Source organism: Streptomyces diacarni, assembly GCF_003323715.1.
In the GTDB taxonomy this organism is placed as follows: domain Bacteria; phylum Actinomycetota; class Actinomycetes; order Streptomycetales; family Streptomycetaceae; genus Streptomyces; species Streptomyces diacarni.
In genome coordinates, this window is sequence record NZ_QOIN01000046.1 from 115,344 (window position 1) to 230,686 (window position 115,343).

Consider the following 115,343-nt stretch of genomic DNA (forward strand, 5'->3'; position numbering starts at 1 on the left):
CGGAGGGCGCGCCTTCGAGCGCCTGGTCGATGGCGGTGAGGGCCTCGTCGGGTTCGAGGAAGAAATCCCCCGCCACGCGGACGTCGCGCAGCACCCCGCCCTCGTCGTCCAGGTCCACCACCACGAGCTTGCCGCCCGGAACCTTGTACTCCCCGTGCACCCCGGACCACCTATCTGCGCCATTTGCCCCGACCGGTCTCCAACCATACGTCCGTGCCCAGCCGCCGGGACCTGCGCGAGTGGCTGACCAGCAGGAAAGTGGACATCACCAGCGTGCAGGACAGGGCGACGACGGCGAGCCGCTTGTCGTCGAACCACTCGGGCTCGTACATGTCGGGGAAGGGCCCCAGCTCGCCGACATGTACGAACGCGTACACCAGCAGCAGCACCAGCGCGGCCGCCGAGAGCAGCCAGGCGAACGCGTCGGAGACGGCGCGCCACCTCACCAGGACCAGCAGCGCCCCGAGCGCGGAGAGCCCCGCCTCGATGCGGAACAGGTCGCCCTGGCTGATGTCGGCGCTCACCCGGTCGTAGCCGCCGGAGAGGGTGGCGTGGACGTAGGCGTTCACGGCGAGCCCGCCCGCGGACAGCACGCGGGCGCCGACCTGTACGGCGCGGTAGGCGGGGCTGTGCGCCGCGGGTGGCTGGTTGGAGCTGGTCGCGGTCATGGCCTGCGCCTGCCTCTCCCCGGGTCGGCGCCCGATATGGCTCCCCGTGGGGGCCTTCGCGCGCTGCTGGCCGGCCCTCCGGCCCGGGGCGCTCGGCCGGTCGGTCGGGCGGCCTGGTGCGGGCCGCCCGACCAGAGCACCACGAGCGCGGTGCCCCGGCCACTCGGCAAGGGCCGTCCTGCGTACGCCCACCGGCACGCGGAGGTCTGCCGGTGTGCGGGCGTCCGCCTACGTGCGGGCGTCCGCCTACGTGTGGCCATCCGTCGGCGTGCGGCCATCCGTCGGCGTGAAAGGGAAAGGCGGTCCGGGCCCGCCTCGCGACGCGGAGAAGGGGTGGCCGGACAAGTCGAAAACCGAATAGCCTCCAGGGTCGGCGGTAACTCCCGCAGGGTAAGAGGGAAGGCTGTTATGGATTGCGGCTGCCGGGGGTGCGCGGAACGGAAACCGGGGACGGCGGGAGGCTTCCGACCTGCCCTTGTGTGCCGGATGACAGTTCGATAACGTCTGCCCCCGAGCGTCTTTGACGACTATCCAACCTCGACACTCCGCGATTAGCCTGCCGCCATGCCCATGTCGTTTACCAGTACACCTTCGCCGGATTCGTCGATCTTCGTGACCGGTGAGGCGAAAGCGTCTGCGAACAACCCGATCACCACGCAGTTCGGGATGTTCTACATCGCGCTGGTCGTCGAAAAGGGCACGCACCGAATCCTGGATGCGGAATGCTCGGCGACGTTGGCCCTGACGAACAGCTTCGTCAAGAGCTTGATCGCCGGAGAGTGCATCACGGAGGAAGGTCTCCTGGCGGAACGGATCACCACCCGCTACCACGGCTCCTCGCAGCGCGCGCTGCTCACGGCGCTCCGCAACGCCGCCACCAAGTACCGCGCCGCCGTCGGGCTCACGTAGCCACCAGGCAGGACCGAGTCGATTGCCTGGTCCCCACCGGACGCAGATCCAGTCGCCCTGCACTCCATAGGCATGTCCGTGCCGACCGTGCCCGGCTGCGTGTCGAGTACGCGCCAGGCGCCGGCACCGGCTTACCAGAAAGGCTGTGGCGACCCCCACATGATCACTGATGGCTTCCTGTACCTCGGCGTGCTGCTAGGGCTGGCGGCGTGCATCGTCTTCGTATCGCAGCGCGGCAGATCCCGCTTCTTCCGCTACGTTCCGGGATTCGTCCTGATGTACCTGGGCACCGCCGCGTTGAACACCGCGGGGCTCTTCGGAGAGTCCGACTCGGTCGAGTCGACCGGCGGCTCGGTGCAGGACGCGCTGCTTCCCGCGATGATTCTGCTGCTGCTCTTCAAGTGCAACATCCGGCAGATCGTCAAACTCGGCCCGAAACTCCTGCTGACCTACGCCGTGACGGCGCTCAGCATCGTCGCCGGATTCGTCGTGGCGTTCCTCTTCCTGCACGGTGCGCTCGACGACGGTGCGTCGAAGGCGCTCGGCGCGCTCGCCGCCTCCTGGACGGGCGGCTCCGCCAACATGGTGGCGGTCCAGGGCGTCGTCCACGCGCCGGAGAACGTCTTCGGCTACGCCCTCATCGTGGACACCGTCATCTACTCGCTGTGGCTGCTGGTGATGTTCGGCTCGGTCGGTTTCTCCGAGCGCTTCAACCGCTGGACGAAGGCGAAGACCGCCTCCTTCGCACAGCAGGAGACGGCCGACGAAGAGGACCGCATGGACCTCACCTCGCTGATGACCCTCATCGGGTTCAGCCTCTTCGTCTCCGCGGCGGCGACCTGGGTCGGCGGGCAACTGCCCGAGGTCGGCGACGTCATCAACGCCACGACCTGGACCATCCTCATCGTCAGCATCCTCGGTCTGGTCATCGCCGTCACCCCGTTCGCGAAAACGGCGGGCTCGTCCGAGCTGGCCATGATCATGCTCTACCTCATCATCGGCATCATCGCCTCGGGCTCCGACTTCTCGTCGCTGACCGACGCACCGCTCTACCTGCTCGTCGGCGTCGTGGTCATGGTGGTGCACGCCGGGGTGATGGTCGTGTACGCCAAGCTCACCCGCACCGAGCTGTTCAGCCTCGCCGTGGCCAGCACCGCGAACATCGGCGGCGTCGCCTCCGCGCCGGTCGTCGCCAGCGCCTACAACCGCCAACTGGTGCCGGTGGGTGTGCTGTTCGCGCTGATCGGCGCGTTCGCCGGCACGTTCCTCGGACTGACCACGGTCCAGATCCTCTCGGTCATCTGACGACCGAGAACACCGCGGTGCCCGGCGCGAGCCTTCTCGCGCCGGGCACCGCTCGGTCCGAGGGACCGGCTGGCGTCACCCGGACTCTCCGGGTGCGCCGGTCCTGCTCGCCCTCACTCCTCCAGGAAGCGCCTCGCGCCCCAGTAGTCCCCGTCCAGCCGGGCCTCGGTGATCCGCACCGGCGTGGCCGCGTCGTACGCCTCGATCGTCCGGCCGTCCCCGACGTACAGGGCGACGTGATAGATCGACCCGTCGTCGTGGGCGTAGAAGAGCAGGTCGCCGGGGCTCAGGTCGGAGACGGCCACGGGCCGACCGCCGCCCTCCCGCGCCTGCGCCTGCGCGTCGCGCGGGATGTCGAGACCGAGGGTCTGGTACACGGAGGAGGTGAACCCCGAGCAGTCCAGGCCGAAACCGGAGCGCCCGCCCCACACGTAGGGGGTGTGCAGGAAGCTCTTGGCGTAGGTGACGACGTCGGCGCCGGTGGGCGTGGGGATCGCGTCGGCCGAGGGGTGGACGTGGACGTCCCGCGCGCTGACCCAGGCGGGCTTGTCGTCCGGCGTGTCGACCAGTACGGCGCGTCGGGTACGGGCGAGTTCCGGCAGCCGGGTGCCGGCGCTGACCTGGAGCTTCTTCCGGTGCCTGCCCGCGTCGCCGTACAGCCAGGTGGTCGTGGCCCGGTCGACCTGCACCACGGGCCTTGTGTCGAGCGCGCGGCCGTAGGAGGGGTCCCGCGTGAGCTGGTTCTTCGGTATCCAGCCCGGGTAGCCGAGGGGGTTCTTGGGGGTCGCCTGCTGGGGCACGGCGACCTTGTACCAGTCGCCCTCGGAGTCGAGGATGCGCACCCGGCGGCCGTAGAGCGCCTGCGTCTGGGTGATGTTGCTGCTGGTCAGGTCGCGTTTTTGGTCCAGCGTCATGTCCTTGAGCCACCGCCGGGGGTGGACCGGATCGGTCAGGGCCGGCTTGTCGACGGGCCGGGGGCTGTCGGGCGAGGTCCACACGGTGGCCACGGCCACGTCGACATAGGCGGTCTTGGGGGTGGAGGCGGTGGGCGGGTCGGCGGGCACGTCGGGCACGTCGGCCGCGCCGGCGGGCGCGGCGACGGCGGCGACGGACGCCAGGGCGGCCGCCGAGGCGAGCGCGAGCCGCAGACGGGTGGGGGTGGGGCGCACGGGGGTCCTTTCGGGTTGGTTTTCCTGCCGGTCGGGTCTCTTACCGGAGGGGCCTCTTGCGGTGGGTCGCGCTCCGCTCCGCTTCCGGCCGGGGGGAGCGGGCGGTCAGCGGGGAGAGAGGGCGGGCGCCGGGTCGGCGAGTGCCGTGATGCCGAGACCGGGAGCGTCGGACAGGACGAGTGCCGCGCCGTCGTAGCGGGGACCGCCGGCCACGGGGGAGTGGGTGAGCCACCAGGCCGCGTCGAGGTCCGCGACGGGCCCGCCGCCTGAGGCGGTCGCGGCGAGCGCCGCGGTCGCCGCCACGCCGACGTGGGTCTCCATCATCGAGCCGAAGAGCACCCCCACCCCCGACGCCTCGGCCAGCGCCACGAGGTGCCGGGCGGCCCTGAGCCCACCGCACTTGGCGAGCTTGACGTTGATCAGGTCCACCGCGCGTGTCCGGACGAGGTGGAGGGCGTCGCGCGGGGACCAGACCGACTCGTCCGCCATGACCGGCAGCCCGACGGCGTGCGTGACCTCGGCGAGCCCTTCGATGTCGCCTGCCGCGACGGGCTGCTCGACGAACTCGACGTTCAGCCCGCGGTCCTCCACGGCGCGGACGAGGCGTATGGCCTCCTTCGGCGTCCACCCCTGGTTGGCGTCGACCCGCAGCACGGTCGAGGCGCCCGCCGCCTCGGCGATCTCGGTGAGCCGCGCCAGGTCGTCGTGCTCGCCCCGGCCGAGCTTGACCTTCAGCACGGTGAACCCCTCGGCGCGGCGGCGCCGGGCGGCGTCCCGCATCCGCTCCGGGGTGTCGACGGCCAGGGTGACGTCGGTGGCGACCGAGCGCCTGGTGGTGCCCAGCAGTTGGCCGAGAGGCACCCCCAGGCGGGCGGCGGCGAGGTCGTGCAGGGCGCAGTCGACGGCCGAGACCGCCGCCTGGTTCCCGGTGACGGTGGCGGCCAGGGCCCGGGTGGCGGGCTCCAGGTCGTCGGGGTCGCTCCCGGTGACGGCGGCGGCCAGGGGCCCGGCGACGGCCGCCTCGGCGCCGGCGATGCTGGATCCTGTGACCCGCCAGTTCTCGGTGGCCTCGCCCCAGCCGCTCCTGCCGTCCTCGTCGCGGATCTCGACCAGGAGCGCCTCCACCTGGGAGGTGGAGCGGACGGCGGTGACGAAGGGGGTGTGCAGCGGGACGCGCACGCGGTGCGTCCGCACGTCGGTGACGGGCATGGGCTACTCCTCGCCCTCGGGTGCGGCGGCACCGGGTGCAGCGGCCCCACGTGGGTCGGCCTCGGCGGGGCCGGCCCCGGTCGTACCGGCCCCGGGCGCGACCTGACCCAGCCGCTGCCGGTCGAGCCAGCCGGCCTCGGCGACGCGGTGGATGGCGGACCTGGCGCTCTCCTCGGGCCCTCCGGCCACGCAGACCGCGAGCAGGTAGGGCGGCGCTTCGGGGGGTTCGACGAGCGCGACGTCGTGGAGCACCCCCGTGACCCAGCCGTTCTTGTTGGCGACGGGGGTGCCAGGCGGCAGCGCGGCCGGGATCTCCTGGGTGTAGCGCTGCTCGCGCAGAGGCCGCAGCAGACGCGGGTCGCCGGTGTCCAGCAGCGCCTGCATGACCTGGACGGCGGCGCGCGCGGTGACGGTGTTGGTCAGACCGGCCTCCGCGGCGGCCCGGTCGCCGATGGGGCGCTGCACCACCAGGCCCTCGGGGCAGGCTGCGGCGACCTGCCCCAGCCCGAGGTGCTCGACGACGACGCTGGTGGCCAGGTTGCTGCTGGAGCAGATCATCCGGTGGCACAGCCGGCGCAGCGTCATCTCGCCGCCGAGGTGGTGCCAGGGCTCGTCGTCGTTGTCGTAGGCCCGGTCCGCGCGGTACGTGCCGCCGACGGCCGAGGCGAACTCCTCCCGCACGGTCACCGCGCGGTCCAGCGCGCCGGCGCGGTGCGCCGCCAGCAGGACGGCGAGCTTGATCATGCTCGCCGCGTAGTGGGGGCGGTCGGCCTGGTGCGTGACGGCGGGGGGCGCGCCGAGGCGTCCACAGCACACCGAGACCTCCAGCCCCTCATAGCGCGCGGCGGCGGCCGCCGCGAGCCGGGCCGGTGCCTCCGCCGAACCGTCCTGGGTGCCGCCGGTCGTGCTCACCGCCGCCTCCGCGGGTGCCGGACCTGTGGTGCTGCGCCGTCTTGCGGGCGCGGGGCCGAGGGCATGGGGGCCTCCTTGAGGGTGTCGAACCGTGCGCCAGGCATCCTCGCCCCGAAAAGGTAAGCAATCAAGACCTTTTTCTTTCGGTGGGTCACGGCATACGGTGGACGCCGCCCTCCGCGGCGGGCGCGGGCAGCCGCGTGCCCCGCACGCCGTGGACCGCGGACGGCGGGGCGGTCACGCAGGGGAGTCAGGAGCGCGGGTGCACCAGGAAGAGCCGGTCGGCGGCGAAGCGGACGCCGACGCGCCGGGACGGCGCGCGAGCGCGCTGGGCCCGGTCAAGGTGGCCTCCGCCGTCGACGAGGTCGCCGACCGGCTGCTGACGGCGATCGCGCTGGGCGAGTTCAGCGTCGGCGAGCGGCTGCCCGCCGAACGCGACCTGGCCGCCGTTTTGCAGGTGGGCCGGCCCACGGTGCGCTCCGCGATCGGACGGCTGCACGAGTCAGGCTGCCTGGAGGTCGTGCGCGGCAGGGCGGGCGGCCACTACGTACGGGCCGGCTGGCGCGAGGAGTCGGGGCCCGCCGTGCGCCGCACTCTGCTGCCGCGCTGGGAGCGGATCAGCGAACTCTTCGACACCCGCGCCCTGGTGGAGTCCCTCGTCGCCCGCACCGCCGCCGAGCGGTGCACGCAGGAGGACTCCCGCGACATCGAACGCGCGCTCGCCGCGTACGTCGAGGCCGTGGGCGAGGGCGAACCCGCCAGGGCGCGGCGGGCCGACGGGGCGCTCCACGCGGCGATCGGACGCGCGGCGAGGAACGAGCCTCTGGTGCGCTACGCCCGGCAGCTGCTGGCCGACATCGGCGCGGGATTCCCCATCGAACCCTTCCGAGGCGACAGGGTCGAGCAGGCCCTGGCCGACCACCGCGAGCTGAGCGGGGCCGTCATGGCGGGCGACGCCGACACCGCGGCGCGCGTCGCCCGCCGGCACTTCGTGCTCACCGAGGAGACGCTCCGCGCCGCCCTGGCGCGGAGCCTGCCGGGCGAGGACGCCGCTTCCCTCTGAACCGCGGAACCCGCGCGCTCGCGAGCGCGCGGGTTCCCCTGAATCGGCGGCTGAGCCGGCGGCCGCCCGTACCCACTCGCAGAAGCCGGATCCGGTGACCACCGTGCGCAGCGGATTCAGGCGGCGAAGCCGCCGTCCACCGCGAGCGACGCCCCTGTGATCCAGCGGCCGGTGTCGCCCACCAGATGGGCCACCGAGTCGGCGATCTCCTCCGTGGTGCCGTACCGCCCCAGCAGGGTGAGGGCGGCCTGGGCGGCGCCGCCGTCGCCGTCGGCCGGGTTCATGTCCGTGTCGACCGGTCCCGGCGCCACCTGGTTGACGGTGATGCCGCGCGCCGCCAGCTCGCGGGCCAGGCCCTTGGTCAGCCCGGAGACGGCCGCCTTGCTCATGGCGTAGAGGGTCATGCCGGGGAAGGGCACGTGGTCGGCCACGCAGCTGCCGATGTTGACGATCCGGCCGCCGTCGGCCAAGTGCGAGGCGGCCGCCTGCGCCACCAGGTAGGCGCCGCGCACGTTCGCCGTCAGTACCCGGTCGAGTTCGGTCTCCTCCACCGTCTCCAGCGCGCCCATGGCGCCGGTGCCGGCGTTGTTGACCAGGATGTCCAGCCGCCCGAACGCGCCGACCGCCCCGTCCACGGCCGCCCGTACCGACGCCGCGTCCGCGAGGTCGGCCCGTACGGTCCAGGCCCTGGCGCCGCTCTCCTTGACGCGCTCGGCCACGTGCCGGGCCAGCTCCTCGTTCGACTGGTACGTCAGCGCCACGTCCGCGCCGTCCGCTGCCAGCCGCAGCGCCACCGCCGCCCCGATGCCTCTGCTGCCGCCGGTGACGAGGGCGGCCTTGCCGGCCAGCGGCCTGGCGGCCGTGTGGGTGGGCATCGTCGTCTCCAGTGTCTTCGTCGTCGTCTCGGGTGTCGTCTCGGTGTCCATGTCTCGATGTTCGACCAGTGCCCAGCCGGAAACCGGCGCTCTTCGGACGGCGCGTTCCCCTCGCTTTCGCAGTTCGTTGCGTTGCACTTGCTGGTACGGTGGAGTGGACCATGCGGTCCTGCCCCCTATCGCGAGGAGGAGCGAGACGCTCACCATGAACACCACCGACGAATGGCTGCACGCCGCTGCCATCGACCCCTCCGTCGGCGCCCTGCGCCCGGACTACCGCGCGCTGCTGATCGTCGCCGAGGGCCTGCAGCCGGGCCCTGGCGACGCCTTCAGCGAGGAGCTCCTCGCCGAGGCCGAGGCCAAGGCGTGCGACCCCGAGCAGCACCCGCACGTCGCCGCGTGGCGCGAGGCGTTCCGCGCCTTCGGCGCGAAGCCCAAGCGCACACGGCCCAGCGTCGACGCCCTCCTGCGGCGCGCTCCCGAGGGACTGCCCCGCGTCGACCGGCTGACCGACATCTACAACGCGGTCTCCGTCGCGCACGTCGTCCCGCTCGGTGGCGAGGACCTCGACCACTACGCCGGTCCGCTGCGCCTCACCCGGGCCGAGGGCACCGAGCCCTTCGAACTGATGTCGGGCGGTGAGCCGGTGACGGAGAACCCCCGGCCGGGCGAGGTGGTCTGGCGGGACGAGAGGGGCGTCACCTGCCGGCGCTGGAACTGGCGCCAGTGCGTCCGCACCCGCCTGACGTCCCGGACCACGCGCGCCGTCTTCCTCCTCGACGCCCTCGACCCCATGGACGACCCGGCCCTGGAGACCGCGGGCCGCGCCCTGACGGACGCCCTGGCCGCGAGCAGCCCGGGCGCGGTGACGACCTCACGTCTGCTGCGGGCGGCCTCCTGAGGACCACTCCGGCCGTGGGGGCGGGCCAGCGCCCGGGCGGCCGGCTCCCGGAGGGCAGCCCGCCCTCCGGGAGCCGGCCGCCGCTCAGCCGTGCAGAGCGGCGAGCAGCGTGGGCAGGGACTCGCTGATGGGGTCGCGCACCACCTCGTCGGCCAGCGCGTCGTACGGGGTGGGTTCGGCGTTGACGACGACGAGCCTGGCGCCGTGCTCGGCGGCCAGCCCCGCCAAGGACGCCGCGGGCTGGACCTGGAGGCTGGTGCCGACGGCGAGAAAGACGTCGCAGGCGCGGGCCACCGCCGCGGCCGAGCCCAGCACCTCCGCGTCGAGGGCCTGCCCGAACATCACCGTGGCGGACTTCAGGACGCCGCCGCACTCCAGGCAGGCCGGATCGGCCTCCCCGGCCCCGACCCTGGTCAGCGCGCTCTCCATCGTCGAGCGCGCACCGCAGGCCGTGCACACCACCGAGCGGGCGTTCCCGTGCAGCTCCAGCACCTTGCGTTCGGGGACGCCCGCCGCCTGGTGGAGCCCGTCGACGTTCTGGGTGATGACGCGGACAGGCGTACCCGAGGCATCCAGGCGTGCGATCGCGTCGTGCGCCGTGTTGGGCCGCGCCCGCCACACCGGGCTCTCGCCGCGCAGGGCCCACGAGCGCCGGCGGATGTCCGGGTCCGCCATGTAGTACGCGTAGGTGACCAGCTTCTCGGCTTCCGGATCCCGGCGCCACACCCCCTGCGGGCCCCGGTAGTCGGGGATGCCCGAGTCCGTGGAGATCCCGGCTCCGGTCAGGATCGCCACCAGCGGTGCCGCGCCGCTCCCGGACCCGCCGTCCCCCGCGGGCGCGCTGTCACGTTCGGTCATGGTTTCCAGCGTAGATCCCGGTCTCGCCGCCCGTCCCCGCCCCGTGCTTCCATGGAGCGGTGATCGACGACGAGCTGATGACAGCGGTGGAGGAGGCCGTCCGCGAGGCGGTGGACGCGGAGGTCGTGCCGCGCTGGCGCAAGCTCGCCGAGGACGAGATCACCACCAAGTCGGGCAGCCACGACCTGGTCACCGTCGCCGACCAGCGCGCCGAGCAGCGCCTGTCGGACGCGCTGCGCGCGCTGCTGCCGGGATCGGCCGTCGTGGGCGAGGAGGGCGTGCACGCGCACCCCGCCTCCTATGCCGCGCTCGCCGGGGAAGAGCCCGTGTGGATCATCGACCCGATCGACGGCACCCGCCAGTTCGTCGCCGGGGAGGAGGGTTTTTGCACCATGGTCGCCCTCGCCCACCACGGTGAGACCCTGGGCGCCTGGATACACGCCCCCGCCCTCGGCCGGACCGTCCTCGCCAGGCGCGGGGGAGGGGCCCTGGTCAATGGCGAGCCCCTGTACGCGGGTTCGCCCGAAAGCGGGGCGCCGTTGCGCGTCGCCGTCTCGCACCCGGACTACACGGACGAGTCCCAGAAGCGCTCGCTGCGCGGGCTGCACACCGAAGGCGTGGACGTACGCGACACCGGCTCGGCGGGCCTGGAGTACCTCGCCCTCGCCGAGGGCCGGCTGGACGCGGTGGCCTACACCTGGGAGGCCGCCTGGGACCACGCCGCGGGGCTGCTCACGGTCACCGAGGCGGGGGGCGCGCACAGCACCGTCGCGTACGCCCCCTTCCGCCTCGCGGGGGACAACGCGCTTCCCTTCACGGCGGCGCGTGACGCGGACACGACGCGGCGTATGGTGGGCCTCCTGCGCGAGCAGCACGACTGACGGCGAGGGGAGCCACACGTGCCAGCGATCCGGGACGCGGTCGTCGTCGGAGCAGGCCCCAACGGGCTGACCGCGGCCGTGGAGTTGGCCCGCCGCGGGTTCGACGTCGAACTGTTCGAGGCGCGGGACGCGGTGGGCGGTGGCGCCCGCACCGAGGAGCTGACGCTGCCCGGCTTCCGCCACGACCCCTGCTCCGCCGTCCACCCCACCGGCGCCGGATCGCCCGCCTTCCGTTCCATGCCGCTTGGCCGGTACGGACTCGAATGGCTGCACCCCGAACTGCCCATGGCCCACCCGTTCCCCGACGGCAGCGCCGCCGTGCTCGCGCGCTCCGTGGGGGAGACGGCGGCCTCGCTCGGCCCGCGCGACGCGGGAGCCTACCGCCGGCTGGTGGGCCCCTACATCGGCCGCTGGGAGACGCTCGCCGAAGACTTCTTCGGCTACGGCTCGGTGCTCAACGGCCGCTTCCCCCTCGACCCCCTCCAGCTCCTTCGCTTCGGGATGACCGGGCTCCAGCCGGTCACCTGGTCGAAGGCCAGGTTCCGGGACGCCAAGGGCCCCGCGCTGTTCGCCGGCATGGCGGGCCACGTCATCGCACCCATGAACAACCCCTTCATGATGGCGCCGGCACTCGTCTTCGCGCTCGCCGCGCACGCCGTCGGCTGGCCGGTACCGCGCGGCGGCTCGCAGGCCATCTCCGACGCGCTGGCCGGCTACCTGCGCGCACTGGGAGGCCTGATCCACACCGGCGTGGAGGTCAAGCGCCTCGACGAGCTGCCGCCCGCGCGCGCCTACGTCTTCGACACCTCACCGACCGCGCTCGCCCGCATCGCGGGCCTGGGCAGCGCGTACGACAACGTCCGCTACGGCGCCAGCCTCTTCAAGATCGACTATGCGCTGGACGGCCCCGTCCCGTGGACCTCTCCCGAGGCGGCCCGCGCCGGCACGGTGCACATCGGCCCGACGCTCGACGACATCGACACCGCGATGAAGGACGCGGTGGTCCGCGGGCGCGCCCCCGAGCGGCCTTTCCTGATCACCTCGCAGCCCAGCCTGACCGACCCGACCCGCGCCCCCGAGGGCAAGGGCGTCTTCTGGGCGTACGGGCACCTGCCCAACGGCTGGAGAGGCGACGCCACCGAGGCCGTCGAGCGCCAGATCGAGCGCTTCGCGCCGGGCTTCCGCGACCGGGTGCTCGCCCGCGCCACCGCGGGGCCGCCCGAGCTGGCCGCCCGCAACGCCAACTACGTCGGCGGCGACATCGCCTGCGGCTCGGCGGCCGGGCTGCGCCTGCTGATCAGGCCCAAGCTCACGCGCGTCCCCTACGAGACCGCGCACCCCGCCGTCTACCTGTGCTCGTCGGCCACCCCGCCGGGCCCCGGCGTGCACGGTATGGCGGGGCACCACGCGGCCCGCGCGGTATGGCGCAGGCTGCACCGCAGGGTGTGACCGCCGTCGGGTCGACGACGGCCCCATGGTCGGGGAAGCCGCCCGCCAGATAGGGTCACGACGGCGCGACTGCCTGTTCGAACAACAGAGAGACCCAGGGGCAGAACCATGACTACGACGGCGCGGACCACACCGGCGCGCGTGCTGATCGCCGCGGACAAGTTCAAGGGATCGCTGACGGCCGTCGAGGTCGCCGACCGCGTGACGGCCGGAATCCGGAAGGCACACCCCGAGGCGGAGGTCGAGGCCGTACCCGTGGCCGACGGCGGCGACGGCACCGTCGCGGCGGCCGTCGCCGGCGGCTTCACCCGCCACGAGGTGGAGGTCACCGGGCCGACCGGTGCCCCTGTCACCGCCGCCTTCGCGCTCCGCGAGGGCACGGCCGTCGTGGAGATGGCCGAGGCGGCAGGTCTCCAGCACCTGCCGCCGGGGGTCTTCGTGCCCCTGACGGCCACCACCTTCGGCGTCGGCGAACTGCTGCTGGCCGCACTCGACGCGGGCGCCACCACGATCATCCTCGGCGTCGGGGGGTCCGCCACCACCGACGGCGGCGCCGGCATGCTCGACGCCCTCGGCGCCCATCTCCTGGACCGCGACGGCGACTCCGTGCCATGGGGCGGCGGCGGGCTGCGCGAGCTGGTCACTGCCGATCTGTCGACCGTGGACGCGCGGCTGAAGAACGTCGAGGTCGTCCTCGCCAGCGACGTCGACAATCCGCTGACGGGCCCCAAGGGCGCGGCCGCCGTCTACGGCCCGCAGAAGGGGGCGAGCGAGGAGGACGTGCAGCTACTCGACGGCGCCCTCACGCACCTCGCGGAGATCCTCGGCGAGCAGGAGGCCGCCGCGGCGCCCGGCGCGGGCGCGGCGGGCGGCATCGGGTTCGGCGCCCTGGTCGGGCTCCGCGCACGCTTCAGGCCCGGCATCGACCTCCTCATGGAGGAGCTGGGCGTCGAGGCCGCCATCCAGCGGGCCGCGCTCGTGATCACCGGTGAGGGCTCGCTGGACGAGCAGACCCTGCACGGCAAGGCTCCGGCCGGTGTCGCGGCGGCTGCCGGGCGGGCCGGCAAGCCCGTGGTGGCGGTGTGCGGGCGGCTGGCCATCGACCGCAAGCAGCTCAGGGCCGCCGGGATCGAGCGCGCCTACGCGCTGACGGACATCGAGCCGGACGTCCAGCGGTGCATCGCCGAGGCCGGGCCGCTGCTGGAGCAGCTCGCCGAGCAGCTGGCCACCGACCAGCTCTGAGCTTTTCCCCTACCTCGGCCCTTCCCGTTTGCTGGGGGCGGGCTGAAAATGCAGCCCGTCTGGGGGCGCCTCCCGGACGGAGTCCGGGGGAGATTGAGGACGAGCGAAGCGATAACCGGGGGCCTGGGGGCAGCGCCCCAGGAAACGGTGAAAGGGCGGGGCAGGGGCTCTGGTCACGACAAGAGGGGCCCGCCACACGCGTGGCGGGCCCCTCTCCTGCGTGACGGTGACTAGCCCTGCGCGGCGGCCCGCGCCTCGCGGCGGTTGTCGCGGAAGGCGTTCACCCGGCGTGCCGTCGCGAACAGCGGGATGACGGCCCCGAGGACGACCTGGAGCGCGCATCCGGTCTGGAGCAGCAGCTCGCCACCGGGGGCGTCGAACGCCCACGAGGCCAGCAGACCCATGCTGAGCACGATCCAGCAGAGCATGGCCACCGCGAGCCGTCCGCGCGGCTTGGGGTACTCGACGCGGCTGACCATCAGCCATGCCACGCCCAGGATGCCCAGCGCGGTGGGCATGAACGGCAGCTCCAGCAGCACGATCGAGATGACGGTCAGCGCCCCGAAGGGCCCCGGCATGCCCTGGAACATCCCGTTGCGCATGGGCACGCAGGAGAACCGGGCAAGCCGCAGCACCACCGCCAACAGCACCACGATCGCGGCGACCACGGAGACGCGCTGGTTGGCGTCGTTGGCGACCATGCCCCACACGGCCACGAAGTAGGCGGGGGCGAGACCGAAGCTGATGAGGTCGGAGAGGTTGTCCAGCTCGGCGCCCATGGCCGAGCTGCGCAGCTTGCGTGCGACCAGCCCGTCGAAGAGGTCGAAGACGGCCGCCATCAGCATCAGCACCACGGCCGTGGCCGCGCTGTGCCGGGCCATGCCGCCGTCCTCGCTGCCCGTCAGGTGCGGGATGAGCACGCCCGTGGTGGTGAAGTACACGGCCATGAAGCCGCAGGTGGCGTTGCCCAGCGTCAGCGTGTCCGCGATCGACAGGCGCGTCGAGAGTGGCATCTCGTCGTCGGCGTCGTCCTCGAAGTCGTCCGCGGCGAAGTCGTCCGCGAAGTCGGTGTCGCGCTCGGCGGTGCGTTCGGCACCCGGGGCCCAGGTGGGCTGGGCGTCGGGATCAATCACGGTCAAGGCGAGTCACCCCCGCTGTCGTGGCCTGGCCGACCTCCACGGCGGCCTCTACCCCCTTGGGGAGGTAGACGTCGACCCGGGAGCCGAACCTGATCAGCCCGAGGCGCTCACCCTGCTCGACCTTGGCGCCGCTGGGCAGGTAGGGCACGATACGCCGGGCGACGGCGCCGGCGATCTGCACCATCTCGATGTCGCCGAGCTCCGTGTCGAAGTGCCAGACGACGCGCTCGTTGTTCTCGCTCTCCTTGTTGAACGCCGGAACGTAGCCGCCGGGGATGTGCTCGACGGACGTCACCGTGCCGGCCAGCGGCGCGCGGTTGACGTGGACGTTCAGCGGGCTCATGAAGATGGCGACACGGGTTCGGCCGTCCTCCCACGGCATGATGCTCTGCACCACGCCGTCGGCCGGGGAGATCACCCGGCCCTGACCGATTTCCCGCTCCGGGTCGCGGAAGAACCACAGCATCCCGGCTGCGAGGGCCGTGGCCGGCACGGCGACCAGCGCGGCGCGTGGCGACTTGCGCACGCGCGCCAGGCTGAGGGCCGCCGTCGCGACGGTCGGCACGAGCCACGGCGAGGCTCCGCGCGCGAGGCGCACGCGGGGCGCGCCGCTCGCGCCGGAAGCCGGTCCCGGCAAGGGTGAGCCGCTGGGTGCAGTGGTAGGGCTGTGGGGCATGAATGACCTTCGTAGCGGAGGGAGCCGCTTAGGAGACAGGGGACGGCGGCTTTCCCGGGATGCTATCGGTTTCTGAGGGCAACTGGGCAAGCCAGCGGGCCAGTCAGTGGCCGAAGTCCCGGGCCGGGGTGTGATCTTGATCCCCAAGAAAACACCCCGAAAGGGACATTCAGCCCTGAGTGCGGTACTCCTCCAGCAGCCGCCGGCCCACGATCATTTTCTGGATCTCTGCGGTTCCCTCGCCGATCAGGAGCATCGGCGCTTCCCGGTAGAGCCGCTCGATCTCGTATTCCTTACTGAAACCGTACCCGCCGTGTATACGGAAGGAGTCCTCGACGACCTCCTTGCAGTACTCGGATGCGAGATATTTGGCCATCCCCGCCTCCAGGTCGTTCCGTTGGCCCGAGTCCTTCTTGCGGGCGGCGCCGACCATCAAGGCGTGTGCCGCCTCGACCTTGGTGGCCATCTCGGCCAATTTGAACTGAATGGCCTGATGCCCGGCGATCGGCTTGCCAAACGTGTGACGCTGCTGTGCGTAGTCGATACCGAGCTCGAAAGCACGCTGGGCGACGCCGCAGCCACGTGCCGCAACATTCACCCGGCCGACTTCCACCCCGTCCATCATCTGGTAGAAACCGCGCCCGGTGGTGCCGCCGAGTACGCGGTCGGACGGAACACGCAGACCGTCCATGACGAGCTCGGTGGTGTCGACCCCCTTGTAGCCCATCTTCTCGATCTTGCCGGGGATGGTGAGACCCGGTTTGACCTGGCCGAATCCGGGCTCCTTTTCCACCAGGAACGTGGTCATGGACTTGTGCGGAGCGGTCCCCTGCCCATGGCCCTCCTCCGTCCGGCACAACACCGCCACCAGCGTGGACGAGGCTCCGTTGGTCAGCCACATCTTCTGCCCGCTCAGCAGGAAGTCGCCGGACTCGTCGGTGGTGCGCTCCCCCTTGGAGGAGATGGCCGAGACGTCCGAACCCAGGCCGGGTTCCGACATCGAGAAAGCCCCGCGGACCTCGCCCGTCGCCATCCTCGGCAGAAAGTGCGCCCGCTGTTCCTCGGTGCCGTGCCGCACCAGCATGTGGGCCACGATGAAGTGCGTGTTGATGATGCCCGACACACTCATCCAGCCGCGGGCTATTTCCTCCACGCAGAGCGCGTAGGTGAGCAGCGACTCGCCGAGTCCGCCGTACTCCTCGGGGATCATCAGCCCGAAGACACCCAGCTCTTTGAGGCCCGCCACGATCTCGTCCGGATACGCGTCCGCGTGCTCGAGTTCCGTGGCCACCGGGATGATCTCTTTGTCGACGAAGTCGCGAACCGTCGAGACGATTTCCCGCTGTATCTCCGTCAGGCCTTCCGTCTGCGCCAGACGTCCCATGTCACTTACCGCCCTTCGGCGCGGGCTCGGTCAACTCGGGACGGCCCGGCTGTTCCCCGCCGCGTGCGGCGACGTAATCCCGGGTCGGCACCATCACCTTCCGGCGGAAGACGCACACGAGCGTGCCGTCCTGGGTGCAGCCCTTCGTCTCGACGGACACGATGCCCCGGTCGCTCTTCGACCTCGACGGCGTCTTGTCCAGCACCGTCGTCTCGCCGTACAGGGTGTCGCCGTGGAAGGTCGGGGCGACGTGCTTGAGGGACTCGATCTCCAGATTGGCGATGGCCTTCCCCGACACGTCCGGCACCGACATGCCCAGTAGCAGGGAATAGACGTAGTTGCCGACCACCACGTTCTTGCCGAAGTCCGTCGTCGAGCCGGCGTAGTGGCGATCCAGGTGGAGCGGGTGGTGGTTCATGGTGAGCAGGCAGAACAGATGGTCGTCGTACTCGGTGACGGTCTTGCCCGGCCAGTGCTTGTAGGTGTCGCCCACCGTGAACTCTTCGAAAGTGCGGCCGAACTGCATCTCAGGCCTCCTCAGGGGTGAAGGAGGTGGTGCGCTTCATGCCCGCGGCCCGGCCCTTGCCGGAGACGACCAGCGCCATCTTGCGGCTGGCCTCGTCGATCATCTCGTCGCCGAGCATCGCCGAGCCCTTCTTGCCGCCCGCCTCCGAGGTGCAGTAGGCGTACGCGTCGAGGATCATCTCGGCGTGGTCGTAGTCCTCCTGCGAGGGCGCGAAGACCTCGTTGGACGCCTCGACCTGGCCCGGGTGCAGCACCCACTTGCCGTCGAAGCCGAGCGCCGCGGCCCGCTGGGCGACCTTGCGGTAGCCCTCCACGTCGCGGATCTGGAGGTAGGGCCCGTCGATGGCCTGGAGGTCGTGGGTGCGGGCCGCCATCAGGATGCGCATCAGGATGTAGTGGTAGGCGTCGGCCGGGTAGCCGGGCGGCTGCTCGCCGACGACCAGCGACTTCATGTTGATGGACGCCATGAAGTCGGCGGGCCCGAAGACGATGGTCTCCATCCGCGGCGAGGCCGCGGCGATCTCGTCGACGTTCACCAGGCCCTTGGCGTTCTCGATCTGCGCCTCGATGCCGATGCGTCCGACCTCCAGACCCACCGTCTTCTCGATCTGCGTCAGCAGCATGTCCAGGGCCTGGATCTGCGCCGCGGCCTGCACCTTCGGCAGCATCACGCAGTCCAGCTCGGCGCCGGCGCCCTCCACGACGGTGACCACGTCGCGATACGTCCACTCGGTCGTCCAGTCGTTGACGCGGACGACGCGCGTCTTGCCGCTCCAGTCGCCCTCGTTGAGGAACTTCACGATGGTGTGCCGTGCCTCGGGCTTGGCCAGCGGCGCGCACGCGTCCTCCAGGTCGAGGAAGACCTGGTCGGCGGCCAGGCCCTGGGCCTTCTCCAGGAACCGCGGGTTGCTGCCGGGCACCGCCAGGCAGGAGCGGCGCGGACGGAGCGCACGCTGCTGGTTCTCGCTGCTCACTTAGCTGACCTCCACTGTCTCTCGCCGGCCGGGCGTGGCATCGCTCGTCCGGTCGCTTTGTTCGAGCTTGTTCCGTGTCCTGATCTGGTCGACGATACGGCCGATGATCTCGGTGATCCCGAAGTCCTTCGGGGTGAAGACGGCCGCGACGCCGGCCTCGATCAGCGCCCGCGCGTCCGCCGACGGGATGATGCCGCCCACGATCACGGGCACCTCGTCGGCGCCCGCCGTCCGCATCCGCTCCAGCACGTCGGGCACCAGTTCGGTGTGCGAGCCGGAGAGGATGGACAGACCCACGCAGTGCACGTCCTCGGCGAGCGCCGCGGCGACGATCTCCTCGGGCGTGAGCCTGATGCCCTGGTAGACCACCTCGAAGCCCGCGTCCCTGGCCCGTACGGCGATCTGTTCGGCCCCGTTGCTGTGCCCGTCGAGCCCGGGCTTGCCCACCAGCAGCCGCAGCTTGGCGACGCCGAGCTCCTCTGCGGTGCGCTCCACCTTCGCCCTGACCCCGGCCAGCTCGGAGCCCTCCTCGGCGCTGACCGCCACCGGCGCCGAGGAGACCCCCGTCGGTGCCCGGAACTCGCCGAAGACCTCGCGCAGCGCCCCCGCCCACTCGCCGGTGGTCACCCCCGCGCGGGCGCACTCCAAGGTGGCCTCCATCAGGTTCGTCTCGCCGGACGCCGCCTCGCGCAGCGCCGCCAGGGCCTGTTCGGCGCTCGGGTACAGGCCGGGATCGCGGGTGCCCTCGCGCCAGAACGGCTCGTCCCGCGCGGCGCGCCAGTCCCTCACGGCCTCCACCGTCGCCGCCTCCCCGGCCGGGTCCACCGTCAGGATCGCGGTGTCCAGGTCGGCGGTCAGCGGGCTGGGCTCGCTCGACTCGTAGCAGTTGACGCCGACGATCCGCTCCTGGCCCGACTCGATCCGGGCCCGGCGCTCGGCGTGCGAGGCGACGAGCTGGGACTTCAGGTAGCCCGACTCGACGGCGGCCAGCACCCCGCCCATCTGCTCGATGCGCTCCATCTCGGCCAGCGACTCCTCGACGAGGGTCTCCACCCGCTTCTCGACGACGTGCGACCCGGCGAAGATGTCCTCGTACTCCAGCAGGTCGCTCTCGTGTGCCAGCACCTGCTGGATGCGCAGCGACCACTGCTGGTCCCAGGGGCGGGGCAGGCCCAGCGCCTCGTTCCAGGCCGGGAGCTGCACGGCGCGGGCGCGGGCGTCCTTGGAGAGGGTGACGGCCAGCATCTCCAGCACGATGCGCTGCACGTTGTTCTCCGGCTGCGCCTCGGTCAGGCCGAGCGAGTTGACCTGTACGCCGTAGCGGAAGCGGCGCTGCCTGGCGTCGGTGATTCCGTAGCGCTCCGCGGTGATCCGGTCCCAGATGCGGGTGAAGGCCCGCATCTTGCACATCTCCTCCACGAACCGGACGCCCGCGTTGACGAAGAACGAGATCCGCCCGACCACCTGGCCGAACTCCTCGGGCGGCACCTGACCGCTGTCCCGTACGGCGTCCAGCACCGCGACGGCCGTCGCCATCGCGTAGCTGATCTCCTGGACGGGCGTGGCGCCGGCCTCCTGGAGGTGGTAGCTGCAGATGTTGACCGGGTTCCACTTGGGCAGGTGCGCCACCGTGTAGGCGATCATGTCGGTGGTCAGCCGCAGCGAGGGGCCCGGCGGGAAGACGTGCGTCCCGCGCGAGAGGTACTCCTTGACGATGTCGTTCTGCGTCGTCCCCTTCAGCTGCGAGACGTCTGCCCCCTGCTCCTCCGCGACCACCTGGTAGAGCGCCAGCAGCCACATGGCGGTGGCGTTGATCGTCATGGAGGTGTTCATCTTCTCCAGCGGGATGCCGTCGAAGAGCCGGCGCATGTCGCCCAGGTGCGAGACGGGCACGCCGACCCGGCCGACTTCGCCGCGCGCGAGCACGTGGTCGGGGTCGTAGCCGGTCTGGGTCGGCAGGTCGAAGGCGACGGACAGCCCGGTCTGGCCCTTCTCCAGGTTGCGCCGGTACAGCTCGTTGGACGCCTCGGCCGTGGAGTGCCCGGCGTACGTGCGCATCAGCCAGGGCCGGTCCTTGGGGCGCCTGTCGTCCTGGGGTTCGGTCATGGCGCGCCTCACGCCTTCCGGCCGGGCCCGCTGGTCCGCTCACCCTCGGTGTCGCGGAACAGGTTGATGGCGTCGGCGTGCCGGGCCCGCATCTCCTGGTCGCGCACGCCCATGCCCTCCTCGGGCGCCAGGCACAGCACGCCGACCTTGCCCTGGTGCACGTTGCGGTGCACGTCGTGGGCGGCCTGACCGGTCTCCGCGAGGGGGTAGACCTTGGAGAGGGTCGGGTGGATCTTTCCCTTGGCTATCAGCCGGTTGGCCTCCCAGGCCTCGCGGTAGTTGGCGAAGTGGGAGCCGACGATCCGCTTCAGCGACATCCACAGGTAGCGGTTGTCGTAGCTGTGCTCGTAGCCCGAGGTGGAGGCGCAGGTGACGATGGTGCCGCCCTTGCGGGTGACGTAGACGCTGGCGCCGAAGGTCTCGCGCCCCGGGTGCTCGAAGACGATGTCCACGTCCTCGCCGCCGGTCAGTTCGCGGATGCGCTTGCCGAAGCGCTTCCACTCCTTCGGGTCCTGGTGGTGCTCGTCCTTCCAGAACCGGTAGCCCTCGGCCTTGCGGTCGATGATGGCCTCGGCACCCATCCTGCGGCAGATCTCGGCCTTGTCCTCGCTGGAGACCACGCAGATCGGGTTGGCGCCGCCGGCCAGCGCGAACTGGGTGGCGTAGGAGCCCAGGCCGCCGCTGGCGCCCCAGATGAGGACGTTGTCGCCCTGCTTCATGCCGGCGCCGTTGCCCGAGACGAGCTGGCGGTACGCGGTGGAGTTGACCAGTCCGGGCGCCGCGGCCTCCTCCCAGCTGAGGTGGTCCGGCTTGGGCATCAACTGGTTGGACTTGACCAGTGCGATCTCGGCGAGCCCGCCGAAGTTGGTCTCGAAGCCCCAGATCCGCTGCTCGGGGTCGAGCATCGTGTCGTTGTGCCCGTCTGCGGACTCCAGTTCGACCGAGAGGCAGTGGGCGACGACCTCGTCGCCCGGCTTCCAGGAGTTGACGCCGGCGCCGGTGCGCAGCACGACGCCGGCCAGGTCGGAGCCGATGACGTGGTACGGCAGGTCGTGCCGCTTGGTCAGCGGGGACAGGCGCCCGTAGCGCTCCAGGAAGCCGAAGGTGGACATCGGCTCGAAGATCGAGGTCCACACGGAGTTGTAGTTGACCGAGGAGGCCATCACGGCCACCAGGGCCTCGCCCGGGCCGAGTTCGGGCACGGGCACCTCGTCCACGTGGAGCGACTTGCGCGGGTCCTTGTCCCGGGTCTCCAGCCCTTCGAACATCCCGGCGTCGTCCTTGTGGACGGTCATGGCGCGGTAGGAGTCGGGCAGGGGGAGGGCGGCGAAGTCCTCGGGGGAGGTGTCGGACGCGAGGATCGCGTCGAGGATCTGGTTCACGATATGCCTCCGGCGAAGCGCGAAAGTCGAAAGGAGTCCTCCGGCGTCGGGCCGGAAGTTCCCCGGGGGGTCGTCGGTTGTGAGGCAGCGCCGTCGGTTCGGCTGGTGCGTATGCGCGGGTGTGCGCGGGGTCGCTCGTGACGCCGAGCGGTCCGGGGCAACACGGTTTCGGCCGCGGGGACAGCGCCCGGACTGATGCCAAGGTATGACACCCAGTGCCAGCGCACAAGACACCGAGTGCCGCGAATTCTCACATGGAGGCGAGTGCTCTCATGTGAGCGATGATCGATCAGCCTGGGCGGACCCGCAGGTCACAGCCGCAGGACCGGTGCCGCGTCAGGGCACGTGGTGCTCCGGCGGCTCCTCGCCCTTCCGCAGCCGGCTCCGCTTGCGCCCGTAGACCGCGTAGAGCACGGCGCCGAGCACCATCCACGCCGCGAACCGCGCCCACGTCTCGGCGGGCAGATTGAGCATCAGCCACAGCGACGCCAGCACCGAGACCAGCGGCAGCACGGGCACCAGCGGGGTACGGAAGGCCCGCGGCAGGTCGGGCCGGGTGCGCCGCAGGACGAGCACGCCCAGTGCCACCATGACGAACGCGAACAGCGTGCCCACGTTCACCAGTTCCGCCAGCTCCGCGATGCTCGTGAACCCCGCGATGACGGCCACCACCACCCCGAGCAGCACCGTCGAACGGTAGGGCGTCTGGAAGCGCGGGTGCACCCGGGAGAAGAGGCGCGGCAGCAGCCCGTCCCTGCTCATGGCGAAGAACACCCGCGACTGGCCCAGGAGCAGGATCATGCACACCGTCGTGAGGCCGACCGCCGCACCGAAGCTGATCAGGCCGGCCCAGAACGGCTGGCCGACGGCCTTGAAGGCGTCCGCCAGCGGCGCGTCGACCGTCAGTTGCGTGTACTTGCGCATCCCCGTGACGACCACCGAGACCGCGACGTAGAGCACCGTGCAGATGACCAGCGAGCCGAGGATGCCGCGCGGCATGTCGCGCTGCGGAGCGCGGGTCTCCTCGGCGGCGGTGGCCACCACGTCGAAGCCGATGAACGCGAAGAAGACGACGGCCGCCGCGGTGAAGACGCCCATCACGCCGAAGTGGGTGGGCTGGTAGCCCGACACCAGCTGGATCAGCGGCGCCGCCCACCCGGAGCCGGACCCCGTGGCGCCCTCGGCGGGCGGAATGAACGGGTCGTAGTTGTCGCCCTTGACGAAGAAGGCCCCGGCGATGATGACCAGCAGGACGACGCCCACCTTGATCGCCACCACGGTGGTGGTGACGCGGGCCGACAGCTTCATGCCCGCCACCAGGACCGCGGTCAGCGCCAGCACCAGCAGGCAGGCCAGCAGGTCGAAACCGAACCCGGTCTCCTCGCTGGTGCCCGAGAGCCACTGCGGCAGGCCCCAGCCGACGCTCTCCAGCAGGGAGCGCACGTAGCCCGACCAGCCGACCGCGACGACCGCACAGCCGAGCGCCAGCTCCAGCACCAGGTCCCAGCCGATGATCCAGGCGGGCAGCTCGCCCAACGAGGCGTAGGCGAAGGTGTAGGCGGACCCGGCGACCGGCACCGTGGAGGCGAACTCGGCGTAGCACAGGGCGGCCAGCGCGCACACCCCGCCGGCGATCGCGAACGCGATGGCCACCGAGGGTCCGGCGGTCGTCTTGGCGACCTGCCCGGTCAGGACGAAGATGCCCGTGCCGATGACGACGCCGACCCCGAAGACGGTCAGGTCCAGCGCGCTCAGTGACCGCTTGAGCCCCCGCTCGGGATCGTCCGTGTCGCGAATGGACTCCTCGACGGACTTGGTCCGCAACCACTGCCTGGGGCTCTTCGGCCCGCCTGGCGCCACCGACACCGCCGCACCTCCACGTCGCCTCACGCGCCATGGTTTCCACTCCCCGGGTGCGGACGGGGAACGCGGGGCGGGGCGCGGGCGCAATTCACCCGACTCCCTCGCCGCGCGCGTCAGGGCTGGCCGCGCGCGAGGCAGCGCAGGCGCGTACGGTCAGGCCTGGCCGAGCGCGCGTTCGATCGTGGACATGATCTCGCCCAGAGGCGCGTCGGTACGGGCGACGGTCACCAGCACCTCGTCCTTGCGCTCCACGGCCGCGGCGGGCCGCTCGGAGCCGGGTCGGTGCGCGCCGAAGCCGGTACCGAAGGTGCGCCGTACGATCGCGAACGCGTGGTCGAGCTGGGACATCACATCGCCGGTGCCGCCCGAGCGCAGCCAGCGCCGCAACACGTGGTTGTGCGCGGTGACCACGGCGGAGGCCGCCACCTCGGCCAGCAGCGGCTCGTCGTAGCCGCTGACCCCGTCCCGGTGCGCCTCCTCGTCGAAGTGGCCCAGCAGATAACGGGTGAACAGCCGCTCGTAGCGTGCCACCGAGGCGATCTCCCGCTCGCGCAGCGCCGGCACCTCGCGGGTCAGCTTGTACCGCTCCACGCTGCCCTTGGGGGAGGCGGCGTACATCTTCATGACTTCCTTGATGCCGCGGCACACGGTGTCCAGCGGGTGCTCGTGCGCCGGTGCCGCCTCCAGCACCGCCTGCGCGCGCACCAGGGTGTCGTCGTGGTCCGGGAAGATCGCCTCTTCCTTGGAGCGGAAGTGCCGGAAGAAGGTGCGCCGGGCGACACCCGCCATGGCCGCGATCTCATCCACCGTGGTGGCCTCGTAACCCTTCGTGGCGAAGAGCTCCATGGCCGCCGCGGCCAACTCCCGGCGCACCTTCAGGCGCTGGGATGCGGCACCGTTCGCACGGGTGCTGGTCGTACGGGAGTTCTTCTCGGGCTCTGGCATGTGGTGAACGTTACACGCCGTGACGGGGTGGGGGGACGGGCCGCTGCCCCCGGGGTCCAGCAGCCCGCCCCACCCGGCCGTGCCCCCGGTCACCGGCGTGCGTACTCGCGGAAGCCGCGCCCCGTCTTCCTGCCCAGACACCCCGCGGAGACCAGGTGTTCCAGCAGCGGCGCGGGCGCCAGGCCCGGATCGCGGAACTCCTCGTGCAGCACCCGCTCGATGGCGAGCGAGACATCCAGGCCGACGACGTCCAACAGCTCGAAGGGGCCCATCGGATAGCCGCCGCCCAGCTTCATCGCGGCGTCGATGTCGTCCAGCGAGGCGTAGTGCTCCTCCACCATCTTCACCGCGTTGTTCAGGTAGGGGAACAGCAGCGCGTTGACGATGAAGCCCGCGCGGTCGCCGCAGTCGACCGGATGCTTGCGGACCTGCGCGCAGACCGCGCGGACCGTGGCCTGCGCCTCCTCGCCGGTCAGCACGGTGGTGACGACCTCCACCAGCTTCATCGCGGGCGCCGGGTTGAAGAAGTGCATCCCGATCACGTCGGCGGGCCGCGAGGTCGCGCGGGCGCAGGCCACCACGGGCAGTGAGGAGGTGGTCGTCGCCAGCACCGCCCCCCGCTTGCAGACCTGATCGAGCCGCCGGAACAGGGCGCGCTTGACGTCCAGGTCCTCGGCCACCGCCTCGACCACCAGGTCGGCCCCGGCCAGCGCGTCGAGCGACCCCGCCGGGGTGATCAGCGCCATGGCGGTGTCCCGCTCCCCGCTCGTCATCCGCCCCTTGTTCACCGCGCGGTCCAGCGAGGCGCCGACCCGCTCCTTGGCGGTCTTCGCCTTGGCCTCGCCGCGGGCCGCGAGCACCGTCGGGAAGCCCGCCTTGGCGAACACCTCGGCGATTCCGCCCGCCATCGTCCCCGACCCCACGACGCCGACCGCGGCCACCGGGCGGCCCGCGGCGCCGGACGCCGCCGGATCGGGCGTGCGCGCGTCGGGCACCACCTCGGCGCTGCCCGGAGCGGCGTAGGTGTAGAAGCCGCGGCCGGCCTTCCGGCCGGTCAGCCCCGCGTCGGCCAGCTGGCGCAGGACGGGGGCCGGCGCGTGCAGCCGGTCGTGCGACTGGGCGTGCAGGGCCTCCAGTACGGTGCGTGCCGTGTCCACCCCGATCAGATCGAGGAGGGCGAGCGGGCCCATCGGCAGACCGCACCCCAGCCGCATGGCGGAGTCGATGTCCTCGCGGCTGGCGTAGCGCGACTCGTACATCGCGGCCGCCTGGTTCAGGTAGCCGAACAGCAGCCCGTCCGCGACGAAGCCGGGCCGGTCACCGACCGCGATCGGATCCTTGCCCAGTTCCTCGGCGAGTGCGGTGACGGCCGCCACGGCGCGCGGCGAGGTCAGCACCGAGGAGACGACCTCCACCAGCCGCATCGCGGGCGCCGGGTTGAAGAAGTGCAGCCCCAGCACGCGTTCGGGCCGGTCGGAGTCCGCGGCCAGCCGCGTCACGGACAGCGCGTTGGTCCCGGTGGCCAGGATCGTCTCGGGGCGCACGAGCGTGTCCAGCGCGGTGAAGACCTGGCACTTGGTGTCGTAGTCCTCCGGCACCACTTCGATGACCAGATCGGCGTCGGCCGCCGCCTCGATCCCGGTGAAGGTGCGGAAGCGCGCCAGCACGTCCCGCCGTTCGCTCTGTGTCATCCGCTCGCGCTCGACCGCGCGCGCGGTCGTGGACTCCAGCGCGGCAACGGCCTGCCGCGCGGCTGCTTCGTTCGTGTCAATGCCGATGACCTCTCGCCCGGAGCGGGTGAGAATGTCGGCGATGCCGGTACCCATCGTGCCGAGGCCGACGACGGCGATGGTGTGCAGAGGAGGACGGTCCATCAGGGGACTCCAGAGGGTGTGACACAGGCCCACGAGGGGGCGCGGCTGATGAGGGTGAGGGTTTCGTGCACTACCGGGCGCGCGGGCGTACACACACGCGAGGCAGGGGAGTTACCGGTCACGCCCCGCCGCGCGGCCCTGTCCCGGGGCCGGAGCGCGGGGCGGCCCGTGCGGGCCGCACGCCTGGGGCGCGGGAGGGCCCGCCGCCGAACCGACGTCACTCTCGGCGGCTGCGTCACCAAGCCGCCTGAGCGAGGGTACCGCTCTGATGAGCACCGTAACTCGTGGGTAATCAGAACACCAGGGGTAGGAACACTTCCACGCTGTGGAACGCGGCACGTGAGGGGGACCGAAGTGGGCGACGCTTTTCGAGCGCTGATCGACCGGGTGCGGACCGAGGCCGAGCCCGTCGAGTACGCGCGCCTGGTCACGCTGGCCAGGCAGCGCGGCACCGACGCGCGCGATCAGCTCGCCGCCGTGCTCGTGGAGACCGAACGGCCGCTGTGGGCCCGCGAGATAGCGGCCTTCGCGCTGGGCAACGCGGGCGACAAACGGGCCTTCGAAACCCTCGTGTTCCTGCTGAACTACCGCGACCCGGTCTGCTGCGCGAGCGCCGCCCACGCCCTGGAGCGGTTACGCGACCCGCGCACCGCCAAGGCCGCCGCGGCCCTGGCCACCAACGAACTGCGCACCGCCTACGCGCTCTACCCGGTCCGCCTCCTGACCGCCCTGCGGGCCCCCGAGTCCGTGCCCACCCTCATCAACGTCCTCCAGCGGCTGCTGATCGGCCCCCTGCACTACTGGCCGATCGCGGAGGCGTGCGTGGTGGGTCTCGGCGCGCTGGGGGACAAGCGGGCCGTACCCGTGCTCGACGCCGCCGCCGAGCACCACCGCCTCTCCCCGTCGGCGAAAGCCGCACTGGCCCGGATCCCGAGCTGACGCCAACGCCACGCGAAACCCGACAGAAGATGTCCGGTTGGCGCGCCACAGTGGCCGCATGACGACGAGCGGCCGCACGACGGCGAACGAGAACGCACCCCGCACCGCGCACGGGGTCAGCTGGGCGGAGTTCCACAGGGGCGAACCCCGCTTCGCCGACGCCGTGGAACAGCGCTTTGGCAGGCACACCCACCACGTCCTGGCCACCCTGCGCCGGGACGGCTCACCACGGCTGACGGGGCTGGAGGTCGACTTCCGGGCGGGAGAGATGTGGCTGGGCATGATGCCGAACTCCCGCAAGGCGCTGGACCTGCGGCGTGACAACAGGTGCGCGGTGTACGCCAACCCGGGCGAGGGAGCGGACATGGACGGCGGGGACGTGCGGGTCTCCGGGCGCGCGGTGGAGGTGACCGAGCCGGCCGAGCTCGCGCGCTGGGCGGCGGGCATCCCGGAGGGCGACGTGCCGGAGAAGTTCCACCTCTTCAGGGTGGAGGTCGAGGAAGCGGTGCGCGTCACCGTCGAGGACCCGGACATCGTCTTCCGTACCTGGCAGCCGGGCTGGCCACTGCGGACCATCCGGCGAGGCAACGACGACGCACCGCCGCGCGAGGACGCGCTGCCGAGTGAGGAGGCACCGTTGCGGGCGGACGCGCCGCCGCGTGGCGACGCGTTGCCGCGTGAGGACGGGGCCGACTGAGGCGCGAGGGAGGTGGGGGCGGGCGGGCCCGGTGTCACTGCGGCGTCGTGGGCCCCGCCTGGGCCCGCGCGCCCGTCCGGCCGATCGTGTGGACGAAGAGCTCCTTGCGACCGGGTGCCGCGGTGCGCCGCTCGGGCAGCGGCAACTCGTAGCGGACCTCACGCGCGTGGTCGGACAGCTGCCGGTTCGCGTTGTAGACCCGGCCGAACTTCCACAGCATGCGGGCGAAGTTCGTCTGGCCGTGCGCCAGGTTGCGGCCGAGGATGCGCATCGCGCCGATCGCCGTGCTCAGCCCGAGGTGCTTGCGGTTGATGACGGCCTGGGTGCGCACGAGCTCGCGGTAGAACTGTTCGAGCGGCAGCCGGGTGGGCACCACGGCGTGCTGGATGTCGAAGAGCCGGTAGTCCCGCGTGGTCAGTTGGCGGCTCTCGGTGTGCCAGACCTCGGTGCCCGGGTAGGGCGTCATGACCGTCAGATGGACGATCTCCGGGACCGACAGGGCGAACTCGCGCACCAGCCGGAACTGCTCCTCGTCCCAGGCGGGGTCGACGATCAGGTTGATGGCCACGCTGATGCCGAGCCGCCGCGCCGTCTCCAGCGCGCGGAAGTTCTCGTCCGGACTGATGCGCTTGCGGAACTGGTCGAGGCCGTCGGCGTCCAGCGCCTCCATGCCGAGGAACATGTAGCGCAGGCCCAGCTTCGTCCAGCGCTCGAACACCTCTTCGTTGCGGAGCAGGACGTCGGCGCGGGTCTCCAGGTAGTACTGCTTGCGGATGTTGCGCCGCTCCAGCTCGGCGGCGATACCGTGCCCGTGGTCGGACTTGATGAAGGCCACGTCGTCGACGATGAAGACGTTGGGCTCGCGGATGGACGCCATCTCCTCGGCCGCCGCCTCGGGCGCGGCCCTGCGGTAGCTGCGGCCGTAGAAGGTCCACGCCGAGCAGAAGGAGCAGTCCCAGGGGCAGCCGCGGGTGAACTCGATCGAGGCGCACGGGTCGAGCTCGCCGATGAAATAGCGGTTGCGCCGGCGCATCAGGTCGCGGGCCGGGCGGGGCGCGTCGATGCTCTCCAGCATCTTGGGCGCGGGGCCCCTGCCCTCGGCCGTCACGACGCCTGGCACGGTGTGCGCGGCCTTGTCGGGTACGGCCGCCAGCAGCGGGACCACCACCGTCTCGCCCTCTCCGCGCGCGATCGCGTCGACGGCGCCCTCGGCCTGTTCGAGCACATGGTCGCCGATGAAGGAGACGCTGTGGCCGCCGAAGAAGACGAAGCACCCCGGCACCGCCGCCTTGGCGCTCTGCGCGATCTCGAGGGCCTCGGGGATGTTCGCCAGGTAGTTGAGGGAGATCCCCAGGGCCTCGGGCTGGAAGGAGCGCAGCTCGCGTTCGAGCAGCTTGGGGGAGAGCACCTGGAGATCCACGACACGCACCTGGTGTCCCGCGTCCCTGGCGGCGGCTGCGACGCGTTCGAGCCCGAGCGGCTCCAGACGGAGGAAGATCTCCGAGTACATCAACGCGCTTGGGTGTACCAGCAGCAGGCGCATACGGGCGCTCCAGATCTCCAGGGCAAGGCAGTCGGCGTGCGGTCGCAGTCGTGACCAGGGACATTGCCCCTTTGATGTACGTTATCCATCTGCACGACTTCAGTCCTGGAACACGCCGACATGCCCCTTACATCCGCTGGGGCCCGGGTATGCCGTGCGGACGCGTCACGGCCGGGTGGCCCCGGAAGGCAGGACGGCGAACGCTTCGATCTCGATCAGCAGTTCGGGGCGGACGAGCCCGGCGACCTGTACCGCGCTGCACGCGGGCAGCCGCTGCGGGTCCAGATAACGGTCGCGTACGGCCCGCAGCGCGGGCATCACCGCGAGATCGGTCACGAAGAAGGTGAACTTCGCGACCTGGGCGAACGTGGCGCCGGCCTCGTCAAGACAGCGCTGCAGGTTGGCGAACACCTGCTCGGCCTGCGCCGTGGGGTCTCCCTCTCCGACGACCTTGCCGTCCGCGTCGAGGGACACCTGGCCGGATATCGCGACGATCCTGCCCTCTCCCTGGGCGACGTGGCTGTATCCGTTGCCCGGGGCGAGGCCCGCGGGGGTGGCGATGTGGTTGAGCGTCGACATGCGCGCATGCTCTCAGAGCAGCGTGAGCTGCGTGCAGCGGTTTTCCGCGGGGAGGACGTCCGCACCCGCGTCCGCCTCCGTCCTGCCGTTCCCGTCCTCGTCAGGCCCCGAGGGCTCCGGGCCGATCCGCCGTGCCGCTCCCGGGGCCGAGGGTCCGACTCCGTACTCGGCGGCCAGCTCGTGCACCTGCCGCGTGATCCGCCGCTGGTACCACTTGGGCGCGTAGGAGCCGCCCGAGTACAGGGCCTCGTAATGCCGCACCAGGTGCGGGTGGTGTCGGCGCAGCCACTGGAAGTACCACTCGCGGGCGCCGGGGCGCAGGTGGAGGGCCAGCGGCGTGACGGAGGTGGCTCCGGCGGCGGCGATGGCGCGGACTGTCGTGCGCAGCTGGGCCGGTGAGTCGCCCAGGAACGGGATGACCGGAGCCATCAGCACCCCGCACGGGATGCCGTGCTCGGCCAGGCGGCGGATGACCTCCAGCCGCCGCTGCGGGGCGGGGGTGCCGGGCTCGACCGTGCGCCACAGTTCCTCGTCCGTGAAGCCCACCGACACCGAGACCCCGACGTCGGTGACGGCCGCCGCCGAGCGCAGCAGGTCCAGGTCGCGCAGGATGAGGGTGCCCTTGGTGAGGAGCGAGAACGGGTTGGCGTAGTCGCGCAGTGCGGTCAGGATGCCCGGCATCAGCCGGTACCGTCCCTCCGCCCGCTGGTAGCAGTCCACGTTCGTGCCCATGGCGATGTGCTGACCGCGCCAGCGCGGGCTGCTCAACTCCTTGCGCAGCAGCTCGGGGGCGTTGACCTTGACGACGATCTGGGTGTCGAACCCCGCGCCGGTGTCCAGATCCAGGTAACTGTGCGTCCGGCGCGCGAAGCAGTAGACGCAGGCGTGCGAACAGCCGCGGTAGGGGTTCACCGTCCATTCGAACGGCATGCGTGAGGCGCCGGGGACCTTGTTCACCAGGGAGCGGGCCCGTACCTCGTGGAAGGTGATGCCGCGGAACTCGGGGGAATCGAACGTCCGGGTGACGGCCGAGGTGCCGAAGAGGGCGGGTGCGGCGGCCTGGCCGTGTTCGTCGGTGTCCCTCAGTTCGTCCCAGCGCATGTGCGGCCTCCTCAGTGCTGGTGTCGCGTCCCTCTGGCGGCACTGTCGCTCTCTCGTTCCTGACGTCCCCCACGGAATAGAACACCTGTTCCCACTGGCCGTGTCAAGGTGGATTTGGGGACCGGGGGTGCGGGTGGTTGGCTGGGCGCGATGTCCGTAGAGCCCCGCGCCGCATGCGGGGCGACCAGCACAGGAGGAGCCATGGCGCAGGTCGAGGCGACCACGCAGCGGGAGATCGCCGCCGAGCCCGAGAAAGTGTTCGATGCGCTCGCCGACTACAACGGAACCCGGTCCGAGGTGCTGCCCGAACAGTTCAGCGAGTACGAGGTGCGCGAGGGCGGCGACGGCGAGGGCACCGTCGTGCACTGGAAGCTCCAGGCCACGAGCAAGCGCGTCCGCGACTGCCTGCTGGAGGTCGGCGAGCCCGCTGACGGCGAACTGGTCGAGAAGGACCGCAACTCCTCGATGGTCACCACCTGGCGGGTCACCCCCGGTGCGCGGACGAACAGCGCCCGGGTCACGGTCACCAGCGTCTGGAACGGCGCCGGCGGCATCGGCGGCTTCTTCGAGAAGACCTTCGCGCCCAAGGGCCTGGCCCGCATCTACGACGACCTGCTGGCGCGGCTCGCCTCCAAGGTCGAGTGACCGCTCGCCAAGGGCGGCCGCCGCCTCGCCGGTGGGCCCGTGCGGGGCGCTTCCCCGTGAGGTGGCCTGTACGGGGGCGCTCACCGGAGAGGTCGCCCCGCGCTCGGCGCTCACTGGATCGGGTGGTTTCCCCGTGCGGGACCTCGACCGCCGACGGTGGTGCCCGGTCGGGTAAAACCCCTGTTCGGCGGGTCGAAAGACGCCTGGGGCAACCGAGTTGAGTCCCATCTGTCCCATGCCGCGCACCAGAACCGCGGTTGAACGCTCTTGTCGTGCAATGCGAGAAATACTCCCCCGAAAGCAGCGGCAAGGGGAGTGCGATGGGCGGGACCGGCGGGACGATTCTCGACAGCAGGGACGACGAGCATCCCGCGTCGGGAGGGGGCGCGGCCCGGGTCCGGGCGGCCCACAGCCCGGCCGCGGTCGAGTTCAGGGTGGAGGTGCCCGGCCGGCGCGAGGCGCCGGTCGCGGCCGTCCCGGTGCGGGCCCCGGAAGTGGCGGGAGCCGGGGCGGACACCTGGACCTGGGCCGGTACCGAGGCCCACACCCCGGCCGACACCTGGGCCGGCGCCGTAAGCGCCGGGCGCCCCGGCGCGGACGCCGGACATCCCCTCCGGGACACCACCCGCCAGGGCGGTGCGCTCACCGGTGGGCAGTCCCCACCTCCGGGGCAGGCCGGGCAGCCCCCGTTCCCCGGCGAGGCCGTCCCCGCGCAGACGGTCCGGCCGCCCGCGGGGGAGCCCCCGCAGGCGGCCGCCGCGGGGACCCAGCCGGAGATCCCGCTCAGCCCGGGGCGGCTGCGCCTGGTGTTCTGCGCGCTGATGCTCTCCCTGCTGCTCGCCGCGCTCGAACAGACCATCGTCGCGACGGCGCTTCCCAAGATCGTCGGCGAACTCGACGGCCTGAGCCAGATGTCCTGGGCCGTCACCGCCTACCTGCTGGCCGCGACCATCGGGCTGCCCATCTACGGCAAGCTCGGTGACCTCTTCGGCCGCAAGGGGCTCTTCCTCTTCGCCATCGGCGTCTTCACGGTCGGCTCCGCCCTCGCGGGCTGGGCGGGGTCCATGGAGGCACTGATCGTCTACCGCGCCATCCAGGGCACCGGCGCGGGCGGTCTCATGATCGGCGTCCAGGCGATCATCGCGGACGTGGTGCCGCCCCGGGAGCGGGGCCGCTACATGGGGCTCATCGGAGGCGCCTTCGGGCTCGCCTCCGTCGCGGGCCCGCTGCTGGGCGGCTGGTTCACCGACGACCTCTCCTGGCGCTGGTGCTTCTGGTTCAATGTCCCCGTCGGCCTGCTGACCCTCCTGGTCACCTCCTTCGCGCTCAAGCTCCCGCGCCCCCGCGTGCGCCCCCGGCTCGACGTGTTCGGCGCACTCCTGATGGCCGCCTTCTCCACCTGCCTGGTCCTGCTGACCAGCTGGGGCGGTACGACGTACGAGTGGGGCGACCGCGTCATCTGGGGCCTCGCGGCCGGAGCCGTGGTCAGCGGAGCCCTCTTCCTGGTCGCCGAGCGCTTCGCGCCCGAACCCGTGCTCCCGCTGCGGCTGTTCAAGGACTCCGTCTTCAACGTCACCGGCCTCGTCGGCGTCGCCGTCGGCGTCGCCCTGTTCGGCGCCGCCAGCTACCTGCCCAGCTTCCTGCAGATGGTCGAGGGCGTCAGCGCCACGACGTCCGGGCTGCTGATGCTGCCGCTGATGTGCGGCGTGGTCGTCTCCTCCACGCTCTCCGGGCAGCTCATCTCCCGCACCGGGCACTACAAGATCTTCCCCATCATCGGCTGCGCGCTCTCCGCCGAAGGCATGTGGCTGCTCTCCAAGCTGGACGAGGACACCTCCCGCCAGGTCTTCGGCGTCTGGTCCGGCATCCTCGGGCTCGGCATCGGCTTCGTGCTGCCCGTCCTCGTGCTCGCCGTGCAGAACTCCGTGCGGTCCGCCGACCTCGGAGTGGCCACCAGCGCCAACAACTACTTCCGGCAGATCGGCGGCAGCGTCGGCGCGGCGCTGTTCGGCACCCTGCTCGCCGACCGGCTCGCGGACGCGCTCACCCGTGAACTGCCCGCTGGCCAGGGCAAGCTGCCCGATCCCGAGTCCCTCACCCCCCAGCTCGTGCGTGCCCTGCCCGCACCGCTGCGCGACGGCTACATCGAGGCGTACGCCGACGCCATGCCGCGGATCTTCCTCTACCTCGTCCCTGTGCTCGTCCTCGGGCTGGCACTGTCCCTCTTCCTCAAGGAGAAACCACTGGTGTCCCAGCACACGTCCGTGCCGCAGGCCCGCACGGCTGACTTTCCCGCCGCACCGGCGCCCGAGGCCAACGGCGCGGCCCCCCACCTGAACGCGCAGCCCCCGCACACACCAGCGCCGTACGCCGCGGGCGTCCCGGTCTGCGGCACCGTGCGGCACCACGACGGCAGCGCCGTCCCCCGCGCGGCACTCACCCTCGTCGACACCGGCGGCCGGCAGATCGGCCGCGGCGCGACGGGCGACGACGGACGGTACGCGCTGAGCACGCCGGGGGAGGGCGCCTACGTGCTGATCGCCGCCGCCGGCGGGCACCAGCCGCGCGCCGTCAGCGTCAGCGTGGGGGAGCGCCCCGTCGACCTCGACGTGGTGCTCGGCGGCGCGGGACGCCTGGCGGGCAGCGTGCTGACCGCCGACGGCAACCCCGTCAAGGACGCCACGGTGACGCTGACGGACGTGCGCGGGGAGGTCGTCGCCACCACCCGCAGCGGACGCGAGGGCACCTACGTCATCACCGAACTCGTCGCGGGCGAGTACACGCTGGCCGCCAGCGCGCCCGTCTACCGTCCCGCCGCGCTGCCGATCTCCGTCCAGGCCTCCCGCGAGACCAGGCAGGACGTCGAGCTGGCGGGCGGCGCGGTGCTGCGCGGCACCGTGCGGGCCAGCGGCGGGCGGCCCGTCGAGGAAGCCCGGGTCACGCTGCTGGACGCCGCGGGCAACGTCGTCGACACGGCCACGACCGGAGCGGACGGCATCTTCCGCTTCGTCGACCTCGCCTCCGGCGAGTACACGGTCGTGGCCGCCGGCTACCCGCCGGTGGCGACCGTGCTGCAGATCGCGGCCGGCGGTCGCACGGAACGCGACGTGCAGCTGGGACACGAGGACTGAGCCGGGCCGCGCCGCACCGCGCCGGATCGCGGAACCGCGGACCGGCGCGGTGCGGCCCCCCGCCGATCCGGTGCCGCTCCGGTGTCGCACCCGTGGGCGCTCCGCCCCTCCGGGGCGCCCACGCCGCGCGGTACGGCGCGGCGTGCCGGTCGAGGAACGCCCAGGTCAGCGGCGCGTTCTGGGCAGGTTCTCCCCCGCCCGGGTGGATTCGAGTGGTCTAAACCAGTGGAGTTATCCACAGGGGTGTCCTGGTGGTGGCCGACCGCGTAACGTTCCGGGACATGAAGATCCTCATCAGCGCCGACATGGAGGGCGCCACGGGAGTCACCTGGCCGGCGGACGTGCTGCCGGGCACCCCGCAGTGGGAGCGCTGCCGGTCGATGTTCACCTCCGACGTGGACGCGGCCGTGCGCGGCTTCTTCGAGGCGGGCGCTGACGAGGTGCTCATCAACGAGGCGCACTGGTCGATGCGCAATCTGCTGCTCGAACAGCTGGATGAGCGCGCGGAGATGCTCACCGGCAGGCACAAGTCCCTCTCGATGATCGAGGGCATCCAGCACGGCGACGTCGACGGAGTCGCCTTCCTCGGCTATCACACGGGCGCGGGCAGCGAGGGCGTGCTCGCCCACACCTTCCTCGCCAACTCGCTGACCGGCGTGTGGGCCGACGGCGTGCGGGCGAGCGAGGGGTATCTCAACTCGCTGGTCACCGCGGAGTACGGCGTGCCGATCGTGCTGGTGACGGGCGACGACCGCACCGTCGAGGACGCCAAGGGGTACGCACCGGAGGCCGGGGGCGTCGCCGTCAAGGACTACGTGTCGCGGTACGCCGCGGTCTGCCGCCCGCCCGCACGCACGGCGGCCGAGATCCGCGACGCGGCTCGCCGCGCCGCCCCCCTGGCCGCGCGGCGCACCCCGCCCGCGCCCGAACCGCACACCATCGAGATCGAGTTCGACGCGGAGCACCTCGTGGGCGCGGCCACCGTCGTCCCCGGCGTCGCCCGCACCGCCGAGCGCCGGGTCTCCTACACCTCCCCCAGCGCCTACGAGGCCATCCGGTGCTTCAAGGCCGTCACGACCGTCGTCTCCTCGGCGGTGGAGGAGCAGTATGGCTGAGCCGGCAGGACGACAGGCACACGGCGCGGGCAGGCAGCGGCCCGGCCCTGACCACCACTTGGACGCCCAGGTCTTCGAGGAAGTGGTGAAGGACACCTGTGAGCTGATCAGGATCGACACCACCAACCGCGGCGGCGGTGAGGGCAACGAGCGGCAGGCGGCGGAGTACGTCGCCTCCCGGCTCGCCGACGCGGGGATCGAACCGAGGCTGCTGGAGAAGAAGCCAGGACGCACCAACGTGGTCGCCCGGGTGCCGGGCGCCGATCCCTCGGCGGACGCGCTGCTGCTCCACGGCCACCTCGACGTCGTCCCCGCCGAACCCGCCGACTGGACCGTCCACCCCTTCTCCGGAGAGGTGCGCGACGGCGTGGTGTGGGGGCGCGGCGCCATCGACATGAAGAACGCCGACGCGATGGCGCTCTCCCTGGTGCGCGCCTGGGCCCGCGCGGGCGTCAGGCCGCCCCGCGACATCGTCCTGGCCTTCACCGCCGACGAGGAGGACAGCGCGGAGTTCGGCTCCGACTTCCTCGTCGAACAGCACCCGGAGCTGTTCGAGGGCTGCACGGAGGGCATCAGCGAGTCCGGAGCCTTCACCTTCCACGCCGAGGACGGCCTGCGCCTCTACCCGGTGGCCGCCGGGGAGCGCGGGACGGCGTGGCTGAAGCTGACCGCGCACGGCAGGGCGGGGCACGGCTCCAAAGTCAACAGGGCCAACGCCGTCAGCCGGCTGGCGGCCGCGGTCAACCGCATCGGCGAGCACGAGTGGCCCGTCCGGCTCACCCCCACCGTGCGGGCCGCGCTCGCCCGCCTGGCCGAGGTGCACGGACTGCGCCCGCTGGGCCCCGACGCGAAGGACGCGGAGGTGGACGCGCTGCTCGCCCAGCTCGGCCGGGCCGCGGCCCTGATCGAGCCGACGGTGCGCAACAGCGCCAACCCGACGGTTCTGGAGGCCGGTTACAAGGTCAACGTCATCCCGGGGACGGCCACCGCGCGCGTGGACGGGCGCATGCTGCCGGGCGCCGAGGAGGAGTTCCACACCACGTTGGACGAGCTGAGCGGCCCCGACGTGCGCTGGGAGTTCCAGCACCGCGAGGTCCCCCTCCAGGCGCCCGTCGACTCCCCGCTGTTCGCCGCCATGAGCGAGGCGCTGGAGCACTTCGACCCGGGGGCGCGTGCCGTGCCCTACTGCATGTCAGGGGGCACGGACGCCAAGCAGTTCTCCCGGCTGGGCATCGTGGGATACGGCTTCACGCCACTGAAACTGCCCGAGGGGTTCGACTACCAGGCGCTCTTCCACGGCGTGGACGAGCGGGTCCCCGTCGAGGCCCTGCACTTCGGTATCCGCGTGCTCGACCGCACCCTGCTCGGTACCGGAGCCCCGGGCACGGGCACGGGGAACGCGGACTCCGCTACGGGGGACGCCGCGCACCCGCCCACCGACCACCGGCCCGCGCGCGAAGCGAACGTCCCGTCAGGAGGCTGACCGCCCATGACCTCCCAAGCCCCCTACGGCACCTGGCCCTCACCCATCGACGCGCGGACCGTCGCCGCGCACGACGGGCGGCCCGAATTCCTCGGCTCCGTCGGCGAGGAGCTGTGGTGGACCGAGCCGCGCCCCGACGAAGGCGGACGCCGCGCTCTGCTGCGGTGCGCCGCGGACGGACAGCCGGCCACCAGCGTGCTGCCCGCGCCCTGGAACGTGCGCAACCGCGTCATCGAGTACGGCGGCCTGCCCTGGGCGGGCGCCCCACGCCCCCGGGGCGGCCCCCTGGTCGTCTTCACCCACTTCGCCGACGAGCGGCTCTACGCCTTCGAGCCCGAAGCCCGGGACGCCGAGCCGCGCCCGCTGACCCCGCTCTCGGACGTGACGGAGACGGGGCTGCGCTGGTGCGACCCCGTCGTGCTCCCCGAGCGGGGCGAGGTGTGGTGCGTGCTGGAGGAGTTCACCGGGGAGGCGCCCACCGAGCTGCGCAGGATGCTGGCCGCGGTCCCGCTCGACGGATCGGCCGCCGGGGACCGCACCCGCGTGCGGGAGCTGACCGGGGACGGCGACCGGTTCGTGACCGGCCCGCGCCTCGCCCCGGAAGGAGACCGCGCGGCCTGGCTCGCCTGGGACCACCCCGCGATGCCGTGGGACGGCACCCGCGTGATGACCGCGCGAATCCTCGACGACGGCACGCTCGGCACCCCGCACGTGGTCGCCGGCGGCCCCGAGGAGTCGGTCGCCCAGGCGGAGTTCGCCCAGGACGGCTCGCTGCTCGTGGCGACGGACGCGAGCGGCTGGTGGAACCTGGCGCGGGTGGACGTCGAAGCGGCCGAGGCAGCCGAAGCCGCCGAGCCGGGACGGGGCCCGACGCTTCCCCGGGTGCCGCTGTGTCCACGCGAGGAGGAGTTCGCCGGGGCGTCGTGGAAGATCGGCCAGCGCTGGTTCGCGCCGCTGCCCGGCGGACTGGTGGCCGCGCTGCACGGAAGAGGCGCCCAGCGGCTCGGGGTGCTCGACCCCCGGACGGGGGAACTCGTCGACGCGGCTGGACCGTGGACCGAGTGGGCGGCCTCGCTCGCCGTGGTCGACTCGCGGGTGGTGGGCATCGCCGCCAGTCCGCGTACCTCGTACGAGATCGTCGAGTTGGACACCAGGACGGGGCACACGGTCGTCCTGGCGGCCCGGCATGAGGACCACGTGGATCCGTCCTACTACCCCGAGCCGCAGATCCGCACGTTCACCGGACCGGACGGACGGGACATCCACGCCCACCTCTACCCACCGCACCACCCGGACCGCACCGCACCCGAGGGCGAGCTGCCGCCGTACGCGGTGTGGGTGCACGGCGGCCCCACCAGCCGCTCACCTCTGGTGCTCGACCTGGAGATCGCCTACTTCACCTCGCGCGGCATCGGCGTCGCCGAGGTCGACTACGGCGGTTCGACGGGATACGGCAGGCAGTACCGCAACCGGCTGCGGGAACAGTGGGGTGTCGTCGACGTCGAGGACTGCGCCGCGGTGGCCCGCACCCTGGCCGCCGAAGGCACCGCGGACCCGGCGCGGCTCGCCATCCGCGGCGGCAGCGCCGGTGGCTGGACCAGCGCAGCCTCCCTCACCTCTCCGCTCGCGGAGGGCGTCTACGCCTGCGCCGCCATCTCCTACCCGATCCTCGACCTGGCGGGGTGGGCCACGGGGGAGACCCACGACTTCGAGTCGCAGTACCTGGAGTCCCTGGTCGGCGCGTTGGCGAAGGTGCCGGGCAGGTATCGGGAGCGCTCTCCGGTCAACGGCGCACAGCGGGTCGCGGCACCGTTCGTGCTGTTGCAGGGGCTGGACGACGTGATCTGTCCGCCCGTCCAGTGCGACCGCTTTCTGGAGGAGGTCAAGGGCCGGGGCGTCCCCCACGCCTACCTGGCGTTCGAGGGGGAGGGGCACGGTTTCCGCAGGGCCGACACCATCGTCCGCGCGGTCGAGGCCGAACTGTCCCTGTACTCGCAGACGTTCGGGCTCGCCCGCGAGGACATCCCGCAACTGGGGCTGCGCCCATGAGCGTGCCTCCGCTGCCCGAGGGTGAGCCCGACCCGTCCCTGGCCGATCCGCACACCCTGCTGGAGGGCTACCTCGACTACTACCGCCGCACCCTGCTGCGCAAGGCCGCCCGGCTCTCCGATGAGGAGCTGCGCACCAGTCGGCTCCCCTCCGGCTGGACGCCACTGGAGCTGATCCGCCATCTCCACTACGTCGAGCGGCGCTGGCTGCACTGGGGCTTCCGAGCCGAACAGGTCGCCGACCCGTGGGGTGACCGGGAGCCGGACACCGAGGCGGACCGCTGGTACGTGCCTGACGGCATGAGCGTCCAGGAGGTCCTCGACGCGTTCACACGGCAGTGTGACCGCTCCCGGCAGGCGACGGCGGACGTGGCGCTGGACGGACGGGCGGCGGTCGGCGGCCGCTTCCTCACCCCCGAGGAGGCCCCCAGCCTCGCCTGGATCCTCTTCCACCTGCTCCAGGAGTACGCGCGGCACGTCGGCCAGCTCGACGTGGCCGTCGAGCTGGCGGGCGGCGGCACGGGGGAGTGACACGATGGCGTGTGACAGGTCGGTTCGGCGGTCCGGATGTGGAGCCCGGGTCGGCGGTCCGAGTCGGGGGCCCGGGCGGGCGGCCCCGGTGGGCGGGGCCCGAGCGGGTGGTCCTGATGGGCTGTTTCTCGCCGCGCCGTGGGGGTCACAGCGCCGCGACGTCGGCGAGGACACGTGCCTGCCGCATGAGGGTGATGCTGTGGCGCAGGTCGGCGTCCTCGTCCACGGACCAGAGCGCGTACTCGACGTGCCGCGCCACCGCCCAGGCGCGGACGCGGTCGGCGTCCTCGCCCACGGCGTCCGCGAACAGCGCCGTGCGGTGGCGGAGCACGCGGTGCGGATCGGGGTGCGCGAACGGGTCGTCGACCTGTTCGAGCAGCGGCCACGGGTCGAAGGCGGGGTCGCCCGTCATCGGTTTGGGGTCGATGGCCAGCCACGGGGTGCGGCGGGCCGGCAGGGGTGCCGACAGCAGATTGCCGGGGTTGAAGTCGCCGTGCAGGACCACCGTGCGGGCGGCGGTGGACGGCAGCGCGCGGAACAGCCGCTCCGCAAGCCGGAAGAGGCCTGCGTCCAGTGCGGCGGGCCATGTCCTGGAGGCCTGTCGTGCGGCCACCCGGGCCCAGCCGTCCGTGATGTCCGCGAGCGCGTCGATCCCGAGCTCGGCGGCCTTGGCCGCGTCGGCGGACCAAAGGCGGCGCAGTACCTCGGCGGCCGACAGCAGGCGGTCCTCGGCAGGCAGGTGGTCGGAGCGGCCCAGCTCGGCGCCGGGTTCGACTCGTTCCAGCAGCAACGCGTAGTGCTCCGTGTCCTGTTCGTGCACGCGGACGGCGCCGTCGCCGTTCCACAGGCTGAGCGCGGTGCCCTCCGTGCGGGCTTCCGGGTGGGGCCACGTCAGCTTGAGTACGGCGCGGCTGCCGTCCGCTCGTGCGGCAGGGGCCGCCCAGGAACAGCTGCCGCCGTGGAAGGGCGCTCCCAGGCGCAGTCGCCACCGTGTGCGCATCTTCTCGACGAGCGCGGGCAGGCCGGAGAGCCACGCGCGTCCGCTGTCCGTGCGGCTCATGTCGGTGAGTACCGGCAGAGTGGGCGGGAAGAGGGCGGCCGGTGCCGAACTCCAGAGCGCCGAGTTGGAGAGTGCCGAACTTCCGAATGCCGACCGCCGGGGGGAGGCGGAAGGGCTGGGCCGCGAAGGGGAGGGGGTGTGTGCCTCAAAGGAGAGGTCGGTCACGGCACCGTCCTTGGCGGTTGAGAGACGACGGACGACGACGGCGGACGAGGGACGACGGTCGAGGGACGACGGTCGAGCTGCGGTGGTGGCTGCGGGGAAGCCCGGCCCGCAGCCGGTCGGGCGGCACGGCCTGAGCCCCACCGTACGGGGACGTTTTCGTTCGTGTGTTCGCGGACTCGCGCGTGGGCGCTTCACTCCTTCGGGTACGGTCACCGCATGACGAGTGCCGCCTCCGGTACCAACGATCCCCGCCACTCCCCTGTCGTGCGCCTCGTGCGCGTGTCCGAGCACGCTGCCGCCGCGGCAGCGCCAGGTGCGCAGGAACCGCTCTCGGCGGAAGAGCGCGAGCGCGCCGCCAAGTTCGTACGGCAGGCCGACCGCGACCGCTATCTGGTCGCCCACCTGGCGCTGCGCGAGGAGCTGGGCAGGCTGCTCGGCCTCGCCCCACAGGACGTGCCGTTCACCCGTGCCGACTGCCCCGTGTGCGAGGGCCCGCACGGACGGCCGTCCGTGCCGGGAGACCCGGTGCACTTCTCCCTCTCGCACGCCGGTGACCTGGTGGCGCTGGCGTTCGCCGCCGCACCCGTCGGTGTGGACGTGGAGCAGTATCCGTCCGTCGCCGCCGCCATCCAGACCACGTCCGCGCTCCACCCGAGCGAGCAGACCGAACTGGCCGCCCTCGCGCCGGACGCGCTGCCCGCCGCGTTCGCTCGTTGCTGGACGCGCAAGGAGGCCTATCTGAAAGGCACCGGGGCGGGTCTGGGGGAGGATCCCGCCCTCACGTACGTCAGCTCGCTGGACCGGCCCGCCCGGGTACCCGGCTGGCAGTTGACCGATCTGGCGGTGCCGGACGGTTACGCGGCTGCGAGCGCGCTCCGGCAGAGCGGGGCACGCGGTGAGGGCGCGGACGCCGCCTCGCCGACGGAAGCGTCGGAAGCGCCGACGGGATCGCCACCCGGGGGCGGGCCGGGGGAGAGCGAGCGGCGATGAGCCGGCGCACCGTAGTGATCGAGGCGCCCGCCAATCTGGGTCTGCGCCCTCCGGCGCCCGGCACCGTGCCGGGCTGCGGCAAGCTGCCGGGTGCCCTGCGCGACCAGGGGCTGCTTCGTGCGCTCGACGCCGTGGACGGCGGGGTCGTCGTCGCTCCCCGGTACGACCTGGGCGGGTGGGAGCCGGGCGACGGGGTCTTCCACGCGAAGCAGCTGGCCGGATACGCCCGCCGCCTCGCCGACCGGCTCGAAGGGCACGTACGTGCGGGCGACTTCCCCGTCGTGCTGGGTGGCGACTGCTCCATCGTGCTGGGCACCGCGCTGGCGCTGCGCCGCATCGGGCGCTACGGCCTCGCCTATCTCGACGGGCACGACGACTTCCGGCACCCGGGAAACTCGACGCGGATCGGCGCGGCGGGCGGCGAGGCCCTGGCGCTGGTCACCGGGCGGGGGCAGCGCGACCTGGCCGACCTGGAGGGGCGGGGCCCGCTCGTGCGGGACGCCGATGTGGCGCTGCTGGGGTTGCGGGATCCGGAGAACGAACCGGAGAACGTGTTCGACGAGCTCGCGGAGCACGGGATCGCACACGCGGCCGTCGCGACCGTACGTGAGTGGGGCGCCCAGGCCGTGGCGCGCGAGGCCCTGGACCGGCTGGAGGCGGGCGGTCGCGACGGCTTCTGGGTACACCTGGACGCCGACGTGCTCGACCCGACTGTGCTGCCCGCGGTGGACAGCGCCGAGCCCGGCGGCCTCTTCCCCGGCGAACTGCGCGCTCTCCTCGCACCGCTGGTGGCGTCACCGCGCTGCGCGGGCTTCCAGCTGACGGTCTACGACCCGGACCGGGACGCGGCGGAGATGCCAGGCGCGCGACTCCTCGCCGAACTGCTGACCGAGGTGCTGCGCTGAGGCGACCCCGCGGCGCGCGAGAGCGGAGGGCACCGGCCGACGCCGACTGCCCCGCTCCGTCCCGGACAGCCGCCGTGCTCCGCTACTGGAGAGCCGGGGGCAGGGGGAAGGCGGTGGAGAGGCGCGGAAAGGATCTGGCGCACGCGGGGCCGAACGTGTTCCATGGTCATCGGGGGTCCCGGTCAGGCGGCGGCGCCCGTGGACGACGCGTGAAGAAGCGAGGTTGCCCGTGGCCACGACTGTACGACGCAGCACCCGGACCCTGCCCGTCGCGCCACTCGGCCCCGAGAACCCGCTGCCCGCGCTGCTGCCGCTGGACGAGGCCCACACCCTTCAGGAGTCCGAACGCGCCGCGCTGCCCGCCGAGATGGCCCGCCAGGTCGGGTACGGCCCGCTGCGCTCGGTGCTGCCTGCCCGGGTTTTCGACGGTTACGGGCGGCGGCGCGACCCTGCTGCGCTCGACACCCTGGTCCTGGAGAACGACCGCCTGTGCGTCACCGTCCTCCCGGGCCTCGGCGGGCGCGTGGCCTCGCTCTTCCACAAGCCGAGCGGCCGGGAACTCCTCTACGCCAACCCGGTGTTCCAGCCGGCCGACTTCGCGCTGAACGGTGCCTGGTACTCGGGAGGCATCGAGTGGAACATCGGTGCGACGGGGCACACGACGCTCTCCTGCGCCCCCCTGCACGCGGCGCGCGTGCCCGCACCCGGCGGGGACGGCGCGATGGTGCGGCTGTGGGAGTGGGAACGGCTGCGCGACACCCCGTTCCAGGTGGACCTGTGGCTGCCCGACGAGTCCGACTTCCTGTACGTCGGCGCCCGTATCCGCAATCCGCACGACCGCACCGTGCCGGTCTACTGGTGGTCGAACATCGCCGTCCCCGAGGACGAGGGCACGCGCGTCCTCGCGCCCGCCGAGGAGACCTGGTATTTCGCCTACGAGCGCCGGCTGCGCCGCATCCCCGTTCCAGAGTGGCGCGGCACGGACCTCAGCTATCCGCTGCACAGCCGGTTCCCCGCCGACTACTTCTACGAGGTGCCGGAGGGCGCCCGTAAGTGGATCGCTTCGCTCGACGAGAAGGGGAAGGGACTCGTCCAGACCTCCACGGACGTGCTGCGCGGCCGCAAGCTGTTCGTCTGGGGCTCGGGTCCGGGCGGCAGGCGCTGGCAGCAGTGGCTGACGGAGCCGGGCACGCCCGGATACGTCGAGATCCAGGCGGGCCTGGCACGCACCCAGCTCGAACACGTCCCGCTGGAGGCGGGCGGCGAGTTCGCCTGGCTGGAGGCCTACGGTCCGCTGGCCACCGACCCCGCCGCCGTCCACGGCGCCGACTGGGCCGCGGCGCGCGGCCACACCCAGGAGCGGCTGGAGGCCGCGCTGCCCCGGTCCTGCGTGGAGGCGGCGTACGAGGCGTGGCGGCCGTACGCCGACGCCGACCCCGAGGGGGAGCCGCTGGCGGTCGGCTCGGGATGGGGCGCGCTGGAGGTGGAGCGCGGCGGCTTCACACTGCCCGGCACCCCGTTCGCGGCGGAGACGATGGGTGAGGAGCAGCGGCCGTGGGCGCAGCTGCTGCGCACCGGCGCGCTGCCGTGCGGGCCTGCGGACAGCCCTCCGGGACCCACGCTGGTCGCGGCCGGGTGGCGGGAGTTGCTGGAGTCCGCGCACGCCGCGAAGGGCGCGGCCCGGCACGAGCTGGACCACCACCTGGGTGTGGCGCAGTGGCACGCGGGGGACCGGTCCCAGGCGGTGCGCAGTTGGGAACGCTCCCTCGATTCCGCGCAGAGGGGCGCGCGCTGGCCGGCGCTGCGCTGCCTGGCCGTCGCCGACCAGCAGGAGGGGAACACGGCCCGCGCGGCCCAGCGGAGCCTCGACGCCGTCACGGACGCGCGTAAGAGCCTGGACACCGGCCGGGTCTCGGCGAGGGCGGCGCTGAGCGCGCTCGCGCGCGAAGCGGTCGAGGCGCTGCTGGCGGCGGACCGCCCCGGCGAGGCGGCCACCGTGCTGGACGAGCTCTCCGCGGCCGAGCGCGCTCTGGGGCGCTTCCGGCTGCTGCACGCCCGCGTCCTGCTGGCGCGGGGGGACACCGCCGGCGCCCGCGCCGTCTTCGACGGCGACTTCGAGGTGGAGGACCTGCGCGAGGGTGAGGAAGTACTGAGCGACACCTGGGCGGCGCTGACGGACGAACCCCTGCCGGACCACTACGACTTCCGCATGCGTCCGTAGCCCGTAGCCCGTAGCCCCGCAGGGCCGCTGCGGGCGGCCCCGCGGCCCTCGGGCGGGGTTGGCGGGGCCGGGTTCGCGACTGCCGTGTGCGTCACACGCCGGGAAGGAACCTCACTCAGGGGCGTCCTTCCTGTCCATGTACTCGAAGACGCTGCCGTCGGGGTGGCGGGCCACCAGACTGCGGCCGATGGGCGTGGACTTGGGGCCCGCGATGATCTGGGCTCCGACGGTGTGCAGGTCGGCCAGCGCGTCGTCGACGTCCTTCACGGCGAGCGTCGCCTTGATCTTGCTGAGCACCTCCAGTTGCCCTTCGGGGCCGCTCATCAGGAAGAACGGGCCCACGGCGGCGACCTCCACCGAGCCGTTCTCGAAGCGCGCCGCCTCCGCACCCGCCAGCCGCTCGTACACCGGTACCGCCGCGTCCAGATCGTCGACGCAGATACGCAGCGAGGTCCCCAGAATATCCATGGCCCTACCCTAGGACGGGCCGCAGGTCCCGCCGAAACCCGGCGGGGGGCGGGGAGTTGCCCCGCACGTCGTTTCCGTTCACACGTGGCAGAGGATCTCGCGTCACACGTGGCAGAGGATCTCGCCGTGGACGACGGTGAACCAGCCGTCCTCTTCCGCGCCCCAGGCCCGCCACGCCTCGGCGACGCGGCGCAGTTCCTGCCGGGTGGCCAGGCCGGACTCCACCGCGACGGTGGCGTAGCGGGAGTCCACCGTGCGGTCCGCCCACAGCCCGCTCCACCAGGCGCGTTCTGCGGGTGAGGCGAAGCACCAGGTGCCGGTGGTGATCTCGACATCGGCGAAGCCCGCCTGCCGTGCCCACGCGTGCAGTCGGCGTCCGGCGTCAGGCTCGCCGCCGTTGGCCCGTGCGACCCGCCGGTAGAGGTCCAGCCACTCGTCCATGCCGGGCACCTGCGGGTACCAGAACATTCCGCCGTAGTCCGCGTCGCGGGCGGCGACCACTCCGCCGGGCGCGCACACCCGGCGCATCTCGCGCAACGCGGTGACGGGGTCGCCGACGTGCTGGAGGGTCTGGTGCGCGTGGACCACCTCGAAGCTGTCGTCGGGGAAGTGGAGAGCGTGGACGTCGCCTGTCGTGAACTCCGTGTTGCTCACCCCGCGTTCCGCCGCCGTCTCGCGGGCCTGGGCCAGTACGCCCTCGGCGGCGTCGAGTCCGGTGACCGTGCCCTGTGGCACCAGGGTGGCGAGGTCGGCCGTGATGGTGCCGGGCCCGCAGCCGACGTCCAGGACGCGGTGGTCCGGGCGCAGCGCGCCGAGCAGGTAGGCAGCGGAGTTGTCGGCGGTGCGCCAGCGGTGCGAGCGCAGGACGGACTCGTGGTGGCCGTGGGTGTATACGGCGGTCTCGTGTGCCATGGGGGCAGCCTAACGAGCTGTCTTGCCATGTGAGCAACTATTGTTCACATGATGGACAGGTGGTGGGCGCATGGTGGCAGCTGTGCGCCCTGGTGGAGGGACCGGCACACGGCTGGTTTGCCCTCCGCGACGCGGGGCACCCGGGCGCCCGTGCTTCGGCAAGAAGGCACATCCGCGGGTAAGACGCGCGCGCCCCAGGGCCGTTCGGCTGCCCCGCCGGTGCCTCGCTCCCGCGGTGTCTGTCCGACGACGTGACCGGTAGGGGAGCACAGCCGATGACCCTTCGTACGAAGCGCTCGAGGCACCCGCACGACGACGCGCCCGACACCGCGGGGGATTTCCGACGCATCGCCGCACTGCCTGACGGGCCCGAGAAGGAAGAGCTGCGCCGGCGTGTGGTGCGGGCCTGGATGCCGATGGCCGGACGGCTGGCCCGGCACTTCCGCAACCGGGGTGAGGCGCTGGAAGACCTCCAGCAGGTCGCCGCGCTCGGCCTGGTCAAGGCCGTCGCCCGGTACGACGTCTCGCGCGGCTGCGCGTTCGAGAGTTTCGCCGTGCCGACCATCGTCGGCGAGGTCAAGCGGCACTTCCGCGACCACATGTGGGGGCTGCACGTGCCCCGGCGCGTGCAGGAGCTGCGCAACCGGGTCCGCGTCAGCCAGCGCGAGCTCAGCCAGTCGCTCGACGGGCGCACCCCTTCCGTGCGGCGGATCGCCGAGCACGCCGGGCTGCGTGAGGAGGACGTGCTGCTGGGCATGGAGGCGCTGGAGAGCTACAGCACGCTGTCACTGGACGCACAACTTCCCGGCGCGGACGACGGGTACTGCCTCGTCGACACCCTTGGCAGCTGCGAACCCGGCTTCGACCAGGTCGTCTACCGCGAGGCGGTCAAACCGCGCCTGCAGCGGCTGCCGGAGCGCGAACGGCACATCCTCTACCTGCGCTTCTTCTGCGACATGACGCAGAGCCGGATCGCCGAACAGCTCGGTATCTCGCAGATGCACGTCTCCCGGCTCATCAGCCGCACGTGCAGCCGCCTCCACCACGAGGTGGAGGCCGACCGGCGCCTCGAACACGGGGCGCCCGACGCGGCGGCGCCCGACGCCCGTGGTCACGACAGCCAGAGGGTCCAGGAGGACCAGGAAGCCGAGGCGTCTGACGCCTCGGAGCCGGGCGTGCGGGTGACGGGGCGGGCCCCGGGGGCCGAACCCGCGCGCTGTGGCACCCGCGAGGGCGACGGGCGGCGTAAGGACCTGCGCCGGCACGCGGCTCACCGCCGTACGAACACCAACACGCACGCGAACACCCAGACGCGCACCAACACCAACGCCCACACCAACGCCCACACCAAAACCGTCACCGACAGCAACCGGGAGCACCAGCAGGCCTCCGGGACGGGCGGGCGCGCCCGGCGCGGGCACGCCCCGGCACCGGTCACGACCCGCGGCTGAGAGCCCTGTCCCGGACGGGAGCGCGGCCGACCGCCGAGGCACCGTGCTCCGGCACGGGGGCCTCCGTGTCGGCGATGCCGGTGTCACCGCCGTCTGCGAAGGTGTACACAAGACGGTTGTCTGATCTACGGGTAGGCGGCACATATGCGGCGCACCGGCCAGGGGAGCGGAGGGGGCGCGGGCCCGCGCCCCCTGGCCGGCCTGGCCGCCGTGCGGGAGTCCGCGTGCGGGTACTGGCGGCGACGCGGTGTGCCGACCGAGCCGGCGCAGGTGGCAGTGGCTCCCGCGGCGCCACTGCTGCTGCTCGCCGTCCTGGCGGCCGCGGGCAGGCAGGAGCGGCCGGGTGCGGCAGGCGTGCTCCTGCCGCACCCGTGCGCGTCGTGGTACGCGCCGCAGGCGCACCTGCTGGGGCAGCCGGTGCGCACGGTGCCGGTGCCCGCCGAGTGCGGTGGTGTGCCCGACCCCTTCGCGCTGCTGGAGACGGTGCGCAGGGCGCGTGCGGCCGGGGAGGCGCCGCACGCGCTGGTGCTCTCCGTCGCCGACGACGTCACGGGCACGGCCGCACCGCCCGAACTGCTGCATGAGGTGTGCGAGGCGGCCGTCGCCGAGGAGCTGCTGCTGGTCAGCGACGAGACGTGGCGCGACACCTCGCACGCCGCGGGCGACACCGTCGTGGTCAGTCCGGCCCAGATGCTGGCGGAGGCGGGCCGTCCCGAGCAGGTGGTGGTCCTCACCGACCTCGGCGCCGCGCTGCCGCAGCCCGACCTGTGCGCGGGCGTCGCACGGTTCTCCGCCACGCGCGACGGCGCACTCCTCGGTGAACAGGTGCACGAGGTATTGGGCCTGCTCGGCTCGGGGCTGTCGGAGCGGGCGGCGGAAGCGGCCGAGGCGGCGCTGTCCGAGTCCGCCCAGCTGTGCTCCCGCCGGGACGCCGATGCCCGTCGGCACGGCCGGCTGGCCTGGATGCTCCACGGGGCGGTCACCGAGGCCGGAGCCACCTGCCGCCCGCCCCACCTGGGCCGACACGTCTACGCCGACCTGGACCAGCTCAGGACCCGGCTCGCCGCGCGCGGCATCACCGACGCGCCGGGCCTGGAGGCGGAGCTGGTGCGGCGCCTCGGGCCGTACGCGGAGGGCGGGCACCGCTTCGGTGACGATCCACGTGAGCTGCGGGTGCGGCTGTCGACGGAGGCGCTCGGCGGCGCCTCGCCCCGCCCCTCCGCCGCCGTCGCCCCGGTGGCCCCCACCGTCTCCTCCACCGCCGCGGGGCCTGCCGACGCCGGGCCGGTGCCGGGGGCACGGCAGCGCGGCCCCGCGGGCCCGGTGCCGGAGGAATCGCCGGGCGCGGCTGAGGCGTTGGCACAGGTGCAGTCGGTGCTGACCGACCTCACGGATGGGAGCCCTCATTAGATGACCGATCGGACCGGGCAGCGTTCTGAGCGCTCTTCCACCGCCGCGTCCCCGTCGGGTGAGAACCCGGCACGGGAAGGGGCCGCTCCCTTCAGCGCCCCGTCGACCGGTACGCCGTCGCCGGGCGGGCCCACCCCCGGTACGCCGTCGCCGGGCGAGCTCACCCCCGGCACGCCCTCGACCGGTGCGCTGCCGGACGGCCCCCCGCCGGACGGTCCACGGCCGGGCAGCTCGTCGCCGGGCGGTCTCCCGCCGGACAGCCCCCCGTCGGACGGTGAGCCGTCGGAAAGACCGGCGTCCGCCTGCGGCGCGGCCCGCCACGGGCCGACCGACGTGCTCCTGCGGCCGCCGCCGCCCGCCGTGTCCCCGCCGCGCCCGGTGGGGGCGCGGCGCATGTGGCCGCGCTCCTTCGCCGACCGGCTGACCTCGCCGCTGCCCGGTGTCCGCGCGCTGGCCCGGCTGGCCAGGGAGGGCGCGGTGCGGCCGGTCTCCTCGGCGCTGGCCGAGGAGATCCCCAAGCTGCCCTTCGCGCCGGGCCCGATGCCGGATCCGGGGCCCGACACCGTCGCCGTCACCTGGGCGGGGCACGCCAGCTGGGTGGTGCGCATCGGCGGTCTGACGGTGCTGACCGACCCGGTCTGGTCGCGGAAGATCCTGGGCACGCCCGCCCGGATCACCCCGGTGGGCGTCGCCTGGCAGGACCTGCCGAAGGTGGACGCGGTCGTCATCTCCCACAACCACTACGACCATCTCGACGCGCCGACGCTGCGCAGGCTGCCGCGTGACACGCCTCTCTTCGTCCCCGCGGGGCTGGGCGGCTGGTGCCGCAAGCGCGGCTTCACCACCGTCACCGAGCTGGACTGGTGGGAGGGCGCCGAGCTGCCGTCCCCGGCGGGCTCGTCCCGGGCGCAGCCGGGAGGCGGCAGGGTCCGCTTCGACTTCGTGCCGGCGCACCACTGGTCCAAGCGCTCCCTGACCGACACCTGCCGCTCACTGTGGGGCGGCTGGGTGCTGACCGACCGGCACAAGCAGCGCGTGTACTTCGCGGGCGACACCGGGTACGGGCACTGGTTCGGTGAGATCGGCCGCCGCTTTCCTGGCATCGATCTGGCGCTGCTGCCGATCGGCGCCTACGACCCGCGCTGGATGCTGCGTCCGGTGCACACGGATCCGGAGGAGGCGGTGCGCGCCTGCCAGGATCTGGGCGCGCCCCGGATGGCGCCGATGCACTGGTCGACGTTCCTGCTCTCGGAGGAGCCCCCGCTGGAGCCGCTGACCCGGGTACGGGCCGCTTGGCGCAAGGCGGAACTCCCGCGCGAGGACCTGTGGGACCTTCCGGTGGGCGCCTCCCGCGTCCTGGAACCCGCGCACCCCTAGCCGCAGGGCCGGGGCCGCAGCCGCAGGGCCGGGGTCGCAGCCACCGGGCCGGGGCCGCGCGTCACTGCTCGGATGCGCGCGGCCCCCGCGCCCGGCGCCACAGTGAAGGGGCGACGCTGACGAGCACCGTCAGGAGGATGGCCGCCGCCACGCCTTCCCAGGGGCGGGGGAAGAGCGAGCCGCCCGCCACGCCGATGAGCTGGTAGACCGCCGACCAGGCCAGGCACGCCAGCACGTCGCCGCGCGCGAACTCCCGCATGCGCATGCGCGCCAGCAGGCAGGCGAGCATCACGGGGATGCGTCCGGCGGGCACCAGCCGGGAGACGACCAGCACGGCGACTCCGTGTTCGCGCAGTTTCCGGTCCGCCTGGGCCAGTCGCTCGGGCGCGGCCCGCTCGCGCAGTGCCGACAGCCAGCGGGAGCCGTTCTTGGAGCCGACGCCCCGTTTGCCGAGCCAGTAGAGGCCGAGGTCGCCGAGGAAGGCGGCGAGGGAGGAGATGCCGAAGACGGTCAGCAGCGCGAACACCGGCAGGCTCTGGTGGAGTGCCACCACGGCTGCTCCGCTGACCAGCGCGCCTGTCGGTACGACGGGCACCAGGGAGCCGAGGACGATCAGCAGGAACAGCGAGGGGTAGCCCAGGGCCTGCTGGGTCGCCTCGGGGGGCCTGACCACCGTGTCGGAGAGGGTCTCCGCGACCGTCGCCAGCCCGCCCAGGCCCGAGCTCAGGTCCGCCGTGGCGCCCGCACTCAGGCTGGTCAGGCCCGCGCTCAGTCCGTCGGTGAGCGCACCGTTCACCTGTCCGCCTCCAGCCGCACGCATTCGCCGTGCCCCAGCAGATGCACCGTGACATCGGGTGCGGGGTGGGTGGCCAGCCGTTTGAACTCGAGGCCGGGGGAGTGGAACTCGTGCGGCCTGACCGCGTCCATACCGACCGGCCAATAGGTGCCGAAGTGCACCGGCACCGCGCTGCGCGGCCGCAGCCGTGCCAGGGCCTCGGCCGCCCGGCCCGCGTCCAGGTGGTCGGCGCCCAGGAACGGGCCCCAGCCGCCGACGGGCAGCAGCGCCGTGTCGACCGGGCCGACGGCCTGTGCCATGCCCTCGAACAGCCCGGTGTCCCCGGCGAAGTAGGTGCGCTCCTCGCCTTCGATGACGTATCCCAGCGCGGGGACGGCGTGCCGTCCCACCGGCAGCCGGCGGCCGTCGTGCGAGGCGGGCACCGCGCGTACGGTCACGGGTCCGGCCTCCACCGTCTGGTCCGGCGCCACCTCGGTCAGCTCCAGCCGCCGCGCCACCCGCCGCAGTCCCGGCACGGCGCGCCGCGCGCCGAGTGGCAGCACGACGCGGGTGCCCTCGGTCAGCCTGGCGAGCGACCCGAGGTGCAGATGGTCGGCGTGCAGGTGCGAGATGAGCACCAGGTCGGCCCGTGCCGCCTGTGGCGGCGGCAGCGCGCCCCGCCTGCGGCGCAGATGAGCCAGGCGGCGCACCAGCAGCGGATCGGTGAGCACCGTGACCCCCGAGTCCCGCACGGTGGCCGTGGCGTGTCCCCACCAGGTGATCTCGACCGGCACGTGCGCTCCTCCTCCCGCTCGCTGCTCCGTCCTGCTCGCGGTCCCCGTCGCCGGGTGTCCGCTGGGTACGAGCCTAAGCGTGCGACGGCGCTGACCGGCCGCCGCCTCCACTTCGAAGGGCGATCCGGGCGCGGTACCTGACTGTGTAAAAGTGGAGGATGTCCCAACAGGGGAGGATGTCCCCTCGGGCGAGAGGGAGGTGACCTGACGGACGTGCGCGTTCCCCGGATTCCGTGGCGCAGGCTGGGCGTGACGGCGTTGCGCGTCACAGCGGTCTGGCTGGTCAGCACCCTGACCATGCTCGTCCTGGCGGGCGTGCTGCCCGATTTCCGCCTCCAGTCCGCCAGCGGAGACAGCGCCACCGTGATCGGTGTCACGGCCGCGGCAGGTGCCGGCGCCTTCGGGCTGCTGAGCGCTCTGGTGTGGCCGCTGCTGGTGCGCGCCTTCCTGCTCGTGCCCGCCCTGGTCCTGGGGCTGCTCGTCTTCTTCCTGAACGGGTCGCTGCTGTGGCTGGCGCTCTCCCTGGTCCCGTACGGCAGTGGCAGCACCGATCCGACGATGGCCGTGGTCGTGGCGGCCGCCATGTCGGCGGCGTCCTCGGCGACCAACGCGTTCCTGGCGGTGCGGGACGATCGCGCCTACCGCCGCAGGCTGGCACGGATAGCCGTCCGCCGGCAGCGCAGGGAGGGCAGGTATGAGCCGCCCACCACACCGGGAACGGTCTTCCTCCAGCTCGACGGCCTGGGGTACGAGGTACTCAAGGAGGCGCTGGAGGCGCCCGAGGGCGGGGAGCCGCTGATGCCCGCCGTGGCCGCGCTGTACGGGCGGTCCCACAGGCTCACCCGCTGGCGTACCGACTGGTCCAGCCAGACCGGCGCCAGCCAGCTGGGCATCCTGCACGGCAGCAACGAGGACGTCCCCGCCTTCCGCTGGTACGAGAAGGAGAGCGGCGAGGTCGTCGTCAGCAACCGGCCCACCAGCGCGGCCGAACTCCAGCGCCGGGCCATGGAGCGCACGGGAGACAAGGGGCTCCTCGCCCAGGACGGCGCCAGCCGGGGCAACCTGTTCACCGGCGGCGCCCGGCAGGTGGCACTGGTGCTCTCCGTCGCGGCGCGCCGGGGCAAGGAGACCCGCTCCCGCGCCGGGTACTTCGCCTACTTCTCCGATCCCGCCAACGCCACCCGCACCGCCGTCTCGTTCGCCGCCGAGGTCGTGCGCGAGATGGTCCAGTCCACGCGCGCGCTGCTGCGCCGTGAGCGTCCTCGGGTGGGCCGCGGCGGGCTGTACCCGTTCATCCGGGCCTTCGCCACCGTCGTCGAGCGGGACGTGGTGGTGGCCGCCGTGCTGGGGGACATGCTCAGCTGCCGCACCGCCGTCTACGCCGACCTCGTCGGCTACGACGAGGTCGCCCACCACTCCGGGCCGCGCGGACGGGACACCCGGCAGGTGCTGCGCCGCCTCGACCGGTCGGTCCAGTTGATCGCCAAGGTCGCCGCGCGGGCTCCGCGCCCGTACCGTCTGGTGCTGCTGTCCGACCACGGCCAGAGCTTCGGCGAGACGTTCGAGGAGGCGTACGGGCTGTCGCTGGAGGAGCTCGTGCGTGCGGGCAGCGGGCTCCAGGTGCCCCGGCGTGCCGGGCGGACGGCCAGCGGCTCCGAGGCCCGCGCCTCGGCACGTGCGGCACTGCGGTGGCCGGAGGAGCGCGGCCAGGAGGTCCCGCGCATGCCGGACCGCGACCGGGGGCCTGTGGTGCTGGCCTCCGGCAACCTGGGCCTGATCTCCTTCCCCGACGTGCCCGGGCGGCTGTCCAGGGAACGGATCGAGGAGCTGCGGCCCGCGCTGCTGCCGACGCTGACCGAGCACCAGGGGATCGGTTTCGTGCTGGTGCGCAGCGCCCGGCACGGCCCCGTCGTACTGGGCGCGGGCGGCTGCGAACACCGGCTCCTGACCGGCGAGGTGGTCGGTCCGCGCGACCCGCTCGCGCCGTTCGGATCCGGTGCGGCCCAGGCCGTACTGCGGACGGCCCAGTTCCCGCACGCGCCCGACATCATGGTCAACTCCGCGTTCGACCCGGCGACGGGCGCGGTGCACGCCTTCGAGGAGCAGGTCGGCTCGCACGGTGGGCTGGGCGGCGAGCAGAGCCACGCCTTCCTCCTCTCCCCGCTGGAGTTGTCTCCCCCGGTCGGACCGGGGGAGGAGCTGGTGGGCGCCCAGGCGATCCACCGGGTGCTGCGCCGCTGGCTGACCGAGTCCGCCGAGCCCCATCTCGTGCCGGGCCCCTCGCCCCTCGCCGCCCCGGGGCCTGAGAGGAACCAGCCGCTCTCCCCGACCCCCTGACCCCGCCCACAGGCCGCGTGCCGTGACGTGCGCGGCGGCTTCAGGCCCGGTCGCGGTCGCGGATCGGGGCACCCACGTCACGCAGGTGGCGCAGTGCTTCGCGCCAGGACGCCGCCAGCCCCGTCTCGTGGTAGGAGATGCCCAGCTCGGCACAGTAGTCCCGGACCAGCGGCCGCGCCTTGCGCAGATGCGGCGTCGGCATGCTGGGGAAGAGGTGGTGCTCGATCTGGTAGTTGAGTCCGCCGAGTGCGACGTCGGTGAGCAGCCCGCCCCGCACGTTGCGGGAGGTGAGGACCTGGCGGCGCAGGAAGTCGGGCCGCTCGTCGCCCTTGAGGGTGGGCATGCCCTTGTGGTTGGGCGCGAAGATGCTGCCCAGGTACACGCCGAAGACGGCGTGGTGGACGAAGAGCACGGCAAGGGCCATGCCGGCGGGCAGCGCGGTGAAGAGCGCTGTCAGGTAGCCGGCCGTGTGCAGGAGGAGCAGGCCGCCTTCGAGCCACCGGCGCTTCATGTGCGGCCGGCGCAGCGCGCGGAAGCTGGAGACGTGGAGGTTGAAGCCTTCGAGTGTCAGCAGGGGGAAGAACAGCGCGGCCTGGTGCCGTCCGATGAAGCGGGGCAGTCCGCGCGCCTCGCTCGCCTGCTCCTGTGACCAGACGAGGATGTCGGGCGCCACGTCCGGGTCGAGGTCCTCGTGGTTGGGGTTGGCGTGGTGGCGGGTGTGCTTGTTCATCCACCAGCCGTAGGACATGCCGATGCACAGGTTGCCCACCGCGCGGCCGAAGGTCTCGCTGGCGCGGCGGCCGCGGAAGACCTGCCGGTGTGCGAGGTCGTGGGCGACCAGCGCCAGCTGTCCGTAGACCAGGCCGAGGTATCCGGCGACCGCGAGTTGCCACCAGGAGGTGCCCACGGTGAACAGGGCGACCCAGCCCGCCACGAACGCCGCGGCGACCAGGGTGAGGCGCACGGTGTAGTAGAGCGGCCTGCGGGTCAGCAGACCCGCGGCGGAGATCCGGTCGGCGAGCCGGGAGAAGTCGCTTCCCTGGCGGGCCCTGCGGGCGCCGGCGGTGGCGTCGGCGGCGGGGCGTGGGCGGGCCGTGTCGGTCGCTGTCGTCATGTCCCCGAGCCTTCCGGCCGTGCCGGTGTGCTGACAGCCGCGCAGCACGCCTCTCCCGCCGGGGGCCTGGCCTCCAGGCCCGGTGTAGCTAGCTACACCGGGCATCCGGGGTATCCCTGATGCCCGCTTTCGGGGAGGTCCCGTAGGGGGCGGTCAGTAGTCCTGGTCGGAGGCGGTGAGGGCGCCGGAGTCGTCACCGCTGCCGCGCAGCCGCTGGAGGTGGAGCTGCCGGGTGAGCCGGATGGCGGGCCTGATCATCAGCTCGACGCTGCCGAGGACGAAGCACCAGGTGCCGGTGTGCGTCCACGCGGGGGAGAAGAACATGATGCTGCCGATCAGGAACCAGGCGGCGATCAGCGCGTCGTTGGCGACGCTGGCCGCCTCGTAGCGCTGCCGGACGACGAGTTCCGCGTGGCCGATGTGCAGGGTGAGGCTGGCTGCCCGGTGGCGCCGGGGCGGGTTTTGGGGCACGGGTCAGACGCTAGTGGAGGCGGGCGGTGCGGGCGTGGTGCGACGAGCCGGTGGCGGTTCCGCGGGAGAACGCCCCGCAGGCACAAAATTTGCACAACAGATTCACATTTAATTAGGGTGCTGTCATGCGGTTGGCGAAGTCGACGGATCTGGCACTGCGTGTGGTGATGCGGCTGGCGGTGGCGGGTGACGAGTTGTGTGTCGCCCGGCAGGTCGCCGACGACATGGCCGTCCCGTACAGCCACCTCGCGAAGGTGGTCAACCGCCTCCAGCACCTCGGCGTGGTGGAGACCTGGCGCGGCCGGGGTGGCGGCCTCGCGCTCACCTCGGCAGGGCGGACCGCGTCGGTGGGCTGGCTCGCGCGCGAGTTCGAGGGCGCGGGCGACGTGGTGGAGTGCGAAGGCGACGACCCGTGCCCGCTGCACCGGGCCTGCCGGCTCCGTTCGGCCCTCCGCTCCGCGCAGGAGGCCTTCTTCGCCACTCTCGATCCGCTGACCGTCTCCGATCTCGTCCGGTCGCCCACAGGGCCTGTCCTGCTGGGAATGGTGGGCCGGGGCCCGGGCGGCGCGGCCGGCTGAGCGCGTGTCCCCCGGGGGAGCAGCGGCGTGCCGCGCCGTTGAATATGAATCTGATATGCAAGTTTGGAGTGTGCTGTGAGCACTGGCCTGTCCCAGAAGTCCGCCGAGATCGTCCGAGCCACTCTCCCGGCCGTCGCCGAGGCGATCGACGAGGTCTCGGGGCTCTTCTACCGCCGGATGTTCGCGGCGCACCCCGAACTCGGCACCCACCTGTTCAACCGGGGCAACCAGGCGTCCGGCACCCAGCGGCAGGCGCTCGCCGGCTCCATCGCCGCGTACGCCACGGCACTGGTCACCCCCCAGGGACGGCTCCCCGAGGGCATGCTGACGCGTATCGCGCACAAGCACGCCTCGCTCGGCATCGCGCCGCAGCAGTACGAGATCGTGCACACCCACCTGTTCGCGGCGCTGGGCGAGGTGCTCGGCGACGCCGCGACCGACGAGGTGGTCACCGCCTGGGACGAGGTGTACTGGCTGATGGCCGACACGCTGCGGGAGGCCGAGCGCGGGCTCTACGCGCAGGCCGGAGTGGCGGCGGGCGAGGCCGGCGGAACCTGGCGCCCCTGGGAGGTGGTCGAGCGGGTCGAGGAGACGGACGAGACGGCCACGTTCCGTATCCGGCCCGCGGACGGCCGCCCCGCCCCGCGTTTTCGCGCGGGGCAGTACGTCTCCGTCCGCGCCGAACTGGCCGACGGCGCCCGGCAGATCAGGCAGTACAGCCTCAGCGGCGCACCAGGCGACCCCGTCCACGCCGTGACCGTCAAGCGCGAGCTGCGCCCGGGCGCGCCCGCGGGCGAGGTCTCCCAGCACCTGCTCGACCACGTGCGCGCCGGCTCCCGCCTTGAGGTCTCGGCGCCGTACGGCGACCTGGTGTTGCGCACCGAGGACGCGCACACCCCCGTGCTGCTCGCCTCGGCGGGCATCGGCTGCACCCCGCTCCAGGCGATGCTGCACCAGCTGGTCGACGAGGGACACCAGGGCCCTGTCCTCTCCCTGCACGCGGACCGCACACCGGGCGACCACGCGCTGCGCGAGGAGCGGGAGCGCCTGCTGGCCAAGCTCGCCGACGCGCACGCCCACACCTGGTACACCGACCGCGACGGCCGCATGGATCCGGCCGCGGTGACCCTCCCGGCCGGGCTGCGCGCCTACCTGTGCGGACCGCTGCCCTTCATGCGCGCCTTGCGTGCCCAGCTGCTGGAGGGCGGCGTCGCGGCGGACCGCATCCACTACGAGGTCTTCGGGCCCGACATGTGGCTGGCCGGCTGACGGTCTCGGCGCAGCGCCCGCGGGGGCCGGACGGCGACCGCCGCGGCGTGGCAGGCTGACAGGCAGAGGCAAGCACCGTTCGGAAGGAAGGGCATCCCATGGCGCCGCAGCCGCTGACCCCCGAGGAGACCGAGCAGGCGCTGGCCGGTCTGCCGCACTGGACGACCGACGGCGACAGCGTCTCCCGCTCCTACGCGCTGGCGGGCCACCTGCCGGCCGCGGCGATGGCCCTGCACATCGCCGCCGTCCAGGAAGAGCTCAACCACCACTCCGAGCTGACGCTCGGTTACAACTCGCTGTCCGTCACGGTCAACACGCACAGCGTCGGCGGGAAGATCACCGAGCTGGACGTGGCGCTGGCCCGGCGTATCGAGGAGCTCGCTCCGGGACACGGCGCGAGCTGACGGCCGAAGCCGGGCCCACGGCGCGGCTCGGTCCTTGACGCCACATGCCCGGTGGCACCCCCGAGGGTGCCACCGGGCACGTGGTGGTGAGCAGTCCGGTCCGCATCAGGACACGGGCGGCGTGCGGCGCGGACCCGGCCGCGCCGGGGAGGGGATCAGCCCTGCCAGTTCATGTCGTCCGGGTCGGGGCCCAGCCGGGTGTCCGTGTTGAGGGTGGCGATCTCGGCCATGTCCTCGCTGGTGAGCTCGAAGTCGAACAGGTCGAAGTTCTCGCGCACCCGCGCGGGGGTGACCGACTTGGGGATCACCACGTTGCCCAGCTGCAGGTGCCAGCGGAGCACCACCTGGGCGACGGTCTTGCCGTGCTTGCCCGCGATGCCGGTCAGCGTCGGGTCGTCGAGCACGTCACCGCCCTGGCCGAGCGGGGACCAGGCCTCGGTGGCGATGCCGTGGTCGGTGTGGTAGGCGCGGGGCACCGACTGCTGGAGCCGCGGGTGCAGCTCGATCTGGTTGAGGGCAGGGACGGTGCCGCCCAGCTCGATCAGCCGGTTGAGGTGGGCCGGCTGGAAGTTGGAGACGCCGATCGCGCGGGCGCGCCCTTCGGCGTAGATCTTCTCGAACGCGCGCCAGGTGTCCGCGTACTTGTCGACCTCGGGCATCGGCCAGTGGATGAGGTAGAGGTCCACGAAGTCGAGGCCGAGCTTGGCCAGCGAGGCGTCGAAGGCGCGCAGGGTCGAGTCGTGGCCCTGCTCGGAGTTCCACAGCTTGGTGGTGACGAACAGCTCGTCGCGCGGCAGACCCGAGTCGGCGAGGGCGCGGCCCACGCCTTCCTCGTTCTCGTACGCCGCGGCCGTGTCGATGCTGCGGTAGCCGGACTCCAGCGCCGTGGTCACCGCCGTGGCCGCCTCGTCGGCGGGCACCTGCCAGACGCCGAAGCCGAGCTGCGGCATCTCGACGCCGTTGTTGAGCGTGGTGGTGGGAACGTTGCTCACGCGAGGGGTCCTTACGTTTGTTTCGGGTTCTCTTCGTGCTTGCCCCCCATCTGAACGCTCGGTGCCCGGCTTCTGTTCCTTCCCGGTTCCTCCCCGGCACCCGGCGCCCGTCCACCCGGGGTACCCAGGATCCGGGCGACCTCAGCCCCCGCGCCCCGCACCGGGCGGTCAGCCCCGGTACAGGGCCTCTATCTCGGCGGCGTAGGCCGTTTCGATCGCGCCCCGCTTCAGCTTCATCGACGGCGTGAGCAGCCCGTCCTCCTCCAGGAAGGGCCGGGCCAGTATCCGGAAGGTGCGGATGGACTCCGCCTGCGAGACCTGGGTGTTCGCCGCGACGACGGCCCGCCGCATCTCCCGCTCCAGATCCTCGTCCCGCAGCAGCTCGGCCGGGTCCAGACCCGGCTTCTCCCGCATCGCCAGCCAGTGCTGCACGGCTTCCTCGTCGAGAGTGAGCAGCGCGGACACGTACGGCCTGTCGTTGCCCAGCACGATGCACTGGCCGACCAGCGGATGCTCCCGCACCCTCTCCTCCAGCGGCCCTGGGGAGACGCTCTTGCCGCCGGAGGTCACCAGGATCTCCTTCTTGCGGCCGGTGATCGTCAGGTAGCCCCGGTCGTCCAGGGAGCCCAGGTCGCCGGTGGCCATCCAGCCGCCGCGCAGGGAGTTGCGCGTGGCGTGCGGGTTGTTGAGGTAGCCGCCGAAGATCTGCCCGCCGTGCAGCAGGATCTCACCGTCCTCGGCGATCCGCACGGTGGTGCCGGGGATCGGCTGTCCCACCGTGCCGAAGCGGGGGCGCTCGGGCGGGTTGGCGACGGCGGCGGCCGTGGTCTCGGTCAGCCCGTACCCTTCGAAGATCCGCATGCCCGCGCCGTCGAAGAACAGCCCCAGCCGCCGTTCCATGGCCGAGCCGCCCGACATCGCGTACCGGCAGCGGCCGCCCATCGCCTCCCGCAGCTTGGTGTAGACGAGCCTGTCGTAGAGCTGGTGCTGCATGCGCAGCGAGGCGCCGGGGCCAGGCCCTGTACCGAACGCCTTGTGTTCGAGCGCCTCCGCGTAGCGGATCGCCACGTCCACGGCCTTCTCGAAGGGGCCCAGCTTGCCGTCGGCCTCGGCCTTGCGGCGGACGCTCTGGAAGATCTTCTCGAACAGGTGCGGTACCGCCTGGATGAAGGTGGGGCGGAAGGCCCGCAGGTCGGGCAGGAGGGCCTTGGCCGTCATCTCCGGCTGGTGCCCCAGCTTGATCCCGCCGCGCACGGCGGCGACCTCCACCATCCGTCCGAAGACGTGGGTCAGCGGCAGGAACAGCAGCAGAGAGCCCTGCTCCCCCTGCTTGGCGCCGAAGACCTGGTCGTAGCGGGCGACGATGTTGTCGGCCTCGGCCATGAAGTTGGCGTGGGTGAGCACGCAGCCCTTGGGCCGCCCTGTGGTGCCGGAGGTGTAGATGACGGTGGCGGCGGTGTCCGGGGTCAGTGCCAGCCGGTGCCGGTGGACGACCTCGTCGTCCAGGTGCGCGCCGGCGGCGACGATCTCGTCCATGGCGGCGGCGTCCAGCTGCCACAGCTTCTTCAGCCGCGGCAGCCCGTCGACGACGGAGCCGATGGTCATCGCGTGGTCCTCGTGCTCGACCACCGCGGCGGTCACCTCGGCGTCGTGCAGCATCCAGGCGACCTGCTCGGCCGAGGAGGTGGGGTAGACGGGGACGGGCTGGGCGCCGATCGACCACAGCGCGAAGTCCAGCAGCGTCCACTCGTAGCGCGTACGGGACATCAGCGCGACGCGGTCCCCGAACCGGACGCCCTGGGCCAGCAGGCCCTTCGCCACCGCGACGACCTCGTCGCGGAACCGGGCCGCGGTCACCTCCTGCCACTGTCCCTGCGGGTCCTTGCGGGCCAGCAACGGCAGGGCGGGACGCTCGTCGGCGTGCGCGAAGACGGCGTCGGCCAGCCCGCCCACCTGGGGCTCCGTCGCCAACGCGTCAACGGTGAACTCGCGCAAAGACTCTGCTCCTCGACTGCACAGCGCCACATGGGGCGGTGCGAGTGACCGTATCCGATCGGGCACCATGATCGGCAGGGAGTCCCCGCAGGTCAGTCGGTCAATTGAGGACAGTTCGACGGCGGGTGAGGGGATCGCCGCCAAGTCGTCGCCCGACCCGTCGGGTTTCTGCACCGAACCTTCGCGACGCTTCGCAAATCTTCGCGAAAGCGGGAGGGGGTCCGCGCGGCGCGGCGAGAAGTGCGGGGGAGCGCCACGGGTGCGGGGCCGCGGGACGCAGGGCGAGGGGAGACACTTCGGAAAGGCGATTCCACCCATCGGTATCTTGGTGCCCATGCGCCGCCTCACCCGACACCTGGACCCCTACGTCCTGCTGCTGGTGACCACGGTCCTGATCGCCGTGCTGCTCCCCGCCTCGGGCGGCGTGGCCCACGGGTTCAGCTGGGCCACCAAGATCGCGGTAGGGCTGATCTTCTTCCTCTACGGGGCACGGCTCTCCACCCGCGAGGCCCTGGACGGGCTCAGCCACTGGCGGCTGCACCTGGCCGTGCTGGTGTGCACCTTCGTCCTCTTCCCCCTGCTGGGCCTCGCCTCGCACGCACTCGTCCCGTACGTGCTCACCCCCGGGCTCCAGGACGGGTTCCTCTTCCTGTGCCTGGTCCCCTCCACCATCCAGTCCTCCATAGCCTTCACCGCCATGGCACGGGGCAACGTGCCGGCGGCCATCTGCGCGGGCACCTACTCCAGCCTCTTCGGGATGGTCGCGACCCCGCTGCTGGCGGCCTGGCTCATCGGCGGCCAAGCGGCACTGTCCGCCGGCGGCCTGATAGAGATCGCCTGCCAGCTGCTCGCGCCCTTCGTCGCCGGGCAGCTCGTGCGGCGCTGGCTCGTCGGCTTCCTGACCCGCCACAAGCGGGTGCTCGGCTACGTGGACCGCTCCTCGGTGCTCCTGGTCGTCTACACCGCCTTCAGCCAGGGCATGGCGGAGGGCGTCTGGGGCCGGGTCACCCCGGCACGGCTGCTGGCGCTGCTGGGCGTCGAGGCCGTCCTGCTCGCGCTCATGCTGACCCTGACCTGGTTCGGCTCGCGCCGACTGGGCTTCGAGCGGCCCGACCGCCTCGCGATCTGTTTCGCCGGCTCGAAGAAGTCGCTGGCCGCGGGGCTGCCCATGGCCAGCGTCCTGTTCGGCGCCCAGGCCAGCGTCGCGGTGCTGCCGCTCATGCTCTTCCACCAGATGCAGCTCATGGTCTGCGCCTACCTCGCCCGCCGCTGGGCGCCCGATGAAGAAGTCGGGGAAGTCGAAGAAGTCGAGGAAGGCCAGGAAGTCGAGGAAGGCGAGGAAGAGCGGACGACGGGCGGCGGGGCGGAAGGCGCCCGGACGGGCACGCTGCCGACGACCGCACCTTCCCGGTAGGCCCCGCAGGACGTGCGCGCCCCGCCTCAGCCGGTGGCCACCGGCAGCGCCAGCCGATGCGCGCCCGCGTAGACGTTCATCGAGGTGCCGCGCAGGAAGCCGACCAGGGTCAGACCCGTCTCCTCGGCCAGGTCCACCGCGAGGGAGGACGGCGCGGAGACGGCGGCCAGCACGGGAACGCCCGCCATCACCGCCTTCTGGGCCAGCTCGAAGGAGGCCCGGCCCGACACCATCAGCAGCGCGTCCCGCAGCGGCAGCGCGCCGCTGCGCACGGCGTGTCCGACCAACTTGTCCACCGCGTTGTGGCGGCCCACGTCCTCGCGCACGTCCAGCAGCTCGCCCGTGGGGGAGAACAGCGCCGCCGCGTGCAGGCCGCCGGTGCGGTCGAAGACCCGCTGTGCCGCGCGCAGCCGCTCGGGCAGCGCCGCCAGCAGGTCGATGCCGAGGCCGTTCGGACGTTCCGCCTCCAGCTGCCAGCGCGTCGTCGTCCGTACGGCGTCCAGGCTGGCCTTGCCGCACAGCCCGCACGAGGACGTCGTGTAGACGTTGCGCTCCAGCGCGATGTCGGGGACGGGCACGCCCGGCGCCAGCCGTACGTCGACGACGTTGTAGGTGTTGCCGCCCTCGTCGCGGGCGCCGCCGCAGTAGACGATGGTGGCCAGCTCGTCCGCCGCCGAGATGACGCCCTCGCTGACGAGGAAGCCGGCGGCCAGCGCGAAGTCGTCACCCGGGGTGCGCATGGTGATGGCCAGCGGTTTCCCGTTCAGCCTGATCTCCAGCGGCTCCTCCGCCACCAGCGTGTCGGGCCGCGTACTGACGGCGCCGTCCCGCACCCGGATGACCGGGCGCCGCTCGGTGACCCTGCCCATGTCGCCTCACCTCCCTGTCCTCGACCTTAAGCGAGGAGGCTCGACCTTAAGCGAGGAGGCTCGACTTTAAGCGAGGAGGCTCGACCCTGCGCGAGGAGGCTCGACTTCCGGCGAGGAGGCTCGGCCTTGAGTGAGGAGGCGGACACCGTTGGGAGCGGTCTTTGTCCACTGGCGGGAAAAAGTCGAGCTGGTTAACGCATAACTTCTTCCCAACCCCGGCTCCCACTGCTACGTTCCCCGTGCATTCCCGGACGTGATGCCGACACAGGCGGCTGGAGGGGTAGCGGTGAGGCGCATGACTGCACGGCCCGCGAACGCGCACCAGGCGCGACTGCTCCGCCTGCTGCGTGACGGCGGCCCGCGCTCACGCGCCGAACTCGGCGACCGCGTCGACCTGTCCCGCTCCAAACTGGCCGTCGAGGTCGACCGGCTGCTGGAGACGGGCCTCGTCGTCGCCGACGGGCTCGCCGCCTCACGCGGCGGTCGCCGCTCGCACAACATCCGCCTCGCACCGCAACTGCGCTTCCTGGGCGTCGACATCGGTGCCACCTCGATCGACGTCGCCGTCACCAACCCCGAGCTGGAGATCCTCGGCCACATCAACCAGCCCATGGACGTCCGCGAGGGCCCTGTCGCGGTCTTCGACCAGGTGCTGGCGATGGTGGCCAAGCTGCGCGACAGCGGCGTCGCCGAGGGTCTCGACGGCGCGGGCATCGGCGTGCCGGGCCCCGTCCGGTTCCCCGAGGGCGTCCCCGTCGCCCCGCCGATCATGCCCGGCTGGGACGGCTTCCCCGTGCGGGAGGCGCTCAGCCAGGAACTGGGCTGCCCCGTGATGGTCGACAACGACGTGAACCTGATGGCCATGGGCGAGATGCAGGCCGGGGTGGCCCGCTCCGTGCAGGACTTCTTCTGCGTCAAGATCGGTACGGGCATCGGCTGCGGCGTCGTCGTCGGCGGCGACGTCCACCACGGCACCACCGGCAGCGCGGGCGACATCGGCCACATCCAGGTCGAGCCGGAGGGACGCCAGTGCGCCTGCGGCAACCGCGGCTGCCTGGAGGCCTACTTCGGCGGGGCCGCCCTCGCCAGGGACGCGGAGGAGGCGGCCCGCGACGGGCGCTCGGCGGAACTGGCCCGGCTGCTGGAGGGGAACGGCCGGCTCGGCGCCGCCGACATCGCCGTCGCCGCCTCCGCGGGGGACGGCACCTCGCTCGACCTCATCCGCGAGGGCGGGGCGCGCGTGGGCCAGGTCATCGCCGGGCTCGTCAGCTTCTTCAACCCCGGCCTGGTCGTCATCTCAGGTGGCGTCACCGGGCTCGGCCACACCCTGCTGGCCAGCATCCGCACCCAGGTCTACCGCCAGTCGCTGCCCCTGGCGACCGGCAATCTTCCCATCGTGCTGGGCGAGTTGGGCCAGGTCGCAGGGGTGACCGGAGCGGCCAGGCTCACCAGCGACCACCTGTTCTCCCCCGCGTAGGACCCGAGGCACGGCGCCACCCCACCGCGCACAGCGGCCCCCCGGTCCGCCCGCGCAAGCACCACACCGCACGAGCACCACCGCACGGCGCAGCTCCACGCACCACCGCACGGCGCAGCTCCACGCACGACCGCACCGCGCGCGGCACCACGCACCACCGCACGGTGCCGCACCCGGTACCGCACGGCGAAGAGACACCACGCACCGCGGCAGCACCCGGCACCACCGCACCTCGCACGACCCACGACACACACGCCCCACCGGTACGAGCACCGCACAGCGCACCCCGTACGGCCCTGGGACGGAGGTCCTGCATGCCCCTGCTGACGATGTCCTCAATCACCAAATCCTTTCCTGGTGTCCGAGCGCTCGACGGCGTGGACCTCGACGTGGAGGAAGGTGAGGTCCACTGTCTGCTCGGCCAGAACGGCGCGGGCAAGTCCACCCTGATCAAGGTCCTCTCCGGGGCCCACCAGCCCGACGAGGGGGAGATCACCTGGCGCGGCGACCCCGTGCGGTTGCCCACGCCCGTCTCCGCGATGCGGCTGGGCATCGCCACCATCTACCAGGAGCTCGACCTGGTCGAGCACGTCTCGGTCGCCGAGAACGTCTTCCTCGGCCACGAGGTCGCCATCCGCGGGCTCATCAGGCCCCGCGAGGCGCGGAGCCGCACCGCCGAACTGCTGGCCCGCCTCGGCCATCCGGAGATCGACCCCGGAACGCTCGTCGGCTCGCTGTCCGCCGCCGGGGCGCAGATCGTCTCGATGGCCCGCGCCCTCTCCCACGACGTCCGGCTGATCATCATGGACGAGCCGTCGGCCGCACTCGATCCGGACGAGGTCGACAACCTCTTCCGGATCGTCAAGAGCCTGACCGAAGAGGGGGTGGCCGTCGTCTACATCTCCCACAGGCTGGAGGAGATCCGCCGCATCGGGGACCGGGTCTCCGTCCTCAAGGACGGCGGCGTCGTCGCCCGCGATCTGCCGGCCCGCACCACGCCCACCGACGATCTCGTCGCCCGGATGACCGGACGGGACGTGCGCAGCGCGTTCCCCGCCAAACCCGGTGGTCCCCTCCAGGCCGAACCCGTGCTGCGCGCCGAGGGTCTGGCCAGGGAGGGGGAGTTCGCTCCGCTGGATCTGGCGCTGCGGCCCGGTGAGATCGTCGGGCTCGCGGGGCTGGTCGGCTCGGGCCGCTCGGAGATCCTGGAGACGCTGTACGGGGCGCGCCGGCCCACCGCGGGACGGGTGCTGGTCGACGGCAGGCCGCTGCGGCCCGGCAGCATCCCGGCCGCGGTCCGCGCCGGCATCGGGCTGGCGCCCGAGGAGCGCAAGTCGCAGGCGCTGCTGATGCTGGAGTCGGTCACCCGCAACGTCTCCGTCTCCTCGCTGTCCCGCTTCGCCCGCGCCGGCTGGCTCGACCGCGGCCGCGAGCGGGCCGCGGCACACCGGCACACCCGCGACCTCGCCCTGCACCCCGACGCGCCCGAGCGTGCGGTGAGCACCTTCTCCGGCGGCAACCAGCAAAAGGCCGTCCTCGCCCGCTGGCTGCTGCACGGCTGCCGGGTGCTGCTGCTGGACGAGCCGACGCGCGGCGTGGACGTCGGTGCGCGCGCGGAGCTGTACGCCGTCATCCGGCGGCTGGCCGACGAGGGGGTGTGCGTGCTCCTGGTCTCCAGCGAACTGCCCGAGGTCCTCGGCCTCGCCGACCGGGTGCTCGTCCTGAAGGAGGGCCGCGTCGTGCACACGGCCCCGGCCCACGAACTGGACGAGCACCGCGTGCTCGACCTCGTGATGGAAAGCGCCCCGGCATGAGGGCGCTGCCCCCTTCGGCCCACGCGAGCGCGGTTCGTGGGCACGCGTCGCGCGGGGCGGTGCGGGTGGGCACGACCGCCGCCCGCACCGGCGACGGCGCGCACGACTCACAGGACCACGACGCCCCCAGAGGTGACCGCACATGAACGCAGACGCACCCACCAGCGTGGCAAGCAAACCCACTCCGCCCCAGGCGAAGAAGGAGCCGGCGGCCGGCCGCCGGAGGCCGTTCGACGTGCGGCAGCTCTCCCTCGTCGGCGTCCTGCTCGCCCTCGCGGTCGTCGGCGCGCTCACCAAGCCCGACGCGTTCCTGGCCGGGGAGAACCTGCGCCTCATCCTCACCCAGGCCTCCGTCATCGGAGTCGTCACCGTCGGCGTGACGTTCGTGATCATCGGTGGGGGCATCGACCTGTCCGTCGGCGCGATCGTCGCCCTCGCCTCGGTGTGGGCCACGACGGTGGCCACCCAGGACTTCGGGCTCACCGGGATGCTGCTGTGCAGCCTGCTGGTGGGCCTCGGCTGCGGGCTCGTCAACGGGCTGCTCATCGCCTACGGGCCGATGGTGCCGTTCATCGCGACGCTGGCGATGCTCGCCTCGGCCCGCGGCCTGGCGTTGCAGATCAGTGACGGCAACACGCAGGTCGTCAAGGTCGACGCCGTTCTCGACCTGGGCATCAAGGACTCCTACGTGCTCGGCATCCCGCCGATCGTGCTGGTCTTCGCCTTCGTGTGCGTCGTCGGCTGGCTGGTGCTCAACCGCACCACCTTCGGGCGCCGCACGGTGGCCGTCGGCGGCAACGCGGAGGCCTCCCGGCTGGCGGGGATCGCCGTCAAGCGCCAGCGGCTGCTGCTCTACCTGCTGTCCGGGCTGTGCTGCGGCATCGCCGCGTTCATGCTGATCATCCTCACCGGTTCGGGACAGAACACCAACGGCAACCTGTACGAACTCGACGCCATCGCCGCGGCCATCATCGGCGGCACCCTGCTCAGCGGCGGCCGGGGCACCATTCTCGGCTCGGTGCTCGGCGTCCTGGTCTTCACCACCATCACCAACCTGTTCGCCCTCAACAACCTCCAGACGGACATCCAGCAGATCGCCAAGGGCGCGATCATCGTCGCGGCCGTCCTGGTCCAGAAGGGTCGTTCCACGTCATGACCGATATCCCACGCGTTCCCCGGGCGGCCACCAGCCGCAGAAACATGCTCTTCGGCACGGCGGCCGGCGCGGCCCTCCTGGCCACGGGCTGCACCAGCAACGAGAACAACGACGGCAAGGAGGAGTCGGCCGGCGCGCAGGTGGCCGACTCCAAGCCGGGCAAGAAGGTCACCATCGGCTTCGCGGGCCCGCAGGCCGACCACGGCTGGCTCAACGCCATCACCACGCAGGCCAAGAACCGCGCCAAGAAGTACGAGGACGTCACCCTGGAGGCCACCGAGGGCTCCAACGACAACGCCACCCAGGTCGGCCAGGTCGAGACGCTGATCAACAAGAAGGTCGACGTCCTCGTCGTCCTGCCCGCCGACGGCAAGGCTTTGACCCAGGCGGGGCTCAAGGCGATGCGCGCCGGGATACCCGTCGTCAACCTCGACCGGATCTTCTCCACGCAGCAGGCGTACCGGTGCTGGATCGGCGGCGACAACTACGGCATGGGCCTCAACGCCGGGCGCTACATCGGGGAACAGCTCAAGGACAAGAAGAACGCCAAGGTCGTCGAGCTGGCCGGCATCGACAACCTGGAGCTGACCCGGCAGCGCACCAAGGGCTTCGACGACGCGCTCAAGAACTACCCGAACATCGAGAAGGTGGCCCGCCAGGCGGCCGAGTTCACCGTCGAGTCGGGGCAGCAGAAGATGTCCGCGCTCCTCCAGGCGCAAAAGAGCTTCGACGCGCTGTGGAACCACGACGACGACCAGGGCGTCGGCGCCGAACGGGCCATCAAGCAGGCGGGCCGCGACGAGTTCATCATGGTCGGCGGCGCGGGCTCCAAGCGCGTGATGGAGGCCATCAAGAAGGACGACAGCGTGGTGAAGGCCACCGTCCTCTACCCGCCCACCATGGCCGCCTCCGCCATCGACCTGGCCCGCGCGCTGGGCCAGGGCAAGGGCATCGGCGGCATGGCCGAGTACGAGATCCCCGCGCAGGTCACCCTCTACTCGGCCGTGGTGACGAAGAAGAACGTCGACGACTACCTCCCGATCGGCTTCACCTGACGGGCAGGCCCGGCCGCCGCACGGGGCCCACCGCCCGCACCGGCCGGTGCGGGCCCCCAACGGGCGGCCGGGCCGGACAGGAACCGCTGACGCAGACGGGACCCCCGGGGTGCCGCCCCGCCGCACCACCACGCGGCGCGGGCCGGCGCCCCGGGGGCCGCAACCCCGAGAGGGAGGACCTTCATGCCGTACGACAGCACCGCGCCCGCCACCGCGCCGCCCCTGGGCGTGGGCATGGTCGGCTACGCGTTCATGGGCCAGGCGCACTCGCAGGGCTGGCGCACCGTGGGCCGGGTCTTCGACCTGCCGCTCACCCCGGCGCTGGCCGCCGTGTGCGGGCGCGATCCGGCGGCCGTGCGCACCGCCGCGCAACGCCTGGGCTGGGCGGCGGCCGAGACCGACTGGCGTGCCCTGATCGCGCGCGACGACGTGCAGCTCGTCGACGTGTGCACGCCGGGCGACAGCCACGCCGAGATCGCCGTCGCGGCCCTGGAGGCCGGCAAGCACGTGCTGTGCGAGAAGCCGCTGGCCAACACCGTCGCCGAGGCGGAGGCCATGGTGGCGGCGGCGCGGGCCGCGCGTGAGCGCGGGCAGGTGGCCATGGTCGGCTTCAACTACCGCCGCACACCCGCGCTCGCGCTCGCCCGCCGCATGGTGGCCGAGGGGCGCCTGGGCGACGTACGGCACGTGCGGGTCAGCTACCTCCAGGACTGGCTGGTGGACCCGGCCTTCCCGCTCGCCTGGCGGCTGCGCAAGGAGACCGCCGGCTCCGGCGCCCTCGGCGACCTGGGCGCGCACGCCATCGACATCGCCCAGCACGTGGCCGGGTCCCCGCTGGCGGGCGTCTCCGCGCAGACGGAGACGTTCGTCAAGGAGCGCCCGCTGGGCGACGGGGCCCCCGCAGGGGAGCTCGGAGCCGTCACGGTGGACGACGCGGCCGTCTTCACCGGCCGGCTCCTCAGCGGCGCACTGGCCTCCTTCGAGGTGACCCGCGTCGCCGCGGGACGCAAGAACGCGCTCCGCGTCGAGCTGAACGGCACCCTCGGCTCCCTCGCCTTCGACCTGGAACGCCTCAACGAGCTGGAGTTCCACGACCACACCCAGGCGGCGGGCGAGTCGGGCTTCCGCCGCATCCTCGTCACCGAACACGACCACCCCTACCTGGAGGCCTGGTGGCCGCCGGGGCACGGGCTCGGCTATGAGCACACCTTCACCCACCAGGCGCGCGACCTCGTGCACGCTATCGCGACGGGCGGGCGGCCCGCCCCCTCCTTCGAGGACGGTCTCCAGGTGCAGAAGGTGCTGGCCGCCGTCGAGGAGAGCGCCGAGAAGAACTGCGTCTACACGCCGGTGGAGCAGCCGGCAACCGCCTAGGAGGTCACCGTGGCACGTAAGTTCACCCTCTTCACCGGGCAGTGGGCCGATCTCCCTCTGGAGGAGGTGTGCCGGCTGGCCCGCGACTTCGGCTACGACGGACTCGAACTCGCCTGCTGGGGCGACCACTTCGAGGTCGACCGCGCGCTCGCCGAGCCGGGGTACGTGGACGGGCGGCGCCGGCTGCTGGAGAAGTACGGTCTCGACTGCTGGGCCGTCTCCAACCACCTGACCGGGCAGGCCGTCTGCGACCACCCCATCGACGAGCGGCACAAGGCCATCGTCGCGCCCCGCATCTGGGGCGACGGCGACCCCGAGGGCGTACGCCGGCGGGCCGCGACCGAGATGAAGGACACCGCGCGGGCGGCCGCCGCGCTCGGCGTGGACACCGTCATCGGCTTCACCGGGTCCTCCATCTGGCACCTGGTGGCGATGTTCCCGCCGACCCCGCCGCAGATGGTCGACCGCGGCTACGAGGACTTCGCCGAGCGCTGGAACCCCATCCTCGACGTGTTCGACGCGGAGGGCGTCAGGTTCGCGCACGAGGTGCACCCCAGCGAGATCGCCTACGACTACTGGACGACGCAGCGCGCGCTGGAGGCGGTCGGCAACAGGGCCGCGTTCGGGCTCAACTTCGACCCCTCGCACTTCGTGTGGCAGGACCTGGACCCGGCCGGCTTCCTGTACGACTACCGGGAGCGCATCTACCACGTCGACTGCAAGGAGGCCCGGCGCCGGCTGGACGGGCGCAACGGCAGGCTGGGCTCCCACCTGCCGTGGGGCGACCCGCGGCGGGGCTGGGACTTCGTCTCCGCCGGGCACGGCGACGTCGCGTGGGAGGACGTGTTCCGCATGCTCCGCGCCATCGGCTACGAGGGGCCGGTCTCCGTGGAGTGGGAGGACGCCGGCATGGACCGCCTCGTCGGCGCTCCCGAGGCGCTGGCGCGGCTGAGGGCCTACGACTACGAGCCGCCGAGCGCGTCGTTCGACGCGGCCTTCGGCAACTGATCCCCAGCCCCGCCCTTTCACCGTTTCTACGGGGGTGCCTGCCCCGTATCCCCCAGCTGTCGCTTCGCTTGTCCTCAAACTCCCCCAGACTTCGTCCGGGAGGTGCCCCAGGAAACGGTGAAAGGGCGGGGCCGGGGCACTCGCTTTGTCCTGTGGCTGGACAATTCAACACCGCGCCATGTCAAAGGGGTTCCGGCCCCGGACAAACGCGGCTACGGTCCCATGGACGTAGCCGAACAGCACAGCACAGTAACGACGGCACCCCCACCACCCCACCCGTCACACCCCCGGACCTCCCAGGAGGAACCGCTGTGCACAGACGACACCGCAGACTCCGCACGGGCCTGGCATCCCTCGCGAGCGCGCTCCTGATCGCGGGCGCCGCGACGGCGGGGGCCCAGGCCGCATCGGCACCCGCCCCCGCGACACAGCCCGCGAAGGGCACGGAGGCGACCGAGTTCCAGCAGGTCACGCTCGCCAAGGGCGTGGAGGAGATGGGCGAGCCGATGACGATGGCGGTCCTGCCCGACCGCTCCGTCCTGCACACGGCCCGCGAAGGCACCCTGCGGCTGACCGACGCGAAGGGCAACACGAAGGTCGCCGGCACCCTCGACGTCTACAACCACGACGAGGAGGGCCTCCAGGGCGTCGGCGTCGACCCGAAGTTCACCAAGAACCGGTTCGTCTACCTCTACTACGCGCCCCCGCTCGACACCCCGTCCACGGACGCCCCCGACAGCGGCACGGCCGAGGACTTCGAGAAGTTCGAGGGCGTCAACCGGCTGGCCAGGTTCGTGCTGAAGGAGGACGGCACGCTCGACAAGGCGAGCGAGAAGAAGATCCTGGACGTGCCCGCCAACCGCGGCACGTGCTGCCACGTCGGCGGCGACATCGCGTTCGACTCCAAGGGCAACCTGCTGCTGTCCACGGGCGACGACTCCAACCCGTTCCAGTCGGACGGCTTCACGCCGATCGACGACCGCGCCGACCGCAACCCGGCCTTCGACGCCCGGCGCTCCGCGGGCAACACCAACGACCTGCGCGGCAAGGTCCTCCGCATCAAGGTCAAGAAGGACGGCTCCTACAGCGTCCCGAAGGGCAACCTGTTCAAGAAGGGCACCGACAAGACGCGGCCCGAGATCTACGCGATGGGCTTCCGCAACCCGTTCCGGATGACCGTCGACAAGAAGACCGACACGGTCTACGTCGGTGACTACGGCCCCGACGCGGGCGCGGCCGACCCCGACCGCGGCCCCGCCGGCCAGGTCGAGTTCAACCGCGTCACGAAGGCCGGCAACTTCGGCTGGCCGTACTGCACCGGCGACAACGACGCCTACACCGACTACGACTTCGCCACCGGCACCTCGGGCGAGAAGTTCGACTGCGCGGCGCCGAAGAACACCTCGGCCCGCAACACCGGGCTGACCGACCTGCCGCCGGCCCACGCCGCCTGGATCCCCTACGACGGCCCGTCCGTGCCCGAGTTCGGCGAGGGCTCCGAGTCCCCGATGGGCGGCCCCGTCTACCGCTACGACGCCAAGAACGACAACCCGGCGAAGTTCCCGGAGAGCTTCGACGGCGACTTCTTCGCGGGCGAGTTCGGCCGCCAGTGGATCAAGCGGATCGAGCAGGGCGAGGACGGCGAGGTCACCAAGATCAACGACTTCCCGTGGACCGGCACCCAGGTCATGGACATGGACTTCGGCCCCGACGGCGCCCTCTACGTCCTCGACTACGGCACCGGCTACTTCAACGGGGACGAGAACTCCGCGCTCTACCGCATCGAGAACGCCTCGGAGGGTCACAGCCCCCTCGTCGAGGCCGGCAGCGACGTGAGTGACGGGCAGGCACCGCTGGAGGTCGCCTTCACCTCCGAGGCGAGCGACGAGGACGGCGACGAGCTGACGCTGAGCTGGGACTTCGGCGACGGCGCCACCTCCACCGAGGCGAACCCCACGCACACCTACGAGGAGAACGGCACCTACACCGCGACCGTCACCGCCGAGGACGGCACGGGGCGCACCGGTTCGGCCAGCGTGCACGTCACCGTCGGCAACACGGCGCCCACGGTGGAGCTGAAGCTGCCCGCCGACGGCCAGCCGTTCACCTTCGGTGACGAGATCCCCTTCCAGGTGCAGGTCACCGACCCGGAGGAGACCGAGATCGACTGCTCCAAGGTCGAGGTCAACTACATCCTCGGGCACGACAGCCACGGCCACCCCATGACCTCCGCCAAGGGCTGCGAGGGCACCCTCAAGACCCAGGCCGACGGCGAGCACGACCCCAACGCCAACATCTTCGGCGTCATCGACGCCTCGTACACCGACAGCGGAGCGAACGGCCAGCCGCCGCTGACCAGCCACGGCCAGAGCATCCTGCAGCCCAAGCACCGCCAGGCCGAGCACTTCACCACCTCCGCGGACGGCGTGACCGCCGGCAGCGCCGAGGGCGCCGAGGGCGGCAAGGCCGTCACCGGGGCGCAGAACGGGCAGTGGATCGCCTACGACCCGTACGCGCCCGCGGGCGTCAGCAAGCTCACCGCCCGCGTGGCCGGCAAGGCCGACGGCGCCATCGAGGTCCGCGCGAACGCCCCCGACGGGCCCGTCCTGGGCACCGCGAAGGTCACCGCGACCGACGGCTGGAGCGAGGTGAGCACCGGCATCAGCGGCGTACCCGAGGGCGCGGACAAGCTCTACCTCGTCTTCACCGGAGGCGAAGGGGCCCTCTTCGACCTGGACAGCTTCACCGTCACCACTGGATGAGGGGAGGACGCGCATGACCGGGCACGGCAGATACCGAACCCGCCTCACCGTGGCGGCGGCGGCGCTCCTCGCCGGAGCGTTCGCCCTCCCCAGCCAGGCGGCGCAGCAACCCGAGACCGACGAGGGCGCGCGCGTGCTCGTCTTCTCCAAGACGGCCGGATTCCGCCACGACTCCATCCCCGACGGGATCGCGGCCCTCCAGCAGCTCGGCGCCGAGCACGGCTTCGCCGTCGACGCGACGGAGGACGCCACCGCCTTCACCGGGAAGAACCTCGGCCGCTACGACGCCGTCGTCTTCCTCTCCACCACGGGCGACGTGCTCGACCGGCGGCAGCAGAAGGCGTTTCAGAAGTACATCGGCCAGGGCGGCGGCTACGTCGGTGTGCACGCCGCCGCCGACACCGAGTACGACTGGGAGTGGTACGGCGGCCTGGCCGGCGCCTACTTCTCCTCCCACCCGGCGGTCCAGCCCGCCACCATGGAGATCGAGGACCGCGGCCACCCGGCGACCGCCCACCTGGACGAGAGCTGGGAGCGCACCGACGAGTGGTACGACTACCGCTCGAACCCGCGCGAGAGCGCACACGTCCTGGCCACCCTCGACGAGGACTCCTACACCGGCGGCACCATGGGCGAGGACCACCCGCTGGCCTGGTGCCAGGAGTACGACGGCGGCCGCGCCTTCTACACCGGCGCGGGCCACACCAAGGAGTCCTACGCCGACCCCGCCTTCCAGCGGCACCTGCTGGGCGGCATCCAGTACGCCACCGGGGCCGTACAGGCCGACTGCCGCCCGGAGAGCGGCTACACGCCGCTGTACGACGGCAACGGGCTGGACGGCTGGCAACAGGCGGGGCCCGGCACGTTCGAGGAGAGCGAGGACGGGACGCTCACCAGCAGCGGCGGCATGGGCCTGCTCTGGTACGCGCAGCGCGAGTTCTCCTCGTACTCGCTGAAACTCGACTGGAGGATGGCGAGTGAGGACGGGGACGACAACTCCGGCGTCTTCGTCGGCTTCCCCGCCTCCGACGACCCGTGGTCGGCCGTCGACAACGGCTACGAGATCCAGATCGACGCCACCGACGTCGACGAGAAGACCACAGGATCCGTCTACGGCTTCCAGTCCGCGGACCTGGCCACCCGCGACGCGGCCCTCAACCCGCCGGGAGAGTGGAACACCTACGAGCTCCGCGTCGAGGGCGAGCGCCTGCGCATCTACCTGAACGGCACCCTCGTCAACGACTACACCAACACCGACCCGGCACGCAGCCTCACGGACGGCCACGTGGGTCTCCAAAACCACGGGGACGGCGACGAGGTGGCGTTCCGCGACGTGCGCATACGGCAACTGGACTGATCCCGACACGGAACCCGGGGGCCCGCCGGCGAGCGGTCCCCCGGGGTTCCAGCCGGTTCCGCCCGGTTGTGGGCGATCGTTCCCGCGGAGCGGAACGAGCGGGCACAACCCGGCCGCACCCGCCGGGCAACCGCAACCACCGAGGCACCAAAGGCGCCGGAGGAAGCGAAAGTAGCGCTTCCCGGGAGAAGCGGGACGGGAGAGGGGGGCCGCCCGCCGCAGGCGCCCCGCACCGCTCAGGCATGGCACAAGGGAGGACAGCGTGAGCACACCACCGCGCACGGGCCTGTGGCTCATAGGCGCCAGAGGGTCCGTAGCCACCACGACGATCACCGGCGCCGCCGCCCTCGCCGCGAAGCTGGCACCACCCACAGGCCTGGTGACGGAAACACCCCCGTTCGCCGGTGCCTCGCTGCCGCCCCTCGACTCCCTCGTCTTCGGCGGACACGACACGGCCAGCTGCCCCCTCCCCAAGCGCGCCGAGGCCCTCGCCGAGGCGGGCGTCGTCCCGCACGGGCTGCCCTCCGCGCTCCACGCCGAACTCGCCGCGGCCGACGCCGCGATCCGCCCCTCCGCGCCCGCTCCGGCCTCCGACCGCCGCGACGAGGACGCCCTCATCGACACGTACGCGCACGACATCACCGACTTCACCCGCACACACGGCCTCGCCCGCACCGTCGTTGTCAACGTCGCCAGCACGGAACCCCACCCGGGCACGCCCGAAGAGCCCCTTCCGCCCAGCTCCCTCTACGCCGCCGCGGCGCTCCGAGCCGGATGCCCGTACGTCAACTTCACGCCGTCCACCGGGCTGCACCACCCCCGCCTCGCCGAGGCCGCGCGCACGGCGGGCGTCCCCTACGCGGGCCGGGACGGCAAGACGGGGCAGACCCTGCTGCGGTCCGTACTGGCCCCGATGTTCGCGCAGCGGGCCCTCGCCGTGCGGGCGTGGTCCGGCAGCAACCTGCTCGGCGGCGGCGACGGCGCGGCCCTCGCGGAACCGGCCGCGGCGGCGGCCAAGAACGCGGGCAAGGAGCGGGTACTCGCCGACAACCTGGGCGCACTCCCCGAGGGAGAGGTGCACATCGACGACGTGCCCGCGCTGGGCGACTGGAAGACGGCCTGGGACCACATCGCGTTCGACGGGTTCCTCGGCTCCCGCATGATCCTCCAGACCATCTGGCAGGGCTGCGACTCGGCCCTCGCCGCACCGCTCGTCCTCGACCTCGCACGCCTGCTGGCGCGCGCCGACGAGCAGCGCCTCACCGGACCCGTCGAGGGCCTGGGCTTCTACTTCAAGGACCCCGACAGCGGGCCCGCCGACCTGCACGGGCAGTGGCGCGCGCTGCTCGACCTGGCCGGCCGTCTCACCCCGGCCTCCGGAGGCGCCGCATGACGGGGCGGGGGCACGGGCGCGCGGCCGCTTGGGCGCAACTCCTGCGTGTCTCAGCTCTGTTCACGGTGCCCGGAGACGCCCTCGCGGGAGCGGCGGCGACCGGCCGCGTCCCGACACGCGGCACGGCGCTGGCCGCCGCATCCTCGCTGTGCCTGTACGAGGCGGGCATGGCGCTCAACGACTGGGCCGACCGGGCCGAGGACGCCCGCGAGCGCCCTGAACGGCCCCTGCCGTCGGGCCGCATCCACCCGGCGGCCGCCCTCGCGGCAGCGGGCGGCCTGACCGCGGCAGGGCTGGCGCTGGCGGCCCGCGCCGGGCGGCTCCCCCTCGCGACCGCGACCGCGCTGGCCGCCACCGTGTGGTCCTACGACCTGCGCCTCAACCGCACCACTGGCGGGCCCGCGGCCATGGCGACGGCCCGTTTCCTGGACGTCCTGCTGGGAGCGGCGGCGGCCGGCACCACGGCCCCGCCCCCCTCGGACGGCGCCGCCGCGCCGCGCGCGCGAGAGCACCGCGTACGCGACGCCTCCCGCGCCCGCGACGTGTGGGGCGCGGCGGCGCTCATGGGCGGTCACACCCTCGCCGTGACCGCGGTCTCGCGGCGGGAGACGCGGGGCGGGGCCCCCGGGGTGCCGCTCGCCGCGCTCGGCGCCGTCGGCGCGATCGCCGCGTGGACGGCGCGGCGGCGCACGCCGCTGGCGGTGACGGCGAGCGCCGTGTACACCGCGACCGCCTCACGGCCGCTCCTGCACGCCGCGCTCAACCCCTCCCCACCGCTGCTCCAGCGGGCGGTGGGCGGCGGCATCCGCGCCATGATCCCGCTCCAGGCCGCGCTCGCGGCGGGCGCCGCCCGCGCCTCCGAGGTGGCGGGTGCGGCCGGTGTCCCGGAGTCCGCCGCGGCCGGCGCCCGCCCCGCGCAGGTCGGCCGAGGAGGCGCCCGTTCCGCCGTGCCGGCCCGCGAGCGGGGCACGGGGCGCGAACTGGCGGCCGTCGCACTGCTCGCGCTGCTGCCCCTCGCCCGCCGCATGTCCCGAAAGGTCAGCCCCACATGACACAGGCACCGCGGACGCGCCACCCGCAGCGGCCGCCGCAGGACCCGGCGCTGCGGTACGCGTACGGCACCAACGGCCTGGCCGACCTGCGGCTGGAGGACGCGCTGGGCCTCCTCGCGGACCTCGGCTACGCGGGCGTCGGGCTGACGCTCGACCACATGCACCTCGACCCGCTCGCCCCCGATCTGGCGGCCCGTACCGCACGGGTGGCCAGGGCGCTGGAGCGGTACGGGCTGACCGCCACCGTCGAGACGGGGGCGCGCTACGTGCTCGACCCGCGCCGCAAACACCACCCGACGCTGCTCGACCCGGACGCCGAGGCCCGCGCCACGCGGACCGAACTGCTGCTCAAGGCCGTGCGTGTGGCCGCGGACCTGGGGGCGCACGCCGTGCACTGCTTCAGCGGGAAGCTGCCCGCGGGGACCGCGCCGGAAGAGGGCTGGAGGCGGCTCGGGGAGGGCGTCGGCTCGGTGCTCGACGCCGCGCAGGCCGCGGGGGTCCCGCTCGCGATCGAGCCCGAACCCGGCCACCTGCTCGCCGACCTGGCCGGATTCGACCGGCTGCGCACCGGGCTCGGCAGCCCCGCACTGCTCGGTCTCACCCTCGACATCGGGCACTGCCAGTGCCTGGAGGCCGCACCACCGGACGCCTGCGTACGGGCGGCGGCGCCGTGGCTGCGGCACGTGCAGATCGAGGACATGCGGCGCGGCGTGCACGAGCACCTGCCGTTCGGCGAGGGGGAGATCGACTTCCCGCCGGTGCTGGCGGCGCTGCGCGAGGTCGGCTACGACGGGCTGGTCACCGTCGAACTGCCCCGCGACTCGCACGCGGGGCCCGAACGGGCCGCCACCTCACTGGCATTCCTCACCGCGGCGGAGACCGCCGCCGCCCACACCCCGGCGGAGTCCGGCGCCCGCGCCCCCGGCGAGGCCGCGGCCGCCGACGCCACGGCACCACGGCAGGAGGCCGCGCCATGCTGACCCCGCTCGCCTCACTCCGTACCGGTCTCGAACTGCGCCTGACCGCTGACGCGCGCGCCTGGCTGCACCTGGCGCTGTCCGAGGCGTCCGGCGCGGGCGAGGACGGCCCGGGCGGGGGCCTGCCCCCCTGGGAGCGGCACTTCGTCACCGCGGGCCGCCGGTGCCACGCCACCGAACAGCAGCCGGGCCCGTCCCCCGACCCCGTCGACACTGTCGATGCCGTCGACGCCGCTCGCGTGCTCATCCTGCACGCCGCCGCGCCCGGCGCCGACGCCGTCGCCGCGCTCTACCGGCGCGGCTCGGCCGGCGAGCGGCGGGCCGTCCTGCTGGCACTGCCGCACCTGGACCCGCCGCCGGCGACCGAGGCCGCCCTCGGCCTGGTGGAGGACGCGCTGCGGACCAACGACACCCGGCTGGTCGCCGCCGCGCTCGGCCCGTACGCCGCCGCGCACCTGGACGCACACCAGTGGCGCCACGGCGTGCTCAAGTGCCTGTTCACCGGCGTACCGCTGGCCGCCGTCGCCGGACTCGAACACCGGGCGGCGGGCGACGGCGAACTCGCCAGGATGCTGGAGGACTACGCCCGCGAGCGCACCGCCGCGGGACGCGCCGTGCCCGAGGACCTCGAACACGCGCTGCGCCTGGCCAGGTTCGACGAGCCCCCGGCCCGCCCAGCCCGCCGCCCCCACCCGCAGGACCGCACCGAGGGGTCCGAGTCGTAGCAAGCCGTGCCGGCCGCCGGCGCGAGGAGCGACCGCCGAAGCGAGGAGCGTGACGCCCACCATGCCGTCCCCGATCCGCCGCATCTTCGACCCGCACATCCACATGACGTCCCGCACCACCGACGACTACGCCGCGATGTACGACGCCGGGGTCCGCGCCCTGGTCGAACCGTCCTTCTGGCTCGGGCAGCCCCGCACCTCGCCCGCCTCCTTCTACGACTACTTCGACGGACTGCTGGGCTGGGAGCCCTTCCGCGCCGCCCAGTACGGCATCGCCCACCACTGCACCCTCGCGCTGAACCCCAAGGAGGCCAACGACCCGCGCTGCCTGCCCGTCCTGGACGAGCTGCCCCGCTACCTCCTCAAGGACGGGGTGGTCGCCGTCGGGGAGATCGGCTACGACTCGATGACCCCGGCGGAGGACACGGCGCTGGCGGCCCAGCTGCAACTCGCCCGCACCCACGAGCTGCCGGCCCTGGTCCACACCCCGCACCGGGACAAGGCGGCAGGACTGGCCCGCACACTCGACGTGCTGCGCGAGTCCGGACTGCCGCCCGCCTTCGTGGTCCTCGACCACCTCAACGAGACGACGGTCGGGCCGGCCGCGGACAGCGGCTGCTGGCTCGGCTTCTCCATCTACCCCGACACCAAGATGGACCCCGACCGCATGGTGCGCATCCTGCGGGTGCACGGCACCGAGCGGGTGCTGGTCAACTCGGCCGCCGACTGGGGCAGGAGCGACCCGCTCAAGACGGCGCACGTCGCCGACGCGATGCTCGCCGCCGGATTCGAGGAGGACGACGTCGACCAGGTGCTGTGGCGCAACCCGGTCGCCTTCTACGGCCAGAGCGGCCGCCTCCGCCTCGACGCGACGGGCCCCGAGACGCAGCTGTTCGAGGGCAACTCGATCCTGCGCGGCGGAGAGTGAGGAGAGCCCGGCCATGCGATTCCGGCACCCCGACGGCACCACCGTCCACCTCGCCTACTGCACCAACGTCCACGCCGCCGAACAACTCGACGGCGTCCTCGACCAACTGACCGAGTACGCGGAACCGGTACGGCGCCGGCTCCACCGCGACCGGCTCGGCATCGGCCTGTGGCTGGCCCGCGACGCCGCCCGCACCCTCACCGACGACCCGGCGGCCGTCCGCAGGCTGCGCACCGGTCTGGACCGGGCGGGCCTGGAGGTCGTCACCCTCAACGGCTTCCCCTACCAGGGCTTCGGCGACGAGCACGTCAAGTACCGCGTCTACCGCCCCGACTGGACCGACGACGCACGCCTGGACCACACCACCGACCTCGCCAGGCTGCTGACCGCGCTGCTGCCCGACGACGTGCACGAAGGCAGCATCTCCACGCTGCCGCTGGCCTGGCGCACCGGCTTCGACGCCGAGGCCCGGCACCGCGCACTGACCCGCCTGCACACCCTCGCCGGGCGGCTGGACGCGCTGGAGGAGCTGACCGGACGGTCCGTACGCGTCGGCCTGGAACCCGAACCCGGCTGCACCGTGGAGACGACAGCCGACGCCGTCGAGGCGCTGACCGGGGAAGGCGGACCGCCCCCGCACCGGATCGGCGTCTGCCTGGACACCTGCCACCTGGCCACCGCGTTCGAGGACCCCGCCAAGGCGGTCGCGGCGCTCGGCGAAGCGGGACTGACCGTCGTCAAGGCGCAGCTGTCGGCCGCCCTGCACGCCGAACACCCGGAGCGGCCCGAGGTGCGCGACGCGCTCGCCGAGTTCGCCGAGCCGCGCTTCCTGCACCAGACCCGCGCCCTCACCCCCGCGGGCACCCTGCGCGCCACCGACGACCTCGACCGGGCGCTCGCCCCCGGCGCCCTGCCCACCGAAGGCCCCTGGCGGTCCCACTTCCACGTGCCCCTGCACGCCCCGCTCGCCGAGCCGCTGCGCGCCACCACCCCCGTGCTCCGCTCCGCCCTCACCCACCTGGTCGGCGGCCCGACACCGCTGACCCGGCACCTGGAGGTGGAGACCTACACCTGGCAGGCCCTGCCGCCCGGGCTGCGCCCCACCACCCGCGCCCAGCTCGCCGACGGCCTCGCCGCCGAGCTGGCCACGGCCCGCGACCTCCTCATCGGCCTCGGACTCAAGGAGCTGCCATGAGTACCCCGCTGCTGGTCATCGACGTCGTCGGGCTCACCCCCGCGCTGCTGGAGCGGATGCCGAACCTGCGCGCCCTCGCCCGGGAAGGCGCCTCCACCCCCCTCCACACGGTGCTGCCCGCCGTCACCTGCGCCGCCCAGTCCACGTTCCTGACCGGCGAACTCCCCACGGGCCACGGCATCGTCGGCAACGGCTGGTACTTCCGCGAACTCGGCGACGTCCTGCTGTGGCGGCAGCACAACGCGCTCGTCGGCGGCGAGAAGCTGTGGCACGCGGCCCGGGCACGGCAGCCCGGCTACACGGTGGCCAACATCTGCTGGTGGTACGCGATGGGCGCCGACACCGACTGGACCGTCACCCCGCGCCCCGTCTACTACGCCGACGGCCGCAAGGAACCCGACTGCTACACCCGGCCCCCCGACCTGCACGACGAACTGGTGGCCGAACTGGGCGACTTCCCCCTGTTCACCTTCTGGGGCCCGGGTGCCGACCTGACCTCCTCGCAGTGGATCATCGACGCCACCCGCCACATCCTGCGCACCCGCCGCCCCGACCTGGCCCTCGCCTACGTCCCCCACCTCGACTACGACCTCCAGCGCCACGGACCCGACGACCCCCGCGCACACCGCGCCGCCGCCGACGTCGACGCCGCCCTCGCCCCCCTGCTGGCCGACGCCCGCGCCGAAGGCCGCACCGTCGTCGTCCTGTCCGAGTACGGCATCACCCCGGTGCGCCGCCACGTCGACATCAACCGCGTACTGCGCCGCGCCGGACTGCTGGAGGTCCACACCCAGGACGGCATGGAGTACCTCGACCCCTGGACGTCGAAGGCCTTCGCCGTCGCCGACCACCAACTCGCCCACGTCTACGTCCGCGACCCAGCCGACCTGCCCGCCACCCGCGAGGCGCTGTCCGGCCTGCCAGGCCTGGAGCGGCTGCTGGACGAGACGGGCAAGAAGGAAGCCGGACTGGACCACCCCCGCTCCGGCGAACTCGTCGCCGTCGCCGAACCCGACGCCTGGTTCACCTACTACTACTGGCTCGACGACCGCCGCGCCCCCGACTTCGCGCAGCTCGTCGAGATCCACCGCAAACCCGGCTACGACCCCGTCGAGCTGTTCATGGACCCGCACGACCCCTACGTCAAGCTGCGCGCCGCCGCCGCGCTGGCCCGCAAGAAGACCGGCATGCGCTACCGCATGGCCGTCGTCCCCCTCGACCCGTCACCGATCCGCGGCAGCCACGGCAGGCTGCCGGAGCGCACCGAAGACGGACCCGTCCTCCTGTGCTCCCGCCCCGACGCACTGGGCCGCGCAGCAGGGGACCGGCCCTTCCCCGCCACCGACGTCAAACGCCTGCTCCTCGACCTCGCACTGGGAGATGCCTCATGACGCACAGATCCGCACAGCCCCAGCACCCCGAGCTCGACCACACCCTGCGCCGCCGCGGCTTCCTCGGCGTCGCCGCCGGCGCCACGGCCGCCACGCTGCTCGGCGCCGGTTCCGCCGCCGCCGAGCCCGCCACCGACCGGCACCCCGCCCCGGGGCACGGCCACGGCCACGGCCACCGGCCGATCGTTCCGCGCGGAAAGCTCGGTATCCAGCTCTACACCGTCCGCGACCAGGTACAGGAGCTCGGCTTCGCCACCGTCTTCCGCGAGCTGGAGCGCTACGGCTACGACTCGGTGGAGTTCGCCGGCTACACCCAGGGCACCGGCGACCTCACGCTGCGGCAGCTCAAACGGCTGATGCGGGACCACGGGCTGCGCGGCATCGGCAGCCACGTCGGCTACCACTCGGACAACCCGGACGACTACACCTTCGCCACCCAACTGGAGAAGGTCGTCGACGACGCGGCCGCACTCGGTCTCCCGCACGTCGGCACGGCCGCCAGCCCCGACCGCTACGGCCGCACCGTCGACGGCTGGAAGCGCGCGGCCGAGGACTTCAACACCTACGGAGCCGCCGCCCGCGCACGCGGCCTGAAGTTCTACCAGCACAACCACCAGATGGAGTTCGGCTTCGCCGAGGACAAGCCCCACGTCCGCCTCTACGACGTCCTCCTCGCCGAGACCGACCCCGAGCTGGTCTACCTGGAGATGGACATCTACTGGGCGTTCGCCGGCCAGTACCGCTTCAGCACACGCGCCGACGGCACCCCGGCCCCCTTCGAACCCCTCGACTACGTGCTGGCCGCCCCGCACCGCTACCCCCTCTTCCACGTCAAGGACGGCGAACACGACGAGGCGTCCGCCGACGGCCTCCACATGGTCGACGTCGGCGACGGCGACCTCGACTACGAGCACTTCGTCGCCACCGTGCTGCGGCGTGGCCGCCACGGGCACGGCCGGGGCGGCCATCACTGGCTGATGGAGCGCGACGACGCGGTCGACCCGGCCGCCAACCCGGCCGGCTCCCTCACCTCGGCCCGCCGCTCGGCGGCGTACCTGCGCGGAAGGCGGTGACCGCCCCCGGCGACCCGCCGCCCACACCACTCGCGGATGTTTCCCCTTAAAAGGGGCATAGTGCTTCTTTCCGCCAGGAAACCCAGGTGAGAAGCACTCCAAACCCTTGGTATCGTTACGGGCGTCGCCACGGCAGTCCCGCTGACGTGGCACAGCCCAGTCCGGGTGGCGGAATGGTAGACGCGCTAGCTTGAGGTGCTAGTGCCCTTTATCGGGCGTGGGGGTTCGAGTCCCCCCTCGGACACCAGCCATTTCCCCACGGCCCCCGTAGGCCGTGGGGATTTGCTGTTTCCGGGGCCGGGAGCGGTCTCCGCCGGGACTGCGGCCTTGTCCGAGGCGTACGTGAGCGGGAGCCCGAGTTGGTCGTAGGGCTCGGCCTTGTCCTGTGTCCTGTGTCCTGTGGTGCGGCCTACCGGATCGCGGCGCCGGCCATGAGGCCGATGTCCTGAGCCGCGCGGGGAGCCGATGTCTTGAGCCGTGCGGGGAGAAGAGCTTTGCGATCCATTCGTCGAGCGGCCCGATCGGCCAGGATGTTCTCGACCGCACTACCCGGCCTCGCGAGTCCCGCTCAGCACCTTCGCGCGCTTCATACGCGATGTGGAATGCCGACCGGATAACAGCGAATGGTGATTCCGGCCGCGTCGCGCCACCACGGCGGCAGCTCTCGCCTCGCACGGCTCGATTTGCCGGGAAGGGTTCACCAAGAGTTGTGTTTCTCCTCCGGTAGCTTTCGGATTCCCCGGTCGTCACCTGGCTGGGTTGGCCGGCCGGGTGAGAACGGTGGGGGACTGGAGGGTCCATGCGCCCCGGCGTCGGGCTGGGCGTCCGCAGTGTGGCCTTAGGGCCTGGGGCCTGGGGCCTGGGCGATGCGGCGTAGAAGGCCGGGCCGCCGCGACCGGGACACGGCCGAACCTGGCCGCCCACTTCTCCGAGGCGGCCCGCCTCCGAGGTGCTGACCACGTCCTTCGGAGGCCGTTGAGCTGCCTGCTGCCCCCCCGTAGGGCCCCTCCGGTGTCGCCGCTCGAAGGAATCGGGGTGCGGCATGGCCTGCTCGGAGGGGGTCTCCCGCTGGACGGGGCGGGATGAGTGACCGCCTGGCGGTGCACAGGTGGGGGAGGGGCGCGGGGCGGACTTCTGCACGTCTGTTGAGGTGACGCGTTGACAGTCCAACGGAAGGATGAGTGTGGTGGCCCAGTTACGTAGGACGTTCACGGGAAGAACAATCCGATCGTTGGATGACACTTGCGCTGCTTGCTGAAAGCATGGCCCGCCTGAAACAGGAAACCAACCCGTAGCGATGAGCGAATAGGTAACACGGAGTCGTACGGCATTCGATTCGCCACCTCTTCAGGTGGGTGCCGATGGAATCTCGTACCCCGGGGTTTTCCCGGAGGGCGAACGATTGCGGTATCGAAAGGCACTCGTTCGTCCTGCGGTCTGCGGCTCGGGCCGCAGAGAAAGCAATGCGCGAATTCCATCGGTATGGCCGGTGCGCGAGTTCAAGCATCATGGGGGAAGCAAGCTGTGGAAATTGACATACTCGGTCCGTTTTCCGTCTCCTGCGAAGGGCATACCGTCGGGGTGCGGGCCAGCAAGGTCCGGGCCATGCTGGCCACCCTGGCCCTGGAGCCGGGGCATGTCGTCTCACACGTGGATCTGGCAGACGAGCTGTGGGCGGGGCATCCGGTGGGGAATCCTCGCAACGCGCTGCAGGCACACGCCACGAGAGTGCGCCGGCTGCTGGGACATACCGAACAGCACGCCGCGGTCCTGCGCGCGGTTCCGAACGGGTACCTCCTCAACATCTCCCGGGACTGCGTCGACGGAAACAGGTTTCTCGATCACGCGGCCCGTGGGGCCGATGCCCTGCTGGGAGCGCCTGGAACGGCGCTCCATCACCTGGAATCCGCCCTCGCGCTGTGGCGGGGCCCGGCACTGCTCGATGCGGGAGACGGGCTCCGGTGCCGCAGCGCCGCCACGCTTTTCGAGGAGCGGCGGCTGACGGTGTTCGAGGACCTGGCCAGCGCCCGGCTCATTCTCGGAGACGAGTCGCGGGTGATCGCCGATCTGCGTCAGCTCACAGCTCAGTACCCGTTGCGGGAGCGTTTCTGCGAACTCCTGATGCTGGCGCTGTACCGATCCGGCAGGCAGAGCGACGCGCTGGAACTCTTCCGTCTCACCCAGCGCCGTCTCGACGACGAACTGGGCATCCGGCCCGCCGCGCCGTTGCAGCGCCTTCACGCCGAGATCCTCAGCCATGATCCCGCGCTCGGTCGTGCCGGTGCGCGATGGGGCCGACGCGAGCCTGGGCGCAACGGCCTGCCCCTCGGCTGACGCAGACGATCATCTCGCAACGGAACAGGAGCGGTTCGCATGGACGCGGGACCAGCCACGGGCACCGAGGAGAACCTCCGCAATCAGCAGAACGAGCCGATTGCCGTGGTGGGCGTCGCGGCGCTGTACCCGGCAGCCCGTGGGGCCACCGACTACTGGCGGCTACTCACGGAAGGCGACCAGGAGGCCGGGAAGAGACCTCTGCGTACCGAGGCGGCGTCCGAGCCGGAGAAGCAGGGGCTCGGGGACGTCGAGATCGATGTCGCGCGCTTCGGCATACCGCCGGCCCAGGCGGCATCCATGGCGCGCATGCAGCTTCTCATGGTGGAAGCGGCGCGCCAGTGCCTGAGCGACGCCGGGTACGCGCAGCGCCCGCTGCCCTCCGAGCGCACCGATGTGGTGACCGGGACCTGCTTCGGGCTCGACCGGCAGTATGCGAACGCCGCGCGGGTGGAGAGCAGCCGATACGCACGCAGCCTGGAACAGGCGCTCAGCGCTGTCGGTGATGGGGGCGCGGCGGTGGGCACCGCGGCAGCCGAGGAGTTCCGGACTGCGGCCATGAAGCGTTTCGGTGCCTCGCCCCACGATCGGATAGGGGAAATGGCCAGCACCATTCCCGCGCGGGTGGCGGCCGCGTTCCGCCTGCGTGGACGCACATTGGCCCTGGAGTCCGCCGACGCGACCTCCTACCTGGGGATCGCGCATGCGATGGACAGCTTGCGTGCCGGAGTGAGCGACACCGTCCTGGTCCTCGCCGGCCAGTGCCGCGAGGGGCGCTTGGCCCCGTACGCGCTTGCCGCCAAAGGAGTGCTCCCGGCCCGGACGGCCGGCGCGGACCCGTCCGTCTCCGCGGCACTGGGCGAAGGCGTCGGAGCTGTGCTGCTCAAACGCCTCTCCTCGGCGTCGCAGGACGGTGACCGCGTCTACGCGAAGCTCCTCGACTGCACCTTGGGCCATGACACACGCCGTGGTGTGTTCCGCTATCCGGCCTCGGCCGACCGGTACCGGCAGGCGGCCGTCGAGAGTTGGCGCCGCGTGGGGCGGTACCACGCCGGGGCCCAGTACCTGGAGTTCACCGGGAACGACCCGAGGTTGGCGGCCGAATCCTGCGCCGGTGTGCGGGACGACGCGGCACCGCCTGTGGCCGTCGGCAGCGTCAGGGACCGGCTGGGGCACACCTTCGCGAATATCGGGATGGCTGCCGTGAGCAAAGTCGCCCTGGCACTGCACCACCGGAGGATACCGCCTCTGCGCAGGGAAGCCTGGGGGGAGGACCCCGGCCCCCCGGCCCCGCGGTTCCGCGCCCCCCTCGACACCGAGGAGTGGCGACAGCCCCCGGACGGCTCACCGCGCCGCGCTGTGGTCAGTGGGGCGTCGCTGACGGGTGCGCTATGCCACCTGATCATGGAAGAGCACCGGGAGACCGCGGAGTCGGCGGCGGCAGCGGTCGCCGCACCGACCCCGGCGCGGCCCCGGTGGAGGGTGCACGCGCCTGAGCCGATAGCCGTGGTGGGGTTCGGCGGCAGGTTCGCCGACACGGCCGACGCCGGTGCTTTTTGGGACGCGACGCTCTCCGGGCGAGATCGGATCCGACCGGTGCCCGAGACGTTGTTGGAACGGGACCTGTACCACAGCCCGTCCGCCCTCAGCGTCAACCGCAGCTATGCGGAGTACGGGGCACCGATGACCGTGCCCGAGAGCCCTCCCGCGGGGTTGCGCATCCCTCCCGCACGCTTCGGGGAACTGGACGCCGCACAGCGTGTAGGCCTGGCGGTGGCCGCAGAGCTGTTCGACCGGCCCGGCCTGTCGACCGAGACACTGACCGGAGCCGGGCTGGTGGCTGTGGGAAGCAACCTGGGGCTTTCCAGGGAGCGGCGTGTGAACACCGAACTGTCTGTGGACCTGTTCGAGGAGTTGGTGCGGTCGCTCGACGCGTTGGCGGGATGGAGCCCCCATGAGAGGGAACTGCTGCTGAAGTCGCTTCGTGAGCTGAACGGTGGCGCCCCTGCGCTGGAGTCGCCGGGGGCGCTGGACGGTTGTCTGGCGAGCGGGATCGCCGCCCTCGTCGCCAACGAGTTCGGCATCGCCGCTGTCCCCGTGGCTGTGGAAGCCGCCTGCGCCTCGTCGTTGGCGGCCGTGGATCTGGCCGTCAACCGGCTGAGAACCGGAAGCGTGGACTACGCGCTCGCCGGCGGTGTGGAACTCCCCTGCAACGCGCGTGACATGGTGCTCTGCTCGGCACTCGGGCTGCTTTCACACGAAAAGATCACTCCGTTCGACGAGTCCGCCGACGGCTTCAGTCCCGGCGACGGCTGTGCGCTCTTTCTGCTGAAGCGGTACGGGGACGCCCGCCAAGACGGCGATCCGATCCACGGCCTGCTGCGCGGTGTGGGCGCCTCGAACGACGCCAAGTCCCTTATCGCCCCGGACGCGGCCGGCCAGGCGCGCGCCATGGAACAGGCCTTCACGCAAGTGGACTTCGGGCCCGAGGCCGTGGACTACCTGGAGTCGCACGGAACCGGGACCCGGGTCGGCGACCAGGTGGAGGCCGCCGCCATACGGCAGGTCTACGCACGGCCCGGCCGAAAGCCCCTGGAGATCGGATCCGGCAAATCATTCTTCGGGCACACCTTCGCGGCTGCCGGCGCGGGAGGCCTGCTGCGAGCCCTGCTGGCCATGCGGTCCGAAACCCTGCCGCCCAACGCCAACCTCCATTCCGTGCCTCCCGCACTGGAACTCGAGCGGATACCGGCCCGTATCGCGACGCGCCCGCGTGCCTGGCACACCGGCACCGGCCGGCCCCGGCGTGCGGGTGTCAGCTCGTTCGGCACCGGCGGCATCAACTATCACCTGCTGCTTGAGGAGTACATCGACAGCCATGGACTTTGACTTCTGCGCGGAGACGGAAGAAATGCGCGACATGGTCACCCGGTTCGCGCACCGTGAGCTCGCCGCCCCGGCCGCGTTCGATGCCGGGGACTTCCGCCGCCGCTGGTCCCGGGCAGGCCGGCAGGGCTTGGTCGGCAGCAGTCTGCCCGTCGCGTACGGAGGGAGCGGACTGGACGCGCTCACGTGTGCGGCCATGATGGAGGCACTCGGGCTCAGTTGCACGGACGTCGGGTTCGCCTTCTCGGTGGCCGCCCACCTGTTCGCCGCGGCCACACCCATCGCCGAATTCGGCACCGAGGAGCAGAAGAAGCACTGGCTCCCCGCGCTCGGCTCGGGCGAGCAGATCGCGGCACACTGCATCACCGAACCGGAGGCCGGTTCGGACGCACTGAGTCTGCGCACCCGTGCCGTCCGGGAGGGCAGTGCCTACCGGCTCACGGGATCGAAGTGCTTCACCACCAACTCCCCGGTGGCGGACGTGTTCGTGGTGCAGGCCGTCACCGACCCGGACGGTGGCTTCTTCGGGTTGAGCACCTTCCTGGTGGAGGCCGGCACACCCGGCCTGACGGTGGGCCGTCGGTACGACAAGGTCGGCTTGCGCGGGTCCCCCATGGCAGACGTCCACCTCGACGGATGCCTCGTACCGGACACACACCTGCTGGGGGCCGAGGGCTCGGGTGCGGCGGTCTTCTCGTGCTCGATGAAGTGGGAGCGTATCTGCCTGTTCGCCATCTACCTGGGAGCCATGAAGCGGGTGCTCGACTCCACCGTCGCGCACGTCCGGGACCGGGAGCAGTTCGGCACGCCGGTGGGTGGCTTCCAGGCCGTGAGCCATCGGGTGGTGGACATGATGGCACGGTACGAATCGGCACGGCTGCTGTTGTACAAGGCTGCCAAGGGGCTGGCTGACGGCGTCGACGACGAGGTGGCTCCGGCTCTGGCGAAAATCGCCGTGAGTGAGGCGGCGGTGCAGATCGGTCTGGACGCGATCCAGTTGCGCGGCGCTTCGGGGGTACTGGACGGTGAGGCCGAGAGCCTGCTGCGTGACGCCCTGCCGGCCAGGATCTTTTCGGGGACGAACGAGATCCAGAAGAACAACGCGGCCCGTGCGCTCGGTCTCGGTACCCGGCGCCGGACCGCTGTGAGAAGCCGCTGACTTTGACGCAGGCGAGGTGGGAGAGCGGTCTCGCCAGGAAGAGAATGGAGTACAGCATGGATGTGATCGTGCATCGGATCCGTCTGCGGGACGGCGTGACCTCTGCCAGGTTCGAAACGTGGGTGCGTGAGTCGGACTACGCTGCCTGCACCCGGCTTCCCAGCGTGATCTCCTTCGGCGTACAGCGTGTTCCGGCCGGAGATACCGCGTCCTGCGACTACTTCGAGGTCATCTCGGTACGGAGCCGCGAAGCGTTCCGGAAAGACATGGAAGGGGATGTTTTCCGGAAGCTGGCGGCCGCATTCGACGAACTGGCACTGGTGGTGGACGAGTTGGCCGGAGAGCGCGTCGGCTCCGGTTACGTGGCGGGATGACGTGGCCGGTGCGGGCCCGCGGCCCCGGGGGGCCCGGGGCGAGGACAGGGGAGGGGGCGGGGGAGGGGCGCGGAATCTCAGCGCTGCGGTACGTTCCGCCCGATCGTGTTGATCAGGCCGGTCTCATAAGCGAGAGCGACCGCCTGCGCCCGTGACCGTACGCTGAGTTTGTGCATCAGATTGTGTACGTGAGAACGGATTGTGGCGCTGGAAACCGACAGTTTCGTGGCGATTTCGTCGTTCACCAGCCCCTGGGCGAGTAGCAACAAGACTTCGCTCTCCCGAACCGTCAGTGTATTACCGGCCGTGGGAGGAACGCAGGGGCGTGCCAGCATTTCGACAGATTTCCGGGCTGCTACCGGAACGACAATTGCGTCGACTCTGACCAGTGTTTCTATGACATGCAGAAGCTCGTCGATCGAGCTTTCCACGGACAGTACGGCGCGCACTCCGACTTTTAATGCCTCGAAAGACCGGGGTAGATTCTCCGCCTTGGCGAGCATGAGTACCTTGCCCAGCCGGGCGAGGTCGGCAAGCTCCTGCTGGTCGTCCACCGTGAGGGCCGGACTGACCACGACGATCACATCGGGCGGGTCCTCCGTCGCGAGCGCGACGACCCGTCGCATCGACATCTCCGCTGTGACCTGCAGGTTGTGCTGGACCAGCAGGGCATGCATCCCCTGGCACATGATCAACTTGTCGCAGTAAATCAATATGTCCGTGCTCATGACGCAACCCCCTTGACGCCTTCGGGTCGAGGGGGGTGTCTGTATGGATGAGCTTCCCGCGCGTATCGGGCGGGGGGTCTGGCGCGCTTTCTGCTGACCCAGCGGCCCGTCAGCAATCCCACACTCATAGGTGATCGTCCCCCGTTTCCTGCGATTGCGCAACGTTAGCACGTCGGGCAGTTGGTATCCAGGAATTCCTATCAGGATGATCCGAATGCTCAATCAACAGAGAATGAGCGTTTTCCCGCTCGCCCTACCGGACGGAACGAGTGCATGATGCGGCCATCCCGGAGTCGGCGTGCCGTCTCCAGGCCTGGTCCACCGGTGCCCGGCTACGGCCCGGAATCCGGTGTTGCGAACCAGGTCACAGGGGGTGGTGTACCGCGGAGCCCTGCCGCCTGAGCGTGGGTGAGCCCTGCACCTCGGGGCTGCCCAGTCGGCTGATGAAGAAGGTGCGGCCCCTGAGGCCCAGACTCTTCTGCAACTCCTGCCGCAGGTCCTCGTGCTGGACGGCGACGCTGAGGGGATGCAGGGCGACTCCCGCCTCTGTCGCCGCCAGCCAGTAGTCCGCGAGCCGGGCGCCGCCGGCCAGCATGTCGGCGAGTCCTGGTCGTCGGGCCTCGAAGCCCATGGCCAACAGTCCGGGGGTGCTCTCCCGGATGAGCGTCGCCACCCCGGCGGCCAGCCTGCGGTGGTATCCGAGGCCGCACAGGGGCAGCAGCACTTTGGGGTTGAGGAGCACCCGCGTGCTCAACTGCCGCAGGGGCGAGAGCGGGCCGAAGAGCTGTGGCAGGGTGAACCCGTCGCCCCGGCTGCGGGCGTGCGCTGCGCTCCAGCGGAGGAAGGAATGGGTCTCCCGCCAGGCTTTGTGATGGCTGAAGTCCCGCCCGGCGTGTTGTGCGCAGAAGTCCGCGAAGGCGCGGACGAGGTGAGGCTGGGTGATGTGCTGTGTGGTCACGGTGCCGGCGGGCGCCGCACCGGGGGCTTCGGAGGGGCGCTCCAGGATCGTGAGGACAGCCGGGTCCAGGGGCTCGCTCCGGTAGGGCCCGCGACAGGTACGGCGGTTGTGTACCGCGCCGTGCAGTTCCGCGAGACTTCCCTGACACGTCGCGGTTCGGCGCAGTGCTCCGATGCACAGCAGCGACCATCGGTGGGGCCAGCCGTGTACAGGGGCGGCTTCGGACGCCGGTGTGCGTGTTCGGGTGGCGTGCCAGCCCTGCGCTGCGAGACCGCGTAGCAGTATGCGCCAGTAAGCACCGCAACTGACCCGCATCTCGGTCGCGTGCGCGGGCAGAGCCGAGAGTTCGCGCTCGTGGTCGAGGGCGAGCGCCACGTACTCCTCGTCCGGCCGGGGCTCGACGCCGAGCACGTGCCCCGCAGCCGCCCGTGCGCGCGTGCCGGCCAGCCGCACGATCCCCCATGGCTGGCAGTTGTGCGACGAGGGCGCGTGCGCGGCCAGCGCGGTCGCGGCGGTCAGCGCGGCACCGAACTCCTCCTCCGGGGCGTGCTCCTTCATGTCCGTCGGCTGCATCCGTCCTCCCTCTGGATTCCTACGCGCTGACCACGGCCAGGTAATAGCCGTCGATCTCCAGTGCCCAGCTCTCCGTGAGCCCGTTGCCGGACGCCGGGGCGTGGCGCAGCAGATCCGCCCCGGCACGCCAGGTGAACCGGCCGTCCGAGGCCCACCCGGTCAGTTGCACTTCGCCGGCGTCGACCCGGAGCCCGAATCCGTAGTGTTTCAGCACGGCCTCCTTGCAGGCCCAGCGCAACGGCAGCGGCATCCGGGCCAGCAGCGGGTGGCGAGAACCTGTGCGGCCGGGTGCGCCTTCGGCACGCAGGAGTCGGGCCAGCAGCGGCGGGACCGTACGCTGGTGCTCCAGGTCGAGCCCCACCGCGTGCGGCCCGCAGGCCGCCACCGCCAGGTCGGCCGAATGGGAGAGCCCCACCTCCACCGGCGCGTTGACAACAGGTTTGCCCGCACGCATTCCACCGGCGACGGTGTCGACGTCTATGGCGCGGCCTCGAACGACGCTGCCCCAGTGGCGCAGATGGTGGGCGCGGACACTGTGCTTGACGGCCAGTCGTCCCGCGAGCCATTCGCACCGTCGGCGTGCCCGCGGGATCGCGGCGGCCTGCGCGGCCTCCCGCGGGGTCAGATGCCGGTCGGACAGACGTCGGAGCACCTCGTCGCCCGCTCCCCGCAGCCGGGCGATGGACACCACCGCGAGTGTCAGGCGGGGTGCGAAGTGGTGGATGTGCAGTGGCAGGCGGGGGTCCAGGGCGAGCGGAGGTCCGGTGCCGTCGAGGGCGCGCGGTACCGGCTCACCGGTCGACATCGGGAGGCAACAGGTACGGATACGGGCGGCGCAGCACGCGATGCCAGAAGCGGTCGGCTTTGCGCAGCCGCTGGATGAGGGCCCAGGAGCGTGCGTCGGCCCGGTAGTACCCGGCTACTTCCTTCTCGGTGAGCGGTGTCGCGAGCCGCGCGTTGGCCTGTTCCAGGAAGCCCGGTATGAGTTCGGCCAAGCGCTCTTTGTGCAGGTTGCCCAGGAAGTCGAGCACCACGCCGCGTGTCGTGTAGAACTTGTCGAAGATGGACTTGGCAGTGGCTGTTCTGACCAGATCCCGCACCAGCCAGGGAAGCGAGGCGAAGAAGAGCCGTGTGTCCAGGAGCTCCTTGCCCTCCGCGTCCCGCATGAGCGGTGAGGTCACATCGATGTAGAGCAGTTCGCCGTCGAGGTCGACCCAGTTCGACGCCTGCGCGTCGAGCCCGAGAGTGGGCGACACGGCTCCGTCGACCTGGTCGAGGAACCGGGCGAAGAAGCTCTCGGCCCATGCCTGCCCCTCGCTGTGCAGCAAAGACGAGCACAACCGCTTCCGCGGAAGGGTCTCTTGTACGCAGTAGCCCGTGATCCGGTCCCCCTCGGCTTGTTCGTGCCAGAGCCGGGTCTCCGCGACTCGGATGCCGCCCTCACGCAGCCGGCGCAAGTAGGTTCCGAGAACCTGCTCGTAAGCGAGGAACCGGTATCGGTCGGGGAAGACGGGGAGCCGCTTGCAGGCGAACGAACCCTGCTGGGTGGCCAACTCCAGGACCAGGGCCACTTCGCCGTGGCCCAGGAGCGGCAAGGCGGTGTCGTCGGAGGTGCGGAGCGCCGTGCGCACGCGTGTCTCCAGCGCCCGCAGATCGCTGTCGGGGACCGTGAACGTCATGAGGCGCCACTTCCTTCCGGCGGGACTTCTTCCGCCCTGTGGAGTCAGTTGCCGGAGGTGAAGACCAGGACCGCGTTCTGGCCGCCGAAGCCGAACGAGTTGCTCATGGCTGCCTCGATCTTCTCCTCGCGGGGCCGGCCGGTGACGACATCCAGTTCCAGTGCGGGGTCCTGACACCCGAGATTGGCTGTCGGCGGGATCGTGGAGCGTTCGAGGGCGAGCACCGTCAGGGCCGCCTCGATCGCTCCCGCCGCGCCGAGGGTGTGGCCGAGCACTCCCTTGGTGGAGGTCACCGCTGCGCCGTCGCCGATGACCCGACGCAGCATCCGCGCCTCGACGGCGTCGTTGAGCGGGGTGGAGGTGCCGTGGGCATTGACGTGTCCGATCTCGCCGGCGCCGACGCCCGCCTGTGCCAGTGCGTCCTCGACCGCCCGCGTCACGCCGGTCCCCTCCGGTTCGGGTGCGGTGATGTGGTGAGCGTCGGCGGAGGCGCCGTACCCGGCCAGCCTGGCCCGGATCCGGGCACCGCGGGCCGATGCGTCGGCTTCCCGCTCCAGGACGAGGACACCGCTGCCCTCCCCGATGACAAACCCGTCCCGGTCCTGGTCGAAGGGGCGTGAGGCGGCTTCCGGCTCGTCCACCCTTCGCGAGAGCGCACCCATCTGGTTGAAGCCGGTGACCATGAGCGGAGTGACGTTCGCCTCGGTGCCCCCTGCGAGGACGACATCGCAGGAGCCGTCGCGCAGGAGGCTCGCGGCGGTGCCGATGGCCGTGCCGCCGGACGCGCAGGCGGTCGCGGTCACGAAGTTCGGCCCGGTGGCATGCAGGTCGATGGCCAGATGGCCGGCGACCATGTTCGGCACCAGCATCGGCAGCAGCAGCGCCGAGACCGACGCGGGGCCGTTCTCCAGCAGGCGCCGGTGCTGCGTCTCCATCGTCCCGATACCGCCGAGCCCGCATCCGACCACGACGCCGACTCGGGCGCCGTCCCAGGTCTCAGGGTCCAGGCCGCAGTCCGCGACCGCCTCGCGCGCGGCGACGACGGCCAGTTGGATGAAGCGGTCGTGCATCAGGGGGCTGCGCCTGCCCACGTGCCGGGCCGGGTCCAGGCCCGGAACCGTGCACGAGATGTCGACGGGGAGTCCTTCGAGGCGGGGATCTCGCGCCGCCGCGGAGCGTCCCTCGCAGACGCCCCGCCAGGTCTCTTCCGCCCCGATGCCGGAGGCGGTGATCAGGCCCAGGCCGGTGACGGCGACGGGGGCGGAGGCTGTCACTGTGCCGTGGCCTTGGTCCGGTCCTCCAGCAAGTGCGCCACGTGTCCGATGGTGTCGGTCAGGGTGGCGGCGTCGTCTTCGAGTTTGACGTCGAATTCCGACTGGATCACCAGAAGGAATTCAACGAGGAAGAGCGAGTCCATTTTCAGGTCCTCGAAAGTCGCTTCCGGGGTGATCGTCCCGCGGTCGACGGCGAAGTGATTGCCGAGTATGTCGACCAGCTTCTCGTACATGGCGCTCATACCTGTGATCTTCCCTTCCGGAGAACGGTTCGGCCCACTCGTCGCGCCGCGGCTTTTCCTGGAAGACGAGGTAGTGCTCATCGGTACCCCACCGCCTGGGCAGCGACGTATCGCATGGCGCCGACTATGGAGGTCGTGGCTGACGGCGCGCTGACCGATGCCTGACGGTCGAGTGGGTCAGCAATCGGTCAGCGCCGTGTCAGCCGCGCCCCGTACGTTGCCCAGCGACCCGAGCCCACGGGCTGTCATCCACGGGGAGGAGCACACGGTGGTTCCCTGCCGACGCCGTACGATCCGGCCGCACTCGGTGTCCCGGGCGGCGGCCCCTGGCCGCATCCCTTCGACGGGCGGTATCCGATGAGCCGCGCGGCTGTGCTGGCCGGAATCGGAGCCTGCCTGCCGCCTCGGCTGGTCACCAACGCGGAGCTCGCGGCACGGCTGGACAGTTCCGACGAATGGGTGCGCTCGCGGACCGGTATCGCCCAGCGCTACATGGCCGACTCCTCCGTGCTCACCTCCGACCTGGCGGTCGGCGCCGGCTCCCGGGCGCTGAAGTCCTCGGGGCACCCGCACGTCGACGCCGTGGTCGTGGCGACCACCACGCCGGACCGCCCTTGTCCGGCCACCGCCCCGACCGTGGCCGGCAAACTGGGACTGGGGCACGCTGCCGCGTTCGACGTGTCCGCCGTCTGCTCCGGATTCCTCTACGGCCTCGCCTCCGCCGCCGGCTTGATCGCGGGTGGCATCGCCGAGCGCGTGCTGGTCATCGGAGCGGAGACCTTCTCCCGCATCCTCAACCCTGCCGACCGTTCCACCTCGGTGATCTTCGGGGACGGAGCCGGTGCCGCGGTGCTGCGTGCGGGCAGCAGCACGGAGGAGGGGGCGCTGGGCCCGTTCGACCTGGGCAGCGACGGTGAAGGGGTGGACCTGATCACCGTACCGGCCGGCGGGCCCCCGCCGGAGGGCGGTTGGCCTGACCCGGTGCCCGACGACTACTACTTCACGATGCAGGGCAAGCGGGTTTTCTGGCTGGCGGTCCAGCGTATGGGGCAAAGCGCGCAGATGGTGCTGGACCGCGCCGGGTGGCGGGTCGACGAGGTGGACCATCTCGTCGCTCACCAGGCGAATCACCGCATCACCCGGCGGCTGGCCGACGAGATCGGCCTGCCGAGAGAGCGGGCGGTCAGCAACATCGCCGAGGTCGGCAACACGGCCGCGGCCTCCATTCCCCTCGCGCTCGTCCATGCCCACGCCGCAGGGACGCTGAGGCCCGGCGACCGGGTGCTGCTGACGGCGTTCGGCGGTGGCCTCACGTGGGGCGCGACGACGCTCATCTGGCCTGCTGTCGACCCGAGCTGACCCCACGCGCCGTGAGCGGCGCCGCCGGACCGGCAATGCCACTGCGATCGAACCGAGGACCGCAATGAAAACTCAGAAACTCATCAGTGACTACATCGTCGATGTCTGGATGGGCGGTGACGCCGAAAGCCTGGAGCCGGACACGCCGCTCACCGAACTCAACATCCTCGATTCGATGGGGATATTCGACCTTGTCGGCTTCCTGCAGCGTGAATTCTCCATCAGCGTGCCCATGCGGGACGTGACGTTGAAGAATTTCCGATCCGTGCGCACGATCTCCGCGATGGTTGACGGGTTGCGTCAGAACGAGAAAGGGGACGCCGCATGACGGAACTGGAGAGTTCCGCACTCGCTGCGCTGCACTCGCAGGTGGTGAGGATCGTCGCGGAGTGCACCCTGTACGACGAGTCCTATCTCCAGCCCGACCTCCACTTCGAGGCCGACCTCGGCATCGACTCCGTCATCCTCGAATCGATCCTCGCCTCGTTGAGGGAGCACTTCGGCCTCTCGGACGGGCTCGGGGAGCGGGCGACCACTGTGCGGGAACTCGTCTCGGCCGTGGCGGCCGAAGTGGGCACGGACGCGGCGGCCTGGGCGGACGGCCCTGACACCGTCCTGTCCGCTCTCGTGGCCGCCGCGCTGCGGCAGACCCAGTACCGGAGCGACCAGCTCGACGTCGACGCCCACCTGGAGCGGGACCTGGGCATCGACTCCGTCGTCCTCACCGCGATCGTCGCCGAAGCAGCCGAGGAACTGGGTGCTCCGCGGGCCCTGCCGGACAGCGGCGAGCCCACCACGCTGCGGGAGTTGAGCACTCAACTGACGGCGGCCTTGGCGCGGGAGGTACGCGACGGCACCGTGCCCGCTGCGGAACGAGCGCCGCAGAGGACCGACGCGCCGGTACTCGGCACAGGCGGTGCCCCGGCGGACCCGGCCGTGCCGACGGTGACCGAGGACGGCTGGGACGGCCGTTCCATGAAGGACTTCCTGGAGGAGCGGGACTCCGACCTCTTCGCCAAGACCCGCAGCTTCGGCGCCTATCTCCGCCGCCGCGAGGACGATCAGCTCTACTGGTACGGCATGCCGCTGCACTCCCGGTGTGAGAACCGCGCGGTCATCTTCGACGAACTGACGGGCCAGAAGCGCGAGTTCCTGATGTTCGCCTCGAACAATTACCTGGGCCTCGCCAACCACCCCAAGGTGATCGAGGCGGTCTGCGAGGCCACCCGCAGCTACGGGGCCACGCACACGGGATCCCGCTTCATCGGCGGGACGAACATGCTCCACAAGGAGCTGGAGCGCCGGCTCGCGGCCTTCAAGCGACGGCCGGCCTGCATCGTCTATCCGGGCGGGTACGCCGCCAACCTGGGCGCGATCTCGGCTCTGGTCAAGAGCTACGACACGCTCGTCGCCGACAAGCTCAACCACATGAGCATCCTCGACGGCGCGAAACTCTCCGGCGCCGCCCGGAGGATCTATCAGCACAACGACATGGCGGACCTGGAGCGTGTCCTCAAGCGCGGCGCGGATTCCCCCGGAGGGACCCTCATCGTCGCCGACGGTGTGTTCAGCATGCACGGTGACGTCTGCGACTTGCCCTCAATCCTCCGGCTGGCCAGAAACTACGGTGCCCGCGTGCTCATCGACGACGCGCATGCCACCGGCGTTCTGGGCGCCCGCGGCTCGGGCACGAGCGAACACTTCGGCCTCAAGGGCGAGGTGGACCTCGAGCTGGGCACCATGAGCAAGGCACTGGCCGGCATGGGCGGCTTCGTGGTCGGTGATGAGGAGGTCATCGAGTACCTCCGCTATTACTCGAACTCCTACGTCTTCGCCGCCAACATCCCCGCCGGCGTCGCCGCCGGCCTGATCGCGGCGATCGACGTGCTGGAAGCCGAACCTGAACGGGTCAAGCGCCTGTGGGCCAACATCAGCGCGCTGCGCGCCCGGCTGCTGGAGTCGGGTTTCGACCTGGAGAACTCCGAGAGCGCCATCCTGCCCATCCGCATCGGCGACGAACGGCTGGCCATGGAGATGGGGCGCGCGGTACGAGCCCGGGGACTGTTCTGCCAGACCGTCGTCTTCCCCGGTGTCCCACTCGGGGACGCCAGGCTACGCGTCAGCGTGACCTGCGAACACACCCCCGAGGACCTCGAACTCGCCGCGGACGTATTCCTCGACGCGGCACGTGAGACCGGTGTCCCGCGGGCCGACCGGTGAACCAACAGGAGGGGTGGGGAACAACCATGGAGACACCTCCCGCAGTGATCCGCCTGCGCCGCGACTTCCCCCTGGAACAGGCCGAACGCCCCGCCTTCGTCGGTGCGGAACCGCTGACGTACCGGGAGCTCACCACACGGGTGGACGCGCTCTCCGTCCGGCTGCTCGATCTCGGTGTCCGGCCCGGTGACCGGACGGCCGTCTGGATGGACAAGCAGCCCCGCTACGCGGAGGCCATTTTGGCCACACTCGACGTCGGCTGCGCCTACGTGCCGCTCGATGGGGGGCAGCCCAGGCAGCGGGCGCAGACCATCCTTGCCGACGCCGAACCGGTCGTCCTGTTCACCGACGCGCGACACGTGGCCCTCCTCGGCGACGAGCCGCTGCCCTCCTCTCTCGGGCTGGTCGTGGTCGACGGCGAGACACCCGTGAAAGCGGTGGGCGGGGTCCCCGTCCGCCCCTGGCGGGAGTTCACCGAGGCCGCAGCCCACAGGATCGCCCTGCTGCCCGCACTCGGGCCCACCGACCTCGCGGCGATCCTCTACACCTCCGGTTCCACCGGGGCGCCGAAAGGGGTGCGCCTCTCCCACCGGAACCTCGCCAACTTCGTCGGCTGGGCATGTTCCGAACTGGACGTCGGGCCCCGAGACGTGTTCGCGAACCATGCCTCGTTCAACTTCGACCTGAGCACCTTCGACCTGTTCACCGCGCTCACCGTGGGAGCCGCCGTGTGGATCGTCGGCGACTCGACGGCCCGGGACGTCGCGGCGCTGGCGGCAGGGATCAGGGAGCACGGCGTCACCGTGTGGTATTCGGTTCCCTCCATCCTGAGCCTGCTCACCGCCTCGGGAGCGCTCACCTTCGCGGACGCCCGCTCCCTGCGCTACGTGCTCTTCGCCGGCGAGGTCTTCCCGATACCCCGGCTGCGGGCGCTGGCGGAGCTGTTGCCGCAGGAGACCGCGCTCTACAACCTCTACGGGCCGACGGAGACCAACGTCTGCGCCTTCCACCGGGTCCGCCCCGAAGACCTGGAGCGCCGCACCCCCGTCCCGATCGGCGGACCGGTCACCGGCGCGGGACTGCGCGTGGTGGACAACCACGGGGCGCTCGTCTCGGAGCCGGGAGTGATCGGCCACCTCGTCGTGGAAGGCGTCTGCGTCACCCCGGGCTACTGGCGCCGTACCGCGGACCCGGCCACCGCCTTCCACTGCGCGGGCCGTCACCCTACCGGTGACCTCGTCAGCTACGAGGAAGACGGCCGGCTGGTCTACCGCGGCCGCGAGGACCGCATGGTCAAGCTCTCCGGCTACCGGATCGAACTCGGGGAGATCGAGGCGGCCGCACAGCACCACCCCGACATCGCCGACGCGGCGGTGCTCCTGGCGGGAGAGGGCCCGCAGGCCCGCCTCGCGCTCTACTACACGCTCCGCCCGGGGGCGCCCAAGCCCAGCCTGGTCCAGCTCAAGCAGCACTGCGCGCGGTGGCTGCCGATCTACATGCTGCCTCACACGGCGACGTGTCTCGACCAGTTGCCCCGCAACGCAAACGGCAAAGCCGACTACCGCCGGTTGGCGAACGGAACGGCACGGCCCATCGCGGCGCCGACCGGCGCGGCTCGACAGTGACGGAGACGAACGGCAGTGACTCCAGAACCGATCGAGACGCATTGGCAGGGAGCGGAGCCGGCCACCGTCGCCGGTCTGCTGCGCCGGCGTCTCGAACTGACGCCACACGCGGTCGCCTACCGGTTTCTCACCGACACCGGAGGTAGGAGCGAGTCCTGGGACTACGCCGGACTGGACCGCCGTGCGCGTGCGGTCGCGGCGTATCTCCAGCAGGAGCGCTTGGAAGGCAGCCCGGTACTGCTGCTCCACCCACCGGGGCTCGACTACGTCGCCTCGTTCTTCGGATGCCTGTACGCGGGTGCCGTGGCCGTGCCCGCTTACCCGCCGCAGAGTGCCGGGTCCGGGCAGACCATGCAGCGGCTGGCCGGCATCGCACGTGACTCGGGCGCCACTCACGCCCTCACCACCCGCGCGGTCAGGGACGCCGCGCACGGAACACCGGAGAAGGCGGCCGGGCTGGGGCTGGACCGGCTGTGCTGGGTGACCGAGGACGAGCTGCGCGAGTCCGATGGAGACCAGTGGGTCGAACCGTCCACCACGAGCGAGTCGCTGGCCTTCCTCCAGTACACGTCCGGCTCGACCGCCACGCCCAAAGGCGTCATGGTCAGCAACGGGAACCTCGTCCGCAACCTGCGCTCCTCCCATCTGCGACTGGAGCTGGATTCCGGAGCGGGCATGGTCTCCTGGCTGCCGCCGTACCATGACATGGGACTCATCGGGGGCTTGCTCACCCCGGTGTACGGGGGATTCAGCTCGCACCTGATGGCTCCCATGACCTTCGTGCAGCGACCGCTTCTGTGGCTGGAAACCCTCTCCGAAACCCGCGCGTCGATGAGCGTGGCGCCCAACTTCGGATTCGAGCAGTGCCTCCGACGGATCACCGAACAACAGCGTGACGCCCTGGACCTGAGCGACTGGCGGCTGGCCCTGAACGGAGCGGAACCGGTCCGCGCCGACACGCTGGAGCGATTCGCCGACTACTTCGGCCCCGCCGGATTCGACCGCCGAGCCCTTCTGCCCTGCTACGGACTCGCAGAAGCAACCTTGATGGCGACGGGGATCGGGCCGGGGGATCCACCCACCGACCGGTCCGTCGACGCCCAGGCGCTGGCGAGGGGCGCGGTGCGGGACGCCGAGCCGGGGTGCGCACACGTCACCCGCGTCGTCGGTTGCGGTCCTGCGGTCCCCGACGCCCGGGTCGCCGTCGTCGATTCCGCAGGGAAGCGCGTCGGCTCCGAGCGAATCGGCGAAGTCTGGCTCGCCGGGCCCAGCGTGGCCCTCGGCTACTGGAACCGTCCCGAGCTGACAGCCGAGACGTTCGGGGCCAAGCTGGCCGACGAGCCGGGAAGAAGCTGGCTGCGCACCGGTGACCTGGGCTTCCAGCGGGACGGCCAGCTCTACCTCGTCGGCCGCACCAAGGACGTGGTCATCGTCCAGGGGCGCAACGTGTACCCGCACGACATCGAACTCACCGTGGAGCAGACGAGTGAAGCCGCGCGCGCCGACTGCGGTGCCGCCTTCGGACTGCCCACCCCCGGCGGCGAACAGCTCGCTCTGGTCTACGAGGTCGGCAGGGGGAGCGAGGACCTCACCTCGGTGCTGGCGCGGCTGCGCACCGCGCTTGCCGAGGAGCACGAGGTCTGCCCGCACACCCTCGCGCTGGTGCGGCACTCGTCGGTGTCCAAGACCACCAGCGGCAAGGTCCAGCGCCAGGCGACCCGGCAAGACTTCCTGGACCTGCGGATGCCGGTGGTGGCCGCGAGCGTCGTGCGCGACACCGGCACGCCCGCACCCGCCGGGGAAGGCGGCGCGACGTCGCCGAGCACGGACCTGTCCGGGCTGTCCGTCACGGCCCGCCGCTCCCGGGTGACCGAGCTCGTCGAGGAATCGATCGAGGAAGCCGCGGGCTCAACGGCGGAGGAAGGACGGGGGCCCCGCGATCTCGCCTCCCTCGGCCTCGACTACCCGCGGCTCCTGGAGCTGGTGGCGGTCCTCGAGCAGCGCCTCGGCGTGCGGATCGCCGTCGGCGAGCTACTGGTCGCCCCACAGGTGGACACGTTGGTCGAGCTGTGCCTGGACGAGTTGCGCGGCGCCCGGCACCAGCCCGCGCCCGGCGGCCCTGCCCGGCAGGCCTCGCGGCTGGGTACGGGTGCCGACCACGAGAAGAACGGAGAGGAACTCGAAGCCTGGCTGCATGAGCGGGTGGCCCGCCGCCTCGGCCTCCCGGCCTCGGTGGTCGATCCCACCCGGACGCTCTCCTCGCTCGGTCTCGACTCCAAGCAGGCGGTGGCCGTCGCGTCGGAGCTCGGTGACAGGCTCGGCCGCAGACTGCCGACCGGCACCGTTTTCGACCACCCCACCATCAGGGACCTGGCCACGCACTTCGGTGCCGAACCTGCCCCGCACGCGGTTGCCGTTCCCCGCGCCGGCGGGCCGACCGACCCGCACGAGCCCATCGCGATCGTCGGCATCGGATGCCGCTTTCCCGGCGCCCCGGACCTGGACAGCTACTGGCGACTGCTGCTCGACGGCCGGGACGCGGTCGGTGAGATGCCGCACGGGCGGTGGAACGCGCGGGAGGCGGGCACCTCGGACCAGGGGGGCTTCCTCGACGCGGTGGACGAGTTCGACGCCAGGTTCTTCGGCATCTCCGCGCGCGAAGCGCTCCGCATGGACCCCCAGCAGCGCATGCTGTTGGAGGTCGCCTGGCAGACGTTCGAGGACGCGGGCATCGCGCCCGACCGGCTGGCGGGCAGCGACACCGCCGTCGTCGTCGGGGTGAGCAGCCAGGATTACGGGCAGCTGCAACTCGGCTCTCCCCGGGAGACGGACGTCTACGCCGCGACGGGCAACGCCCCCGCGATGGCGGCGAACCGGCTCTCCTATTTCTTCGACCTACGCGGCCCCAGCTTCGTCGTGGACACCGCCTGCTCGGCCTCCCTCGCGGGAGTGCACATGGCCTGTCAGAGCCTGTGGCGGGGGGAGAGCCGGATCGCCCTGGCCGGGGGAGCCAATCTGCTGCTCGCTCCCGGCCTGTCGGCCGCACTCCTCGACGGGGAGATGCTCTCGCCCGGCGGGCGCTGCCGTACCTTCGACGACGCGGCGGACGGCTATGTGCGCGGTGAGGGAGTCGGTCTGCTCTGCCTCAAGCCGCTCTCGGACGCGCTGGCCGACGGCGACCGCATCCACGCGACCGTCCTCGGGTCGGCCCTGGCACACGGCGGCCGCGGCAACGGCCTCACCGCGCCCCGCAGCGCGGCCCAGCGCGACGTCATCATCGGAGCACTCGCCCAGGCCGGGGTGGAGGCCGACCGGGTCGACTACGTCGAGGCGCACGGCACCGGCACCTCGCTGGGTGACCCTGTCGAGTGGGAAGCACTCGCCGAGGTCTACGGCGGAGCCGGGCGTGAAGAGCCGTGTCTCGTCGGCTCGGTCAAGACCAATATCGGACATCTGGAGGCGGCCGCCGGTGTCGCCGGACTGATCAAGGCGGCGCTGATCGTCGGCCGCCGCGAGGTCCCGCCGTTGCTGCACCTGGACAAGCCCAACCGGCTGCTGGACTGGGAGGGCTCGGGGTTGTCCGTGCCCACGGAGCGCCGGTCCCTGCCGCCCGGTGAGACCGCCCGGGCCGGCGTGAGCTCGTTCGGCTTCGGCGGCGCCAACGCTCATCTGATCGTCGAGGAGCCGCCCGCTGCCCCGTCCCCGTCCGGGGCAGCGGAGGAGGAGAAGCCGGTGACCGTTCCCCGTCCCGCACACACGCTGTGCCTGTCCGGGCACACCCCCTCGGCTCTCGCCACCCTCGCACACCGGTACCGCACCCACGTGGCGGCGCGTCCCGACGAGCCCCTCGCAGGCCTGTGCCGTACGGCGAACACCGGGCGCACGCACCTTGCGTACCGTGCCGCCGTGACCTTCGGCACGAGCGCCGAACTCGACTCTGGTCTCGCGGCGCTGGCGCACGGGGAGGCTTCGACGGCGGTGGCCAGGGGCGGCCCAGGGGACCCGGCGCCCACGGTGGCGTTCCTCTTCAGTGGCCAGGGCACCCAGCACCCGGGCATGGGGCGCGAACTGTACGAATGCCACGGAGCGTTCGCGGAGACGCTGGACCATGCCGACAGGATCGCGCGACCACTGCTCGGCATCTCGCTGCGCGACCTCCTCTTCGACGAGGAGGGGGGAGAGCGGCTCCGGCGCACCGAGTACTGCCAGCCCGCCCTGGTGGCGTTCTCCGTGGCGCTCGCCCGTGTCTGGGCATCCGCTGGGGTGCAGCCCGCCGCGGTGCTGGGCCACAGCGTCGGCGCCATCGGCGCGGCTTGCGTGTCCGGCGTACTGTCCTTCGAGGACGCGCTCACCCTCGCAGTCGAGCGCGGCAGACTCATGGGGGCGCAGCCCGGCCATGGGCGCATGATCGCGTGCCAGGGCGAGAGCGACGCTGTCCTCACCGTGGCCGCGGACTTCCCGTCGATCTCGGTCGCGGCTGTCAACGCCGACCGGTATCTCGTCCTCTCCGGCCCCACCGACGACATCGGGGCTGTCGGCGACCGGCTCGCGGAACAGCAGACCGACGTGCGTGCGCTGAACGTCTCGCACGCCTTCCACTCCCGGCTCATGGACGGAGCCGCGGCACCGCTGCGGGAGGCGCTCACAGGTTTCACTTTCGGCCGGCCGACCATTCCCTGGGTGTCGGACGCCACCGGCGAACTCGTCGACCGGGTGGACGCCGACTACTGGGCGCGCCACATGGTGGGCACCGTCCGTTTCGCCGATGCCTTCACCACGCTGCGCGGCCTGGGGTGCGACGCGTTCGTCGAGGTGGGGCCGCATCCTGCGCTGCTCTCCTCCGGCAGGTCCCTGATGCAGGACCGGGCGACGGCTCCGGAAGGGTTGCTGTGGCTGCCGTCCGCGCGCCGGGCCACAGGAGAGTGGGCGACATTCCTCGGATCGCTCAGCCGGTTGCACTGCGCGGGCTGCGACGTCGACTGGCGAGGGCTCGACCCGGAAGACCCGCAGCCGCGGGTATCCGCCCCGCACACCGTCTTCGAGCGTGACTCGTACTGGTTCACGCCGTCGGCCGCGGAGCCGGCAGCCGGCGGCGGCCCGGAGCGCCCCGGGCGCGACGGGAAGGGACGGCCTGAGGCGAGGGAGCATCCCCACATCCCCGGCCGGGCGCCTTTCGGGCCGGTCGCCTCGCCCGCGCCGTCGCCCCAAGACGCCGCCGCACTCCGTACGACGCTCGAGGGGGCGCCCGCTGACGAGCCGCGGTCGGCGCAGGGTTCCACCTCGGGTGTCGCCGAGGCCGTACTCGACAGTGTTGCCCGGGTCTGCGGATTTCCCGCCACGCAGATACCCCTGCATGCCAGGCTCGTCCTGGACCTGGGTCTTGACTCCCTGATGCGCACCGATCTGCAGCGCAGGATCTCCGCGTGTTTCCCGCTCGAGGCGGAGCGACTGCGGCACAGCCTGCCGGAGGAGCCCACGGTGCGGGACGTGATCGACCTGCTCCTGTCGGCGGGCGCTGGACGAGGCGGCGCGACGGGACATCCGGCGGATCCGTCCGCGGCCCCCACCGGCGGTGCCGCGGGCCCGAGCGACCGTCCGCCGCACCCGGCCGTGCAGCCGCAGCTTCCGGTGCGGCAGGAGCACGCCATCGAGGAGTGGCAGGAATACGTGGAGCTCCAGAGCCGGCTCCGGCAGACCGTCGCGCACGGGGACAATCCCTACGGGCGCACGCACGAGGGGTTCAACTCCGGCATCGTCACCGTCGACGGCCGCGAAGCGGTGAACTTCGCCGCTTTCAACTACCTCGCCCTCTCGCACCATCCTCGGGTGCGCCAGGCGGCCAAGGAGGCCATCGACACCTACGGGACGTCCAGCTCGGCGACACCGCTGCTGTTCGGCGAGACCCCCTTGCACCATGAGCTCGACGCCGAGATCGCCTCGTTCCTGGGCACCGACGACGCCATCGTCTTCGCCGGAGGACATGCCACCAACGTGGCCACGGTCGGCCATCTGTTCGGGCCGGAGGACCTGATCGTCCACGACGAGTGGAGCCACGACAGCACGGTGCGGGGGTGCATCCTCTCCGGGGCACAGCGCAGGCCGTTCCCGCACAACGACTGGGAAGCCCTGGACCGCATCCTCGCAGCGAGCCGCAGCCGGTACCGCCGTGCACTGGTCGTCATCGAGGGCGCCTACAGCCAGGACGGGGACATCCCCGAGCTCCCTCGCTTCATCGAGGTCAAACAGCGGCACCACGCGATGCTGATGATCGACGAGGCGCACTCCCTCGGCGTGCTCGGCGCCACCGGCCGCGGTGTCGGCGAGCACTTCGGCGTCCGCCGGACCGACGTCGAGCTGTGGATGGGCACTCTCAGCAAGGCCATCGGGAGTCTCGGCGGCTACATCGCAGCGCGCCGTCCGCTGATCGAGTACCTCAAGTACACGGCTCCGCTCCATATCTTCAGCACCGGGATCGCGCCGGCCAACACGGCGGCCGCGCTGGAGGCCTTGCGGGTCATCCGTGACGAGCCCGAGCGCGTGGCGCGGGTGCGGCAGCTCGCCGAGTACTTCAGGACCGGAGCCCGGGATCGCGGTCTGGACATCGGAGTCTCGCGGGCGTCCGCGGTGATCCCGGTCATCGTGGGCGACTGGAACAAGACGATGGCGCTCTCCAACTCGCTGCTGGAGCAAGGCGTCAACGTCATGCCCATCGGCTATCCCGCGGTGGCCGCGGACGCGTGCCGCCTCCGCTTCTTCATCAACGCCGACCACAGCGAAGCCGACCTCGAACGTTCCCTCGACCTTCTGGTGTGATCATGGGTACCCACAACACTGACCTCTCCGCGGCCGAAACGGCGCACGACCCCTCCGAAGCAGCGGCCGACGTGCTGGTCACCGGTGCCAGCGGCTTCATCGGCGGCCACCTCACCCGACGCCTGGTCGCACGCGGCCACCGCGTGCGGGTCCTGGTGCGATCCGGCAGCGACCGGTCCGGCTTCGCCGACGTCGCCGAGGAGATCGAGACCGAGATCGGCGACCTGGAGGACCCAGACAGCCTCTGCCGCGCCGCCAAAGGGGTCACCACGGTCTACAACTGCGCGGGAGTCTCCGCCGACTGGGGGCCCTGGGAGGACTTCCACCGCATCAACGTCGAAGGCGCGAAGCGGGTCGTCGAGGCCGCCCACCAGGCGGGCACGGTATCCCGGGTTCTGCACGTGAGCACCACCGACGTGTACGGATATCCGAAGCAGCCGTGCGACGAGTCGGCCGGAGGCAAGGACATCGGTCTGCCGTACAACCGCAGCAAGCTCATGGGCGAACGGGCTGTGCGCAAGGCGGCGGGTGAGACCGGGATGCGGGTGACCATCGTGCGTCCGGTGTCCGTCTACGGGCCACGCAGCAAGGATTTCGTCATCGAGATCGGCAATCTGCTGCTGCAGAAGCAGATGCTCTACATCCGCGGCGGGAACGTCCCCGCCGGCCTGCTCTACGTCGACAACGCGGTCGACGCCATGATCGCCGCGGCCACCTCGGGCGAGACGGTCGGCAAGGTCTACAACCTCCGCGACCCGGAGCGGACGACGTGGCGCCAGTACGTGGAGGCGCTGGCAGACGGACTGGGCGTCAAGCCTCCGTGGCTCAACCTGCCGGCCCCCGTGGCCACGGGGGCCGCCCTCCTCTCCGAGAAGCTCTACGGCGCGCTGCGGATCACCTCCCGGCCTGTCCTGACCCGTCACACGGTCCACCTGTTCGACCGCGATCAGTCCTATGGCATCAAGCAGGCGCAGCGGGACTTCGGGTTCGAGAGCCCGGTCGGCTTCGCCGAGGGCATGCGCCGCACCCTGGCATGGCTCGACTCCGCCGAGGGACGCGAACATGTCGCCCGTTGAGACCCGTTCCCGGACGGCGGCCTGGTTCCCCGGCCCCGCCCCGGAAGACGGTCCCGCACCGGCACGGCTGGTGTGCATCCCGTACGCGGGCGGCACGGCCTCGCTCTTCCGGGAGTGGCAGCGGCGCCTGGGACCCGAGGTCGAGGTCGTCTCCGTCCAGTTGCCCGGGCGCGGCCTGCGCCTGCGTGAGCAGCCCTACACGGCGTCGGCCGCGCTGGTGCCGGACCTGGCCTCCGCGCTCGTGGAAGCCGGCCTCTGCCGGGACTACGCGCTGTTCGGCCACAGCATGGGTGCCCTCCTCGCCTACGAGGTGGCGTGCGAGTTGCGGGAGCGGGGTGAACAGGAACCGTTTCACCTCTACGTCTCCGGTAGCCGGGCGCCCCATCTGTACGGAACGCGTGAGGACCACCTGCTGTCCGACGAGGAACTGCGCGCCCTCGTGAGCGATCTGGGCGGTCTCGAGCGGGACCGAGCCGTCGACACGGCGTATTTCGAGCGCAGACTGCCCGTCCTGCGAGCGGACCTGCGGGTGTGCGAGACGTACCGATGGCGGCCCCGCCGCCCGCTGCGGTGTCCGATGACCGCCTTCTCCGCCTCCCGGGACGTCCTCGCCTCCGCCCCCCAGACGGAGGCATGGCGCGACTACACCTCGGGCTCCTTTCTACGCCGCCACTTTCAAGGCGACCACTTCTTCCTGAACGACGGGCCCACCCGGGAACGGCTGCTGCGGAGCCTGTCCGACGAGCTCGCCGGAGCCGGCGCCGACCTGCCCGCTCGGGCCGCCGGATCCCAGTCCGCCCATGCGCGAAGGGAAGCACCATGGACCTCCTGAACCTCGTCACAACCGCTCGCAACCGCGTCCAGGAGCCGGTCACCGGGCTCGTGCAGATACTGAAAATCCTGGGCAACCCGCGGTTGCCGGTGCTCCTCGCCCTGTCCAAGGGCCTCATCGAGCCCACCTACCGGCTGGCGTTCCTGGCCTCCGCATCCAACACCGGAGTGCTGCGCCTGCTCGCGTCACGGCCGTGTGATCTGGAGACGCTGGCCGAAAGGCTCGCCGTCGGCCCGGACGAGAAACACCGGCTGAGTGCCTGGCTCGACATGGGAGTCAAGCTCGGTGACCTCGCCACGGGCGAGGGCTGTTACCAGCTCTCGAGCCTCCCCGCGAAGTTCCTCGCCCAGCCGCAGAACGACGCTGTGGCCGCGGCGCTGGAGGAGGTGATCCGCTTCCACGTGCCGGCTCTGCTGCACGGGCCGCAGATGCTGCGTGAAGGCCGGCGCTTCTCGCTGGACGACCAGGACGGCGCGGTCATCGCCCGGTCGACCCGAGTGGTGGAGTCCTTCGTCGAGGCGGCCGTGGACCAGAACCTGGAGCGATCGCTTCCCGTGCGGCTGCTGGAGGTCGGTTGCGGCAGTGGGACATACGTCCGCCACGCCGCCCGGCTCAATCCCAGGCTCACGGCGCTCGCCATCGACATGCAAAAGAGCGTCGCCGATCAGGCGGCCGCCAACATGAGCGAATGGGGACTGGCGGACCAGGTCGAGACCCGGCAGGGGGATCTGCGCGAACTGGATGTGGAACCGCAGTTCGACCTGATCACGATGCACAACAACATCTACTACTTCCCGCCGGACGAGCGTGTCGAAACGCTGCGCCGGGCCCGTCGGCTGCTCGCACCGGGCGGCAAGCTCCTGCTGACCACGTCCTGCCAGGGCGGCAACGCCGGCTTGGAAGCGCTCAACCTCTGGTTCCACTTCTCCGACTTCGGGGGCCCACTCCCGCGGGAAGACGAACTCACGGCGCAGTTCGAGGAAGCCGGATTCACCGATGTCGCGGTGACCCAGGTCCTTCCTGGTGAGCAGTTCCGCGCCTGCACGGGCACCAACGCGCAGCTCGCACTGAACTGAGCAGTCAGGAGACCTCACGATGACAACACAGGCGAAGACCGACGCCCCGGTGTCCGGCCCGTACGCGGAACATGTCGTGGTACTCGGCGAGGGGCCCCAGCCCGATCCCGCCGTCCTCGGCGGGAAGGCCGCAAGGCTCGGCGAGATGCTGGCCGACGGCCTGCCGGTGCCTCCCGCCCTCTGCCTCTCCACGGGGCTGTACACCGCGTTCCTCCAAGAGAGCGGCCTGGTTGCTGAGCTGCACGCGCTCGATGGCCGCTCGGCGCGGGAACGCGTACTGGCCACCGAGATCCCCTCTCCGGTCGCCGAGGCGATCCTCGCCGGTTATGAGCGGTTGGGGCGTTGCCGGGTGGCCGTCCGTTCCTCGGCGCCGCGAGAGGACTCCGCGGAGCAGTCGTTCGCGGGACAGCACGACACGGTTCTGGACGTGGCCGACGACGCCGCACTGCTGGACGCGGTCCGCACCTGCTGGGCCTCGCTGTGGTCCGAACGGGCGACGGCCTACCGTGCGGTCGACGGCGGGCCCGGGGCCATCGCGGTGGTCGTACAGGAGATGGTCCACTCCGACGTCAGTGGTGTCGCTTTCACCGTGGACCCGGTCAGCGCCCGCCCGCACCGGATCGTCGTCGAGGCGTGCCAGGGGCTGGGGGAGGGGCTGGTGTCCGGCCGGGTCTCCAGCGATTTCTTCGTGGTGGACGACCGAACCCTGGAGGTGGTCGAGGAGCGCGTCCGCCACAAGGTGACCAAGTGCGCCCCGCTCGAGTCGGGGAAGATCGGGATGACCAGGGTCGAGGCGGCGGCCCGCAACGTCCCGTGCCTGAACGCCGAGCAGCTGGCCGAACTCTGCGAGCACGCCCTGTTCCTGCGCCGCAGGTACGCCGCCGAACAGGACATCGAGTGGGGCATGCGGGACGGGACGCTCTGGTTCTTCCAGACGCGGCCGATCACCACCGGCCCCGAGGCGGGCAGCGCGGCCGCGCACACGGGCCCTGTGACCCCCTATGTGACCCCGCAGAAGGAGAAGATCGAGCAGGACACCCTCTGGTCCCGGATGGACATCGGGGAGATCTTCGTCGGGCTGATGACCCCACTGGGGGAGAGCTTCGCACGCTACTACCAGCAGCACGTCCACCTGGACTGCACCTCGGCGCTCGGTGCGCGTGTCACCGGAGACCCGGACCTGCCCATGGGCTATGTGCAGGGACATGTGTACCTGAACATCTCCTACAGCGCTTATGTGATGGCCCAGTGCCTGCCCACCCGCGACCAGTGGCGATTCACCAGCAGGTTCGTGAGTGAAGAGGTGGATCTCACCGGTTACGAGAACCCCTTCGGCGCGTTCCCCGGGGGGATCGCGGACGCGCTGTCGATCGCCTTCTGGCTGCGGACCACCGCCAACGAGGCCACCGACATGAAGGCCCGGGCCGAGCGGATGTCCTCCTCGCGCGCCTACGAGTTCGACCGCGACCGGGCAGTGGACCTGACCCGGATGAGCCGCCGCGAACTCGATGCGGAGCTGCGGCGCCGCCTGGCGTACTTCCACGACATGCATGTGGGATACATGCCGTACTACATCCACGCCTTCGGCTTCTACGCGGTCCTGGCCGAGCTGTGCAAGCAGTGGCTCGGCAACGAGGGCGACAACCTGCAGAACCGCGTGAAGACCGATATGTCGAATCTGCGGACTGTGGAATCGGCGAAAGAGATCTGGAGGGTGGCCCAGGCGGCCAAGGACCGCCCGCGGGTGCTGCGGATCATCGACGAAACACCCCTGGAGAGCGTGGCGGCGAAACTGCGTGCCGACGAGGAGGGGGCGCTGTTCTGGAAGGAGTGGATGGACCCCTTCCTGCGTGACCACGGCACTCGGGGGCCGCAGGAAATGGAGATCACTCACGCCAGGTGGATCGACGATCCGTCGTATGTCTTCCAGATGATCAGGCGTTATGCCGCCGACGGCTACTCCAGCGAGGACATCCTCCGACGCAGCGGCAGCCACCAGGACACCACCTCGCACACCGCGCTGGAGCGGCTGTCGCTGCCCAAGCGGAAGGCCGTTCAGACGGCGATCGCGATGTACCGGACCTACAGCGAGCTGCGAGAGATCGCCCGGATGTCGATGATCACCTCGATCTGGCTGGTACGGAACGTGGTGTACGAGGTGGGCAGGCGGCTGCTGGAGGCGGGCGTGCTGCACTCCACGAGCGAGGTGGCCTATCTCGACTTCGAGGACATCCGGGGATACCTGGCCGGCACTCTTTCGGAGGCCGAGGCCTTCGACCGATCCGGCATCGAGCGGGCCCGCCGGCTGCACGAATACCACAAGCGGCTGCCGGAGCCCCCGCTCACCTTCGTGGGCAAGTGCGATCCCACCGCCGCCGTTCGGCCTGTCCCCGACGGGGAACGCCTCGAAGGACTCGGCTCCAGTCCCGGGCGGGTGGTGGGCCGGGCACGCGTCATCGAGGAACTCGTCTGGCAAGCCGACGAATTCCAGGCCGGGGAGATCCTGATCACCCGTTACACGGACGCGACGTGGACTCCGCTGTTCGCCATCGCGGGAGGCGTCGTCACCGATATCGGGTCGATGCTCTCGCACAGTTCGATCGTCTCGCGGGAATTCAACGTGCCTTCGGTCGTGAACACCAAACACGCGACCCAGGTCATCCGCACCGGTGACCTGATCGTGGTCGACGGGGACGCCGGCACGGTCGAGGTCGTCGAGAACCCCTGACCGGGAGGCGGGGGCTCCGCCGCGAGCGGGCCCGGTGCCGAGGTCAGGACCCCCACCGGTCCTCGGTGGGAAATCGTAGGAGAGAGGGACTGCATGATTCCCGATCTGTGGTATCCCGTGGCGATATCCGGGGATGTCACTGACAAAAAGCCGAAGGGTATCCGCCGGCTCGGCGAGGAGATCGTCCTCTGGCGCGACATCGACGGGAAAGTGGTGTGTCAGGGAGCCCGGTGCCCGCACAAGGGCGCCTGGCTCGGCGACGGCCGCATGAAGGGCAACGCGATCGAGTGCCCGTACCACGGCTTCCTGTTCAATCCCGAGGGCAAATGCACGCTGACCCCGGCGATGGGCAGGGACGCCCGCATACCGGGCTCGCTGAAGGTGCCGGTCTATCCGGTCCGCGAGAAGCACGGTCTCATCTGGGTGTGGTGGGGCGATGACCGTCCGGAGAGCGAGCTACCGGAGATCATCGCCCCCCGGGAGATCAAGGAGAACGACCGGGTCTACGACACGATCTCCTGGAACAAGCCGGTGCACTACACCCGGTACATCGAAAGCGTCCAGGAGTTCTACCACGT

91 protein-coding genes, 1 tRNA gene and 1 pseudogene (2 of these 93 cut by a window edge) are annotated in these 115,343 nt (G+C 71.7%); 57 read left to right on the forward strand and 36 right to left on the reverse strand.

Annotation, left to right across the window (positions count from 1 at the left end):
• Positions 1–160 carry the beginning of a lipoate-protein ligase LplAB gene (gene lplAB, locus DTL70_RS17400; protein ID WP_114022872.1) on the reverse strand. Its footprint begins 896 nt before the window's first position, so 160 of the gene's 1,056 nt are visible here — the first part of the coding sequence; the start codon lies at positions 158–160; its stop codon lies off the left edge, out of view.
• A 10-nt stretch (positions 161–170) separates the two neighbouring features.
• A complete protein-coding gene (locus tag DTL70_RS17405; RefSeq protein ID WP_114022873.1) occupies positions 171–668 on the reverse strand; it encodes a hypothetical protein in 498 nt (165 codons plus the stop codon).
• 564 nt (positions 669–1,232) lie between these two features.
• Between DTL70_RS17405 and DTL70_RS17410 the strand changes: the two genes are divergently transcribed.
• Both DTL70_RS17410 and DTL70_RS17415 read left to right on the forward strand, forming a co-directional pair.
• Entirely contained in the window at positions 1,233–1,577 is a 345-nt protein-coding gene (locus DTL70_RS17410; RefSeq protein WP_220183627.1) for a DUF3870 domain-containing protein, read from the forward strand.
• Positions 1,578–1,736: 159 nt separating this feature from the next.
• Positions 1,737–2,882 carry a DUF819 family protein gene (locus DTL70_RS17415; protein WP_114022874.1) on the forward strand — a complete coding sequence of 382 codons (1,146 nt, stop codon included), beginning with the start codon at positions 1,737–1,739 and terminating at the stop codon, positions 2,880–2,882.
• A 113-nt stretch (positions 2,883–2,995) separates the two neighbouring features.
• Here DTL70_RS17415 and DTL70_RS17420 read toward each other — a convergent pair whose 3' ends face one another.
• From DTL70_RS17420 to DTL70_RS17430, 3 genes are all read right to left on the reverse strand, one after another.
• Positions 2,996–4,051 carry a C40 family peptidase gene (locus tag DTL70_RS17420; RefSeq protein WP_114022875.1) on the reverse strand — a complete coding sequence of 352 codons (1,056 nt, stop codon included), beginning with the start codon at positions 4,049–4,051 and terminating at the stop codon, positions 2,996–2,998.
• A 105-nt stretch (positions 4,052–4,156) separates the two neighbouring features.
• Complete coding sequence (locus DTL70_RS17425) at positions 4,157–5,260, reverse strand: mandelate racemase/muconate lactonizing enzyme family protein (RefSeq protein ID WP_114022876.1); 1,104 nt, start codon at positions 5,258–5,260, stop codon at positions 4,157–4,159.
• A 3-nt stretch (positions 5,261–5,263) separates the two neighbouring features.
• A complete protein-coding gene (locus DTL70_RS17430) occupies positions 5,264–6,172 on the reverse strand; it encodes a serine hydrolase (RefSeq protein WP_114022877.1) in 909 nt (302 codons plus the stop codon).
• A 262-nt stretch (positions 6,173–6,434) separates the two neighbouring features.
• Here DTL70_RS17430 and DTL70_RS17435 point away from each other — a divergent pair, with 262 nt between their 5' ends.
• Positions 6,435–7,235 (forward strand): FadR/GntR family transcriptional regulator, encoded by an 801-nt coding sequence (locus DTL70_RS17435; protein WP_114022878.1) that lies wholly within the window; start codon positions 6,435–6,437, stop codon positions 7,233–7,235.
• 116 nt (positions 7,236–7,351) lie between these two features.
• On the opposite strand, the gene DTL70_RS17440 is transcribed toward DTL70_RS17435, so the two are convergent.
• Entirely contained in the window at positions 7,352–8,161 is an 810-nt protein-coding gene (locus DTL70_RS17440) for a 3-oxoacyl-ACP reductase family protein (RefSeq protein WP_425470378.1), read from the reverse strand.
• A gap of 154 nt (positions 8,162–8,315) precedes the next feature.
• Between DTL70_RS17440 and DTL70_RS17445 the strand changes: the two genes are divergently transcribed.
• A complete protein-coding gene (locus DTL70_RS17445) occupies positions 8,316–9,011 on the forward strand; it encodes a B3/B4 domain-containing protein (protein WP_114022879.1) in 696 nt (231 codons plus the stop codon).
• 84 nt (positions 9,012–9,095) lie between these two features.
• On the opposite strand, the gene DTL70_RS17450 is transcribed toward DTL70_RS17445, so the two are convergent.
• Positions 9,096–9,869, reverse strand: a complete 774-nt coding sequence (locus DTL70_RS17450) for an SIR2 family NAD-dependent protein deacylase (RefSeq protein ID WP_114022880.1) — start codon at positions 9,867–9,869, stop codon at positions 9,096–9,098.
• 59 nt (positions 9,870–9,928) lie between these two features.
• On the opposite strand from DTL70_RS17450, the gene DTL70_RS17455 reads away from it, so the two are divergent.
• The 3 genes from DTL70_RS17455 to DTL70_RS17465 all read left to right on the forward strand — a co-directional run bounded on the left by DTL70_RS17455 (position 9,929) and on the right by DTL70_RS17465 (position 13,441).
• Positions 9,929–10,750, forward strand: a complete 822-nt coding sequence (locus DTL70_RS17455) for an inositol monophosphatase family protein (RefSeq protein WP_425470379.1) — start codon at positions 9,929–9,931, stop codon at positions 10,748–10,750.
• Between the two features lie 18 nt (positions 10,751–10,768).
• On the forward strand, positions 10,769–12,199 hold the full coding sequence (locus tag DTL70_RS17460; RefSeq protein ID WP_114022881.1) for a phytoene desaturase family protein: 1,431 nt from the start codon (positions 10,769–10,771) through the stop codon (positions 12,197–12,199).
• Between the two features lie 141 nt (positions 12,200–12,340).
• On the forward strand, positions 12,341–13,441 hold the full coding sequence (locus DTL70_RS17465; RefSeq protein WP_114022882.1) for a glycerate kinase: 1,101 nt from the start codon (positions 12,341–12,343) through the stop codon (positions 13,439–13,441).
• Positions 13,442–13,671: 230 nt separating this feature from the next.
• Here the strand turns inward: DTL70_RS17465 and DTL70_RS17470 are convergent, their stop codons facing one another.
• The 10 genes from DTL70_RS17470 to DTL70_RS17515 all read right to left on the reverse strand — a co-directional run bounded on the left by DTL70_RS17470 (position 13,672) and on the right by DTL70_RS17515 (position 26,309).
• On the reverse strand, positions 13,672–14,580 hold the full coding sequence (locus tag DTL70_RS17470; protein ID WP_114022883.1) for a CDP-alcohol phosphatidyltransferase family protein: 909 nt from the start codon (positions 14,578–14,580) through the stop codon (positions 13,672–13,674).
• Positions 14,567–15,256, reverse strand: a complete 690-nt coding sequence (locus tag DTL70_RS17475; protein ID WP_245979434.1) for a phosphatidylserine decarboxylase — start codon at positions 15,254–15,256, stop codon at positions 14,567–14,569. The genes DTL70_RS17470 and DTL70_RS17475 overlap by 14 nt, the downstream gene beginning before the upstream one ends.
• A gap of 169 nt (positions 15,257–15,425) precedes the next feature.
• Positions 15,426–16,640 carry an acyl-CoA dehydrogenase family protein gene (locus tag DTL70_RS17480; protein WP_114022884.1) on the reverse strand — a complete coding sequence of 405 codons (1,215 nt, stop codon included), beginning with the start codon at positions 16,638–16,640 and terminating at the stop codon, positions 15,426–15,428.
• Position 16,641: 1 nt separating this feature from the next.
• Entirely contained in the window at positions 16,642–17,166 is a 525-nt protein-coding gene (locus DTL70_RS17485) for a MaoC family dehydratase (protein WP_114022885.1), read from the reverse strand.
• 1 nt (position 17,167) lies between these two features.
• Complete coding sequence (locus tag DTL70_RS17490; RefSeq protein ID WP_114022886.1) at positions 17,168–18,139, reverse strand: HpcH/HpaI aldolase/citrate lyase family protein; 972 nt, start codon at positions 18,137–18,139, stop codon at positions 17,168–17,170.
• The gene (locus DTL70_RS17495; protein WP_114022887.1) at positions 18,140–20,245 is read right to left on the reverse strand and encodes a protein meaA; all 2,106 of its coding nucleotides are present in this window, start codon (positions 20,243–20,245) and stop codon (positions 18,140–18,142) included. It lies immediately after the preceding gene.
• A gap of 8 nt (positions 20,246–20,253) precedes the next feature.
• Positions 20,254–21,627, reverse strand: a complete 1,374-nt coding sequence (ccrA, locus tag DTL70_RS17500) for a crotonyl-CoA carboxylase/reductase (RefSeq protein WP_114022888.1) — start codon at positions 21,625–21,627, stop codon at positions 20,254–20,256.
• Between the two features lie 336 nt (positions 21,628–21,963).
• Positions 21,964–23,451, reverse strand: coding sequence for an amino acid permease (locus tag DTL70_RS17505; RefSeq protein WP_114022889.1), 1,488 nt, complete (start codon positions 23,449–23,451; stop codon positions 21,964–21,966).
• A 192-nt stretch (positions 23,452–23,643) separates the two neighbouring features.
• Complete coding sequence (locus DTL70_RS17510) at positions 23,644–24,435, reverse strand: TetR family transcriptional regulator (RefSeq protein WP_181860966.1); 792 nt, start codon at positions 24,433–24,435, stop codon at positions 23,644–23,646.
• An 89-nt stretch (positions 24,436–24,524) separates the two neighbouring features.
• Positions 24,525–26,309: a 3-hydroxyacyl-CoA dehydrogenase family protein gene (locus DTL70_RS17515; RefSeq protein ID WP_114022891.1), complete on the reverse strand. Its 1,785-nt coding sequence runs from the start codon at positions 26,307–26,309 to the stop codon at positions 24,525–24,527.
• 354 nt (positions 26,310–26,663) lie between these two features.
• Here DTL70_RS17515 and DTL70_RS17520 point away from each other — a divergent pair, with 354 nt between their 5' ends.
• Both DTL70_RS17520 and DTL70_RS17525 read left to right on the forward strand, forming a co-directional pair.
• Entirely contained in the window at positions 26,664–27,248 is a 585-nt protein-coding gene (locus DTL70_RS17520) for a HEAT repeat domain-containing protein (protein WP_114022892.1), read from the forward strand.
• Positions 27,249–27,306: 58 nt separating this feature from the next.
• Positions 27,307–27,945, forward strand: coding sequence for a pyridoxamine 5'-phosphate oxidase family protein (locus tag DTL70_RS17525; RefSeq protein ID WP_114022893.1), 639 nt, complete (start codon positions 27,307–27,309; stop codon positions 27,943–27,945).
• A 34-nt stretch (positions 27,946–27,979) separates the two neighbouring features.
• On the opposite strand, the gene hpnR is transcribed toward DTL70_RS17525, so the two are convergent.
• The 3 genes from hpnR to DTL70_RS17540 all read right to left on the reverse strand — a co-directional run bounded on the left by hpnR (position 27,980) and on the right by DTL70_RS17540 (position 31,168).
• Positions 27,980–29,488 (reverse strand): hopanoid C-3 methylase HpnR, encoded by a 1,509-nt coding sequence (gene hpnR, locus DTL70_RS17530; RefSeq protein ID WP_114022894.1) that lies wholly within the window; start codon positions 29,486–29,488, stop codon positions 27,980–27,982.
• Between the two features lie 165 nt (positions 29,489–29,653).
• Complete coding sequence (locus tag DTL70_RS17535) at positions 29,654–30,067, reverse strand: RidA family protein (RefSeq protein WP_114022895.1); 414 nt, start codon at positions 30,065–30,067, stop codon at positions 29,654–29,656.
• A gap of 12 nt (positions 30,068–30,079) precedes the next feature.
• The gene (locus tag DTL70_RS17540) at positions 30,080–31,168 is read right to left on the reverse strand and encodes an Rv2578c family radical SAM protein (protein WP_114022896.1); all 1,089 of its coding nucleotides are present in this window, start codon (positions 31,166–31,168) and stop codon (positions 30,080–30,082) included.
• Between the two features lie 201 nt (positions 31,169–31,369).
• On the opposite strand from DTL70_RS17540, the gene DTL70_RS17545 reads away from it, so the two are divergent.
• The 6 genes from DTL70_RS17545 to DTL70_RS17570 all read left to right on the forward strand — a co-directional run bounded on the left by DTL70_RS17545 (position 31,370) and on the right by DTL70_RS17570 (position 40,121).
• Positions 31,370–31,813 carry an SRPBCC family protein gene (locus DTL70_RS17545; RefSeq protein ID WP_114022897.1) on the forward strand — a complete coding sequence of 148 codons (444 nt, stop codon included), beginning with the start codon at positions 31,370–31,372 and terminating at the stop codon, positions 31,811–31,813.
• A 320-nt stretch (positions 31,814–32,133) separates the two neighbouring features.
• Positions 32,134–34,944, forward strand: a complete 2,811-nt coding sequence (locus tag DTL70_RS17550) for an MFS transporter (RefSeq protein ID WP_114022898.1) — start codon at positions 32,134–32,136, stop codon at positions 34,942–34,944.
• 281 nt (positions 34,945–35,225) lie between these two features.
• Positions 35,226–36,059, forward strand: a complete 834-nt coding sequence (locus DTL70_RS17555) for a M55 family metallopeptidase (protein WP_114023193.1) — start codon at positions 35,226–35,228, stop codon at positions 36,057–36,059.
• Positions 36,052–37,542 carry a M20/M25/M40 family metallo-hydrolase gene (locus DTL70_RS17560; protein ID WP_245979435.1) on the forward strand — a complete coding sequence of 497 codons (1,491 nt, stop codon included), beginning with the start codon at positions 36,052–36,054 and terminating at the stop codon, positions 37,540–37,542. Before DTL70_RS17555 ends, DTL70_RS17560 begins: the two co-directional genes overlap by 8 nt.
• A gap of 6 nt (positions 37,543–37,548) precedes the next feature.
• Positions 37,549–39,591, forward strand: coding sequence for a S9 family peptidase (locus tag DTL70_RS17565; protein ID WP_114022899.1), 2,043 nt, complete (start codon positions 37,549–37,551; stop codon positions 39,589–39,591).
• A complete protein-coding gene (locus tag DTL70_RS17570; RefSeq protein WP_181860967.1) occupies positions 39,588–40,121 on the forward strand; it encodes a DinB family protein in 534 nt (177 codons plus the stop codon). Before DTL70_RS17565 ends, DTL70_RS17570 begins: the two co-directional genes overlap by 4 nt.
• A gap of 145 nt (positions 40,122–40,266) precedes the next feature.
• Here DTL70_RS17570 and DTL70_RS17575 read toward each other — a convergent pair whose 3' ends face one another.
• Positions 40,267–41,181: an aminoglycoside phosphotransferase family protein gene (locus DTL70_RS17575; RefSeq protein ID WP_114022900.1), complete on the reverse strand. Its 915-nt coding sequence runs from the start codon at positions 41,179–41,181 to the stop codon at positions 40,267–40,269.
• 381 nt (positions 41,182–41,562) lie between these two features.
• On the opposite strand from DTL70_RS17575, the gene DTL70_RS17580 reads away from it, so the two are divergent.
• The 3 genes from DTL70_RS17580 (at position 41,563) to DTL70_RS17590 (ending at position 45,462) form a co-directional block, all read left to right on the forward strand.
• The gene (locus DTL70_RS17580) at positions 41,563–42,336 is read left to right on the forward strand and encodes a 4'-phosphopantetheinyl transferase family protein (protein ID WP_114022901.1); all 774 of its coding nucleotides are present in this window, start codon (positions 41,563–41,565) and stop codon (positions 42,334–42,336) included.
• Positions 42,333–43,241, forward strand: a complete 909-nt coding sequence (locus tag DTL70_RS17585; protein ID WP_114022902.1) for an arginase family protein — start codon at positions 42,333–42,335, stop codon at positions 43,239–43,241. Before DTL70_RS17580 ends, DTL70_RS17585 begins: the two co-directional genes overlap by 4 nt.
• 229 nt (positions 43,242–43,470) lie before the next feature.
• On the forward strand, positions 43,471–45,462 hold the full coding sequence (locus tag DTL70_RS17590) for a DUF5107 domain-containing protein (RefSeq protein WP_114022903.1): 1,992 nt from the start codon (positions 43,471–43,473) through the stop codon (positions 45,460–45,462).
• Positions 45,463–45,573: 111 nt separating this feature from the next.
• On the opposite strand, the gene DTL70_RS17595 is transcribed toward DTL70_RS17590, so the two are convergent.
• A complete protein-coding gene (locus DTL70_RS17595) occupies positions 45,574–45,930 on the reverse strand; it encodes a VOC family protein (RefSeq protein ID WP_114022904.1) in 357 nt (118 codons plus the stop codon).
• Between the two features lie 102 nt (positions 45,931–46,032).
• Complete coding sequence (locus DTL70_RS17600) at positions 46,033–46,842, reverse strand: methyltransferase domain-containing protein (protein ID WP_114022905.1); 810 nt, start codon at positions 46,840–46,842, stop codon at positions 46,033–46,035.
• Positions 46,843–47,117: 275 nt separating this feature from the next.
• On the opposite strand from DTL70_RS17600, the pseudogene DTL70_RS17605 reads away from it, so the two are divergent.
• The 3 genes and pseudogenes from DTL70_RS17605 to DTL70_RS17625 form a co-directional block, all read left to right on the forward strand.
• A pseudogene (locus DTL70_RS17605) lies at positions 47,118–47,903 on the forward strand (SigB/SigF/SigG family RNA polymerase sigma factor); the annotation flags it as partial.
• 534 nt (positions 47,904–48,437) lie between these two features.
• Positions 48,438–49,703, forward strand: a complete 1,266-nt coding sequence (locus DTL70_RS17615) for an aminotransferase class I/II-fold pyridoxal phosphate-dependent enzyme (protein ID WP_114022906.1) — start codon at positions 48,438–48,440, stop codon at positions 49,701–49,703.
• A gap of 333 nt (positions 49,704–50,036) precedes the next feature.
• On the forward strand, positions 50,037–51,080 hold the full coding sequence (locus DTL70_RS17625) for an MBL fold metallo-hydrolase (protein WP_245979436.1): 1,044 nt from the start codon (positions 50,037–50,039) through the stop codon (positions 51,078–51,080).
• A gap of 61 nt (positions 51,081–51,141) precedes the next feature.
• On the opposite strand, the gene DTL70_RS17630 is transcribed toward DTL70_RS17625, so the two are convergent.
• Both DTL70_RS17630 and DTL70_RS17635 read right to left on the reverse strand, forming a co-directional pair.
• Entirely contained in the window at positions 51,142–51,795 is a 654-nt protein-coding gene (locus DTL70_RS17630; RefSeq protein WP_245979464.1) for a DedA family protein, read from the reverse strand.
• Between the two features lie 77 nt (positions 51,796–51,872).
• Positions 51,873–52,649 (reverse strand): MBL fold metallo-hydrolase, encoded by a 777-nt coding sequence (locus DTL70_RS17635; RefSeq protein WP_114022909.1) that lies wholly within the window; start codon positions 52,647–52,649, stop codon positions 51,873–51,875.
• 213 nt (positions 52,650–52,862) lie between these two features.
• Here DTL70_RS17635 and DTL70_RS17640 point away from each other — a divergent pair, with 213 nt between their 5' ends.
• Positions 52,863–54,986 carry a phage holin family protein gene (locus DTL70_RS17640; RefSeq protein ID WP_114022910.1) on the forward strand — a complete coding sequence of 708 codons (2,124 nt, stop codon included), beginning with the start codon at positions 52,863–52,865 and terminating at the stop codon, positions 54,984–54,986.
• 40 nt (positions 54,987–55,026) lie between these two features.
• On the opposite strand, the gene DTL70_RS17645 is transcribed toward DTL70_RS17640, so the two are convergent.
• Positions 55,027–56,100, reverse strand: a complete 1,074-nt coding sequence (locus DTL70_RS17645; protein ID WP_114023196.1) for a fatty acid desaturase family protein — start codon at positions 56,098–56,100, stop codon at positions 55,027–55,029.
• A 153-nt stretch (positions 56,101–56,253) separates the two neighbouring features.
• Positions 56,254–56,571 (reverse strand): YrhK family protein, encoded by a 318-nt coding sequence (locus tag DTL70_RS17650; RefSeq protein ID WP_114022911.1) that lies wholly within the window; start codon positions 56,569–56,571, stop codon positions 56,254–56,256.
• A gap of 125 nt (positions 56,572–56,696) precedes the next feature.
• Here DTL70_RS17650 and DTL70_RS17655 point away from each other — a divergent pair, with 125 nt between their 5' ends.
• The 3 genes from DTL70_RS17655 (at position 56,697) to DTL70_RS17665 (ending at position 58,822) form a co-directional block, all read left to right on the forward strand.
• Complete coding sequence (locus DTL70_RS17655) at positions 56,697–57,149, forward strand: RrF2 family transcriptional regulator (protein ID WP_114022912.1); 453 nt, start codon at positions 56,697–56,699, stop codon at positions 57,147–57,149.
• 75 nt (positions 57,150–57,224) lie between these two features.
• Positions 57,225–58,418: a globin domain-containing protein gene (locus DTL70_RS17660; RefSeq protein ID WP_245979437.1), complete on the forward strand. Its 1,194-nt coding sequence runs from the start codon at positions 57,225–57,227 to the stop codon at positions 58,416–58,418.
• Between the two features lie 98 nt (positions 58,419–58,516).
• Entirely contained in the window at positions 58,517–58,822 is a 306-nt protein-coding gene (locus DTL70_RS17665; protein WP_114022913.1) for a 4a-hydroxytetrahydrobiopterin dehydratase, read from the forward strand.
• A gap of 155 nt (positions 58,823–58,977) precedes the next feature.
• On the opposite strand, the gene DTL70_RS17670 is transcribed toward DTL70_RS17665, so the two are convergent.
• Both DTL70_RS17670 and DTL70_RS17675 read right to left on the reverse strand, forming a co-directional pair.
• A complete protein-coding gene (locus DTL70_RS17670) occupies positions 58,978–59,814 on the reverse strand; it encodes an aldo/keto reductase (protein WP_114022914.1) in 837 nt (278 codons plus the stop codon).
• Positions 59,815–59,982: 168 nt separating this feature from the next.
• A complete protein-coding gene (locus tag DTL70_RS17675; protein ID WP_114022915.1) occupies positions 59,983–61,809 on the reverse strand; it encodes an AMP-dependent synthetase/ligase in 1,827 nt (608 codons plus the stop codon).
• Between the two features lie 334 nt (positions 61,810–62,143).
• On the opposite strand from DTL70_RS17675, the gene DTL70_RS17680 reads away from it, so the two are divergent.
• Positions 62,144–63,223 carry a bile acid:sodium symporter family protein gene (locus tag DTL70_RS17680; RefSeq protein WP_114022916.1) on the forward strand — a complete coding sequence of 360 codons (1,080 nt, stop codon included), beginning with the start codon at positions 62,144–62,146 and terminating at the stop codon, positions 63,221–63,223.
• A 26-nt stretch (positions 63,224–63,249) separates the two neighbouring features.
• On the opposite strand, the gene fdhD is transcribed toward DTL70_RS17680, so the two are convergent.
• The gene (gene fdhD, locus DTL70_RS17685; RefSeq protein WP_114022917.1) at positions 63,250–64,092 is read right to left on the reverse strand and encodes a formate dehydrogenase accessory sulfurtransferase FdhD; all 843 of its coding nucleotides are present in this window, start codon (positions 64,090–64,092) and stop codon (positions 63,250–63,252) included.
• A gap of 295 nt (positions 64,093–64,387) precedes the next feature.
• Here fdhD and DTL70_RS17690 point away from each other — a divergent pair, with 295 nt between their 5' ends.
• From DTL70_RS17690 to DTL70_RS17790, 21 genes are all read left to right on the forward strand, one after another.
• Positions 64,388–65,569, forward strand: coding sequence for an ROK family transcriptional regulator (locus tag DTL70_RS17690; RefSeq protein WP_114022918.1), 1,182 nt, complete (start codon positions 64,388–64,390; stop codon positions 65,567–65,569).
• Positions 65,570–65,883: 314 nt separating this feature from the next.
• A complete protein-coding gene (locus tag DTL70_RS17695) occupies positions 65,884–67,383 on the forward strand; it encodes a sugar ABC transporter ATP-binding protein (protein ID WP_114022919.1) in 1,500 nt (499 codons plus the stop codon).
• 142 nt (positions 67,384–67,525) lie between these two features.
• The gene (locus DTL70_RS17700; protein ID WP_181860968.1) at positions 67,526–68,539 is read left to right on the forward strand and encodes an ABC transporter permease; all 1,014 of its coding nucleotides are present in this window, start codon (positions 67,526–67,528) and stop codon (positions 68,537–68,539) included.
• A complete protein-coding gene (locus DTL70_RS17705) occupies positions 68,536–69,594 on the forward strand; it encodes a substrate-binding domain-containing protein (RefSeq protein WP_114022920.1) in 1,059 nt (352 codons plus the stop codon). Before DTL70_RS17700 ends, DTL70_RS17705 begins: the two co-directional genes overlap by 4 nt.
• A 183-nt stretch (positions 69,595–69,777) precedes the next feature.
• Positions 69,778–70,968 carry a Gfo/Idh/MocA family protein gene (locus DTL70_RS17710; protein ID WP_114022921.1) on the forward strand — a complete coding sequence of 397 codons (1,191 nt, stop codon included), beginning with the start codon at positions 69,778–69,780 and terminating at the stop codon, positions 70,966–70,968.
• Between the two features lie 9 nt (positions 70,969–70,977).
• Positions 70,978–71,976, forward strand: a complete 999-nt coding sequence (locus DTL70_RS17715) for a sugar phosphate isomerase/epimerase family protein (RefSeq protein ID WP_114022922.1) — start codon at positions 70,978–70,980, stop codon at positions 71,974–71,976.
• 311 nt (positions 71,977–72,287) lie between these two features.
• Complete coding sequence (locus tag DTL70_RS17720; RefSeq protein ID WP_114022923.1) at positions 72,288–74,738, forward strand: PQQ-dependent sugar dehydrogenase; 2,451 nt, start codon at positions 72,288–72,290, stop codon at positions 74,736–74,738.
• A 13-nt stretch (positions 74,739–74,751) separates the two neighbouring features.
• The gene (locus tag DTL70_RS17725; protein WP_114022924.1) at positions 74,752–76,095 is read left to right on the forward strand and encodes a ThuA domain-containing protein; all 1,344 of its coding nucleotides are present in this window, start codon (positions 74,752–74,754) and stop codon (positions 76,093–76,095) included.
• Between the two features lie 262 nt (positions 76,096–76,357).
• Positions 76,358–77,488 carry an inositol-3-phosphate synthase gene (locus DTL70_RS17730; protein ID WP_114022925.1) on the forward strand — a complete coding sequence of 377 codons (1,131 nt, stop codon included), beginning with the start codon at positions 76,358–76,360 and terminating at the stop codon, positions 77,486–77,488.
• Positions 77,485–78,540: an SCO3242 family prenyltransferase gene (locus DTL70_RS17735; RefSeq protein WP_114022926.1), complete on the forward strand. Its 1,056-nt coding sequence runs from the start codon at positions 77,485–77,487 to the stop codon at positions 78,538–78,540. The genes DTL70_RS17730 and DTL70_RS17735 overlap by 4 nt, the downstream gene beginning before the upstream one ends.
• Entirely contained in the window at positions 78,537–79,520 is a 984-nt protein-coding gene (locus DTL70_RS17740) for a sugar phosphate isomerase/epimerase family protein (protein WP_114022927.1), read from the forward strand. The genes DTL70_RS17735 and DTL70_RS17740 overlap by 4 nt, the downstream gene beginning before the upstream one ends.
• Entirely contained in the window at positions 79,514–80,242 is a 729-nt protein-coding gene (locus DTL70_RS17745) for an EboA domain-containing protein (RefSeq protein ID WP_181860969.1), read from the forward strand. Before DTL70_RS17740 ends, DTL70_RS17745 begins: the two co-directional genes overlap by 7 nt.
• Before the next feature lie 61 nt (positions 80,243–80,303).
• Positions 80,304–81,170, forward strand: a complete 867-nt coding sequence (locus DTL70_RS17750) for a TatD family hydrolase (protein ID WP_114022928.1) — start codon at positions 80,304–80,306, stop codon at positions 81,168–81,170.
• Positions 81,171–81,183: 13 nt separating this feature from the next.
• A complete protein-coding gene (eboE, locus tag DTL70_RS17755) occupies positions 81,184–82,365 on the forward strand; it encodes a metabolite traffic protein EboE (RefSeq protein ID WP_114022929.1) in 1,182 nt (393 codons plus the stop codon).
• The gene (locus DTL70_RS17760; RefSeq protein WP_114022930.1) at positions 82,362–83,756 is read left to right on the forward strand and encodes an alkaline phosphatase family protein; all 1,395 of its coding nucleotides are present in this window, start codon (positions 82,362–82,364) and stop codon (positions 83,754–83,756) included. The genes eboE and DTL70_RS17760 overlap by 4 nt, the downstream gene beginning before the upstream one ends.
• A complete protein-coding gene (locus DTL70_RS17765) occupies positions 83,753–84,829 on the forward strand; it encodes a sugar phosphate isomerase/epimerase family protein (protein WP_114022931.1) in 1,077 nt (358 codons plus the stop codon). Before DTL70_RS17760 ends, DTL70_RS17765 begins: the two co-directional genes overlap by 4 nt.
• Positions 84,830–84,988: 159 nt before the next feature.
• Positions 84,989–85,076, forward strand: a tRNA-Leu gene (locus DTL70_RS17770).
• 1,358 nt (positions 85,077–86,434) lie between these two features.
• Positions 86,435–87,163, forward strand: coding sequence for an AfsR/SARP family transcriptional regulator (locus DTL70_RS17775; RefSeq protein ID WP_245979438.1), 729 nt, complete (start codon positions 86,435–86,437; stop codon positions 87,161–87,163).
• Positions 87,164–87,202: 39 nt separating this feature from the next.
• Positions 87,203–90,052, forward strand: coding sequence for a beta-ketoacyl [acyl carrier protein] synthase domain-containing protein (locus DTL70_RS17780; protein WP_114022933.1), 2,850 nt, complete (start codon positions 87,203–87,205; stop codon positions 90,050–90,052).
• On the forward strand, positions 90,042–91,208 hold the full coding sequence (gene redW, locus DTL70_RS17785; protein WP_114022934.1) for an L-prolyl-[peptidyl-carrier protein] dehydrogenase: 1,167 nt from the start codon (positions 90,042–90,044) through the stop codon (positions 91,206–91,208). The genes DTL70_RS17780 and redW overlap by 11 nt, the downstream gene beginning before the upstream one ends.
• Positions 91,209–91,264: 56 nt before the next feature.
• The gene (locus tag DTL70_RS17790) at positions 91,265–91,582 is read left to right on the forward strand and encodes a RedY protein (protein WP_114023199.1); all 318 of its coding nucleotides are present in this window, start codon (positions 91,265–91,267) and stop codon (positions 91,580–91,582) included.
• Between the two features lie 77 nt (positions 91,583–91,659).
• Here the strand turns inward: DTL70_RS17790 and DTL70_RS17795 are convergent, their stop codons facing one another.
• The 6 genes from DTL70_RS17795 to DTL70_RS17820 all read right to left on the reverse strand — a co-directional run bounded on the left by DTL70_RS17795 (position 91,660) and on the right by DTL70_RS17820 (position 97,036).
• Positions 91,660–92,310 carry a helix-turn-helix transcriptional regulator gene (locus tag DTL70_RS17795; protein ID WP_245979439.1) on the reverse strand — a complete coding sequence of 217 codons (651 nt, stop codon included), beginning with the start codon at positions 92,308–92,310 and terminating at the stop codon, positions 91,660–91,662.
• 364 nt (positions 92,311–92,674) lie between these two features.
• Complete coding sequence (locus DTL70_RS17800) at positions 92,675–93,841, reverse strand: nitroreductase family protein (RefSeq protein WP_114022935.1); 1,167 nt, start codon at positions 93,839–93,841, stop codon at positions 92,675–92,677.
• A 19-nt stretch (positions 93,842–93,860) separates the two neighbouring features.
• Positions 93,861–94,646 carry a 4'-phosphopantetheinyl transferase family protein gene (locus DTL70_RS17805; RefSeq protein WP_114022936.1) on the reverse strand — a complete coding sequence of 262 codons (786 nt, stop codon included), beginning with the start codon at positions 94,644–94,646 and terminating at the stop codon, positions 93,861–93,863.
• Positions 94,633–95,520, reverse strand: coding sequence for a DUF6206 family protein (locus DTL70_RS17810; RefSeq protein WP_114022937.1), 888 nt, complete (start codon positions 95,518–95,520; stop codon positions 94,633–94,635). The genes DTL70_RS17805 and DTL70_RS17810 overlap by 14 nt, the downstream gene beginning before the upstream one ends.
• Positions 95,521–95,564: 44 nt before the next feature.
• Complete coding sequence (locus tag DTL70_RS17815; protein ID WP_114022938.1) at positions 95,565–96,794, reverse strand: beta-ketoacyl-[acyl-carrier-protein] synthase family protein; 1,230 nt, start codon at positions 96,792–96,794, stop codon at positions 95,565–95,567.
• Positions 96,791–97,036, reverse strand: a complete 246-nt coding sequence (locus tag DTL70_RS17820) for an acyl carrier protein (RefSeq protein ID WP_114022939.1) — start codon at positions 97,034–97,036, stop codon at positions 96,791–96,793. Before DTL70_RS17820 ends, DTL70_RS17815 begins: the two co-directional genes overlap by 4 nt.
• Before the next feature lie 357 nt (positions 97,037–97,393).
• On the opposite strand from DTL70_RS17820, the gene DTL70_RS17825 reads away from it, so the two are divergent.
• From DTL70_RS17825 to DTL70_RS17870, 10 genes are all read left to right on the forward strand, one after another.
• A complete protein-coding gene (locus DTL70_RS17825) occupies positions 97,394–98,395 on the forward strand; it encodes a beta-ketoacyl-ACP synthase III (protein WP_114022940.1) in 1,002 nt (333 codons plus the stop codon).
• 64 nt (positions 98,396–98,459) lie between these two features.
• Complete coding sequence (locus tag DTL70_RS17830; RefSeq protein WP_114022941.1) at positions 98,460–98,723, forward strand: acyl carrier protein; 264 nt, start codon at positions 98,460–98,462, stop codon at positions 98,721–98,723.
• Positions 98,720–100,615, forward strand: a complete 1,896-nt coding sequence (locus DTL70_RS17835) for an aminotransferase class I/II-fold pyridoxal phosphate-dependent enzyme (protein WP_114022942.1) — start codon at positions 98,720–98,722, stop codon at positions 100,613–100,615. Before DTL70_RS17830 ends, DTL70_RS17835 begins: the two co-directional genes overlap by 4 nt.
• Positions 100,616–100,641: 26 nt before the next feature.
• Positions 100,642–102,240: an amino acid adenylation domain-containing protein gene (locus tag DTL70_RS17840; protein ID WP_114022943.1), complete on the forward strand. Its 1,599-nt coding sequence runs from the start codon at positions 100,642–100,644 to the stop codon at positions 102,238–102,240.
• A gap of 15 nt (positions 102,241–102,255) precedes the next feature.
• Positions 102,256–109,053, forward strand: a complete 6,798-nt coding sequence (locus DTL70_RS17845) for a type I polyketide synthase (RefSeq protein WP_114022944.1) — start codon at positions 102,256–102,258, stop codon at positions 109,051–109,053.
• 2 nt (positions 109,054–109,055) lie between these two features.
• On the forward strand, positions 109,056–110,129 hold the full coding sequence (locus DTL70_RS17850) for an NAD-dependent epimerase/dehydratase family protein (protein WP_181860970.1): 1,074 nt from the start codon (positions 109,056–109,058) through the stop codon (positions 110,127–110,129).
• Positions 110,116–110,961, forward strand: a complete 846-nt coding sequence (locus DTL70_RS17855; RefSeq protein WP_114022946.1) for a thioesterase II family protein — start codon at positions 110,116–110,118, stop codon at positions 110,959–110,961. The genes DTL70_RS17850 and DTL70_RS17855 overlap by 14 nt, the downstream gene beginning before the upstream one ends.
• Positions 110,949–112,037 (forward strand): SAM-dependent methyltransferase, encoded by a 1,089-nt coding sequence (locus tag DTL70_RS17860; protein ID WP_114022947.1) that lies wholly within the window; start codon positions 110,949–110,951, stop codon positions 112,035–112,037. Before DTL70_RS17855 ends, DTL70_RS17860 begins: the two co-directional genes overlap by 13 nt.
• A 19-nt stretch (positions 112,038–112,056) precedes the next feature.
• Positions 112,057–114,765, forward strand: coding sequence for an undecylprodigiosin ligase RedH (gene redH, locus DTL70_RS17865; protein ID WP_114022948.1), 2,709 nt, complete (start codon positions 112,057–112,059; stop codon positions 114,763–114,765).
• A 93-nt stretch (positions 114,766–114,858) separates the two neighbouring features.
• Positions 114,859–115,343, forward strand: partial view of an aromatic ring-hydroxylating oxygenase subunit alpha gene (locus DTL70_RS17870; RefSeq protein ID WP_181860971.1) — the 5' end (the start) only. Its footprint extends 868 nt past the window's final position; only the first 485 of its 1,353 coding nucleotides appear in the window; its start codon is at positions 114,859–114,861; the stop codon falls past the right edge of the window.

Excerpts from the sequence above, each read along its gene's own strand:
- DTL70_RS17705 (WP_114022920.1), top strand. The coding sequence starts at position 68,536 with ATGACCGATATCCCACGCGTTCCCCGGGCGGCCACCAGCCGCAGAAAC.
- DTL70_RS17855 (WP_114022946.1), top strand. The coding sequence starts at position 110,116 with ATGTCGCCCGTTGAGACCCGTTCCCGGACGGCGGCCTGGTTCCCCGGC.
- DTL70_RS17780 (WP_114022933.1), top strand. The coding sequence starts at position 87,203 with ATGGACGCGGGACCAGCCACGGGCACCGAGGAGAACCTCCGCAATCAG.
- DTL70_RS17695 (WP_114022919.1), top strand. The coding sequence starts at position 65,884 with ATGCCCCTGCTGACGATGTCCTCAATCACCAAATCCTTTCCTGGTGTC.
- DTL70_RS17570 (WP_181860967.1), top strand. The coding sequence starts at position 39,588 with ATGAGCGTGCCTCCGCTGCCCGAGGGTGAGCCCGACCCGTCCCTGGCC.
- DTL70_RS17745 (WP_181860969.1), top strand. The coding sequence starts at position 79,514 with ATGCTGACCCCGCTCGCCTCACTCCGTACCGGTCTCGAACTGCGCCTG.
- DTL70_RS17495 (WP_114022887.1), bottom strand. The coding sequence starts at position 20,245 with ATGACCGAACCCCAGGACGACAGGCGCCCCAAGGACCGGCCCTGGCTG.
- DTL70_RS17810 (WP_114022937.1), bottom strand. The coding sequence starts at position 95,520 with ATGACGTTCACGGTCCCCGACAGCGATCTGCGGGCGCTGGAGACACGC.
- DTL70_RS17560 (WP_245979435.1), top strand. The coding sequence starts at position 36,052 with ATGGCTGAGCCGGCAGGACGACAGGCACACGGCGCGGGCAGGCAGCGG.
- DTL70_RS17805 (WP_114022936.1), bottom strand. The coding sequence starts at position 94,646 with ATGTCGACCGGTGAGCCGGTACCGCGCGCCCTCGACGGCACCGGACCT.
- DTL70_RS17840 (WP_114022943.1), top strand. The coding sequence starts at position 100,642 with ATGGAGACACCTCCCGCAGTGATCCGCCTGCGCCGCGACTTCCCCCTG.
- DTL70_RS17515 (WP_114022891.1), bottom strand. The coding sequence starts at position 26,309 with ATGGACCGTCCTCCTCTGCACACCATCGCCGTCGTCGGCCTCGGCACG.
- DTL70_RS17575 (WP_114022900.1), bottom strand. The coding sequence starts at position 41,181 with ATGAGCCGCACGGACAGCGGACGCGCGTGGCTCTCCGGCCTGCCCGCG.
- DTL70_RS17820 (WP_114022939.1), bottom strand. The coding sequence starts at position 97,036 with ATGAGCGCCATGTACGAGAAGCTGGTCGACATACTCGGCAATCACTTC.
- DTL70_RS17425 (WP_114022876.1), bottom strand. The coding sequence starts at position 5,260 with ATGCCCGTCACCGACGTGCGGACGCACCGCGTGCGCGTCCCGCTGCAC.
- DTL70_RS17765 (WP_114022931.1), top strand. The coding sequence starts at position 83,753 with ATGACGCACAGATCCGCACAGCCCCAGCACCCCGAGCTCGACCACACC.
- fdhD (WP_114022917.1), bottom strand. The coding sequence starts at position 64,092 with ATGGGCAGGGTCACCGAGCGGCGCCCGGTCATCCGGGTGCGGGACGGC.
- DTL70_RS17585 (WP_114022902.1), top strand. The coding sequence starts at position 42,333 with ATGAGCCGGCGCACCGTAGTGATCGAGGCGCCCGCCAATCTGGGTCTG.
- DTL70_RS17830 (WP_114022941.1), top strand. The coding sequence starts at position 98,460 with ATGAAAACTCAGAAACTCATCAGTGACTACATCGTCGATGTCTGGATG.
- DTL70_RS17615 (WP_114022906.1), top strand. The coding sequence starts at position 48,438 with ATGCGGCGCACCGGCCAGGGGAGCGGAGGGGGCGCGGGCCCGCGCCCC.
- DTL70_RS17750 (WP_114022928.1), top strand. The coding sequence starts at position 80,304 with ATGCCGTCCCCGATCCGCCGCATCTTCGACCCGCACATCCACATGACG.
- DTL70_RS17445 (WP_114022879.1), top strand. The coding sequence starts at position 8,316 with ATGAACACCACCGACGAATGGCTGCACGCCGCTGCCATCGACCCCTCC.
- DTL70_RS17475 (WP_245979434.1), bottom strand. The coding sequence starts at position 15,256 with ATGCCCCACAGCCCTACCACTGCACCCAGCGGCTCACCCTTGCCGGGA.
- DTL70_RS17440 (WP_425470378.1), bottom strand. The coding sequence starts at position 8,161 with ATGGACACCGAGACGACACCCGAGACGACGACGAAGACACTGGAGACG.
- DTL70_RS17735 (WP_114022926.1), top strand. The coding sequence starts at position 77,485 with ATGACGGGGCGGGGGCACGGGCGCGCGGCCGCTTGGGCGCAACTCCTG.
- DTL70_RS17480 (WP_114022884.1), bottom strand. The coding sequence starts at position 16,640 with ATGGGACGTCTGGCGCAGACGGAAGGCCTGACGGAGATACAGCGGGAA.
- DTL70_RS17665 (WP_114022913.1), top strand. The coding sequence starts at position 58,517 with ATGGCGCCGCAGCCGCTGACCCCCGAGGAGACCGAGCAGGCGCTGGCC.
- DTL70_RS17525 (WP_114022893.1), top strand. The coding sequence starts at position 27,307 with ATGACGACGAGCGGCCGCACGACGGCGAACGAGAACGCACCCCGCACC.
- DTL70_RS17800 (WP_114022935.1), bottom strand. The coding sequence starts at position 93,841 with ATGCAGCCGACGGACATGAAGGAGCACGCCCCGGAGGAGGAGTTCGGT.
- redH (WP_114022948.1), top strand. The coding sequence starts at position 112,057 with ATGACAACACAGGCGAAGACCGACGCCCCGGTGTCCGGCCCGTACGCG.
- DTL70_RS17700 (WP_181860968.1), top strand. The coding sequence starts at position 67,526 with ATGAACGCAGACGCACCCACCAGCGTGGCAAGCAAACCCACTCCGCCC.
- DTL70_RS17555 (WP_114023193.1), top strand. The coding sequence starts at position 35,226 with ATGAAGATCCTCATCAGCGCCGACATGGAGGGCGCCACGGGAGTCACC.
- DTL70_RS17740 (WP_114022927.1), top strand. The coding sequence starts at position 78,537 with ATGACACAGGCACCGCGGACGCGCCACCCGCAGCGGCCGCCGCAGGAC.
- DTL70_RS17680 (WP_114022916.1), top strand. The coding sequence starts at position 62,144 with ATGCGCCGCCTCACCCGACACCTGGACCCCTACGTCCTGCTGCTGGTG.
- DTL70_RS17655 (WP_114022912.1), top strand. The coding sequence starts at position 56,697 with ATGCGGTTGGCGAAGTCGACGGATCTGGCACTGCGTGTGGTGATGCGG.
- hpnR (WP_114022894.1), bottom strand. The coding sequence starts at position 29,488 with ATGCGCCTGCTGCTGGTACACCCAAGCGCGTTGATGTACTCGGAGATC.
- DTL70_RS17645 (WP_114023196.1), bottom strand. The coding sequence starts at position 56,100 with ATGACGACAGCGACCGACACGGCCCGCCCACGCCCCGCCGCCGACGCC.
- DTL70_RS17565 (WP_114022899.1), top strand. The coding sequence starts at position 37,549 with ATGACCTCCCAAGCCCCCTACGGCACCTGGCCCTCACCCATCGACGCG.
- redW (WP_114022934.1), top strand. The coding sequence starts at position 90,042 with ATGGACTTTGACTTCTGCGCGGAGACGGAAGAAATGCGCGACATGGTC.
- DTL70_RS17795 (WP_245979439.1), bottom strand. The coding sequence starts at position 92,310 with ATGAGCACGGACATATTGATTTACTGCGACAAGTTGATCATGTGCCAG.
- DTL70_RS17825 (WP_114022940.1), top strand. The coding sequence starts at position 97,394 with ATGAGCCGCGCGGCTGTGCTGGCCGGAATCGGAGCCTGCCTGCCGCCT.
- DTL70_RS17835 (WP_114022942.1), top strand. The coding sequence starts at position 98,720 with ATGACGGAACTGGAGAGTTCCGCACTCGCTGCGCTGCACTCGCAGGTG.
- DTL70_RS17535 (WP_114022895.1), bottom strand. The coding sequence starts at position 30,067 with ATGTCGACGCTCAACCACATCGCCACCCCCGCGGGCCTCGCCCCGGGC.
- DTL70_RS17540 (WP_114022896.1), bottom strand. The coding sequence starts at position 31,168 with ATGCGCTGGGACGAACTGAGGGACACCGACGAACACGGCCAGGCCGCC.
- DTL70_RS17775 (WP_245979438.1), top strand. The coding sequence starts at position 86,435 with ATGCTGGCCACCCTGGCCCTGGAGCCGGGGCATGTCGTCTCACACGTG.
- DTL70_RS17710 (WP_114022921.1), top strand. The coding sequence starts at position 69,778 with ATGCCGTACGACAGCACCGCGCCCGCCACCGCGCCGCCCCTGGGCGTG.
- DTL70_RS17510 (WP_181860966.1), bottom strand. The coding sequence starts at position 24,435 with ATGCCAGAGCCCGAGAAGAACTCCCGTACGACCAGCACCCGTGCGAAC.
- DTL70_RS17415 (WP_114022874.1), top strand. The coding sequence starts at position 1,737 with ATGATCACTGATGGCTTCCTGTACCTCGGCGTGCTGCTAGGGCTGGCG.
- DTL70_RS17580 (WP_114022901.1), top strand. The coding sequence starts at position 41,563 with ATGACGAGTGCCGCCTCCGGTACCAACGATCCCCGCCACTCCCCTGTC.
- DTL70_RS17550 (WP_114022898.1), top strand. The coding sequence starts at position 32,134 with ATGGGCGGGACCGGCGGGACGATTCTCGACAGCAGGGACGACGAGCAT.
- DTL70_RS17790 (WP_114023199.1), top strand. The coding sequence starts at position 91,265 with ATGGATGTGATCGTGCATCGGATCCGTCTGCGGGACGGCGTGACCTCT.
- DTL70_RS17760 (WP_114022930.1), top strand. The coding sequence starts at position 82,362 with ATGAGTACCCCGCTGCTGGTCATCGACGTCGTCGGGCTCACCCCCGCG.
- DTL70_RS17690 (WP_114022918.1), top strand. The coding sequence starts at position 64,388 with ATGACTGCACGGCCCGCGAACGCGCACCAGGCGCGACTGCTCCGCCTG.
- eboE (WP_114022929.1), top strand. The coding sequence starts at position 81,184 with ATGCGATTCCGGCACCCCGACGGCACCACCGTCCACCTCGCCTACTGC.
- DTL70_RS17485 (WP_114022885.1), bottom strand. The coding sequence starts at position 17,166 with ATGCAGTTCGGCCGCACTTTCGAAGAGTTCACGGTGGGCGACACCTAC.
- DTL70_RS17410 (WP_220183627.1), top strand. The coding sequence starts at position 1,233 with ATGCCCATGTCGTTTACCAGTACACCTTCGCCGGATTCGTCGATCTTC.
- DTL70_RS17725 (WP_114022924.1), top strand. The coding sequence starts at position 74,752 with ATGACCGGGCACGGCAGATACCGAACCCGCCTCACCGTGGCGGCGGCG.
- DTL70_RS17595 (WP_114022904.1), bottom strand. The coding sequence starts at position 45,930 with ATGGATATTCTGGGGACCTCGCTGCGTATCTGCGTCGACGATCTGGAC.
- DTL70_RS17600 (WP_114022905.1), bottom strand. The coding sequence starts at position 46,842 with ATGGCACACGAGACCGCCGTATACACCCACGGCCACCACGAGTCCGTC.
- DTL70_RS17545 (WP_114022897.1), top strand. The coding sequence starts at position 31,370 with ATGGCGCAGGTCGAGGCGACCACGCAGCGGGAGATCGCCGCCGAGCCC.
- DTL70_RS17860 (WP_114022947.1), top strand. The coding sequence starts at position 110,949 with ATGGACCTCCTGAACCTCGTCACAACCGCTCGCAACCGCGTCCAGGAG.
- DTL70_RS17450 (WP_114022880.1), bottom strand. The coding sequence starts at position 9,869 with ATGACCGAACGTGACAGCGCGCCCGCGGGGGACGGCGGGTCCGGGAGC.
- DTL70_RS17405 (WP_114022873.1), bottom strand. The coding sequence starts at position 668 with ATGACCGCGACCAGCTCCAACCAGCCACCCGCGGCGCACAGCCCCGCC.
- DTL70_RS17850 (WP_181860970.1), top strand. The coding sequence starts at position 109,056 with ATGGGTACCCACAACACTGACCTCTCCGCGGCCGAAACGGCGCACGAC.